This window comes from Rothia sp. HMSC066G02 (assembly GCF_001813145.1).
Classification (GTDB): domain Bacteria; phylum Actinomycetota; class Actinomycetes; order Actinomycetales; family Micrococcaceae; genus Rothia.
The window spans coordinates 81,538-180,608 of the sequence record NZ_KV811599.1 but is presented as its reverse complement, the minus strand read 5'-3'; the positions used below and the strand labels follow the sequence as shown (position 1 = coordinate 180,608).

Here is a 99,071-nt window from a genome sequence, read left to right as displayed (position 1 = left end):
CCCCGCCGATGCGTGTGCATCGGCGGGCGAACTATATGCCGTGATTAGGCCGAGAGCTTTGCGCGGCCTTTACCGCGGCGGTTCGACAGAATCGCGCGGCCTGCACGGGTACGCATACGCAGACGGAAGCCGTGCTTCTTAGCGCGACGGCGGTTGTTCGGCTGGAAAGTACGCTTGCTCATACTTTGTCTCCTTGATTTTTGCGGTTCGTGCCCTCATGGGTATCGGAACCGTACGCTTCTTGGTGCACGGAGGTACCGCGACTATTCGCAGTAGGCGGTGCACACACAACAGCACAACTTTAGAAGAGTGGAGGGCGTAAATCAAGTTCTTGACGCTTTTTTCCGCGTGATTCCGGGCTCGTTTGTGGTGTGGAGGCGGTGATTGCGGCGGGTGTACAGGCCGTGGAGATACTACGCGCTCTCGGGGTGTAAACCTGGGGATATTTATGGCAGCAGGATATCCACCATGGTGCATATCCCACCCAAACCCCCTACTATCGGTGAGTTATCCACATCCTTGAGCTTTTGGAGTTTTCCGCTAAATATCAGGGAAGAAGCCCCGTTATGCACTTAAATCCACCGCTTATCCACCCCTGTAATTACAAGTTTTCCACCGTGTGGAAAACTCTTGTGGATAACTTTCTCCCCCTGTGTATTAAGCGGGTAGAATCTTAATGACCTCGCGGTGGTTTCCGGCATGATTTCTTTACTGCACCACCGCTTCACATCGAGTGAAAGTAAAGAATTCCATGACCGACTCCCTTCAGGCGCGCTGGGCGCATCTGCTCTCCATTCTTGCCGCCGATCCGGCGGTAACGGCACGTCAGCGCGGTTTCGTGAATCTTGCGCAGCCTCAGGGATTGATGGGTTCTTCTCGCCTCATCATTGAGGTGCCGAATAAGCTCACCCGTGCGGTCTTTGAGGAGCAGATTAGCGCTTCGTTCCGTGCGGCTCTGCACGAGGCATTTGGCCCGTCGACCACCGCGCTTTTCGATGTGAATGAGTCGATGATTCCGGTTGAACCTGCAAATCAGGACGTTTTCCATGGTGAGCGTGAGGTGCCTGCTGAGCAGTCGCACGCACCTGCTGTCGTTCCGGCGGCTTCTGCGCATCCTGAGGCACCCGCCGGTTCGCGCGCTTTTGAGTACTACACGGAGCCACATCCGGGTCCTGACCACTACGAGGTGCCCGCTGATGAGCAAGTCACCCGCCCCTCCCTACACGCCTTGGAGGCGGAGCGTGCAGGATTCCCCTCCGCGCAGCAGGCTGCTCCGGTGGCTCCTGTTGCGGGTGCGCCTCGCGAGTACCCGGCACCCACTTTCGTTCCGGACGCCCCGGCGGTACCGGAGGCCCAGCAGGTGCATCCGCATGAAGACCCGGAAAACGCGCCGACTTGGGATAGCTCTGCCCGACTGAACCCGAACTACACCTTCGACACCTTCGTGATTGGTCAGTCCAACCGCTTTGCGCACGCGAGCGCTTTCGCGGTGGCGGAGCAGCCCGGCATTGTCTACAACCCGCTGTTCATCTACGGCGGTTCGGGCCTGGGTAAGACTCACCTGCTGCACGCAATCGGCCACTACACCAAGTATCTGTACCCGAATTTGCGGGTGCGCTACGTGAATTCTGAGGAGTTCACGAATGACTTCATTAACTCGATCCGTGATGATGAGGGTTCGTCGTTCAAGCAGATTTACCGCAATGTTGACGTTCTTCTGATTGACGATATCCAGTTTTTGGCGGGTAAAGAGGCGACGATGGAGGAGTTCTTCCATACGTTTAACGCCCTGTACAACCACCAGAAGCAGATCGTGATTACCTCTGATTTGCCGCCGAAGCAGCTGACCGGTTTCGCTGAGCGTATGCGTTCGCGTTTCGGTTCGGGCCTGAACGTGGATGTGCAGCCTCCGGAGCTGGAGACTCGTATCGCGATTCTGCGGAAGAAGGCTCAGAACGAGATTTTGCCGGTGCGAGATGACGTCATGGAGTACATTGCTTCCCATGTCACGGCCAATATTCGCGAGTTGGAGGGCGCTCTGATTCGTGCGAGCGCTGCCGCCTCGATGAAGAAGCCGCCGGAGCCCATTACCCTGGCTGAGGCTGAGACCTATCTGAAGGATTTGCTCTCTGATACCGGTGGTGCGGAGATTACGTCGGCGCTGGTTTTGGCGACGGTGGCGAAGTATTTTGATGTGTCCATTGAGGATATGCAGTCGAAGTCTCGCACCCGTACGCTCACGAATGCGCGCCAGGTGGCGATGTATCTTCTGCGTGAGCTGACCGAGATGTCCCTGCCGCGTATTGGTAACGATTTGGGCGGCCGCGACCATACGACGGTGATGCACGCGGTGCGTAAGGTGAGCGCACAGATGGCGGAGCGTCAAACGATTTTCAATCAGGTGACTGAGCTGACGAATTTGATTCGCCAGGAGCAGCGCGCCGCCGGCTAGATGTGCTTTTATTCCTGTCCCGTAGCTTATTTTGTGCCTCGACTAGGTGTTTTATAGGCTTCGGGGCAGGGGCTTCACGCTGGATCCAAGATTTTAGCGACTCTGAAAGCTAGATTTTTGGGGTGTGGATAAGCTGTGCTTTAACTCATGCGTTCGTGTGGATGTTAAGTGCATGAATATTCAAAAGGTGTGGAATTGAGGAAATGTATAAATATCCATACACAATGCATCCTCAGCATTGAGTGGTTTCTTCCACTTAATGTCCACAGGCTACTTCCGTGTCATTGCAGGCAAGGAAGGGGTTTTCCACCGTTTCCACAAGCGTTAACAATACTACTGTACTTAAAGAAAAAATCCTCCCCATAACAAGTAGTTCTGCTCGACCAACCGAGCTGGTTCAGATTTTTCTGTGTGCCCCTACTGAAAATGTAGATTTTCGCGGATTTGGATCGATAGCTGCACGCTATCTCTGGGGTTGGATGTGAGGGTTGGGTTTGAAGAAGAAACCAACACCGAACCATCACCTAATTCGAACCTGTTTTCGACTGGATTTGATGCACCTTCCGCCTATCTTTGTAATTACAAAAATACAGCAGCCCTACATGCCTCATCTCACCCGATTTTTCGCTGCAGGAGCGACCTCTGTGTCTCTGTGTAATTACAAAATCCGGTAGGATGGATAGACGCGCGCGCGGGAAGATGTACTGCGCACCAGAGCACGCGATATTTCCGGCTCTTTCGCCCATAAGCTTTACGTGCGCCCCAAAATGACTCTCCAATTCCGTGAAAGGCGCCTTCTCGATGAAATTCACCGTTGAACGCGATGTCCTTGCCGAAGCAGTCGGCTGGACGGCACGCTCACTTCCGCTGCGTCCCACCTCCCCCGTACTCAACGGTCTGCTGATTACCGCCTCCGCAGGTGAGGTCAGCATCGCAAGCTTCGATCACGAGACCAGCGCCCGCCAGGTCATCGCAGCTGACGTTGAATCAGAAGGCATTTGCCTGGTTCCCGGCAAGATTCTGGCTGAAATTTGCCGCTCCCTGCCGAACGCACCTGTCGAGTTCACCGCAGATGAGTCCGTGATTCGTATTCACTGCCGTTCCGCTAACTTCCAGCTGGCTGGCATGCCGGTCGTGGATTACCCCGAGCTTCCCGAACTGCCCGAAATTTCCGGTACCGTGGACGGCGCCGAATTCGCTGAGGCCGTCAAGCAGGTTCAGATTGCGGTGTCCAAGGACGAGACCCTGCCGCTGCTGACCGGTATCCGCGTGGAAATCAACGGTGACACCATGACCCTGCTCGCCACCGACCGCTACCGCCTGGCTATGCGCGAGATCAAGTGGAACCCGGTCAACCCCGAGGTTCAGGCGGCTGTGCTGCTGAAGGCTAAGACCGTCTCTGAGGTGGGTAGCACCCTCTCCGGTTCCGGCGATCTGTCTATCGCCCTGCCCGCAGCGGGTGAGCTGATCGGCTTCGCAGCGGGTACCCGCCGCACCACCAGCGTTCTGATGGACGGCGACTACCCCAACATCCGTGCGCTGTTCCCCGAACAGACCCCGATTCACGCGGTGGTTCGCACCTCCGACCTGGCTGAGGCTGCTCGCCGTATCTCCCTCGTGGCGGAACGCAACACTCCCCTGCGTCTGAAGTTCACTCAGGGTTCGGTTGCTATTGATGCCGGCCGCGGTGATGAGGCTCAGGCATCCGAGACTCTGCAGGCGCACCTGTCCGGTGATGACATCACCGTTGCGTACAACCCCGCCTACCTCTCGGATGGTTTGAAGGTTTTTGGTACCGAGTTCGTTCGTTTCTCCTTCACCGATGCGCCGAAGCCTGCCGTAATTTCCGGTCAGGATGAGCCTCTGGCTGAGGATGACCGCAACTACCGTTACCTGCTGATGCCGGTTCGCCTGCCGTCGAACTAGTTTCAGCGTCGCTACCCCGCACGTCTTTCGGTGCCCTATGCATCGTGGGTATGTGCGGGGTTGCGCTGTTTTTCTGTGTCCATTCGCGCGGAAAAACCTAGTGTTGTGACCTCTCACTGTGCCCTTCAGTCCGGTGCCGTGAAGCCCCCTAAAATAAGAACCCCCAGCTAAGAACCCGCGTATGAAACCCCGTGAAAGGAGCTTCCGGTGTATATCGACCATATTTCGTTGTTGGATTACCGCACCTATGCTCTGCTGAGCCTGCCTCTTTCGGCGGGAGTTACGGTGTTTCTGGGCTCTAATGGTGTGGGGAAAACCAATATTGTTGAGGCGATTGACTATGCGGCGTCGCTCTCTTCGCACCGTGTGAGCCATGACGGGCCGCTGGTTCGGGCGGGTGCTTCGCGCGCCTATATTCGCACCCGTACGGTGCGCGGTTCGCAGCAGACGGTGACCGAGTTTGAGATTGCTCCGGGGCAGAGTAACCGGGTGCGCATTAATCGTGCCGCGCCGGTGCGTGCCAAGGAAGCGCTGGGTATTGCCCGCACGGTGCTGTTCTCCCCGGAGGACCTTCAATTGGTGAAGGGAGACCCGGCGGGTCGTCGTCGTTTTGTGGATGATTTGGCCAGCTCTTTGCGTCCGGTGGTCTCCGGGTACCGTAGCGAGTATGAGCGGATTTTGCGGCAACGTAATTCGTTGCTGAAATCCATGCAACGTAAGGCGCGGGACGAGAACGCTTTGAGTACCCTGTCGGTCTGGGATGAGCAGCTGTCGACCCTGGGCGCTCAGCTGCTTTCTGCGCGTTTTCGTCTGTTGCAGCGTTTTTTGCCGCAGCTTCGCCGCGCCTACGCGGGGCTGACGGACGGCTCTAAAGAGGTCGGTTTCAACTATGAGTCGACTGTTTTTTCGAGCATGGGTGAACGCTCTATCGAGCATGCGGCGCTGATGCGCATTGAGGACCTCAAGGAGGCTTTGATGCGCGGTTTTGCGGAGCGTCGGCGCGATGAGATTGAGCGCGGCGTGACCCTGGTGGGTCCGCATCGTGAGGATATTACCCTGCTGCTCGGTGGTATGCCGGTGAAGCATTTTGCCTCGCACGGCGAGAGCTGGTCTTTTGCGCTGGCGCTGAAACTGGCGTCCTGGTTTGTGCATGTTGAGGATGATTCCTCGGCGGGTTCTTCGCCGATTCTGATTCTTGATGATGTGTTTGCGGAGCTTGATTCTGCGCGCCGCCACCGCCTGGGTGCGATGGTTGCCGACGCGGAGCAGGTACTGATTACCTGTGCGGTGCTCAGCGATATTCCGGAGGAGCTGGGCGACTACCGCCTGGTGTCGGTGACGGCGGGGCACGCCGAGTATGTGCAGCCTGCCGCTGGTCCTGCCACCGACTCTGTCACTGACTCTGCGGGGCAGTCGAACTCGACCGTTTCTGCACTCGCAGAGGGTGATGGCGATGAGTAACCCCGTCCGCCCTCAAAACCATGTTTCACGTGAAACATTCGGTGAATTCGCGGAACCGCAGTTTGCGGAGCCTCAAAACCCGTACGAGGTTGACGGCGTGGGTGAGTTCTACCGTGACGAGGTGGACGCCCCCTCCGCCCTACTGACCCGTATGCGAGTGGCGGCTCAAGAACGCGGCGAGGCGCCCCTGAATGCCTTCTCTGCGAATAAAATCATGCGCGATTTTGGTGCGGTCATGTCTGGAACCGCCTCGAAGAAGAAATCGCGGCGAGCGCAGGGGTGGGACCCCCGCGTCATGGGTGGCTATAGCGGCCCTGGAGAGAGCTCTCGCGACCCCAAACCCCTTGGCGGCATCGTCAGCGCTCTGATCCGTTCTCGCGGCTGGAAAGAGCCCGTGGCAGTCTCTAGCGTGCTGGCTCGCTGGGCTGAGCTCGTGGGCCCTGAAATTGCGGCGCACACCCGCCCCATCAGCTTCGAAAACTCCATTGTTGAAGTCCAGTGCGACTCTACCGCCTGGACGACTCAGCTGCGCCTGATGCACGGGCACCTCATCGAACTTTTCCGCCGTGAACTGGGTGATGGTGTCGTGGCTCAGGTTCGCGTGCTGGGTCCGAACAACGGACGCTGGAATCAGCGAGGCTATCGGCGTGCCACCGGCATGCGCGGTGTGCGCGACACCTACGGGTAGCCTTCTGAGTGCCTCTGGTGCTCGTTCACCTTCTGAATGAACGGTGTTAGGTCAAAATAAGCCTTTTTCTGCACGCTATGAAAGCTTTAGAATCGCCAGCAACCCCCACGAAGTGGTGAACCGTATCCCCTACCTCAAAAGGGGGTTGAGGCACTCTAAACCGCCTTAGCGGGCTTTTGAGCGGGTGGTAGTGCCCAAAAAAGCTCAATATGTGACGCTTGTAGATGGTTTTATGCTCTCTTGCTCGGTAAAATAAAAGAGACAATGCGTAAAGTGTGCCCACCTATGGGTACCACCGGCACCGCGGGTTGTGCAGGCACTTTCTTGTGCCCTCTGTGAGGCGTTCTAGGCTCCGCTCTTGGCTGCCCGTAGCTTTCCTTTGCCGGTTGCATCATCTACTCAAGGAGTTCTGCCTCGTGGCATCTGAACAGAATGCATCTGAACAGCAGCATGAATACGGTGCATCCGATATTACCGTGCTGGAAGGTCTGGAAGCGGTTCGCAAGCGCCCCGGCATGTACATTGGCTCGACCACTGAGCGCGGTCTGCACCACCTGGTCTACGAGGTCGTAGATAACTCGGTCGACGAAGCGCTCGCCGGCTACGCCTCCAAAATTGACGTGACCATCCAGGCTGATGGTGCTGTTCGCGTAGAGGATGACGGTCGCGGTATTCCCGTGGATGAGCACCCCACCGAGCACAAGTCCACTGTTGAGGTCGTCATGACCGTGCTGCACGCTGGCGGTAAGTTTGGCGGTGGCGGCTACTCCGTTTCCGGTGGTCTGCACGGTGTGGGTATCTCCGTGGTGAACGCGCTGTCCACCCGCGTGATTACCGAGGTGCACCGCCAGGGCTACGCATGGCATATTTCCTTCTCCAACGGTGGTGTGCCGGATGGTCCCCTGCGCAAGGGTGAACCGTCCGATAAGACCGGCACTATCCAGACTTTCTACCCGGACCCAGAGATTTTCGAGACCGTCGAGTTCGACTTTGAGACTCTGCGCGCCCGTTTCCAGCAGATGGCATTCCTGAACAAGGGCCTGACCATCACCCTGACCGATGAGCGCGAGAAGTTCGTCGGTGACGAGGTTGCTGAAGAGAGTGAGAAGAAGGAAAACATCCTCAACCGCGTGCACGCGAACGCTGAGGGTTTCACGACTGTCACCTACCGTTACGACAACGGCCTGTTCGACTACGTACACTTCCTCAACGCAGGCGCGAAGACCATCGTGAACGAGGAGATTGTCTCCTTTGAAGCCGAAGACACTGAGCGCAATATGAGCCTGGAAGTGGCGATGCAGTGGACTGGCGCCTACAAGGAGTCCGTCTACTCGTACGCGAACACGATTAACACCCACGAGGGCGGTACTCACGAAGAGGGTTTCCGTGCCGCTCTGACCTCGCTGGTGAACCGTTACGCGCGTGAGAACAAGCTGTTGCGCGATAAGGACGATAACCTCACCGGTGAAGACGTGCGTGAGGGCCTGACCGCGGTGATTTCGATTAAGATTTCTGAGCCGCAGTTCGAGGGTCAGACCAAGACCAAGCTGGGTAACTCGGAGGCTAAGTCCTTCACCCAGCGCGAGGTGAACGATCACCTCGGCGACTGGTTCGGTCGTAACCCCGCGGTGGCGAAGGACATCGTGCGCCGCGCAATCACCGCCGCTCAGGCGCGTATTGCAGCCCGTAAGGCACGCGAGACGACCCGCCGTAAGGGCCTGCTGGAGACTAGCTCCATGCCCGGTAAGCTTAAGGACTGCTCCTCGAAGGACCCGTCGATCTCTGAGATTTACCTGGTGGAGGGTGACTCTGCGGGTGGTTCGGCTGTTCAGGGTCGCGACCCGAACACTCAGGCTATTCTGCCGCTGCGCGGTAAGATCCTGAACGTTGAGCGCGCTCGCCTGGACCGTGCCCTGTCCAACGCTGAAATTCAGGCGATGATTACCGCTTTCGGTACCGGCATTGGTGACGACTTCGATATTGAGAAGGCACGCTACCACAAGATTGTTCTGATGGCGGATGCGGACGTCGACGGCCAGCACATTACGACCCTGCTGCTGACTCTGCTCTTCCGCTTTATGCGTCCGCTGATTGAGGCGGGTTACGTGTACCTGGCTCAGCCGCCGCTGTACCGCATCAAGTGGTCGAACGCTCCACACGATTATGTGTACTCGGACGCTGAGCGTGATGAGGCTCTGGCTCGTGGTGCGGCGAAGAACCTGCGCCTGCCCAAGGATAACGGCATTCAGCGTTACAAGGGTCTGGGTGAGATGGACTACACCGAGCTGTGGGATACCACCATGGATCCGGCTCGCCGCACCCTGCTGCAGGTGAAGATGGAAGACGCAGCGGCGGCTGACCAGATCTTCTCTGTTCTGATGGGCGAGGACGTTGAAGCTCGCCGTGAGTTTATCCAGCAGAACGCAAAGGACATTCGATTCCTCGATATCTAGCCCGAAACGGCATATGCCCCGTATGGAATATGCCAAATGAGCTATATAGCCGAGCGAGTCATTGAGGAATGAGAAAGTAATGAGCGAAGAACAGCAGAATAAATCCACTGAGGTTGATGTAGTTAGCAACGGTGGCGCTGAAAATGTAGACCACCACGGTCACATTGAACAGGTGGACCTGCAGACCGAAATGCAGCGTTCCTACCTGGACTACGCAATGGCGGTTATTATTGGCCGCGCCCTGCCGGATGTGCGTGACGGCCTCAAGCCCGTGCACCGCCGCGTGATCTACGCGATGTACGACGGCGGCTACCGCCCGGACCGATCCTTCAATAAGTGTGCCCGCGTGGTTGGCGACGTGATGGGTCAGTTCCACCCCCACGGCGATATCGCTATCTACGACACTCTGGTGCGTCTGATTCAGAGCTGGATTATGCGTTACCCGCTGGCTCTGGGTCAGGGTAACTTCGGCTCCCCCGGTAACGACGGTGCTGCAGCGCCTCGATACACCGAGACCAAGATGGCTCCCATTGCTCTTGAGATGGTGCGTGACATCAACGAAGACACCGTTGATTTCCAGCCCAACTACGACGGCAAGTCCCTGGAGCCTACCGTTCTACCCGCGCGCATCCCGAACCTGCTGGTCAACGGTTCTTCGGGTATTGCTGTGGGTATGGCGACCAATATTCCGCCGCATAACCTGCGTGAGGTTGCTGAGGGTGTGGAGTGGTTCCTGAAGAACCCGCACGCCACCAATGATGAGCTGCTGAATGCTCTGATGGCGCGCATTAAGGGCCCCGACTTCCCGACCGGTGCACAGATTCTGGGTACCAAGGGTATTGAGGATGCGTACCGTACTGGCCGCGGCTCTATCACCATGCGCGCGGTGGTCAACGTGGAGGAAATCCACGGTCGCACCTGCCTGGTGGTTACCGAGCTGCCGTACCAGGCGAACCCGGATAACCTGGCGATTAAGATTGCTGAGCTCATCAAGGACGGTAAGGTCACCGGCATCGCGGATCTGCGCGATGAGACTTCGGGCCGTACCGGTCAGCGCCTGGTGATTGTGCTCAAGCGTGATGCTTCCCCGAAGGTTGTGCTGAACAACCTGTACAAGCACACCCAGCTGCAGGAGAACTTCTCCGCGAATATGCTCGCCATTGTTGATGGTGTGCCGCGTACCCTGTCCCTGGACGCGTTTGTGCGTCACTGGGTGGATCACCAGATGGACGTTATCGTTCGTCGTACCCGTTACCGTCTGCGTCAGGCGGAGGAAGAGGCGCACATCCTGCGTGGCCTGCTGAAGGCTCTGGATGCTCTGGATGAGGTTATTGCCCTGATTCGCCGCTCCCCCACCGCTGATGAGGCGCGTAGCGGCCTGATGGAGTTCTTGCAGATTGATGAGGCTCAGGCTCAGGCAATTCTGAACATGCAGCTGCGTCGTCTGGCTGCCCTGGAGCGTCAGAAGATTCAGGATCGTCACGATGAGCTGATGCGCATGATCGCTGAGTACAACGCGATTATTGCTTCGGAGACTCGCCAGCGCGAGATTATCTCTGAGGAGCTGGGTGAGATTGTGAACCGCTACGGCGATGAGCGTCGCACCCAGATTATGTACGGCTACAACGGCGACATGTCCATGGAAGACCTCATCCCCGAGGAGGAGGTCGTGGTGACGATTACTCGCGGCGGCTACATTAAGCGCACCCGAAGTGATCAGTACCGTAGCCAGCACCGTGGTGGTAAGGGCATTAAGGGTGCCTCGCTGCGCGGTGATGACGTGGTGGAGCACTTCTTTGTGACCACTACGCACAGCTGGATTCTGTTCTTCACGAACTTGGGTCGCGTGTACCGTGCGAAGGGTTATGAGCTGCAGGAAGCCGGTCGTGACGCGAAGGGCCAGCACATTGCGAACCTGCTGGAGTTCCAGGGCGGTGAGCATATTGCTCAGGTCATGGAGCTGAAGAGCTATGAGGATGCTGAGTACCTGGTGCTTGCTACTCGCGGCGGCATGGTGAAGAAAAGTCGCCTGAGCGATTACGATACGAACCGTACTGCCGGCCTGATTGCGATTAACCTGCGTGAGGGCGATGAGGTTGTTTCGGCGTTCACCGTTTCGGATAAGGACGATATTCTGCTGGTGTCGCGTAACGGTATGTCGCTGCGCTTCCACGCTGATGATGCGTCGTTGCGCCCGATGGGTCGTTCGACCTCCGGTGTGACCGGTATGAAGTTCCGTGAGGACGATGAGCTGATTTCTGCGAATGTGGTTACTGAGGGCTCCTTCGTCTTCGTGGTCACTGAGGGTGGTTACGCGAAGCGTACGAGCGTGGATGAGTACCGCGTGCAGGGCCGTAACGGTTTCGGCATTAAGGTTGCTAAGCTAGTTGAGGATCGTGGCGCCCTGGTGGGTGGCCTCATCGTGGACGAAGAGGACGAGGTGCTGGTGGTTATGGCCAGCGGCAAGGTCGTTCGTTCTAACGTGAATGAGGTTCCTGCGAAGGGACGCGATACTATGGGTGTTATCTTTGCAAAGCCCGGTAAGGGCGATTCTATTATTGGTGTTGCACGCAACCAGGATCGTCAGCTGGATGATAGCGACGATGAAACCACTGAGAACACCGAGGCTTCGGAGTCTTCTGAGGCGCCCGGTACGGACAACGAGGGTGAAGCGGCGGCTGCCGATCTCACCGCTACTGGAGGTAACTAATGAGCAGCACTCCCGCGAGCTCCTCTCCTGCGTCGGCACAGCGTTCGGCGTCGGCTGGCGCATCTAAGTCTTCGGGCGCGGCTAAGGCTGGCGCGCGTCGCCCGGCTCAGGCGCGTTCGGGCCAGGCTCGTCCTGGCGGTACCGCTAAGCGTCCTGCCGGCAAGCGCCCTGTAAACGCTAAGCGTCCGACCGGTTCACGCCGTCAGTTGGTGCGTCCGGCGCCGCGTTCGAAGATTCGTCGCGCGCGTCTGGTGGTTCAGAAGGTTGATACGTGGTCGGTTGCTAAGCTAATCTTCCTGCTGTCTATTGCCCTGGGTATCGTGACCGTCGTGGCTTCGGTGATTCTCTGGCTGTTCCTGCAGGCTTCTGGCGCGTTTACCGGTGTGAACCAGCTGATTAGCTCGCTGGGTACCGGTTCGACCACTGTGGATATTTCGCAGATGATTTCGCTGGGTCAGGTTGCTTTGGTGACTACTATTTTTGCTGTGGTCAACACTGTGGTCTTTACTCTGCTGGGTATGATTGGCGCGATTCTGTACAACCTGGCTGCGAAGCTGGTTGGTGGCGTGACCTTGACTCTGAGCGATGAGTCCTAGTTTGTAGCTTTTGAGCTTTGTGTGCGGGCGGTGCTGTCTCTGGTGGAGGCGGTGCCGCCCGTTCTGCATGCCCCGCTCTGTATGCTCGGGAACCCCCCAATATTAAAGTGTGATGCAGAACATGCTTTTTCGATTTGGTGTTGCCTGCAAACACCTGTATAGTTATATCTCGTTCTACGGAAGAAATTCCGCAGAAGGAGGGCGTATAGCTCAGACGGTTAGAGCGCTTCGCTGATAACGAAGAGGTCCCAAGTTCGATTCTTGGTACGCCCACTCCACACTATGAAAGGCAATAATGAAGAAATTATTGATTCTTGCTGTTCTTTCGTGTGTCACTGTGATGGTTCTGAAAAAGTACCAGAGCAATGAAGTCGTAAAGGCTTGGAAAAATAACTAAACAGTGGTTTCCGCTGAGACGGGGGCGTGGCGCAATTGGTAGCGCATCTGCTTTGCAAGCAGAGGGTTAGGGGTTCGAGTCCCCTCGCCTCCACTTTCCGGTGATTATAGCAAGAGGGAAACGCCTGGTTCCATTCCGAACCCAGAAGCTAAGACTCTTCGCGCCGATGGTACTGCACTTTTGAGGGTGTGGGAGAGTAGGTCATCGCCGGTTTATTTTTGAAAAAGACCCCGTATCGAAAGATGCGGGGTCTTTTGTTGTATCTGCTGATGTGAATCAGTGGATCCGGTATGGGTGCCTCGTGAAGCTAGTGTGTTGTGTGTACTGCGGACTGGTGGCCGGGGTTGTTTCTTTTCGATGCTGAAGCGTGCGCCGCTATAGAAAACCAGCTACCGCAGAGAACTTGCGCCGCCGAAACCCCAGTACTGTAACCCCAGTGCCGCAAAAAACCCACAGGGGCATCCTGTACGGGTAGCTTGGTGGCCCAAATGAGGTCTAAACAATAAAGGTGTGTCACAAAAAGAAAGCTGGGAGGTTCCTGAAAGTGAACACTTGGTGAACACACTTTAGCCTCTTGATGGATATAATCACCCCTCTCCCCCTCACTCTCGCATAAGCCACATAAACCAACTTAAGCATTCCGATATGTGCACCCTTTTTTCCGCGGAATATCGGGAGAGTTTCCCCTAAAATATGGGCTCTATAGTAAAACCCTCACGGAAACCCGCTCAATACTGTGGGTTTATCTGTTATTTCGTGTTAATTCGGAATACTTTAGATTTCGCGAAAACCGACAGATAATTTTCTTGTGACTACAGAACTCATTATTCTCGTGATCGTGGTGCTGACCGCGCTCGCCTTCGACTTTACGAATGGCTTCCACGACACCGGCAACGCGATGGCAACCTCCATCGCCACCGGTGCGCTGAAGCCTAAGACCGCCGTGGCGCTGTCTGCGTCCCTGAACCTCGTTGGCGCGTTCCTCTCTGTTGAGGTGGCGCGTTCGGTCGGTAGCGGCATCGTGAACCTGGACCGTATCGATGTAACAACGGACGGTCCGGCATTGATGCTCATCGTCTTTACCGGTCTGGTGGGCGGTATCCTCTGGAATGTTTTGACCTGGCTTCTGGGTCTTCCCTCCTCCTCCTCGCACGCTCTGTTTGGTGGCCTGATTGGTTCGGCTATTGTCGCTATCGGCTTTGACGGCGTGCAGTGGATGGGTGTTCTGTCCAAGATTATTGTTCCCGCGGTCCTCTCCCCCGTCATTGCGGCTATTGTGGCGGCAACCGGCACCTGGCTGGTTTACCGTATTGCTGCCCCGGTGGCTGACGACCGTAAGCACGGCGGCTTCCGCAAGGGACAGGTTGCGACCGCATCCCTGATGTCTCTGGCGCACGGTACCAACGATGCGCAGAAGACCATGGGCGTGATCTTCCTGGCTCTGGTTGCTTCGGGTACTCTGAGCAACGATGACGCGATCCCCCTGTGGGTGAAGGCTTCCTGCGCTATTGCTATTGCTCTGGGTACTTACCTGGGCGGTTGGCGCATTATCCGCACCCTCGGTAAGGGCATCGTTGAGGTTGACACCCCGCAGGGTGTTGCTGCTGACGGTGCATCCGCTGCGATTATTCTGACTTCCTCCCACTTCGGTATGGCTCTGTCGACCACTCACGTGGCGTCCGGTTCGATTCTGGGTAGTGGCCTGGGTCGTAAGGGTGCTGAGGTTCGCTGGTCTGTTGCTGGCCGCATGGTGGTTGCTTGGCTGATTACTCTGCCGGCTGCCGCGATTGTGGGTGCTCTGACCTGGTTGATTGGTCACGGCCTGAATGCTCTGACCGGCACCCAGTTTGTTGGCGAAATGACCGTGTTCGCTCTGCTGGTGATCTTCTGCTTCCTGATGTGGCGTCATTCCCAGAAGGACAACATTGACGCTTCGAACGTGACTGGCGACTGGGATGAAAAGGAAGGCGCTGCAGTCACCAGCGCTGAGGCATCCGCAGAAGCCCAGACCCTTGCTACTGGGAAGGCAGGTTCGTAGTCGTGGAATATCTGATGGACATTGTGAACAAGGTTATTCCGGTGCTGATTGCCGGTTTGTTCTTTGGCGCGGGCCTTCCGGCGCTCTATGCGCTGGGTCTGCGTATGCTGGCTGGTCGTACCGAGTACACCGCGGACGGCAAGCTCGTTGAAATTGAGCCTCCGGGAACGGCGGCGAAGATTGCTGCGTTCTGCATTTTTGCTATTATCGTAGCAATCGTAATCATCGGTATTCTCTGGGTCGCTAAGGACTTTATCGACCACACTTTCGGCTGGAATATCTTCGGCGTAACCGGTGGAGGCCACTAATCCCGTGAACACTAAATTGCATATGATGACTGCTTCGAAGGAGGGGCTCGATGCCTGATAAGAGCATGATCTCTCGAGTAATCGACTGGCTGAGCGTCGGGTATCCCAAGGATGTTCCGGTGCAGGACCGCGCGGCAGTGATGGCTATTTTGAAGATGCGTCTGACCGATGAGCAGCTGCAGGAAGTTGTTCGCCAGCTCATGCAGTCCCGTGCTGCCCGTGGTGAGGCGTATGTGAGTGACCAGCGCATTAATGAGTACATTCGCCGCGTGGTGGACCATACTCCGACTCCTCAGGATATTGACCGCGTCGCTAAGATTCTTGGTGCGCACGGCTTCCTGATTGCGGAGAACCATGTGAATGAGGACGCCGAGCCTACGGCTGGCGGTACCGAGTACGTGACCTACGATGATCCGACGACCGGTGAGATTCGTATCGCTGAGTTGGCTGCCGAGTCGGCTAATATTCCGGCTCCGAACGCTACTGCTGCGCAGGACGACTAAATAGCCTGCTGTGAGAGGTGAAAACTCTCATGAATCTTGTGACCTATGGGGTGGACTCAAGTCCACCCCATAGGTTTTCTTTATGCCCTTGCGATGGATGCGCAGCGGGTTGTCGGCATGCGCATAGGTGCGGGCGGTATTCTAGAGGGACTTCACTCCCCTCAAACCGTTGGTGGGCTTTGCGCTCGCCCTGCATCCTGGAGATTCTGTGTCTTCTTCCCCTTCTTTGGAACCCGAGAACTCTCACATTCCCGATACTTCTACCCGGGGAGCCTCTCAGGGCTCTTCTGAGGCAGCATCCGTTGCCGCTGAGGACTCTGTGACTAAGACCCCCTCTACCCGCGTAGATGCCGCTAAAGAGGCTATTGCCGGGCAGGTGCGCCGCCTCGTGGTGCCCCGCCGTTCCCTGCTTCTGACCGGCGGCGTGGTTGCCGCCGCCGGGGTGCTTGCCGCAATGCCGCAGATCGCCGCCACCGGTGTGCTGGGCGAGGATGCTGCGGTGGTGGTTTCAACGGAGAAGCTGTTGGCGCGTCGTGAGCGTCTGGTGCGTGAAAATATCGATACCCGCTACCTGAAGATTGAGTCGCTGGGGCGTATTTATGTGGGTAAGGGGCGTAGTGAACAGGACCTGCGTCTGGTGGGTTCTTTCTCCCTCACGGCGGCGGCACAGGCCGATTTGGCGGCGGCTGCTACGGCTCTGACTAATCTGTCCGTTTACGGTTCTTTGCACCGGCTGAGCGTTACCTATGGCGGTGTGGATTTGGCGAATGACCCGCAGAACGTTGCTAATACGGTGACGGATGCGCCGGTGAGCCCACTGCGAGTCAATGATTCGGCGACTTTGAAAGAAGAGCAGTGGCTGAAGGTACTGACCGCTAACGCAGCGCTGGGAACTAATGCGAGCTACGCTCAGGTGGGGCTGCTTGCGGATGAGCTGCGCCTGAACGCTGTGGTGATTGATGAGAACTATGAATCCCTGATGAAGCGTTTCCGTGCGCTAGCTGAGCTGGATTTGAAGAATGAGCGGGTACAGCAGATTCATCTGAATATTCAGTTGGCTCCGGAGAAGGCGCTGAGCCTGCCCTCGGGTGCGCAGTCGAAGATTTCGGTGAGTGTTGCCGAGTCTTCACGCGTGGCAACGGTTGCTGATGTGCTGTCGAAGGCTGCCACGAAGAAGGAGCTGAACACTTTGGCCTCGTTCTCGCTGGTGTGGAATGCTCGTGAGAAGTACCCCTCGGCGAGCCAGTGGGATGCGTTCAAGCTGGGCTTCAAGGCGCCGGAATCGAAGGAGGAGTCTGCGAAGGAGGCGCAACGCACTGCGGTTCGTAAGTACCTGCAGGAAGTTAGTGGCCCCCTGCAGGCTCTGACGAAGCGTGAGGCAACAGTGCCGGGTGAGGTTATTACCTAAACCCCTCAGTAATGTGATGGGTCTAACTAAAAAAATGTGCCTGGGGATTTGGTGAAGCCACAAAAGGTGTTATAGACTAGTAGAGCACCGCGGGGGCGTGGCGCAATTGGTAGCGCATCTGCTTTGCAAGCAGAGGGTTAGGGGTTCGAGTCCCCTCGCCTCCACTTTCCGGTGATTATAGCAAGAGGGAAACGCCTGGTTCCATTCCGAACCCAGAAGCTAAGACTCTTCGCGCCGATGGTACTGCACTTTTGTGGGTGTGGGAGAGTAGGTCATCGCCGGTTTATTTTTGAACCGAGAACCCCATGTCGAAAGACATGGGGTTCTTTGTATATCCGGGTATGTTAGGGGAAATACCGCAGGGTGCACCCGGGGAGATTCAGTGCTCTATCTTTAGCTCCTCCTCTCGCCCCTGTCCCCCCTAAAAAACAAACACCCCGAAAAAATAAACTAATAGCCGCCCGTCAGAGTAAAACTCTAGCGGGCGGCTATCTCTCACAATGCGCTCCCTCACGCCGCTAGCGGCGCCTCAGAACGTGTAGAGAAGAAAATGCGGGGAATAACGCTTATGCGTTCTTCCAGGGGTCCTCCACGGGGCGAGCTGCGTTGTAGGCTGCGGCGCCTGCAACACCCAGAGCAACCAGCAGACCCAGGAACGCCAGGCCCTTACGGGGGCGCTTGCCGCCGTTACGCTCAATACGAGCCAGTTCCTTCTCAGCGGCGCGAACGGTCTTTGCGGTAGCCTTACGAGCCTTCTTCAGGGCCTTCTTGTTGCCGGTCAGCTTCTCAGCGAACATCTCAGCGGTCTTGCCTTCCAGCGCGGACTCAACAGCAGCCAGAGAAGAGACGATAGCCTGAGCCTTAGCAGCCTTGCGTGCCTTACGCTTCTTGCAGCAGAACATGGGGTGACCTCCATCGGTTGAAATGCGCCAGCGACCAGAAAACGCCGCCGCGCGCGTAGTGTTCACCTCTCAGGATATTCAATTCCCGCCCAAAAAGCCCGCCCAACGGTGCGCCCGGGGCGAAAAAACATGTTAGATGGCGAATGAGCGCCGCCCCGTGCCACAATAGAGCCATGACTAATGCAACTGCTAAGGCAACTATCCACACTAACTACGGTGACATCGTCGTCGAGCTCTTCGGCAACCACGCACCGCTGACTGTTGAGAACTTCATCGGCCTCGCTGACGGCTCCCGTCAGTGGAAGCACCCCCGCACCGGTGAAATCATGAACACCCCCCTGTACAAGGACGTCGTGTTCCACCGCATCATCAAGGACTTCATGATTCAGGGTGGTGACCCCCTGGGCATGGGCGTTGGTGGCCCCGGCTACCAGTTCAAGGACGAGATTCACCCCGAACTCTCCTTCTCCAAGCCCTACCTGCTGGCAATGGCTAACGCAGGCCCCGGCACCAACGGTTCTCAGTTCTTCATCACCACCGTTGAGACCCCTTGGCTGAACGGCCGCCACACCATCTTCGGTGAGGTTACCGACGAGGCATCCAAGAAGGTTGTTGACGCTATTGAGGGCGTTGAGACCGGCTTCCAGGACCGCCCGGTCAAGGACGTTGTCATCTCCTCGATCGACATCGAAAAGCTCTAATAAACCCCATCGGAAGGCTCATACGAGCATTCTGCTGAAGGTGTTGAGAAAACACGTATAGTTCAGGGGCCCGCCAGGATTCTTCCGGTGGGTCCCTGCGCTTATATGCCCGCGCGCGCCATCCCCCGCACACCACCCCGGTTGATCCGGTACACAACCCCTGGAGGTTCAGTGGAGAACTTTCCCAACTACGCAGGCTACGGGCAGACCCCAACCGTCTGCGTCAACCACCCCAACCGCGTTAGCTACGCCCAGTGCAAGCGCTGCAACCGCACCGTCTGCGGCGAATGCCAGGTAGCGCTGGATGTGGGCATGGTCTGCCCCGACTGCTACCGCGACCTCACGGGCGGCAGCTCGAAGGCGCAAGGTTCGAAAGCACAGGGCTCATTCCTGGCGCGCCACTGGCACATTACGTACACGCTCATTCTGATTAACGTCGCGATGTACGGTCTGCAGCAGATCATTCCCAATGAATGGGTGGTTAGGCACGGCAACATCTGGTGGCCCTACGTCCAGCATGGCGAGTACTACCGCATCATCAGCTACGGTTTTCTGCACATGCAGAACGACCCGATGCACCTGGTGTGGAACATGATTAACCTCTTCATCTACGGCGTGTCCCTCGAACGCATGATGGGGCGCTGGAAGTTCCTCCTCGTGTACCTGGGCTCTATCGTCTTCGGCGCCCTCGGCGTGTACGTGCTGGCATCTGACACCAGCGTGGTGGGTGCCTCCGGTGGTCTATTCGGCCTCATGGGCTCTTTCTTGACCCTGCTAATCATCAGGAAGCAGAAGGACACCGCACGAGTGTTCGTCATGATTACTGCCCCGAACATCATCTATAGCATTCTGACCCCCTCGAATATCTCCCACGCATGCCATGCGGGTGGTTTTGTCGGTGGTGTGCTGTTGACACTGCTGTTTGTCCCGCTTGTGGATAAGCCCGAGCCTCCTCAGCAGCAGAGCCCGCAGCAATGGCAAAACGGCAGGTACTAAGCCTGAAAATACGTGAAAAATCTTCGGAAAATCCGGCACACAACCCTTGGAGGGTCAGTGGAGAACTTTCCCAACTACGCAGGCTACGGGCAGAGCCCCACGGTCTGCGTCAACCACCCCGACCGCGTTAGCTACGCCCAGTGTGGGCGCTGCAACCGCACCGTCTGCGGCGAATGCCAGGTAGCGCTGGATGTGGGCATGGTCTGCCCCGACTGCTACCGTGACCTCAATGGAGGCGCCTCGAGCCCGAAGCGTTCCTTCATCGCCCGTCACTGGCATATTACGTACACGCTCATTCTGATTAACGTCGTGGTGTACGGTCTGCAACAGATTATTCCATTCCGTTGGGTGCACAACCTCGGCATGATGTCTGGTCCCCGTGTTCACCACGGCGAGTACTACCGCCTCATCACGCACGGGTTTGTGCACTCGCAAACTGATCCGATGCACCTGGTGTGGAACATGATTTACCTCTTCATCTTCGGTGTGTCCCTCGAGCGCATGATGGGGCGGTGGAAGTTCCTCTTCGTATATATGGCGGCTACCGTGGGTGCCGGCTGCAGCGTGTACCTCTTCTCCTACTACCGGGGTGCCGTGGGTGCGTCAGGCGGTGTGTACGGTCTCTACGGCGCGTTCTTCGTCCTTCTGCTTCTTCGGAAGCAGAAGGACACCGCACGCCTCTTTATTCTGCTCATGGGTATTGATGTTGTGCAGAGCCTCTTCCACCCGAATTTTTCCCACGCGGGACACTTTGGCGGTCTTGTCAGTGGCGCGCTCGCGACCCTGCTGATTATTCCGTTCGTGAAGAAGCCCGAGTCATCTGAATCTTCGGAGCCGCCGCAACAGGGCCTGCAGCGGCGGTTCAAGGGCCGCTATTGAGCCTGAAACCCGCGGAAATCCGCCTCGGAGTCGGGTTATCCACAGCAGTTTTCCACATTGTGTATAACTACATTCGTGTAATTCCACGAGTGTGAGTACATGTTAAAAACCTGTGGATACAGGCTAGAATGACCGAATTACACAGAGTGAATTACACGGGTGTAAGAGTTTTCCCCAGATTTCTCCACAGATGTGGAAAACCTTAAGTACCAGGATGTGTGTAATTACAAAAAATTTCGGCGCGAAGCGCCGGATAGAACAAAAAGTGCCCGGAAGGATCAACCTTCCGGGCACTTTCACGTATCGAGCCCCTCACGGGGCGAAGAAGCAGCGGGCGCGAACCTAGTTCGCCTGAGCCTCCGCCTCCTCAACCTCCTCGGGGGTGAGCTCCACACCGGTGTACAGGCGGAACTGCTCAGCAGCCTGCAGAGCAATCACCTCGCCACCGTGAATAACTTCCTTACCCGCCGCACGAGCCGCACGAACCAGCGGAGTCTCAACGGGCATCGCCACCACGTCAAAGACCACCTGCGCCTCAGCAATAGCCTCCTGCGAGTAGGACAGCTCCTCGCTCTCCTCACCGCCAGCCATGCCAATCGGGGTCACGTTCACCAGAATCGGCGCTCGCAGGTTGCCCACCTCCGGCGCCCAGGCGTACTCGTAACGCTCAGCCAGCGCGCGACCGGTCTCCTCGTTACGGGCAATAATCATGCCCTGCGAGAAGCCCGCATCAAAGAACGCGCCAGCCACAGCCGCAGCCATACCGCCCGAACCGCGCAGCAGGAACGGCAGAGACGGATCCACATTATGCGAACGCAGCAGGGAAGCCACCGCAATCACATCCGTGTTGTACGCCTTCAAGAAGCCGTCAGTGTTCACAATCGTGTTCACCGCACCAATAACCGCAGCCGAGTGGTCCATATCGTCCATCAGCGGGATAACAGCCTGCTTAAACGGCATAGACACCGAGCAGCCACGAATACCTAGAGCACGCACGCCGGCGATAGCACCCTCAATATCGGTGGTGGTCATCGCCTTGTACAGGTAATCCAGACCGTGCTTCTCGTACAGGTAATTGTGGAACTTAATACCGTGATTCGACGGGCGACCAGACAGGGAAATGCAGACCGTCGTATCGCGGTTCAGTGCCGGGCGAGCCATCTTAAGCCTCGCCGCTAGAGTTGAGGGTGTTCTCAATCAGCTTCTTCACCTTGTTGCGGCTCACCAAGTCAGCGACCACAAAGTGGGTGTCGCCGGTATCCACGGTGGGGACGGTCGCGTTGCCGTCGTTGAGGGACTTCACATGCGCCTCAGCCTGCGGATCCTCCCAAATGTTCACCCAGGTAGCGTGGTCGCCCAGCTCGCCCAGCTTAGAATCCAGAGCCTCGCAGTAGGGGCAGCCGGGGCGCCAATAAATGACGACGCCACCATCCTTCATGACCTCGCGTGCCTTCTGCTGATCGGACTGCTGACGTTCAAACATAGTTCCTCCATAGACGGGGTGCTCCGCGGTCTTCAGGAGGCACTGAAACCTACCTGAGGGCGCAGCTCAATAAGTTGACATATCAAGCATAGCCTGAGGTTACAGGGGCAGGGGAGAGGTCCTCATAGGGCGAACGTCCGCGGCGCACTCGCCCAGAAGTCTTTACAGCGGCGCTTTAACGGCATACGCCCCACACCAAGGTTGCCGGACCAATGATGCGGGGCGTATACAGTTCGCGAGAAAGCGCGAGCACTTGTGCTGAGTAAGAGTAAAAGAAGAGTGAAAACAGGCTACCCGGCGGTAGCAGAAGCTGAGCAATATGCCGAGTGAGTCAGTGAGTGAAAGAACCCAGGCGGGGCAGAACGCCCCATATATTCGAGAGAGATGTTGAGTGAAAGCCTGTAATGCAAACCCAGGGGAATGGCGCCCTACCCCATGAGGAGGCGAGGCAGGGCGCCAATCCAAAGGAGGCTGTCGCCTTACTTGCCGAACTTCTCGGTCAGCTTGGAGACGTTCTCGGTCACGACCTCTTCAACCTTGGCAACGTGCTCGTCAGTGACGACCTCCTTGCCAGCCTTTTCGTTGATGACTTCCTGAGCCTTGTCGAGGCCCTGCTCAACGGTGCCCTTGATATCGAAGCCCACGGGGGCCTCCTTTCTGCGCTTTCGCGCTCTAAAGCCTCACTCTTGGTGAGGTACCTGCCCGGGGCGGGCAGAAAACTGGAGTGTGATGCTTTGGTGGACGAAACCTGCAAGCTGGGCTTGTATGTGACGGTCGAACCCAGTGTAGATGCTATCCATATGCCGGACTATGCGCATCGAAACTTTACAGCTCACGGATTGCGTCCGTCGATAAGTGTACATACCCGCGAAGGCAAGAAAAACCACCCTCAGAAAACGTGGCGCCATTTTTGACCAACGACCAAAAAATTATGGCTTATCAGCGCGTTATTACAGGGGATAACCGGAGGAAAATTGCAGAAACTCGCAGGAAACTTCCAGCTAAGAATATTGTTCAAACCCCTGAAAAAACACCCCTATGACACCCCGCCGATTTATGACAGACCTCAGCGCCCAACCCTACAACACCGGAATATCCGTAGGAGCAGCGCCCGCAGCCCAATCATGAGACGCCGCAAAACCAGCAACCATCGGCAAAAAACGAGGCGCCGCATAGCCGCGCACAGCATACGCAGTCGCCACCGCATCCGCGGCAGCCTCCAGCTGAGAGGTCGGAATCAGCGCCATCACCGCGCCACCAAAACCACCACCCACAATACGGGCACCCAACGCGCCCCGATCCAGGCACACCTGCACCGCATCATCAATCTCAGGGCGAGAAACACGCAACTCATCACGCATCGATACAAACGACTCCGTGAAAATGCGGCCCGCCTCCTCAAACGCCGCAAAGCCCAGCTCATCAGCATGTTGCAGCAAATAGCTCGCACGACCCACCAGAGTCATATCGTGGAACGCATGACGCACCCAACCACGCGGGAACGAACACGGACGACCCGCATCCTCCAGAGCATCCAAGGCACGATTCACCGAAGAATCCACCAAGTCAGCACGCCACGCCTTTGCCGCACGCGCATCCATACCCGCACACGACAAATCCTCCGGTAGGGCATCACGCAAAAAACGCAGACCCAAAGCGTCAGCGCACGTCTCAGACGCCGCACGACGAGCCGCAAAACCGCCATCCGTCAGCTCATGCGGAGTGTTCGTGTCAATCACCAAAAAGCTCAAGCCATGCTGGGCAATATCCACCGCAACCGGCTCAATCGAAAAATCACGGAAATCAACCACCAGAGCCTGCTCCGGATACGAACGCAACGACGCCGTCTGATCCAGGCCACCCGTATGCGCGCCAGCCATCTTATTCTCAGCCGTAATACACACCTGAGCCAGACGCGCACGCAACGCATCACTATCAGCCGGGGTAGCATCCGCTTCCGGGCACTCATCACGCACCGGACACGAGAGCTCCAACAACGCCAACGCCGTCGAACACTCCAAAGCAGCCGAAGACGACAAACCGCCACCCACCGGAACACGAGAATTAATCAGCAGGTCAGCACCAAACTCATCGGGCAGCATAATATCCCTGCCGCCCTCCTGATTCATCGCCCACGCAACACCCGCCACATAGGTGAACCAGCCCTTCAAATGACCCGGCTGAATATCGCGAATCACGACCGTGCGCTCATCGCCGGGCATCTGCAATGAAGCCGCGCGCAACACACCATCACGACGCAACGCACCCGCCACATAGGTGCGGTACGGCAATGGCATCGGCAGGCACGAGCCACCCAAAAAATCAATGTACTCGCCCAAAAGATTCAGACGCCCAGGCGCAGACCACACACCATCCGGCTCGTAACCATACGCAGTAATAAACTCCTCACGCACACGCGCAATCTCCGCGTTATGGTCCGGAAGAGCCGCCCACTGGGCGGTAGCGGTCATCGACATGGAACACCTCTGATAAAGCCCAACAGGGCGCTAAAACATAAACGACACCCTTCGCGCACCCGATACACTCCGGGTACAAGCATGTGTCACCTCTAGACTAAAGCAGACAACCGGCGAACATCGACTCAGCCGCCAAACCGCGCCGGTATCAGAGCGCAGCAGAGCAGCCAGCACCAACGCACGCAAAAGCCCCGCACCCCCACAAGGGGGCACGGGGCACCATACACAACTAATAAACCAAAAGAGGAACAGGCGACTTACGCATCCTGCGTATAAGGCTCCTGCACCACCATCATCGAATCAATCGCAGAAAGCAGATCCTGGCGGTAACGGTTAAACGCATTCTCAATCAGAGGAACATCGCCACTCGCCACAGCCTCTTGAGGCGAAATCAGCGGCAGAGTCTGATACTCCTCCACCAGGCTCAACGCAATATGGGTCAACAAACGAGCACGACGTAGCGCCTCCGCATGACCCAAACCAAGAGCTTGGAACTCATGAGCCATAGCCACCACAGGCTTCAACTCACGCGGGTGCAGAGTCAAACTCAAACGCACCACCTCAGGGCACTCACGAATCGGGTACAGCAGGGAGAACAACGTATCGCCGCGGCGAATCATCGAAGCGCGAATAGCCTCCGGATTCGGCTCAGCCTCCTCAGACATCGACTTCGGGGCACGAGCCAGAATGTAATCCGCCAACAGAATCAGAAGCTGCTGCTTATTCTTCACGTGGTAGTACAGAGCGCCGGGAGCCACGTGAAGCTCCTGAGCAAGTCGGCGCATGGAAAGGTCCGCCAAACCGTAGGTCGCCAAGACCTCGTAGGCGGTATCTAGAATCTTTTCACGGGAAAGTACCACCCTTTCATTTTAGGGTGTTCAAATCTGTTGCGGGAGCAAGATGCACCCCGTGGCAAACAAAAACCCCACAAATACGCGGTACAAACCCAAAAAGCAATGTTGATTCTCACTCACCCGGAGCGAACGGTTCGCGTTTCACGAGCACTTTTGCCACCAAAAACGCTTCAGCACACACAGAATAGGTAGCCGCCCACGCTCTCGGCATAAAATCACGTCTTAAACCGCCCAAAACCGCCAAGACAGGTAAACCTCGCGGGCGAACGCCCCAAAATCAGGTGTTTAATATTCGGTATGAGCAATGCATTTTCTGAACTAATCGAGCGCGCCACCGCAGGCGAAGGCCTCAACCGCGAAGAAATCCACACCCTCCTCGTGGACGGTGACGGACAGGACTTCACCCTTATCGAGGCAGCCTCCGTCGTGCGCCGCAACGAATTCCGCAACATGATTGCGATCCACACCGAAGATGAAGCACTCGCCGACGCCCTCGGCACCCGCTCCATCGCCGTGGACTCCTACGAAGTACTGGATATCTCCCGCGATATCGACTCCGAAGAACTCGCGGCAAGCATTGAACGTATTGCAGAATCCTCCGCCATCGGCGTGACCGTACTACTGCCCGAAAATGCAGTACCCATGATGCTCATGCGCGTGCTGTCCATCCTGCGTCTGGCAGCACCCGCCAAGGTCATCCACCTGCCCGAAGGCTACGAACAGTCCCTGCGCTCGCTGACCTCCCTCGCAATGCACGTGGTCAGCGCCATCACCATTACCGATGATATTGAGCAGTGGCCCATGGTCAACGAGGTACTCAAAGCACTGCGTCACGGCGGCATCGTCATCTCCGGCACCGGTGGACGCGACGCCCTCGCAGGCTACCTGCGTTACCTCTCCGACCTCGGCGTGGACCTCATGGGTCACCGCGACGCACGCGGCTCCGCCTGCGGTTCGGTTGACGGTGGCGGTTGTGGCTGTGGCTCGGGTGGCTGCGGTAGCCACGAGGAGCCGGCACCTTCCGCCGGTGGTTGCGGTTGCGGCTCGGGCGGATGCGGTTCCTCCGCTGAAGCTCCGGCTGAGGCTCACGGTCACTCCCACGGTGGTGGCGGTTGCTGCGGCGGCCACGACGAACCAAAGGAAGAAAAGGGTGGCTGCTGTGGTGGCCACGACGAGCCTGAACCGGTCGTGGAGGAAGCTCCCGCTGGCGGTTGTGGCTGCGGTGCTGGTGGATGCGGCTCTAAGTAATCTGCTAGAGGTAGCTACCCCAATCGATATATTCCAAATATAGAATTTTCCCCTGAATAACCTGCTGAAAAGCAGAGATATTCAGGGGAAAACTCTATATTCCGTAAAGAGCATTAGGCTTAGAGGTAAACAACACCACAATAAACGCTGCAGAACCCCCATATCCGAAAAGCGGAATGAGCCCCTCCGGTAGAGTAGAAAGACGTAGCCGACTAACCCTAGCCGCGCGAAAGGAACAACACCGGACCAATGCTTTACCTCTCCGTTATTGTCATCATCCTGATTGCGACCGTGTTTATGGTCAGCGTCGGTGATCGACTCAACCTCCCCTGGCCGGTCATGATGACCCTGCTCGGCACCGCCGCGCTCTTCATCCCCAACCGACCGGATCTTACTATCGACAGCGACATCATCCTGCCGATCTTCCTTCCGCCGCTACTGTGGGCCATCGGCGTTAAATTCTCCTGGGGCACCCTGCGCCGCCGCTGGAGATCCGTACTGCTCTACTCGGTCCTTCTCACCACCGTCTCCGCCCTGGCAATTGCCGGCGCAGCCATGTGGTGGGTCCCCGGTATGACCATCGCCGTCGCCCTTGCCGTCGGTGCCGCCGTCTCCCCGCCCGACCCCGTCGCCGTGGAAGCAGTCGCTGAGCCCGTCGGCATCCCCCGCCGCCTCATCGGTACTCTGCAGACCGAAGGTAGCTTCAACGACGCTATCGCAATCGTTCTCTTCCACGCCGCAATCCACTCCATGACCAGCGGCCACCACATCGAGCCGCTCTCGGTCGCCAAGGACTTCGTGCTCGGCTCGATCCTCGCGGTCATTATTGGTTATATCTTCGGCTGGCTTGGCGGCTACGTTCGCCAGCGTGCCCACGACGTGGTCACCAGCAACGCCGTGACCCTCATGATCCCCTTCGGCGCCTACCTCGCTGCTGAAAGCGTGCACGCCTCCGGCGTTATTGCCGTGGTCATCGGCGCTATCCAGTTCACCAGCACCAAATACATGGCGGCACTCGAAGCGGAAGAACGCCTCTCCTCCACCTCCTTCTGGCAGATCATTGAGCTGCTCATGACCGGTGTCGCCTTCGGCCTCATCGGCCTGCAGGCAAGTAGTATCATCGCCACCGCCGACCCCTCCCGTATCGCAAGCCTCTTCGCTGACGGTGCCCTGGTCGCACTGGTCGCCATCCTGGTGCGCCTCATCTGGTTCACCATCGTCTGGCTGGCAGGACGCAAGAACCCCATCCACGAAGGCGCCCCCGAAAGCTTCGCCGAAGTTATCATCATGACCTGGTCCGGCATGCGAGGCCTCGTGACCCTGATTCTTGCCCTGTCCATCCCCGTGGTCAACGGCACCGAACAGGTACGCCAGGACGCCATCGTCATGATGCTCTCCGTACTCTTCTTCACCCTCGTGCTGCCCGGCCTGACCCTGCCCCTGCTCGTGAAGGTCCTTGGCGTGCAGGCTAACCATGAAGAAGAAACCGCCGTACCCGAGCTGCTCAAGATTGCGCAGGTCGCAGCCCTCGAGGCGCTGCAGGCTGAAGCGAAGGCAACCACCGACCCGGAAACCTACGCTCGCGTGAAGGAAATGTGCTCCGCCATTACCCGCCGAGACGAAATCAGCGAGGCACTGCCCGAAGAATACAAGCAGCACATGGAGAAGCTTAAGGACAAGAGGAACGACTTCGTGCGCCTGCGCGATGCCGCCCTCGTCGCCGCGCAGAACGAGGTTATTTCTGCTCAGGACCGCTACGACTCCCACGACGTGACCCGCGTGGTGCGTAAGCTGGACATCCTGGCGCAGGCAGAAAGCATCCGCTCCTCCGGCATGTTCATTCTTCCTGCCATGACCGCCGGCGCGGTCGCCATGGAACGCTACAACCTCTGGAAGAAGCACCAGGGCACCCTGAGCACCCGCGCAATCCCCGTGGTGGAAAACGCGCCCGCCTCGCCCCTGGTCACTAACGAGGTAACCCCCAAGTCCTAGCCGGTACGCCCGTGCGCGAACACTACGTTTCTGCCCCTGCCTACGCCACCGAGATAAGCCATCTGGTCTTTAGCTCACAGGCGATAGACAGGGGCAGAAGCAGATTAAGCCTCAACTATCACCTAAAATGAGACAGGAAACGTAGTGAACGTACGTTAGCTCTCTCAAACTCACGAACACATTGAAAGTAGACATGGATTTCAAGACTCTCTCGCCTGCGTACCTGACCTCCCTCGGCGTAATTTTTTGCGGCGCGCTCATGGTCGGATCCTCTAGTCCCTGGCTCATCTGGCTGGGCTGGATCCTTCTCATCCTCGCGCTGGGTCTGAATGTCCTCGCCTTTGTGCTGTCCGTGGGTAAGGCGAAGGGTGACCCGACCCCCGCACTGGTGACCAACCTGGACGGTTTCGAATCCTCCGTGGAGAACCGTATCCGCGAGCGCGCAGAGCACCGCCGTGAAGAGCGTGAAGCTGCTGAGCACGAAGCTGCTGAGCAGTCAGCGGAAGCAACCGCAGAGGCTGAGCATGAAGTGGCTCCCGTTGAAGCCGCTGAGGCTGTTGAGGCGACCGCGCCCGCTGAAACTGCAGAGGTCCGCGAGGAAGAGCCCACCGAATCTCAGCCGATTGTTGATCGTGCCCCCGGCCGTATGAGCGTTCTGCCCTCGCGTCCCCGTTCGGGTCGTACCCCCAAGCCCCGCTCCAACGCACGCTAGGTAGGTCGGTAGTGAATACGAAGTTTTTGCTTTCCCCGGCGTACCTGGTTTCTGTTGCCCTGATGCTTTCCGGCGCGGTGCTTTCCGGTGGTCGGTTCATGCTGATCGGCTGGATTCTGTGCATTGTGGGTGTCTGCCTGAACGCCATGACCCTGGTGGTGCTGACGAATCGCGAGCAGCTGTACACCATGGAGGCGAAGGCTGCCCGAGGCACCCGCCGCGGCTTTGATGACCGCCCCGCTGTGGTGCAGCGATTGGACGAGGCTCCGGCTACTGACAGCGCAGACGAAGGATCTGCGGAGTCCGTCGAGGAAGCCGCAGAAGAGCCTGCTGAAGCACCCGCACAGAAGACCAACTAGGGTGTAACCCCTAAGACGTAAAAGACCCCCGCAGAGGGTATCTGACGTAAATAAAAGACCGTAACCGCCCCCCGTACAGGGGAGTGGTTACGGTCTTTTGGGTGCCTGAACACTCACCTCGACTAACGCTCGTCGAATACTTTTTGGGAGGGGCGAGCGAGCGCAGCGGGGTCTTTAGCGCTGAGTGCCCAGCTTCTGTGCCGCGAAATCCGCGTACTCTTGCACGTGCGCGCGAGCCTGCTTGGTCAGCGCCTTATTCTCATCCAGGATGCGCGTCGACTGCGCCGCCATCAGCTCCAGGTACTGGCGGTTGCGGGTCTTTTTCCATGCGGTGCGTGCCGCCTCCAGCTCCGCAAAATCGTTGAGCGCCTGACGCTGCATCGTGTAGCGAACCCACATGAGCACCAGAATCAGCACCAGCGGGATGAGACACGCCCAGCTCTGCCACAGCCCGTACAGCGCCGCCGCAATGGCGCCCAAAACAATCAGCACCGGGGAAATCGAGACGATGGGGGAGTCCGGGCGGTTCTTCTGGTTCTTCACGAGTGATTCACGCGCCATAGCGCGGAAGGTGTCAGAGAAGCTGGACGGGTCGTAAGACTGGGCAGGCTCCGGTTGCTGGCTCTTCTGGGACTGGCTCTTGGGAAACTGATCCTTGCCGGGCTGGTTCTTACGGGGCTGAGAAGCGGAAGGGCACATAGAAACCTCACGGGGGTACACGGGGAGTAACGGGAAAGCGGGTGTTTCACGTGAAACGGGGGAGTAGGCGGCGAGTACGCGGAAGCGGCTGGCAGACGGGCGCTCGCCGCACCTAAACGCCACCTCGGCAGCTTCTACAGGGAAGCCTCAATAAACTCGTACGCCTTATCCACACAATCGGTGGTGACAGCCTTAACCTCATCGGGGGAGTAGCAGAACGACGCCGAACGGTCAGCGTAGCGGTGCATGTCGATATCGTTCCACGAATCTCCAATCGTATGCACCTCATAGGAGCTACCCGGATGCTCCGACTGCAGGTACTCCACCAGATGCTGCAGACCGGTGCCCTTTGTGCAGGCGGGCGGCACAATATCCAGGAAATCCTGGTTCTTGTGGCAGTCCACCGAATCACCAAAACGCTCCAGAATCCAGGTGTACGCCGCCTCGCGAACCTGAGCATCCGGAATCCACAGGGGCACACCCACGTACTCGTGGTTCTGCAGGTCGTCAGCCGGCAGGGGAGTGAACTCCGGCAGGATATTCGTCGAGGAGCCCACCCGGTCGCAGAGGCTGTAATCGTTATCCAGAGTCGTCGCGAACAGAGCCACGCCGTCCACGGTGCTGAAATGCTCGTAGCACGCTTGCACAACACTCACCGGAAGAGGCTGATGGTAAATCACCCGGTACTGCCGGTCAGTAATCACCGCACCCGTGTACAGCACGTGGTAATCAAAACGGATGGCGGTCGGGTTCAACGCCAGTTGCGTGGCAAAAATGCTCTTGCCCGTGCACGAGACCGCCAGGTTACCCTCCGCCTGCCAGCGGGCAATCGCCTGCTCAGTGGCAGGCTCCACGGCACGGTTAAACAGGATCGTGCCGTCAAGATCGAAAGCCATCAATTTGGTCATAGAAACTCCTTCGCGGGAGGGCTGCATTGCCGCGAATTGTGCGCCGCAACCCATAAAAAACGGGGGTGCCGCCGGTACTTTTAAGTGTACCGACCGCACCCCCACCACTTGAGATATAGCCCCTGAATCTCACGCCTTCACTGAAGGGTGAAAGGGCTCATTCCTCATATTTTTAGAGAGCCAGGAATCCCAGGTAGGAACCGAGGATGCCCACGCCAAAGAGGGCGAAAATCAACCAGATGGCGTTAATCTTCTTCTTCAGAAGCCACATGCACAGGAAGCACAGACCCAGCGAGGCCAGGCCCGGCAGCAGATCGTTCAGCACGGACTGGACGGTCACATTTACCGTCTCGCCCGCCTGGTTTGTGTAGCTAGTCAGTGGCAACGGAATGTTCACGCTCGTCCAGCGGTACACCAGAGCACCCATCACGAACAGGCCCATCACGGAGGCGCCCTGAGTAATCTTCTGCAGGGTGTTGCCGCCCGCCTCGGTCACAATCTGGGTGCCCTTCTCGTAGCCGTACTTGAAGCCGTACCAGCGGGTTGCCCAACGAATTGCGGTCATGCCGAAGAAGAACAGCAGCGGGCCCAGAATATTGCCGGTCACCGCCAGGGATGCGCCCAGAGCCGCCAGCACGATACGTGCGGTACCCCAGAAAATCGGGTCGCCCACGCCGGCCAGTGGGCCCATCAGGCCCACCTTAACGTTGGTGATGGCGGCTTCGTCAATGTCCTTACCGGCTGCCTTCTCACGCTCCATCGCAGCGGTCACGCCCATAATCGAGGATGCAACCCACGGCTGGGTGTTGAAGAACTCCAGGTGGCGGGTCAGCGCCTCCGCCTGGTCTTCTTTCTTGGTGTAGAAGCGCTTAATGGCCGGAATCATGGAAACCGCGAAACCGATGGACTGCATGCGTTCGAAGTTGAACGAACCGAGCAGGAAGGTGGAGCGGATGTAGGTGTCGACCTTATCGCGCTGGGTGAGCTCGGGAACTTCAACGAGCTCGACGTTCTTGTTTTCAGTCATGGTGATGCTCCTTATTCGAGCTCGTTGTCGAGGTCATTGGCGGCGGCCGGTGCTACGGCGGGTGCCTCACTCTTATGGAAGAGCGGGTTCAGCTGCGTGTACAGCAGGCCCAGGCAGGCGCCGACCAGGCCGATAGCAACCAGGTTGAACTGTGCCGGGGTGGACAGTGCCACGAGGACGTCCTTTGAGCTTCCGCCGGGTAGCGGCACAATCGACTGGGTTGCCGGGATAGCGGCGGCGGCGATGAAGCCGAGGAAGAAGAAGGGCATGAGGGCCTTCGAACGCATCATGTTGATGACCATTGCGAAACCGACCACGGTAATCATGCCACCGGCAATACGCAGACCGATGGTCACCTGTTCCGGAATCATGCCCAGCAGGCGGGTCAGCTCGTCGGAGCTAATCAGCGCCACAATAGCGGTCGGGATAGCCACGCGCAGACCCTGCAGAGCCATACCGCTAATGTGCATCAACTCAATACCGCGGAAGTTAGCCGTCTTTGCGAAATTATCCGCCTGATGCTGGAAGAACACCGTAATGGTACGAACGAAAATGGTCAGAACCTGACCTGCTGCCGCCAGCGGCACAGCAATAGCAATACCGGTGGTGATGTCCTGGTGACCCTGAATCACAACAACAGCGGAGATGGTGGACGCCAGAGCTGAGTCGGGAGCCATCGCCGCACCGACGTTCATCCAGCCCAGGGCGATGAGCTCCAGTGCGCCACCGAGCATAATGCCGGTAGTCGGGTCACCCAGCGCAAAACCCATCAGGGTACAAGCGACAAGGGGGCGGTGGAACTGACGCTCGTCCACCACGGATGCGACGCCCGCAATGAACGCCACGAGAACAACGAGAATAAACGTCAGGGCGCTCATGCGTCCAGGCCTTTCTGCTTGAGGATCTTTTCCAAATCAACCGGGGAGTGGTTGGGCAGCTGCTGCACCGTCAGCTTCACACCGCGCTTAATGAGTTCGCGGTAGGCTTCCAGGTGCTCCTCGGAGGCGTACACTGCGTCCGAGAGCTGAACCATGCCGGTCTTGAAGGTGACGCCACCAACGTTCACTTCGTTGATCTTGACGCCTTCGTCGAGCAGTCGCACCACGTCAACGGGGGATTCTACGACGAACATGGTCTTCATGCCGGTGTACTTGGGGTTGTTGTACACGCGGCCAGCTTTAGCGATGTCCAGGACATTGGTCTTCACGCTGGTCGGCGCGACCTGCAGCAGCAGGGACTTGCGCAGCTGATCGTGTGCCGCATTATCGGATGCCGCGATGAAGGTCTGCGGTGCGATATGCGGAACCCAGGTGCCTGCCACCTGACCGTGAATCAGGCGGGAGTCGATGCGGGTGAAGATAGCGTCCATGGTGCCGCCGGGAACCTGCTGAGCAACCGGAACCTCGACCGCCTTGGTCTCTGCGGGCTTCGCCTCGGCGGGCTTGGCGGCTGCGGGCTGATTCGCCTCCTGGAAGGAGCGAATACCCTTAGTGCCAGCTTTGTGCGCCTTAGCGACCAGGGACTTGAGGGTTGCGTTCTTACGGCCTGCGCCGGAGATGACCTCAATAAGCATCGGTACGTTGACACCGGAGACGACGTCGACGCCCTCGCGGGTGGCTGCAAACTGCGCACCGGCGTTGTAGGGGCTACCGCCGAAGAGGTCGACCAGCAGCAGGGTTTCTTCTGCTTCAGATGCCTCAACGATGCGGGTGTACTCTTCGACGAGATCTTCGGGGCCCTGACCCGGCAGGAAGGTGACCGGGTGGACGTTCTCGAAGTTACCGAGGATCATGCCGGCGGTCTTCAGCAGAGCCGGAGCCGACTCGCCGTGTGCCGCCACAATGATAGTGACCATAGTGGTCCTCTCGTGTTCGTGACATGGTGTGTAGTGGCCCCGTGAAGGGCCTCATAATTCTCAGATAGTAACACGTTGTTTTTGTGTTTTGTGGGTTTTATCTGGCTTTGCACACTTTAGGTTCTTGTGACATTTTTTCAAGTGTTGGAATATGGGTTTTTGATGTCAAAACACGTATTTATTGCCAGGGTGTAAAAAATTTAAACAGAACACCGAAAAAAGGTTGTCGACACGGGGAGAAATGCGTTATTTTTGTGAAATTTCAGGAATGACGGCATCTTGCAAGCGGACTGACGAGGTGCTTGTTATGGGATATTTTGGACTGTGATAGTGCAAGAAAATGATTTACAAAGAAAATACCGAACAAAAAATGGGTGCACGGATCAAAAGATGTGGGATTTATAAAAAACCAACATTTTCCTGCGGTCTGTCCACAGAATGGTATTTCTGGAATATGCCGCTATAAACCGTCATTTCAAAATTTAAATCGACGCGCTAACGCGCGAAGGAAAACCCGGGAAAACGACAATTTAGTGACAGGTTGTATATATAAATAGCAACCCACCTTTAACGGCCACGTTCCGCCCGGCATCACCCCTCTAGAATCCTCACTCCCCGATTCCCCCATCCGAACCCCTCACCGGGATTCTGAGGCGCAGATTTCGCGGCATAGAAAAAGCGACCGGGAACCCTCCCGGTCGCTTTCTATCGAACATGCGCTACGCGTTAATGCCCCACATATCCCGCGCCAGACGCGCAATATGAATCGTCAAATACGTCAACTCATCACGAGTCAGGCTCTGCTTCAGCTGCATCTGCAGTACCAGCAAAACCTTCTGCGCACACGCGTAGGCGCGCGGTACATCCGCACGAAGAGCCGCCAACAAACTCGGCTGCGACACCTCATCAGCATCCTCCGTGCGATTCGCGGAGGCGCGGCTCGCCCGCACAAACAGGTACCTCAGATGCGTCACAAAACGTGCCGCACTCATTGAGTCCGGGTCGATCTTCCGCTCGTAGCTCGCCTCAATAATTTCAAAAACCTGCGCGAAAACCTCAGTCATGCGGAATGCCTGAGACATATCCGCCGTCGCAAATTGCGCGTTGACTAGGTGCAACGCCAAAGGAATAGCCTCATTCGGGTCCAGCTCAACCTGCAGGCGCTCGCGAACCATTTCCAAAACCGTGCGGCCGTACTCCACCTCGCGCGGGTAGAGAACAGTCACCTCCGGGGCGAGCGGATACTGCACCCGCACCCCGTCACGCGCACGAACCACCGCATAGTGCAGGTGATCAGCCAGCGGAAGAATAAACGAGTTCGACAGCTCCAGCGCACCCTCGGCGCGCACCTTCGACTCCAAAAGCGTGGCAATCGACAGAATCTCCGCCGGAATCTCAGACAGAGTCATGCTCAAACGCTCACCCGACATGCCCTGCTCCGGCACAAACGTCTGCTCCACCGCAGACGGGTCAATCAGCTGACCCTTACGCTTACCAAAAGCAATGCCGCGACCAATCATCACGGACTCCTTGCCGTAATGATCCACCGTGAGGACAACATTGTTGTTATAGATACGGCTAATGCGCATGCGTCGTCCTCCTTCACGGGTGTTGGTCGCCGGAACAGAAACGGCAAATTCAAAAGATACGCAAAGGTGATTGAGCGTTACCTAAGCTAGTACAAATTCTACCGAAAGTTTGAAGCTGTCATGAAGGGTTGACGCGCAAATGCGGGTAAAGCTGTGCCCCAGCTGTGACGCGGGCAAGCATTCCATAAGTTTGCGGCTGAAAACTGGCTCCCGACCCACCGTGAACCCTAAATCGCGATACTCTTAACCACATGAGCAGCAAAGCAACCGAAATCGCAAAGAACCTTCCCGCGCTAGAGCACCCGGACGGTAGTCCCATCCGCGCCCTCGTCGTTGACGATGAGGAGATGCTCAAAGAACTCGTCAGCATGGGTCTGAAAATGATCGGCTGGGATGTGCAGTCCGCAGGTGACGGTCCCTCCGCACTCGCGATTGCCCGCGATTGGCGCCCCGACGTGCTCGTGCTGGATATTATGATGCCCGGCTTTGACGGCCTGGAGCTGCTCTCCCGTATCCGTAAGTTCTACCCCGAAGTTCCCTGCCTCTTCCTGACCGCGAAGGACTCGGTCGACAACCGTATTGAGGGCCTTGCCGCAGGCGCTGATGACTACGTGACTAAGCCCTTCTCTATGGAAGAGGTCATGATTCGTTTGCACCGCCTGGTGCAACGCTCCGGTGTTGCTGCCATTGACGATGCTGAGCTGGTGGTCGGTGACCTGGTGCTGAACCAGGACACCCGTGAGGTCACCCGCGGTGGCGAGCAGATTAATCTCACCGCAACCCAGTTCGACCTGTTGCGCTACCTCATGGAGAACGCGAAGCGCGTGGTCTCCAAGAGTCAGATTCTTGATAATGTCTGGAACTACGATTTCGGTGGTCAGGCAAATATTGTGGAGCTGTACATCTCCTATCTGCGTAAGAAGATTGACGTGGGTCGCGAACCGATGATTCACACCGTGCGCGGTGCTGGTTACGTGCTGCGTCCCGCTGTCTAAGTTTATTCTCTGCTCTTCATATGGCGCGGTATAACACCCGGTTATACCGCGCCATATCAGTTATATTCCGTATTTCGAATATAGAAAGAAAGGATGCTCGTGGGCTCCTACTCACCCGGTGACCCCGCCTCCCTGGATAACGAAGCAACCCGCCCCCTGCGCGCGGGTACCCCCGCACGAGACGGCGCCACGCGCTCGCCGGGGAACTTCTTCGTGCGCCTACGCGCCGCCTGGAAGAGCATGAGGAATCCCGAAGCATCCCCGGAAGAACTCGGGTACGTACCCCACCTTCGTTCACGTCTTATCGCAATCCTCGTGGCAGCCCTCGGCATCGCCTGCCTCATTATTGGCCTGTCCACCTACGTGACCCTGCAGAACTCCCTCTACCAGCAGGCACAAAGCGACCTCAAAGAAACCAGCCACCGTGTAGTGCAGCCAACTTCTCGAGACGGCAAGCGAGAAGAAGTGGACTGCAGCGACCTGCAGAAGAGTAGCTCCCTTTTCGCACCCGGTCAGGCGTCCGGAACCATCATTACCTGTGTCGAGTCCGAAGGTGCTGTGGAAGTCGCCAGCAAGCTCGGTAAGGACGGCACCGTACAAACCCTCTCCGCCAACGACCAGGTAACCCTCGGAACCATGGCGCTGAACGCCACCAAAGAAGAAGTCCGAGAGGTCAAACTGGAATCCGGCCTGTACCTCATCAAAATCACCCCGAAGGCTAATAGCAGCGCTGACGCCCAGGTGGTTGGTATTCCGCTCGCCAATGTACAGCAGACCCTCACCATCTTCGTGATTGTGGTAGCCCTCGGTTCCATCGCCGTGATGGTCGGCGCCGGCGTGGCGGGCTCCTACATTATTCGCGGCACCATGAAGCCCCTGGAGCGAGTCTCCGCGGTGGCAACCGATGTTGCGCACCTGGACCTGGAAGAGCACACCATCTCCTCGGCGGTGCGAGTGGATCCGCGTGATTCCGATCCGCGCACCGAAGTGGGTGCCGTGGGCTACGCCCTCAATCAGCTGCTGGATAACGTGAACTCCGCCCTCGAGGTGCGCGAACGTACCGAACACCAGATTCGCGCCTTCATCGCGGATGCCTCCCACGAGCTGCGCACGCCCCTTGCCGCCATTAAGGGGTACTCCGACATGCTCCGCTGGACCGAGCCGCTCAGTGAATCCGGTCAATCCTCCCTGGCGCGTATCGACTCGCAGACCGAACGCATGTCACGCCTCGTGGAGGACCTGCTGACCCTCGCTCGCCTGGATGAAGGCCGTGAACCCAAATTTGAGCTCGTCGATCTGACTGAGCTGGTGCTTGAATGTACCTCCGACATGCAGGCTGCCGCGCGCACCCACGAATGGCACCTGAACCTACCCGACGAGCCGGTTGAGGTCGTGGCGGATCGATCCCAGATTCAGCGTGTCATCTTGAACCTGCTCTCGAATGCCCGCAAGCACACCGATGAGGGTACGCGCGTGACTGCGGGCCTGGCCGTGGATACTGTACGCCGTGAAGCTGTAGTGACTGTGACCGATAATGGCCCGGGCATTGCCCCTGACTTTTTGCCGAAGATTTTTGACCGCTTCACCCGTGCCGATAAGGCACGCTCCGGTTCGGTTGGAACCACCGGTCTGGGGTTGGCGATTGTGCAGGCGATTGTGCAGGCGCACGGCGGTTCGATTCAGGTGCAGAGTCAGCCTGGGCATACGGTCTTTACGGTGCGTCTGCCTTTGGAGGCGGCGCGCGCCTAATGCGCCTGCTCGGTGGCTTGCTGAGCGGCTCGCTGAGCGGGTAGTCGGGTGAGTGCTCGAGGGAGTGGGGTGTGTTGTGCACTCCCCGTCCCTTTGGTGTGCGTTTTGGGGGTGTTATAGCGCCCTGACGTGCTAAAACGCTAAATTGCTTGTTGAGTAAACATTAAATCTGCACTTCAAGTTTATTACCCTGAGTGCAAATATGTGGTGAATCTAACCCCCCAAATAGTTACTCCCGGTGAAACATTGCGCGTATTGTAAAAAGCATGGCTAATCTTGTTGAATCCCCCGCAAACATCACGGACAAGCGTTCCGTCCGCAAGGCAGAGAACCGCATCGCAATCGTTGAGGCAGCAGAATCCCTCATCCTCGAGGGCGGCTACGGCGCCCTCAACGCAGAAGCGCTCGCAGAACGCGCAGGCGTCTCCCGCCGCACCATCTTCAACCACTTCGCCTCCGTAGACGACGTGCTGGTCACCCGCATGAACCAGTACTTCAACCGCATCTTCGAAGAATGCGACTTCACCATCTCCGGTGAAAACGCAAGCATGGAAGCCGAAATGCTCTCCATCGCCCGCAAGGTCTTCATGAGCAGCACCCTCGAAGAGTACATCGCACCCTTCGCACACCTGCTCTACGCCCTCGAAATGGACAGCCCCGCGAAGTTCGAAGAATACTCGCACGTCATCCTCGAGCGCACCTACGACATCTTCCTCGAGCAGTACCTCGAGGCATACCCCGACCTGCCCTACCTGCGCGTGGCAGTCTTCGCCTCCAACCTCTCCGAAACCATCGGTGAAGGCGTCTACTACTACCTCACCCGCGCCGAAGAAGTAACCGCCAAGGTCGCAGCGGAAGCCCCCGAAGGCACCCACCCCGAAGCACTCGCCATCGAAGCGATGCGCCAGTGCGTACTCGAGGCACTCGACTACCTGGGCCGCCTGGTCCAGGGCGAATTCGCAAGCTAAGCCCCATAGCGTTCACGCTCAAAAACTCTCGCTTCGGGCACCTCTCTGCAGGTGCCCGAAGCGGGGTGTTTTTTGCCCAAAAACAGGGGCGTCACCTCAGTATGCGGGTGGCAAAACAGGGCAACCACCGTATTCACACGCACCCAACGCACCAAACTCTTCACTCACTCAACTTCAAAGGACTGAATCATGGCTACATGGCTCTACCGCATCGGTGAAGCCGCCGCCCGCCGTGCCTGGGCTGTCATCCTCACCTGGGTACTCATCATTGCAGGTGTAGCGGGTGCCTACACCGCGTTCCACGGCAAGCTCAGCAACACCTTCACCATGCCCGGAACGCAGACCCAGCAGCTCTCCGACGAGCTCGCCCAACGCTTCCCCAGTGCCAACCGCGGCTCCGGCCAGATTATTCTCACCACCGGTGACGGCACCGCCCTCACCGAAGAGCAGAAGCAGGCATTCTCCGCCGCGCTGATCGCACTGCCCAGCGAGGTGCCCTCCGTGGATGCGGTCACCGACCCGTTCACCACCACCTCCAAGCTTGCAGAAGCAAAAACCCAGCTCGACGAGGCGCACGCCAAGATTGACGCCGCCCCCTCCCAGATAGAGGACGGCAAAAAGCAGCTGAATGCCGCCACCTCGCAGCTTGAGGACGGCAGGAAGCAGATTGCCGACAACGAGAAGAAGCTCGACGACTCCCAGGCGCAGATTACCGCGGGCCGAAAGCAACTGGATGAGGCGCAGAATCAGCTCGATGACGCCCAGGCACAGCTGAAGGAGGGCTATGCCCAGGCGGAGGCGGCAGGCTCACCCGCCGCCATGATGGAGCAGCTCAATGCCCAGCAGGCGCAGCTGACCGAGCAGCAGAACGCACTCAATCAGCAGCACGATACCTTGATCGAGAGCCAGAAGCAGGTTGACGCGGGTCGCGCAGAAATCGCCTCCAAGAAGGATGAGCTGGCTGAGGGCAAGAAGAAGTTGGACGAGCAGCGCAACCAGCTGCAGAAGACCGAGAGTGAGTTACCGGCACAGCGTGAGCAGCTGGAGCGTCAGCAGAAGCTCTACGACTTCACCTCCGGCTACCGTATGGTCTCTGAGGATCAGTCCACGGCGATTGCGACTGTCTCGTTTAAGAAGAAGATTTTTGAGGTGCCGTCCGCCGAATTGCAGAAGGTCATGTCCGATCTCAAGGCGGTGAACCTGCACGGGGCGACCGTCCAATTTGACGCGAACCTGAGCGAATCCGCGCTTGGCGGCGGCTCGCACGCCGGTGAGGTTGCGGGTATGGTCATCGCCTTCATCGTGCTCATGGTTATGCTCGGCACCCTCGTGGCTGCCGGTCTGCCGATTCTGATGTCTCTGGTGGGCGTGGTGGTGGGTGTGCTCGGTACGCTTTCCCTTTCGTCCGTCGTGGAGATGAGCTCCACCGCCTACACCCTGGGTCTGATGCTTGGCCTGGCGGTCGGTATCGATTATTCGCTGTTCATTCTGAACCGCTACCGTACGAACCTGCTGGACGGCATGCCGAAGGTTCAGGCGATTGCCCTGGCGAATGGCACGAGCGGTAACGCCGTGATTTTTGCGGCGAGCACCGTGATCATTGCGCTCGTGGCGCTGAACGTGACCGGTATTCCCTTCCTGGGCGTGATGGGTAATGCCGCCGCATTCTGCGTGGTTGTTGCCGCCCTGATTGCGGTGACTCTCACCCCGGCGGTACTGTCCCTGGCGGGTACCAAGATCATGTCGAAAAAGCTGTGGGCTTCCATCGATACCCCGCAGAAGATTGCGGAACGCCGCGCGCAGGATGCTGAACGCACCGAGAAGCCGAACGGCTGGTTGCGCCTCGTGCTGGCGCGTCCGCTACTGACTCTGGTGGTGGGTACGCTGGCGCTGCTGGCGGTTGCCGCCCCTATGTCTCAGATGCGCCTGGGTCTGCCGGACGCCTCGAACTACCCCTCCGATAGCGCCGCGTACAAGTCGTACGCGCTGGTCAAGGACAAGTTCGGTGAGGGCATGAGCGCCCCGCTGGTTGCGGTCGCGCACACGCCCGCGAACATGAGTGAGGAGCAGGTTCAGCAGGTGCAGATTGATATCGCCTCTGCGGTCAAGGAGCGCGGCGGCGCGAATGTGCAGGCTGTGGTTCCCGGCGGTATGACCGATGACCGTACCCTCATGATTTTCCAGGTGATTCCCGCCCACAGTGCAAGCTCCGTGGAGACTGAAGAGCTCGTCCACGAGCTGCGAGCCGTAACCGTTCCGGTTCAGGGCTCTGAGGTCTCTCTCGGCATCGCGGGTCAGACCAGCGGCAATATTGACGTCTCTGAGGTGCTCGCGCAGAAGCTGCCCCTGTACCTGGGCGTAGTGATGGGCCTGTCCTTCCTGGTGCTGATTCTGGTGTTCCGTTCGATCATGGTTCCGCTGGTTGCCTCGGTGGGCTTCCTCTTCTCGGTGCTGGCGAGCTTCGGTGCCGTGGTGTCCATCTACCAGCTGGGCTTCATGAGCTTCCTCTTCGGTGTGGACCACCCGGGTCCGGTGCTGTCGTTCCTGCCGACCCTGCTCATTGGTATTCTTTTCGGTCTTGCGATGGATTACCAGATGTTCCTGGTGACTGGCATGCGTGAAGCGTATGTGCACGGCAAGGACGCGGCGACCGCCATCGTAACCGGCTATAACCATGCGGTGCGTGTGGTGGTGGCTGCCGCGATCATTATGATTTCGGTGTTTGGTGGCTTCATCTTTGCTGATTCGACGATGATCCGCCCGATGGGCTTTGGTTTGGCGTTCGGTGTGCTTGTGGATGCGTTCATTGTGCGTATGACGCTGACCCCTGCGGTTATGGCTCTGCTGGGTGATAAGGCGTGGTGGATACCGAAGTGGCTGGACCGCCTCACCCCGAATATGGATGTTGAGGGCGCCGCACTGAGCGAGAAGATTCAGCACGAGCGTGAGTCTGCCGCCGGTTCGGGTAACAGCTAAAGCCTGGGTAACCGCTAAAGTATTAGTGTGTGTTTGTGCGCTGTTGTAGCGCACTTTGAAGACTAATACGAGACGAAAGGGCAGGTGCACGGTGATGAGGAACCGCGCGAGTATCCGGCAGAGGATAGGAGGCGTTCTAACCCGTGTGCCTGCCCCTTTTCTTGTCTTTTTGGGCGGCGGCACGGGTGCGCTGTGCCGCGTGTACACCCCCGGTGGCGTGCTGGTGGCGAACCTGCTGGGTTCGTTCACGCTGGGCCTGCTGACGATGGTGTGGAACGCCTACGCGCGCCGTGACGGCGAGGACCGGATTCACTCGTTCCGCCTGCTGTTCGGTGCGGGTATGATGGGCGGCTACACGACCTATTCGTCGATTGCTGCGGTGCTGGCGCAGACGATTTTTCTGCCGTACACGGTGCACGCTCAATATATGGTGCTGGCGGTGGCAGTGCTGCTCGTGGGTGGTTTGGTTGCCGCCGCGGCTGGCATGCTGACCGGCCGTTTTGTGGCGTCCCGCCTGGTACCCGTCCACGATGCTGAGGAGGGCCGCTAATGTTTTTCGCTCTGATGGTGTTCCTCTGCGGCGGTCTGGGTGCGATGACCCGCTTCTTCCTCGATAAGGCGATGTCGCCTCGCCTGCGCACGGAGTCGTCGATTATTAGCCCGGTGTTCGTCATTAACCTGGTGGGCTCGTTCCTGTACGGCCTGCTGATTATGCCGGTCTCTAATCCTCGCGCGCTGGGCGTTCACTATAACGCCACGGAACAGGTGGCGTTCTGGTGCACGGTGATTACGACCGGTCTGCTGGGTGGGTTTACGACCTTCTCGACCGCCATGGTGGAGGCGCTGACTGCCCGCGCTGAGGGCAAGATGGTGAAGTTCCTGATGCTGTGGCTGGTGCAGGTTGTGGGTGCGATGGCGGCTGCGATTGCGGGCGCGCTCTTGTTCGTGCTGCTGTTTGGTCGGTATATTGCGCCGGTGTTCCCGCCGGATGTTTTGTACTGACGGCACCGGCTGTGGTGGTTCTCATGGCATGTTTGGGTGCGTGTACAGCTTTTTCACAGTTTCGCCTAGGGTGAGCCATAGAGCGGTCTTTTACACTGGTGGTGAACGATATGCGGCGGGCATGAACGGTAACCCGCTATATCCCACCACGAATATATGTTAGAACAGGCATATATGCAGGTGGAGTTCATATAACTCACTCTCACGACCTAAGGAACGCACGACATGCAGGAACTACTAAATAAACACATGATTGGCACCTTCGCCATCGAGATTACGGCGCTTACTGTCGCGCTCTCCATCATCGGTTTTATTGGTATGCGCCTGCGCGCCAAGAAGACCGGTCGAGCGCACAGCATCCGCCAGTACTTGTTGACCGCGTCTTTTGCGCTGTTCCTTGCTTCTATTCTTTCTCTGACGCTGACCCCGATTGGCTCTTCCAATAGTGTCACGAACCCCGAGCTGTACTACCCGCGTTTCTACGTGGGTTGGAGCTGGCAGCAGGCGTGGGATCTGACTGCCGGCATGGGTTTGCGCCGCTTCGCAACGACCGTGTATGCGCAGCTCTTCTTCAATGTCGCCATGTTCATCCCTTTGGGCTTCTTTACTGCGGGCTGCCTGCGCTGGGGTCTGCGCGCCACGGCGCTGAGTGGCTTCGCGCTGTCGACCTTCATTGAGTTGAGCCAGCTGACCGGCAACTGGGGTCTGGCGGGCTTCACCTACCGCACTTTCGATGTGGATGACATTGTGAATAATACTGCTGGCGCGGTCCTCGGTGCGGTCTGCATCTGGGTGGTGCGTGCGGTTCAGAAGCGCCGCGCGGCTAAGCATGACCGGGCGCTGGCAATGGCTACCGCCGCGGCGTAGGAGCCTCTGAAAGTCCCCATGTCCTTTCCGTGAGGTAGACGCAACGAACCCCTCATTTTCATAACCTGACCGATATTGTGCAGGTTATGAAAATGAGGGGTTCGCCGTTTTTAGATGAAACCCTAGACAGGGAAGTTCTCGGGCGGGAAGACTACTCGTCCTCGGTCAGCCGGTTCACGACGCGGGTACTGCGGTTACCCTTCACCTCTTCGGGGAGCAGAATCGGCATGGAACCGGTCGGAGTGTAGGTTGCCGCGCGTGCCGCCGCGGTAGCGTGGGTGTCCTCAAACTCGGGGATAACCTCGGAGCTGGGTGCACGGTACAGGTGGCTATTAGCCCACCACGCGAAGAGCAGAACCGCAATCGCCAGAGCGCTGGAGACGAACAGCCACGGGCTGACCTGACCCTCGTAGTAGAGCTTGAAGAACGCGCCACCCATGAAACCGCCGGCAATCGGGCCGCAAATCGGAACCCACGCGTAGAACCAGCGTGAAGTGCCCTTATCGTGGATGGGCAGCAGGGCGTGCATGAGGCGCGGACCGAAGTCACGGGCGGGGTTCAGGGCGTAGCCGGTCTGACCGCCCAGGCCGATGACGAGTACGGTGACCATGAAGCCGAAGGCGAGGGGCTTGAGCACGTCGTTGAGGTTGAGAGAGAGTTCCACACCGCCGCTGATGGACGGCTTGAAGTTTACGCCGGTGTACAGTGCCGAGAAGACCAGCATGAACGTGCCGATCATTTCGGAGAGGGCGTTGGTGAAATAGTTGTGAATAGCGGGGACGGTGCCGAAAACGCCGAGCTTAATCTTCTTGTCGGCGGTTGCTTTCCAGTGCGGCAGGTAGTTGAGGTAGACCAGTCCGGCGCCGACCATTGCGCCGAGTACCTGGGCGATGATGTAGCCGGGGACCTTCTCCCAGGAGAACTCGCCGAACGCTGCCAGGCCGATAGACACAGCGGGGTTGAGGTGGCCGCCGGAGTAGGCGTGGGAGGCGTAGACGCCGAAGGTGACGGCGAAACCCCAGCCGAAGGCGATGGTGAAGAAGTTGTCGCCGTGGCCTTTGGATCGGCGAAGTTCGACGTTGGCGATGACGCCGCAGCCGATGGTGCACATGATGAGCGTGCCGAGGAATTCGGCGAGGTAGGGGCTGATGGTGTACACGGGGTGTCCTTCAGGTAGTGAACTGCGGGTGGTAAACCGGGATTCGGTCGGGTGCGCAGTGCCGAGCGTGAGGGAGGTGTGGTTTTGTGTGGGGTTATGCCGCCCGAGTGGCGTGTTTAAACCTTTGGCATCTATGGAACCCTGAATGCCCTAGAAGGGCAATACTTTTGTGTTATTTCACCCTTAGACATAAGCGGTTTTTCGGGTTTTTCGTTTAAAAATAAATGTGGCGAATGAGGGGAAAATCGGTCATAGTCCACAACTTGGACTCATTCCATAAACTCGCGGTTGAACCCATGGAGAAACTCACGAATAAACCCGCGATCAAACCAACACTCACCCCCGCCATCAGCACCCGCCCACACCACTTGCCATCAGCATAAAAATGCCCGGGCACCTCACGGGGTACCCGGGCAGTTTCTGTAATTTTTATGCGGCTCTAACTGCGGCTCTTGCGAACCGCGGTGGACTGGCTGTTACGCCGCTACACGGTTGCTATGTGGCCGCTACTTGGCGCTCGCCCAGTCGAGAATCGCCTCGAAGAAGCGCTCGCATTCGCTCAGCTGCTCCAGCTCAATCCACTCGTTCGGGGAGTGCGCCTGGGCAATATCGCCGGGACCGCAAATGATGCTCTGCACGCCGGCGCGCTGGAACTGGCCCGCCTCGGTGCCGTAGGTGACCTTCTGTGGTGCGTCATTGGTGCCCAGCCACTCATGGGCGAGGTGTACGATGGGTGCGTCGTCCTCGGTACCCAGGCCCGGCACGGCTGCGAGCAGTTCGTGCTTCACACCCACGCGGGAGGTGAGGCTACCGGGCTCTGCACCGGTCAGCTTTTCGGCGCGTGCGGCGCGCGCCTGCAGGTCGGGCAGTATGACCTCCGAAAGTTCGCGGTCAATGCGCTCCACGAAGGATTCGGTGGTCACCTGCGGCAGAGTGCGCACATCGTACTCCACCACAGCCTGCTCGGCGACGATGTTGTACTGCAGGCCGCCGGTTGCCAGGTTCACGCTACCGGTGGAGTGGGGAATGATGAACGACTCGTCGAACGGGCCTTCTTCTTCCCACTGGTCCGCCATGTCGGTGAAGAAGGTGATGAACTCGCCTGCTGCGGCAACCGCGTTCACGCCATGGGTGGCGAGGGAGCCGTGCTTGGGCACGCCGGTGAAGGTGACGCGGCCGCGGTGTGCGCCCTTGTGCGCGTCGATAATGCGCATGCTGGAGGGCTCACCAACAATCGCGTAGTCGGGGGCGAGGTCGCGCGCCACGAACTCCTCGATAAGGGAGGGTGCACCAATGCAACCGATTTCCTCATCGTAGGAGAACGCGAAGTGCAGGGGAGTGCGCAGCTTCGCCTCCGCAACGCGCGGCAACAGCCAAAGCGCCACGGCGAGGAAGCCCTTCATGTCGCACACGCCGCGACCGTAGGCGCGGGTACCCTCCACACGCAGGGTGAAGGGGTCGGCGTCCCACGCCTGACCGGCGACGGGTACGACGTCCGTGTGGCCGGAGAGAATGAGGCCGCCGCGGGTGGTGCCGTCAGCGGCAGGGACGGTGACCAGCAGGTTGGCGCGGGTGCCGTCCTCGTTGTAGGTGCGCACGCCGCTGTAGCCGTAGCGGGAAAATTCGGCTTCGATGAGCTCAATAAGTTCCAGGTTGGAGGTTCCGGAGATAGTGGGGAACGCGATGAGCTTTTCGAGCCAGGGGAGGGATGCGGGCTGGGTGGTCTGAGCCGTCATGACTGTTCCTTCTGTGCTGTGTTGGGTGCGCTGTGTTGCTGTGCGCTGTCATGTGCTGCGTGCGCTTTTATGTTCAGGGTACGCCGCGGGGCGGTATTCGTCGCCTCATGGTCGTCGAATACCGCCCCGTGACCCCTGTGCGGGGTTAGATGCTGTAGTTGTTCACGTTGGAGTGGTCGCCCAGCGCGTGGAAGTTGCGCGAGTGGTAGACCAGCGGGGTGCCTTCGCAGTCGTTGCGGATGAACTCTTCAACCTGCGCGGTGAAGACGATTGCGGGACCAGCCTCAACGCGGCTGAGCGGGGTTGCGCGCAGTACGCGGCCTACACCGTGGACGAGGGGTTCGCCGGTGGAGACGAATTCCCAGGTGCTGGTGTCTGCGAAGCGGGGGTAGTCGTGGGTTGCGAAGTTCTTCGCGAGGGTCACATTCTCAGCGTCGAGCATGTGCACGAGGAAGGAGGACGCAGCCGCGATCTTTGCTGCGGAGCCGCTGTTTGCCTTGAGGGAGAAGGCGATGATGGGCGGTTCTGCGGCGACGGAGGTCAGCGAGGAGGCGGTGAAGCCTGCGGGTTCGCCGTTTTCGTCGGTGGCGGTGATGATGGCGACGCCGGCGGGTTGGTGGCCAAAGGCGAGCTTGAACTGCTCGGAGGTGTCGGCGATGGGTGCCTGTGCTGCAATGGTTTCGGTCATAATCGACCCTTTCTTCTGCGGCTGCGTTTGAGGGTTCGTCCAGATGTGTATGCGTTGGGCGACCCTTTGTTAAGGGGAGATATGTTTCAGGGTAAAGCTAAAGGGTGGTGAACACCTTATTTATTGCCCTATGTTTCTTGGGTGACCCTTTCGTGACATTGAGCGTGAAATATTACGTCATAATCTTCGTCCTTTAGGAGCTTCGAAGATGCGCTCCGCCGATTATCCCGCTTTGGGGTCTGAGTAGCGGGTTGTGGGTGCTGTCCCTCTCTCTTCTGCGGGGTTTCGCCGGGTTAAAGAAGCCTCTGGGGTATCCTTGCTAGGTACTCGAAAGCGCGCCGCGCCCCGTATTTGAGGGGTTTTCGGGTGCGTGAACTGTGGGGAGAAGAGGGTTAATGAGCTGGTTGGCAACTATTCCGCTGCTACTTTTTGCGGTCGTGTTGGCTTTTGGTCCCGGCTATGCAATGGGCTGGGCGCTGCGTATTCCCGCACGTCTGCGCGCTTTTTATGCGCCGCTGCTGACTTTTGCTCTGGTGGCTGTTTCCGCGATTGTGCTGGGTAAGACCGGTATTCCGTGGAGCCTGATTTCTTTTGTGCCGGTTGCCGCCGTGCTGGTGGCTGCGGCTGCTGGTCTCATGTGGCTGGTGGGTCGCCGTTGGCCTGCCCTGGCGTCTGCCTCGTGGCCGGGTAATGATGTTCCTGTGGCGTGGCCGGTGGTGGGTGCTGTTTTAGGCGGATTCCTGGTGCTGCACATGACCGAGGACATGGTCTACGGGCCTGAGGCGTTCTCGCAGAGCCTGGATAACTCATTCCATATGAATGCAATCCGCTGGATTCAGGAGCACGGTGACGCGTCGAGCCTGACCCTGGGCGCGGTATCTGCGGCAGACCAGCAACCGGCATTTTACCCGGCGGGTTGGCATGATTTTGTGTCCCTGATTTATAGCACTATGGGTACGAGCATTGCGACTGCCACCATCGTGACCGTGTTACTGGCTGCCGGCATTTTGTGGCCCTGCTCGCTGGTAGCGTTCAGCTTGAGCATTCCGAAGCTTCGCCCCCTCCAGGCGCTTGCCATCCCTGCAATAATTGGTGGTTTTGCAGCGTTTCCCGGTCTCCTCCTGCGTTGGGGTGTGCTCTTCCCGAATCTGCTGGGTTACGCTCTGGTGCCATCATTTGTGGCACTCATGGTATGCCTGGTGCAGGTGATGATGCGCGGCGAGTACACAACTCTGCTTTCCCTGTGTCTTGCCGCCCTGGTGGGTGTCGCAGGTCTAGCGCTTGTGCATCCGAACGCGGTGGTGTCTGCTGTGGTCTTTGCTCTGCCGCTGGTGCTGGCCGGGGTGGCGTGGGTAGTGCGCTCGCACGAGTTGACCTCGCGGCAGAAGCAAATGGGTAGCCTTCTGCTGGTAGGTATATCAATCGGATGCGTGGGTGCTTGGGTAGTGCTACGCCCCGATAACGCGGCTAGTAGTTCGTGGTTCCCCATCTTGAGCGAAGGTGATGCTCTTTATCAGTTCCTTTTCCTGGGCCTGGAGAATGGTAATCAGCTGGGTGATACTTTCAATCCTTCTCATGTAGTGGGTTTCCTGGCGTTATGGGGTGTCGGGTATCTGCTATACAAGCGCCGTAACCTGTGGCTGATTGCTAGCTGGGCACTGATTGGTTACCTGTGGATTATTGCGGCTACTGTGCCGCGCGGTGACTTCCGTTTGCTGATGGTGGGCCCCTGGTACACTGACCACTTCCGCTTGGCGGCGCTAATCGTATTCCCCTCAGCAGTTCTGGCTGGTATTGGATTGGGTGGTTTCGTGGAGGGGCTGCTCACCTGGATAGTCCGTCGCGTTCCACGTACGGCGCGTCTGAATGTGGCGACGGCCGGAATGGGTGTTGCCGCGGTGTTGGTTTTGGTTCTTGCCGGTCTGACTTCGCGTGTTCCTTCGGTGCAGGAGACAACGTTGGCTGTGTCGAAGGAATATCGGGTAACGCCGTCTTCTGTGGTTGTGACCCAGGATGAGTTGAACGTCATTAATGAGATTCCGAAGATTGTTCCCAAGAGTGACACTATTGTGAATAATCCCTGGGACGGAAGCCCCTTTATATACGCACTGGCTGATCGTCACTTGACCAGTTACCACTTTGAGTTCCAGACCTCTCCGAAGTACGCGGCAATCATCAATGATTTGAAGGATGCCGCCACGAACCCCGAGGTGTGTCGTGAGGTAAAGCAATACCGTGCTTATTGGTACGTACATATGGAGAACCAGCTGAACTTCGGCCCTGGTGCCCAGAAGAATTACGATGCTCTGGTGGAGGCTAGCGCCACTGATTTGATGACACCGGTATATTCTTCGGGCCCTATTGTTCTGTACCGTATCACCGCGTGTGATAACTCTTAGCATAGGATTTCTATCCTCGCGGGTGTAGGTTTAAATAATTGGGGGGCGGCGTGTATGGCGTCGCCCCTTCGTTATCCTTTAAACCTGTACCGTCTGTACTGATAAGATGGAATTTGGTATGCCCGCAGTGTATGCCGACATACACATACACGAAAGCAGGAAGGTATAAGCACTGCATGAACTCTGAGGTACTTTCGCAGACTCCTCGAACACTCATTATCATGCCAGCATGGAACGAGGAGGAGGTGATTGGCGGGACGATTGAGGAACTTTTCCGCATGATGCCTGAGGTCGACCTGGTGGTCGTCAATGATGGGTCCACCGACCGCACCTCTGAGATTGCGCGCGCTGCTGGCGCTTTCGTGATTGATCTTCCCTACAACATGGGTATCGGTGGCGCTTTGCGGACCGGTTACAAGTATGCTCGCCAGGCCGGTTATGATCGCGCAATTCAGGTTGATGCCGATGGTCAGCATGATCCGAAGGGTATCCGCACTGTGCTTGCTGGCCTGGAGGATGTCAACATCTCGATCGGTTCCCGCTTTGCTGAGGCGACGAACTATAAGGTGTCTGGTCCGCGTAAGTGGGCGATGGTGGTTCTGGCCCGTATGTTTACGATGATTTCAGGCGAGAAGTTCACCGACGCCACCTCCGGCTTCCGTGCGGCAGACCGCAAGGCGATTGAGCAGTATTGCGAGCATCTACCTGCTGAGTATCTGGGTGACTGTATTGATGCCTGCGTGATGGCGATTCGTTCTGGCTTGACTGTTAAGCAGGTGCCGGTTGAGATGCGTGAGCGTCAGGGTGGTACTCCTTCTTCGAGCCCGTGGAAGTCTGCGGTGTACCTGGTTCGTTCTTTCTTCTCGTTTGGCATGTCGATGACTCGCCAGAAAACGAATGTGGGGTCTAAGTAAATGAGCGCAAATATTTTTTTCCTTCTCATCGTGGTGGTGATGGAGGTTCTCGTTCTGGCACAGGTACGCAACCAGAAGATGAAGGAAAAGTACGCTGCACTGTGGCTTATTGTTGGCGTCATCATGATTGTGCTAGCGCTTTTCCCGAAGCTTTTGGATGCCCTCTCGCGTCTGGTGGGTATTGAGACCCCGGTCAACCTGCTGTTCCTACTGGCGATTATTATGCTGATGGGTATTAGCTTGCACTTGACCCTGGCTATCTCGAAGATTACGGATGATATGCGTACCCTCGCTGAAGAAGTTGCGATTTTGAAGGCTCTTCAGCGTCAGCCGCAGGGCGCTTCCCGCGCTACGGAGCGAGAGCAGAAGAAGCCCTAAAGCCCCTGATTTTTATACGTTTCTACACGTTTGAGCTTGGAGTAATACCTCATGACCGTTGATATTCTGTTCCCCTACTACGGCGACGTCGCCATGATGAAGCAGGCTGTGCTGTCTGTGGTCGGTCAGACCAACCCGGACTGGCGCATGATTGTTGTTGATGACGGCTACCCGGACGACTCGATTCCCGGCTGGTTCGAGTCGCTGAAGGATGAGCGCATCACCTACATGCGTAATGAAACCAACCTGGGTGCGAACGCGAACTACCGCAAGTGCCTGACCTTCGTGGAGAACGAGCTGGTCACCGTCATGGGTGCTGATGACGTCATGCTCCCCAACTATGTGCAGTGGCTCGTGGATGCGGCGGCTAAGCACCCCGAGGCGTCCATTTTCCAGCCCGGCGTGGTCGTCATTGATGAGAACAACGGCCTGTCGAACACCCTGGTGGAGCAGACTAAGGCGTTCTACCGTCCCAAGGGTGAAGCTGTTCTGCAGGGTGAGGAGCTGGCTACCTCCCTGCTGCGCGGCGCGTGGTTCTACTTCCCGTCCTTGGGTTGGCGTAAGGACGCTATCGTGGGCACCGGCTTCCGTGAGGGCCTGAACGTTGTGCAGGATATGGCGCTGATCCTCGACATTACGATGCGTGGCGGCTCCCTGTACTACGACCCGCAGGTTGCGTTCATGTACCGCCGTCACGGTGGTTCTGACTCGTCTTGGCGTGCCCTGGAGGGTACCCGCTTTGATGAGGAGCGCCGTTACATGAACACCATTGCTGATGAGATGACTGCCCTGGGTTGGACGAAGGCTGCCCGCGTGGCTCGTATTCGCTTCTCTTCGCGTGCTCACGCGCTCACTCTGCTGCCGAAGGCAGCCCTGGCGAAGAAGTGGCAGGGTGTTAAGAACCTTGCCGAGCACATCGTAAAGTAAAGACTTCAATCTTATAGGTGCGACCAGTAGAGAACGGAGATAGCGTGGAATCATCGGCAGAGTCCCAGCCGAAGAAAATGACTCGTGGTCATTCGATGGCAATTTTGGGATCGTCCGGTTTAGCTGCACTATCTTCTCTAGGAATTACCGTTGTAGTGAAACGGTTTCTGGAGGGCGAAAGCCTGACGGAGTTCCTTCTCTTCTGGTCGCTTCTTTTTGCCCTCTACGGTGTGGTGGTAGGTATCCAGCAGGAAGCTACCCGCGCTGTGGGCACTGCACGCCGCGACGGTAAAACTGGTGCACGTATTGCCCCCGTGGGTGCTCTGGTGGGTCTTATTGTGGGCGGGTTGACCTTAGTGACGAGCCCTCTGTGGGCTCCTGCCCAGATTCCTTTGAGCGGGTTTAGCGGTGTGCTGCTCCTGAGCGCCGGTGTGGCCCTCTACGCCATGCACATGACTCTCTATGGTGCGTCTGCTGGCCAGGAAAGCTGGTACCTCTTCGCGAGTGTGTCGGGGTTCGACGCTATTTGGCGTATCGTAGCTATCTGTGCGGTCGGTCTGGTCTCTGCACATCTAATCGGTCTTGAAGCCGCAACGGTTTCTCCGGTACTTCTGTGGCTGCTGATGGTGCTTCTGCTTCCAGAAGCTCGGCGAGTTTTTAGCTCTCGTGCGGATGTTTCCTCGGGCCGTCTGCTGTATAACTACACGCTGTCGATGGGGTCGTCGACTGCTAACGCGGTTCTTATGATGGGCTTGCCGCTTCTGCTGAACGTTAGCATCGATTCAAACGACCCGCTACAGCAGGTTATTTTGGCGGTTCTGATTCTGGCGATTTCGATTACGCGCTCGCCGATTATGATTCCTTTGCAGGCTTTTCAGGGCGTGGCGGTGTCTGCTTTCTTGAAGCAACAGAACCATCCGTTGCGTGCTTTTGCGAAGCCTGCTGGGGCGCTGTTGGGCGTGGGTCTTGTGGGCGCTGCGGCGGCTTATGTGCTGGGCCCGTGGCTGTTTGGTCTGCTTTACCCGCCGAAGCCTTCAGAGGTTGGAGTGTACGCTCAGGTGGTGACTTCTCCGGTGCTTGCGCTTTTGGTGTTTGCTTCTGCTTTCCTGGCGCTTCTGGTGTTGTCGGGGTCGCTGGTGATTGCGTTGAATATGCACCGGTCGTATGTGGCTGGTTGGGTGCTGGCGGCTGTAGTTGCTTGTGTGGTGGCGGTGTCGCCGTTGCCTCTTCTGCCTCGCACTCTTCTTGCCCTGTATGTGGGGCCGATTCTTGGCCTGCTAGTACATTTGGGTGCGATGGTGTGGCAGGCGCGTTCTGCGTCGAATAGCGGCAACGCTGAGCTGGAGAATATTTAATAAATAAATGATGAGGGGTTGAACAAACGAATAGTTATGCTCAACCCCTCATTTTTTATTGCTCATGAACTGACGGGGGCTGGGGGTGTCCGTCCGCTATTACTACTTCAAACCTTGGGAACTTAGGTAACCCTATGGAAAACAGGCGGTGCGCTCCCTACACTGGAAGGGCACATTGACAGACCGCGCGGGCCACCCACACCGCGGCCCCGCCCCTCCCAACGGGTATAGCACCGAAGGAGCCACCCATGAGCCGACGCACCGACGCGCCCGCCCGATCACCACGACGAGCCGCCCTCGCCAGCTGGATAGGCTCCGCCCTCGAATACTACGACTTCGCCGTCTACGGCACCGCCGCCGCAATCGTGCTCAACCGCATCTTCTTCCCCGAAGACACCGCCGCCATCGGCATCCTCAAGTCCATGGTGGTTGTGGGCGTCGCCTACGTTGTGCGCCCCTTCGGCGCCATGATCGTTGGACCCCTCGGTGACCGCTACGGCCGCCGATTCGTCCTGATGCTCACGCTCTTCCTGATGGGCTTTGCCACCTTCGCAATCGGTTGCCTGCCGACCTACAGCGAGGCGGGTATCCTCGCCCCCACCCTGCTGGTCATCTGCCGCATGATTCAGGGCCTCTCCGCCGCCGGTGAGCAGGCAAGCTCCATCTCCATCTCCCTGGAGCACGCCAACGAGCATCAGCGCGCTTTCACGACCAGCTGGACCCTGCAGGGCACCCAGTTCGGCTCGCTGCTGGCAACCGCCGTGTTCATTCCCTTCGCCGCTCTGCCGGACGAGCACCTGCTCAGCTGGGGCTGGCGCGTACCCTTCTGGCTCTCCGCCTTCGTGGTGGTGACCGCCTGGCTGATTCGCCGCACCCTCTCCGAGCCGCCCGCATACCTGCAGCGCGAAAAGCTCACCGAATCCCCGCTCATGCTGGTCTTCAAGCACCACAAGCGCGCCGTGCTCACCATCGCCGTATGCGCCATGGTCAACACCGTGAACATGGTCTTCACGACCTTCGCGCTTTCCTTCGCCACCAAGGGTTACGGCCTTGACCGCAGCACCATGCTGCTGGTGCCGGTCGCCTCCAACACCCTCGGTCTGATTGCGATTCCGCTCGCCGCCATGCTTGCCGACCGGATTGGTCGTAAGCCCGTGTTCATTACCGGTGCGGTTGCTTCGTCCCTGGTGATGTTCCCGTACCTCGGCGCGATTACCGAGGGTAACTGGGTGGGTATCTTCGCCTACGGCGTGCTCATGCACGGCGCGCTCTACTCCATGGCGAACGGCGTGTGGCCCGCCTTCTATGCGGAGATGTTCCCGACCCGCGTGCGCGTGACCGGCCTGGCGCTGGGTACCCAGATTGGCTTCGCAATTTCTGGAGGCGTGGCGCCCGCCGTGGCGACGAGCCTCGCCGGTGCCGACCTGCATAACGCGGTGCTGCCCGCCGTGTTCACGGTCGCCATGTGTGTGCTCGTGGCGTTGGGCGCGCTGACGGCTCGTGAAGGGTACAAGAAGTCCCTGGCTGAGCTGGATGCATAGCCCACAGAATATATTCCGAATATAGAATAAATAAAGGTGGGATTGGATAGCTAGCTATCCAACCCCACCTGTATGTTTAACCTTCTAAGCCCCCTGCTGAGCCGCAATCAGCGCCTCAAAATGCGCCGCCATACGCTCAGCGTTCGGTTCCAACCCAGTGAAGAGACGGAACGCATCCACCGCCTGACCCACCGCCATGTAGCCGCCCGTCAGCACCTCGCATCCGGCGGCACGCGCCGCGCGCACCAGCTGCGTCTGTTGCGGCAGGTAGATGACATCCGCAACCCACAGGCCCTCGCGCAACACCCCGGCACTCAGTGCCGACTCGCTCAACGGCATACCCGGATGCACGTGCATGCCCACCGGGGTTGCGTTCACCAAACCCTGAGCCTCCAGTAGAGCTTCAATCAAGCGCTCATTGTCGCTCAGCACCTCGATTCGGGTCTGCGGGAAGAGCCCACCCAGCTGCTCCGCAAGCCCCTGCGCCTTCGCCGCGTCACGCTCAAAGAGACTCAGGCGGCGCACCCCCAGGCGGCACAGGGCGTATGCCGTGGCGCTACCGGCACCGCCAGCGCCCAGCTGCACCACGTGCTCCAGGCGCGCCGGATTCTCCGCCACCTGTGGCAGGCCGCGCTTCAATCCCGCAATGAACCCGGAGTAGTCCGTGTTATCGCCGTAGAAGCTGCCGTCCTCACCAATCACCACGCAATTGACCGCACCCAGGGCGCGTGCCGCATCCGAAAGCTCGTGCAGGTGCTCCATGACCGACTGCTTGCACGGGTGCGTGATATTGAAAGCGTTAAAGCCGAGCAGTGCCGCAGCATCCAGAAGCGCCGGTGCGGAGGCGCCATCCAGGTTCAGGGCGTCCAGGTCGACGGGGCGGTACAGGTAGCGCACCCCGTGCGCGTCCGCCTCTGCCTCGTGCATGGGAGGGGTCAGGGAGGAGGTGATGCCGTCACCAATGAGGCCCACTAGGAAAGATTCAGTACGCAAACTCATAGTTTCACTGTACGTGTCCGCCTCGTAAGATGCACCTACTTTCTTGAACCCGTACCAAATGCGCGCTGGAGTTGGGAAGAAGATAAAAATAATTTCTACGCCCACAAGAGCGATATGTCTGACAGAAACACCTCGAAGGTATAAGCTTGGTATAAGTGCTCGCGCGCCACGGCGCGCACATGAGACCACACAGACACCGTCACAGTGAAGTGATACCGATATTCGGAGGATAGATTGTCAATGACTGACAAGGCTATGGCACACTTCGCTGGCGCCGATGCATGGGTCGAGCAGTATTTCCTGAACAGCCCCGAAGATGAGCGTGAAGAGTTCACCCCGGCAGAGTTAGAGGATTTGGCTCGCACCCACCGTGCGCTAGCTCAAATCCGCCTGCCCAAGACCCCTGTCGTTGCCGCACGCAACGACGAGTACAACACCACCCTGTACGTCGCGACCGACGACATGCCGCACATCGTCAGCTCCCTGACCGCATGCCTTGCCACGCACTTTGGTGGTTTCGTCACCATTCTTCACCCCACCTTCCTCGCTGAACGCGGCCCGGACGGTACCCTTCTGAGCCTGCGCGGCACCGGCATGCGCGGCAACCTCGCCAGTGGCGATACCGCCACTCTTGGCGTGCCCTCCCTCAAGCTCAGCGAGAACGCCCCGGCGGGTACCACTGTCGCTATTGAATCCTGGATTGCGGTTCGCCTGACCCGCTACCTCACTGAGGAAGAGCAGCGCCGCTGCGAGAAGGAAGTTGAACGCGTCCTCGCTGACGTTCGCGCCTGCCACACCGACCTGGATGCCATGGTCACCCGCGTTTTCGACCTGGCGCAGTCCATGTACGACCTGCGCGGCGCAACCCTGGGTCACGGCGAGGAATCCTACGCCGCCAACCCGCGCGGTGTGGAGCCTGCCTCCCGTGTGGAGGTGGCACAGGACTTCCTGCGCTGGCTGACCCGCGGTAACTTCGTGTTCATGGGCGTTAAGGAGCGCGTGCTGGATGGCACCTCCGGCGCTATTTCTCTGGTGGACCGCCCCGGTTCGGCGCTCGGTATTCTGCGCACCACGGAGGGTAAGAGCCGCATCCCCCTTTCGGGCGAGACCCTGGAGCGTGCCCTGTTCCCGCGCCCCCTGTACATCACGAAGGCGAATTCCCGCTCCACCGTAGCACGGAACGACTACCTGGACTACATTGGTGTGCGCCGCTTCGACCTGAACGGCCGCGTGATTGGTGAGTACGTCATTCTGGGTCTGTTCACCCGTCAGTCGTACGCACTGCCCGCTATTGAGACTCCGCTGGTGCGTGAGCGTATCGCGATGGTGCGCCGCCGCCTCGGCTACCACCCCGGTTCTTACTCTGACAAGGCGCTTCTGGGTGCCTTGGAAGATTACCCGCGCCTGGAGCTGTTGCACGCTTCCGCTAATGACCTGACCGATACGTTCGGCGGCATCATGGGCCTGGAGGAGCGCCGCAAGACCCGCCTGTTCCTGCGCGCTGACCGGTTCAACCGGTTTATTTCCGCCGTGGTGTACCTGCCTCGGGATCGTTACAACACGAACGTGTGCTCCCGTATTCAGCGGGTGTTCCAACAGGAATTTGATTTTAGTGCCATCGACCATGAGGTGTACCTGTCCTCCTCATCGCTGGCGCGTCTATTTTTCCGCATTCGGCTCACCAACCCCAATGATGTGCCGAAGACGGATCATCAAGCTCTCGAAAAGCGACTGCAAGAAGCCGCCCGCTCCTGGGTGGAAGCAACCGCAGCTGCTATTGAGGCATGGAAACCCGGAGCGGCAGGCCGCCGACTCGCATCAGCCTGGGCAGATGCGACTAGTGCAGCCTACCGAGCCGATTACACAGTAGAACAAGCAATCGAGGATATCGTGATTCTTGAATCTCTCTCGGGCCAGAAGCCCGCCGCAATCAAGGTTGAAGCCGGCGAAGCCAACACCACCCGACTGAAGACCTACCTGTCCGCACCTCACACCCTCACCGAGCTGCTGCCGGTTATGCAGAATATGGGTCTGGTCGTTGTTGATCAGAAGCCTTACGAGTTCAAGCCTGAGGATGGCGAAGACTACGGCTACCTCTACGACTTTGGGGTTCAGTTCCCCGAGGGCGTGGATGCAAACGCTGTGGCTTCCCTTTACGAGGATGCCCTGAACGCCTACCTGCTCGGTGAGCGCGAGTCCGATACCCTGGACCGCCTGATCCTGGCTGAGGGCCTGACCTGGCAGGAAGTACGTCTGTTCCGTGCCCTGAACCACTACCTGATTCAGCTGGGCCTGGGCTACACCCCGTCCTTCATGTCGAACACCCTGCTCGCTAACCCGGCCATCACCAAGCACCTGGTCGAGTTCTTCGAGGTCAGCTTCGACCCGAACAACGGTCTCAACGATGAGCAGCGCAATGCACGCCGTGACGAAATCGAAGCAGCCCTGGTTGAGGAACTGAACCAGATCCCCACCCTGGACGCTGACCGCTACCTGCGTTCCCTCGGCAAGGTCATCCGCGCTATCCTGCGCACCAACGCATACCTGGCTGACCGTCCCGCACTCGCGTTCAAAGTGGCACCGCAGGAGATTGACTTCGCACCCCTGCCCCGCCCCAAGTTCGAAATCTTCGTCTACTCCCCGCGCGTTGAGGGTGTTCACCTGCGCTTCGGTAGCGTCGCACGTGGTGGCCTGCGCTGGTCCGACCGCCGCGACGACTTCCGCACCGAGGTTCTGGGCCTGGTCAAGGCACAGATGGTGAAGAACTCCGTCATTATCCCCACCGGCGCGAAGGGTGGCTTCTTCCCCAAGCAGCTGCCCGACCCCGCAGTGGATCGTGACGCATGGATCACCGAGGGTCGCGAGTCCTACAAGGTCTTCATTGGCTCCCTGCTGGACGTCACCGACAACCTCGCAGTTGGCAATGACGGCTCCGAGACTGTTGTCCGCCCCGAGGGTGTTGTAGCACGCGACGCTGACGACTACTACCTGGTCGTTGCAGCGGATAAGGGCACCGCAGCATTCTCCGACACCGCAAACGCAATTAGCCTCGAGCGCGGCTTCTGGCTGGGCGACGCCTTCGCATCCGGCGGCTCCGTCGGCTACGACCACAAGGCTATGGGCATCACCGCACGCGGTGCATGGGAGTCCGTCAAGCGTCACTTCGCTGAGCTCGGCCACGACGCTCAGACCGAAGAGTTCACCGCAGTCGGCATTGGCGACATGTCCGGTGACGTGTTCGGTAACGGTCTGCTCCGCTCCAAGGCAACCCGCCTGGTCGCAGCATTCGACCACCGCGACATCTTCCTGGACCCGAACCCGAACGCGGCAGTGTCCTTCGACGAGCGTCAGCGCCTGTACAACCTGCCCCGTTCCTCCTGGCAGGACTACAACCGCGACCTGATTTCCGCCGGTGGTGGCGTGTACTCTCGCGGCCTGAAGTCCATCGAGATCACCCCCGAGGTGCGCGAGGTTCTGGGCCTGGACGAGTCCGTCACCGAGCTGGCACCGACCGAGCTGATTTCCGCAATCCTCAAGGCACCGGTCGACCTGATCTACAACGGCGGTATCGGTACCTACGTGAAGGCATCCACCGAGACCAACGCACAGGTGGGCGACAAGGCTAACGACGCACTGCGCGTCGACGGCAAGGACCTGCGCGCCAAGATTGTTGGCGAGGGCGGTAACCTCGGCTTCACCCAGCTGGGTCGTATTGAGGCTGCACGCAACGGTGTCATCCTCAACACCGACGCAATCGACAACTCCGCAGGTGTGGAAACCAGTGACCGCGAGGTCAACATCAAGATTCTGGTGGACCGCCTCGTGGCACACGGCGAGCTGTCCAGCGAAGAGCGTGCTTCCTTCATCGAGTCCCTGCAGGATGAGGTCGGCGGCAAGGTCCTCGAGACCAACGTTGAGCAGAATGTGCTGCTGCAGGGTGAGTTCCACGGTTCCTTCCTGGGCATCAACCTGTACAAGCGCCTCATGCGCGACCTGGAAGAGCGCGCCGGCCTGAACCGCGCCGTTGAGTTCCTGCCCACCGACGAGGAGCTGGATGCACGCCTGGAGAACACCGGCGATCGTCTGACCCGCCCCGAGCTGTCCGTCCTGGCTGCGTACGTGAAGATTTACCTTACTCACGCACTGGAGCAGACCGACTTCGCGGACGACCCCTACCTGGAAGGCGTTCTGCGCAGCTACTTCCCGGCAGCACTGGTCGAGCGCTTCGGTCAGCACCTGGATTCGCACCCGCTGCGTAAGGAAATCATCTGCACCCGCGTCGCTAACGAGCTGGTCAACATCGGCGGTATCACCTTCGCATACCGCGTGATGGAGGAGTTCAACGTCGGTATCGATTCCGTCGCACGCGCCTTCATCGTCGCTCGCGAGCTCTTCGAGCTGGGCACCGCAGCTAAGCTGCACCGCGAACTGCCCCCGAAGACCCCGCTGGATGCATGGTTCACCGTCCTGCGCGACAACCAGCGTGTTCTGGACCGTGCAGTCCGCTGGTTCATCACCGAGCGTGGCGTGGTCGCTGGCACCAGCATCTCTGAGCTGCTGGAGACCTTCGGTTCCGTCGTCGAGATGCGCCGTAACCTGCCCGAGTACCTCTCCGGCATCTCCCGCGACCGTGTTCGTGCAAAGCGCGACGCAGGCGAGGCATGGGGCCTGCCCGAGGAACTCATCGTCATCTGGATTCGCGGCTTCGAGGGCTACGCCCTGCTGGACGTTATCCGTGCGGCACGCGACCACGACTTCGAGGCAACCTCGCTGGCACCGGTCTACTTCGCAACCTACAACCGCTTCAAGGTGGACGAGCTGCTCGGCCTCATCTCCGACCTGCCTCGCAACGACCGCTGGGAGATCCTGGCACGTCAGGCACTGCGCGGCAGCCTCTACGAGACCGCAGCAGAGCTGGCACTGTCCGTGGCAGAGGGCGCCAAGGGCGACTTCTCCACTGTGGAAGGTGCACAGCAGGCTCTGGACACCTGGGTTGAGGACCACCCGACCCGCGTCGGCAACATCGACCGCGTCCTGAAGGAGATCCGCGAAGCTGCTCCCGATGCATCCGGTCACCCGCGCCTGGCTGTAGTGTCTGTGGCACTGCGTACTCTCTCGAGCGCATCCTAATCAGCTAAGACCCTTACGGGTCGCCGCATAGAGCATCCCGGTTCCCTCCAATCGGAGGGGCCGGGATGCTTTTGCGCAGGGACACATGGTGCGTGCACAGGTAGTGCGGGGGATCTTTGGTCGGGTGAACCTTGTGCCGGTGTGCCAGCGCGTCAGCACCTAGCGTGGAGCACCCAAATCAAGGTTGTTGCACCCCGCGTATATTGCATAGAATATTGCTCTCACTAGATGTTTTGCATTCTTGTGTGACGCGCATTATGTGGATGTGTCCTAAATCCCTCCAAATATCAAGTAGAGGGTTAAGGAAACCAAAGGTTTTAGTTGATATATGCCGTATATTGATTCACGGCGGCATCAGCGCAAACCATGGGGACCCGGCACTTCTCGGTACGACGACTCTTTCCCCTGGCGCGTCACACGGTGCTGTTCAAACACACTGCCCCTAATCTTTACGATTATCGACTGAAAGTCTGCAAGATTGTCTACCAACCACGGTACCGAGGAAAAAACCACCACCGCGTGGCGCCTCCTCATTAACTTTCTGCTTTACGTTTCCCCGGTCGCGCTGCTGACCACCGTCTTCCCCATGGTCACCCCGACCATTAACCGGTACAACCTTGATGGTGTACCCCTGATCCAGGTGATTCTGGCGGCGTCCATTACCGTTCCTTGGCTCAGCCAGGCAGCCTGCCTGCCCCTTTACCGTGCTATCCAGATGGAGCACAAGAAGATTGCGGACGCCCGCGAAGGCCTGCGTATTCACGCTGAAACCCTTGAGCACCAGCTCAAGCGTGCCGAAGCACGAGCCGTACGCGCACGCATGTCCGAGCCGCAGTTCCAGGACATTACCGACCTGACCGCGTTCACCCGCAACTGGCTCTATCTCTTCTTCATGACCATGCCGCTGGTGCTGCTCTTCGCAATTCCGGTCGCCCTCGTTCTTCACTGGAGCCCGACTGCATTCGGTGCGTTCTTCGTCCTGGGCGTTCTCAACATTGCGTTCGCGCAGCTGCTGGTCATCCCGAACCTCGCGAAGAACCGCATCATCTGGTTCATCGCGTGGCTTGGCTACACTCTTGCCTTGTACTGCTACCCCGTCATCTGGTTCCTGCCGCCGCTGGTTGGTTCGCTCATCCTGCTTGTGAGCCTCGGTAAGGACCTGGTGCACCTGCTGCACTTCGCGCGCATCCCGCTCAAGGACATTGCGCTCGACGCCCTGCGCGGCTTCTTCACCGGCTCCATCATCTGGGCTGATAAGTACATGCTCTTCCTGGTCACCGGCGGTGAAATCAACGTTGTGGCAATCTACCTGAGCCTGATCCCCTGCGTTATCGCCTACAACTACTTCTTCGTGGTGGAGGCAGACCGCGTCAACGCAAGCATTCAGTACCTGTGGACCATCTTCGACCGCCTGCCCTACAAGGGCGTTCAGGCGGAGTCCTCGAAGGCTCTGCGCGCCTCCAACCGCGCTATCCGCAACTCCCTGCTGATTTACATCGCCAGCGCTATTGTCACCGGCATCCTGATGTTCATCTTCCTGCCGCAGTCCTACCCCCTGGCGCTCTCCGGCCTGGTCGTGGCGTTCCTCTTCGTTGCAGTGGCACTGCTGATCTACCAGATCGAGTACATGACCATGTACGTCACCGTGCAGCTGCTCTCCGCAGCCCACCTGGTGCTGCTCTTCATCTCCTTCATGATTCTGCCCAACGAGACCGGCTACCTGCCCATCATCGTGGGCGAGGCTGTGCTCGCCTTCGCCTGCTACCGCGTCTACCGTCAGGCGTGGGCAGCCCCCGAGTACTCCCTCTTCTGGCGTCGAGCCCTCGCCTGGTAAGAACCGCACGGTCCGCGAAAGATACATACGACAATGACTGAACAGATGTACCGAAACCACTACGCGCCGCTGCAGCTTCCGGCTCCCGGCCCCCACTACAGCAACCCCGAATACCCGGACGTTGACGTCGCCATCATCATGGAATCCACCTACCCCTACCTCAAGGGTGGTGTGTCCGCGGTGGTGCACGATATCGTCTGCGAAAACCCGGATCTGACCTACGGCATTATTCACATCGCCTGGGATAAGAACTCCCCCCACGAAGACCTCTACGGCATGCCCGAGAACGTCAAGTGGGTCAAGGTGCTGTACCTGAGCCTGGAAGTCAACCGCGAGGCCTTCGCGGAAGCCTGCGACCCCTCCGCACTGCGCATGAACTTTGCGGAGCGTCAGGCGCTCACCAACCGCCTCATGGACGGATTCAGCGCCCTCATTGCAGGCGACGTGAACCCCCTCTGGAAGCTCTACGACGAGGGCATCAACCCCGCAACTCGCAGCTACAACCTCTTCGGCCTCTTCGGAACCCGCGAGTTCATGCAGGCGATTGCGGGTCTGGGGTTCTTCTCCGAGGTGCCCTTCGGTGAGCTCTTCTGGAAGGTGCGCGACTTCGTCTCCATCCTCTTTGCGATCCTGCACGAGCGGATGCCGCACGCCCGCGTCTACCACGCCCACACCACCGGCTACGCGGCACTCATCGCCGCCGCAGCCGCACGTGACCACGGCACCAGCTTCCTGCTGACCGAGCACAACCTGTACATTCGCGACACCGTGAACACCAAGCTCGAACGCAACATGGCGAAGCCCGTTACCACCGACTACGCCTTCCTCAACGAGGAGCGTGAGCACCCCGGCCTGGGCCCGGTCACCCTCGACGAGCGTGCCTGGTCCGTCTGGTTCGTCGAAATGGGACGCTTCTGCTACCCCAGCGCCGACATGGCAACCTACCTGTACCCCAAGGCACTGGAAGAGGCACGCGGTATTGGCGCGCCCATCGACCAGATGAACGAGGGCGAGAAGGACCGCGCGATCATTCTGCCCAACGGCATGCTCATCGAGTCCGTAGCGGAAGCCTACTACGCCCGCCAGGCGGCGCGTGCCCGCATCCTCGCTGAGGGCCGCGGCCACGTGTGGCGCTTCGTGTTCATCGCCCGCGTGGTGCCCATTAAGGGCCTGACCGACCTAATCCGCTCCCTCGCGGTGCTGCGCGATCAGGGCCTGGTGAACTTCCACCTGGACGTGCTCGGCCCCAAGGACCACCTGCCCGAGTACTACGAGCTGTGCCTGCGCACCATCGAAGAGCTCGACATGGGCGAGTACATCACCTTCCACGGCACCGTGAACGTGCGTGCGATGCTCGACCGCTTCGACCTGCTACTCATGCCCAGCTACAATGAGGGTCAGCCGATTGTGGCGCTCGAGGCGATGGCTGCGTCCATCCCGCTGGTCAGCACCGATGTGGGCGGTATGTCCCAGCTCATCGACGATGTGCTGGTCGCCCCCGACGGCCACGAAATCGGTAACTGCGGTATCTTGACCATCCCCGGCGATATTCACGGCTTCGCGGCGGCGCTGCGCACCCTCATGGAGGAGCCCAGCATCTACGAACGCTACTGTGTGAACGCCTACGACCGTATCGTCAGCTTCTTCCAGCTGCGACTGGTCATGGACCGCTACAACACGATCTACCGCGAGCTGGGCAAGCTGCCCCCTCGCGCCCCCGAATTCGACCCGGAGTACGATGGCGAATAAACTCACCCGCTTGGGCGGACCCGGCAAATTTGGTGCCTGGGTCCGCTACGGCGGTAAGCCCATTACCCAGCAGCAGCTCGATTTTGCGGTCAAGAACTACTCTGTCGCAATCCTGCAGCCCTGGGAACTGGACGCGGCACGCTACCTGAAGAAGCGTGCACCTCAAATGGTGGTGCTGGCGTACAAGTGCCTGTCCTCCACCCGCTCTTATGAGCCCGGCCCGATCTATTCTTCGGGTGTGTCTTACCCGCTGGCGCAGTCGATGGCGAACTCCGGTAAGGATTTCTTCGCCCACCGCCTCAACGGTGACCGTATTGAGTGGAAGGGCTACCCCAAGCACTTCCAGATGCAGGTGTGGAACGCCGACTACCGTTGGCAGTGGGTGGACGCTGTGGTGCGCGAAATGCGCGACTCACCCTTTGACGGGGTCATGGCGGATAACGATATCGAGAACGACTACTACGACCTGAACCTGCCCATCCAGGGCGTGGAGTCCATGACGAAGATCCGTGAGCACCTGGATTTTCTGATCGCGTACGCCGGTATTGAGCTGAATAAAATCGGCAAGATTCTGGTGCCCAATATTGCTGAGTCGCGTCTGCGTTACGGCAAGTGGGAGCGTCATAGCGCCTACGGTGGCGGCTTTGAGGAGGTGTGGCTCGGCTGGGGTCCGAACGACTACCTGTCTTCGCCGTACGCCGTGATGCAGGGCCGCGAGATTGCGAACGGCTCGGCGGGCGACGTGAACCTGGGTGCTACTTTTGCAGGTTTGGGTGGCCGTAGTGCCGCCTCGCAGAAGAAGGTGACGATTCTGCGTACCCCGCTCAGTGACCGCAAGGCTCCGATTACCGGCACGGATGAGAATTTCCTCTACGGTTTGGCGGGCTTCTGGGTGTTTGGTGGAGGCACCTTCACCGGCATCAGTGCAACCCACCACGACGCCTACGACGAGATCCCGCACGCCCCGGAGCTTTCCTATGACCTGGGGGATCCGGTCGGCGGCATTATTGCTCAGAAGACCGCTCAGACTCGTGCCTTCACGCGCGGCTGGGCTGCCCTGAACACCGGCTCGAAGGATGTGACCGTGAAGGTTCCTTCCGGCCTGGTGGATGCGGCAAACCGCCCGGTGCCTTCGAGCTTCACGCTGCGGGCGCATCAGGGTGTGGTGTACCGCCGGCGGTAATTTTAAGGTCTCTTGTTACAGCGGTATACTGTATCCCACCCGGGGCGGGGATACCGCCTATTCGTTTCCACATGGTGGAGAGCATACCTGAATAAACTCCGTTTCATGTCAAGAAACGGGCTGATTCGCAGCGTAGCAGCCCTGTACTGTGGAACAAGCGGCTGGAATACAGCCAACCGTTCTCGTGGTGTTGAGTTTAAGGAGTGAATTACAGTGAATATTCTTTTGATCGACGGCGGTAAAGCATTCGCCCACTCGGCGGGTCGCCTGAACCACACCCTGCATCAAACAGCCCGTGATACGTTATCGGCGCTCGGTCATCATGTGCGAGAAACTGTGATTGACGATGGGTACGATATTCACCAGGAAGTAGAAAAATTCCAGTGGATGGATGCGGTCATCTGGCAGATGCCCGGTTGGTGGATGCACGAGCCGTGGACCGTGAAAAAGTATATGGACGAGGTGTTTACCGCCGGCGCGGGTACTCTGTACGCTAATGATGGTCGCCACAGGGTCAGCCCCACTGAAGGATACGGCACGGGCGGTCTTCTTCAGGGGCGGAGGCATATGCTGTCGCTGACGTGGAACGCGCCTCGCGAAGCTTTTACCCGGGAGGGCGACTTCTTCGAGGGAGTCGGGGTAGATGCCCTCTATATGCACTTTCATAAGGCCCATGAGTTCATGGGGACTACCCATTTGCCCACCTTTGTTTGCTATGACGTGATTAAAAATCCGCAGGTCGAACAGGATTTCGCTGACTATACTGCCCACCTCAACGAGGTCTTCGGTCGGGCGTAAGGGTTTAGGCCTGCATGCCTTCATAAGCATGTCTGAGGTGGATGCGGCAAACCGCCCGGTGCCTTCGAGCTTCACGCTGCGGGCGCATCAGGGTGTGGTGTACCGCCGTAAGGCTTAATTACCGCTCGCATAGCTCTTCTGAGCTTCTGCGCGGCACCGCTTATCTGCGTAGATAACCTCATAAACAAACCCACCGGCAATATAGCCAAATGGCTATATGTACCGGTGGGTTTGCTATATGTGTGCTAGATGAGCTGGGGTAGCTTACTTAGCGGGGTAGGAGGGCACGTCGTAGCCGCCCATGCGCTCCAGAACGCGAATCACCTGGCAGGAGTAACCGAACTCGTTGTCGTACCAGACGTAGACAATTGCGGAGTCATCGGTCACCACGGTAGCCAGCGAGTCCACAACACCTGCGGTGCGGGAACCCACGAAGTCGGTGGAAACAGCCTCGGGGGAATCCGAGTAGCCCACCTGGCGGCGCAACTCGCCGTCGATGGACTCGCGGCGGAACAGCTCATTCAGCTCCTCAGCGGAACCTGCGGGCTTGGTCAGCTTCACGTTCAGGATTGCCATGGAGACGTCCGGGGTGGGAACGCGGATAGCGTTACCGGTCAGCTTGCCTTCCAGCTGCGGCAGAGCCTTAGAAACAGCCTTTGCAGCACCGGTCTCGGTGATGACCATGTTCAGCACAGCGGAGCGACCGCGGCGGTCACCCTTGTGGAAGTTGTCAATCAGGTTCTGATCGTTGGTGAATGCGTGAACGGTCTCAACGTGGCCGCGCTCAACACCGTATGCGTCATCCAGAACCTTCAGTGCCGGAGTAATCGCGTTGGTGGTGCAGGATGCTGCGGAGAGAATCTTGTCCTCATCGGTGATGACGTCATCGTTCACGCCGAACACGATGTTCTTCATGTCGCCCTTACCGGGAGCGGTCAGCAGAACACGAGAAATACCGGGGCGGTTCAGGTGCTGCTCGAGGCCCGGAACGTCGCGCCAGCGGCCGGTGTTGTCCACCAGCAGAGCGTCCTTGATGCCGTACTCGGTGTAGTCGACGGTGGTCGGGTCTGAGGAGTAAATGAAGCGAACCGGAACACCGTTAGCGATGATGGTGCTGTTCTCCTCATCCACCTCAATAACGCCCTTGAAGGGGCCGTGAACCGAGTCGCGCTCCAGCAGGGATGCACGCTTGACCAGGTCCTTGTCACCATTCTTACGCACCACAACAGCGCGCAGGTTCAGGCCAGAACCCAGCGGCGAGGAGGAACGCTCCAGCAGAATACGAGCCAGCAGGCGACCAATACGACCGAAGCCGTACAGCACAACGTCCTGCTCCTTAGGCTGGTCGCCCTGGTGGTTCACGGAGGAACCCAGCTGCTCGGGCAGCCACATGGACAGCTCGGGGGAGCCAGCCTCACGGTGAGCCTTGTGCAGAGCAGCAATGTTAATCGAGCATGCACCCAGGTTCAGCTCAGCCAGAGCGCGAACCAGCTCCAGGGTGTGTGCGGGGTTCAGAGGTGCACCATCAATGTGAGATACAAAATCGTGCAGCTTCAGCAGCTCAATGACAGACTTGTTGACCAGGCTACGGCCGTGAATGCTCAGCACCACACCGTTCTCGCGGTGCAGCTTACCGATGAGGGGGATCAGCTCCTCTGCGGTAGCCTCACGGTTAACCCAGGTAGCGGTTGCAGTCGTCACGTATGACCTTCTTCCTAACTTCGTCGTTGGAGGGTAGGCGCGACGGTGCTGTCGCGTCAATACCGTGCCGGGCGTTAAAGACCCGGCGTCGGTTTAAGTCTAACCCGTGCGAACCCCTCTAGAGCCTCAAAATTAGTGATATTGGGGCTAAAAGTCAGAAGAGGTAAAAGTCAGTTCCTGCACCCGCCCGGCAAGCCAACACAAGCCCTCAAAAGGAAAAGTAAAACCACTTCAAATACCCACAAAAACACACCCCACGACATGGGAAAACATAGGTAAAATTGAAACCATGTTGACTGTAATCGGTGAAGCACTCGTAGACGTCGTCCACCAGCACGACGGAGAAACCCGCGCCTACCCCGGCGGATCGCCCATGAACGTAGCCGTGGGCGCACGCCGCCTCGGCCACCCCACCAACTTCGTCGGCCACTACGGCCCCGACGCCTACGGCAAGAGCATTGACGCACACCTGGAAGCATCCCAGGTGACCCTGCCCTTCGAACACAGTGCTGAGCGCACCTCCGTCGCCCAGGCAACCATCGGTGCCGATGGCGCGGCAGAGTACGAATTCGACATCACATGGTCCCTCGAATCCGTCGCCGAGAAGCTCACCGAACTGGCACGCAGCTCCGACGCAGTGCACACCGGCTCCATCGCAGCCATGCTCGAACCCGGCGCGCACGTGGTCGCAGCAGCCTTCGAAGCAGCCCGCGACAGCGCCCTGCTCAGCTACGACCCGAACTGCCGCCCCACCCTCATCCACAACGTCGACGAGGGCCGCGCATGGGCTGAAAAGTTCGTGTCCCTCTCCACCGTAGTGAAGGCATCCGACGAGGACCTGCAGTGGCTCTACCCCGACCGCTCCCTCGACGACACCGCACGCGCGTGGCTTGACCTCGGCGCCGAGCTGATGGTCATCACCCGTGGCGAGGACGGCCCCATCGCCTTCACCAAGAAGTACCCCGAGGGCATCAGCCAGCCCGCACACCGCGTTGAGGTTGCGGACACTGTTGGTGCCGGCGACTCCCTCATGGCGGCACTCGTTGCGGGCCTGCTAGACCGCGGTATCGCCGGTGCTGAGGCGCGCGCCAAGGTCGCCGTACTGACCGCCGAAGACATCACCGACCTGCTGCGTTTCTCCGCAACCGCAGCCGGCATCACCGTCTCCCGCGCGGGCGCTAACCCGCCCACCCGCGAGGAACTCGACGCCGTACTCAACGGCTAAATAATCTACGCCTCGCCGGCGGATAGCTCACTCTGTCCGCCGGCGTCGCCATATCCACCCGAACCCCACCATTGAGGAGCATAATGAGCAACCTCGGCACCGCACCCCTGCCCCGCGAACCCTATGCGGGCCTGCCCGACCTGCCCGAATTCACCCTGACCTCCACCGACATTCAGGACGGCGGCACCGCCCCCGAATGGATGCTCTCCGCCCTTTTCGGCGTGGCGGGCGGTCAGGACCGCTCCCCGCAGCTGTCCTGGAGCGGCTTCCCCGAGGGCACCAAGTCCTTCGTGCTGACCTGCTTCGACCCGGACGCACCGGTCCCTAGCGGCTTCTGGCACTGGACTGTCTCCAACATTCCCGCCAACGTGACCAGCATTGACACTGGCGCGGATGCACCCGCCGGCGCTCTGACGCACCGCAACGACGCCGGTGTGGCGGGCTTCCTGGGTGCTGCCCCTCCGGCTGGTCACGGCCCGCATCGCTACATCTTCTGCGTCACCGCCGTGGACGTGGAGAAGCTCGATATTGACGAGAACGCCAGCCCCGCCGTCGTGAACTTTAACCTGCTCGGCCACGGTCTGGGTCGCGCGTTCCTGACCGTCACCTACGCGGAACCGGCGGCATAGCGGCGTACCGGCACGCCGGCACAGTCTCACCAGACCCGCGCCCTGACCAGTACCGTACACTGACCAGCACCGATACACCCCACCATTGAAGGCATATCTGCATGATTAAACTCATCGCCAGCGACCTGGACGGCACCCTCATCGGGCACGACTTCCGGTTCCGTCCGCGGACCCTGCGCGCCCTTGAGGCTGCCCGCGCCGCCGGGATCGATATCGTCTTCGTTACCGGCCGCCCGAGCCGCTGGCTCACGCCCCTGCGCGAGCAGACCGACTTCGACTCCTACGCCATCTGCTCCAACGGTGCCGTGGTGTACCACCTGGGCGCGAACGAGGTAGAAGAGATCAACGGCGCAGATCCCGCGGTGATTGCCCGCACCCACGAACTCCTAGAACCCATGTTCCCCGACGCCACCTACACCCTGGAAACCGTAGACACCGTCTATATTCAGGGGCCTCACGACGGCGGTGAGGTGCTTGAGGGCGCCCGCGTTATTGAGTCGAGTATTGCTGATTCCCTGGAACGAATTGGCTCAACCCCGGTCATTAAGTACCTGATCCGTGTGCCCGGCATGGACCCGGATATTCTGCAGGCGCGCGTGCATCAGGCGGTGGGTTCGCTGGTGTCGGTGACCCGCGGCGTAGTTGGTGAACCGCTCGTTGAGATGGGTTCTAAGACTGTGAATAAGGGGCGGATCTTGGAGAAGTTCGCGGCACGCCACGGCATTGAGGCGCACGAGGTGATGGCGTTCGGTGACATGCCGAACGATGCTGAGATGCTCTGCTGGGCGGGGGAAGGCTTCGCTATGGCCTCGGGTCAGCCGGCGCTCATTGCGAAGGTGGGGCGCACCTGCCCGGCCTTCCATGAGGACGGTGTGGCGCAGACGATTGAGGCGATGCTCGCCGAACGGTCCTAGCCGCCTAGCACTGCTATCCAGCACTAGCGGCTGGGTCAGCCTCCGCAGACATAACTCAGACATAAACTTTTATGTCTACACATAAAAAATTTGAGTCTAGACATAAAAATTTATGTCTAGACTCAAATTTTTGTGTCTGATTTACATCTAATTTGTGTCTAGACTAAAATTTTTTGTATGAACAACGTGGAATGGACCCCCGAATGGCTTGCTGAAACCATCAAACTACTGTGCACTCACGGCAGCGATACGCAGTTTATCGAGGTTAAAAAAGCCCACGGAGGCTACCCCGGAAGCCTAGACGCAACCCTGAGTAGCTTCTCCAATAGTTCCACGGGCGGAATCATTATCTGCGGCCTCGACGAGAATAATGACTTTGCACCTGTAGGCGTATACGACCCTGCAGACCTAGAAAAAACCCTCGGCAACAAGCTCCGCAGGGGCCTCAAGCCGCCGAACACCATGGAATCCGGCACCATCCTCTACGAAGACGCCAAAATCTTTGTCGCCGCAATCCCTCCGCTGCCTCCCTATGAACGCCCCGCCTACATTGGCGGTAAAGCGTACGTGCGTTCCGGCGACGGTGACCACGAAATGAGCCGCCACGAAACCGACCTGATGGTAGCTCAGCGGACACGCACCGGATTCGATGAGGAGCCGGTAGAATACACCTCCCTGGCTGACCTAGACGAAGGCCTCAAAACTGCTTATCTGCGAGACGTCCGTGCTAAATCACGCCGCCTCGCCGGAAGCTCCGATGAAGAAGTCCTCCGCCGTAAGGGAATTATTGCCCTCGGAACCAATAATCTTTCCCTTGCGGGCTTGTACGCCTTGGGTTCTTACCCTCAGGAGTTCAGGCCCTCGCTCAAAGTCACCGGAGTCGTCATCGACCCAAGCGGTAAAGCCCGCAACCTCGACAAATTCGAGGCGGATGGCCCCATCCCCGCGATGCTCGAAGAGACTCTGGCATGGGTCAAGCGGAACCTGGCACACCCGGTTGTCGAACTGTCCAACGGGCACCTCATCAACGGGCAGGAAGTACCCGATATTGCCCTTCGCGAGATCCTGTCGAATGCACTCGTACACCGCAGCCTCAACCCCAAAGCAGATACCGAAGAGGTGCGCGTCAGGATTTTCCCCGACCGAATCTCTGTAGAGAACCCTGGTGGTCTATACGGAATCACTCTCCAGCGTCTGCAAGAGTACGGCGAACGCTCCCGCGTGAATGACCGCCTGTATGACATCTGCACGCATGTAACAACCCCTGAAGACGGATACCGCGTCATCGAAGGTGAAGGTAGCGGCATCTACACTGCCCAGGAGGCGGTGCGTCAGGCAGGGCTGAAACCCATCCAATTCGTTGATGGGGTCATTCGTTTTACTGCGATTATTAGCAGGGAGCCTCTGGCTGGTGCTTGTGCCGCCGATGTTGGTTCACCGCAGCAGAAGTCGGAAGTAGACCCGCGCCAATCGTCGCCTACGGTTCCTAGTAACCGTCAGGAGGCGGTGCTCCTCGCCCTGCGCTCGCTGCGTTACCCCGCCGGTATCGAGGACATCATGGCTGTGCTACCTGAGCCTTTTGCTGAGCTGCAGAAGCCGCAGGTCCGGTACGTCCTCACGAAGCTCCTTCAAGAGGGCGTAATCGTGCGTGAAGGTGGTCGAGGTAACCGCAATACGACATACCGCCTGGCCTAACCGAATATCGGGCTAACATGCAAAAGCGGCCCGGATGGAAACCAATCCATCCGGGCCGCTTTTCTACAGCCTACGCCTCAGGAGAATTACTCCAACGGGCGGTGAAGAACTTAGTGTCCCTCAGTGCTCTTCTCAGGGTCGAAGGGCTCCAGCGGGTCGCCAGCAGCCTTCGTGTACTTCGCAATGAAGGTCATCAGGTGGAAGATAATCAGGGTCGCAGCGGTACCCAGAGCAATACCGGCGAAGGTCATCCCATCGAAGGTCCAGGTGTAGTCCGCGATACCCACAATCAGCGCCACAGCGGCGGTGGTCAGGTTAATCTGGTTCGAGAAATTCACGCGGTTCTCGCTCCAAATACGAACACCGAGCATACCGATCATGCCGTACAGCACGGTTGCGGCACCGCCCAGAACACCCGCAGGAACAGACGCAATAGCCGCGCCGAAGCCCGGGAAGAGCGACAGAACAATCGCGAAGATAGCAGCCACCCAGTACGCCGCGGTGGAGTACACCTTGGTTGCAGCCATAACACCGATGTTCTCAGCGTAGGTGGTGGTACCCGAACCGCCACCCATGCCTGCGATGGTGGTTGCCAGGCCGTCCGCCATGAGGGCGCGGCCGGAGTAGTCGTCCAGGTTTTCGCCGCTCATCTGAGCCACCGACTTCACGTGACCGATGTTCTCAGCCACGAGCACCAGAATCACGGGGATGAACAGGCCTGCGAGCTCCCAGTGGAACTCGGGGGTCTGGAACTGCGGTAGGCCAATGATGCCCTGGGTCTGCACAGCCTTGTCAATCTTGGAGAAGTCTACCTCACCGCGAATCACGGCGGTGATGTAGCCGATACCCACACCCAGCAGGATGGACAGGCGGCCAATGATGCCCTTGAAGAGCACCGAAATCAGGATGATGGAGCACAGGGTCACCAGCGCGGTCACCGGTGCCACCATGAAGTTGTCCTTAGCGCTCTTTGCCAGGTTGAAGCCAATCAGCGCCACAATCGAACCGGTCACGACCGGGGGCATGAGCTTGGTGAGCCAGCCGGTGCCAGCGAACTGAACGATTAGGCCGACCAGGAACAGCGCCGCACCCGCCATGACGATACCGCCTAGGGCACCGGCCGGGCCGTGCGAGTTCATAGCAGCCGCCAGGGGTGCAATGAATGCGAACGAGGAACCCAGGTAGGAGGGGACGCGTCCGCGGGTAATCAGCAGGAACAGGACCGTACCGATACCCGAGAAGAACAGGGTGGTTGCCGGCGGGAAGCCGGTAATAATCGGCACGAGGAAGGTCGCGCCGAACATTGCGACCACGTGCTGCGCGCCGATACCGATGGTAATCGGCCATGCGAGGCGCTCGTTCGGGGCAACGAAGGAACCGGGCTTGATGCTGCGGCCGTCGCCGTGGATCGACCAGTCAAAGCCGAGAAGCTTAGAGATGCTCAAAGGGAGCTCCTGAGGTGAATGTGGTGGTGTATAAAATTCCACATCATTCTACGCGTATACAAGCGTGGGTCACAGCTAAACGGCTGTAAATATGAGCAGGGATACGTTGAGTGGTGCATATATTCTCTTATCGTGGGCTCTATGTCGCGTATATAACCCAGAAAGCATCAATACCCTGTATATGCAATAAATCGCATATACAGGGTATTGATGCAAAGAGCGAATAAAAACACTCGCTACAGCTAGCTCAGTGGCTTAGAGAGCGTCACGCAGGTTCTCCAAGTGATCGTAACGCGCCAGTTCGTAACGCAGGTGACCCTCGGTCGGGGACTGAACCGGCAGGAACGTCGCCTCACGCAGGCGGCGAGCCGTCGGGGAATCAGCCACGTAACCGGCGCCTCCAACAACCTGCAGCTCAAAGTGAGTAGCAATGGTTGCAAAGTGCGAAACACCCAGGCGCAGGCTCAGCAGGTCACGACGCTCAGCACGCTCCGGCTCAGACGCCAGACGAATCAGTTCCTCACGCAGGCTCTGGTACTCGGTCAGAATCAGCGGGAACTCAGGACGGAATACGCCCTGAGAGACGTCCAGGTGCTTAGCAGCCTCCTGCAGGGCGCCAGCGGCAAGACCCAGGCAGAACGACGACTGAACCAGCAGGAACGGCGCGGTCACATCGTGCAGGAACGCCTCAATGTTGTCGCTCAGAATGTCCTCGCTCGGAACGAAAACGTCCTCGAACTTCAGGGTGCCGGACTCGGTGCCGTTCAGCGCCAGCAGGTTGCGGTGGTAGTCAATGCTCAGACCCTCAACATCCTGGCGAACCGTCACGATGTAGCGGTTCGGGTGGCTCTCCGGGGCGTTCTGCACAGCCACCGGAAGAACAATCACGCCGCCCGGATACAGGTTCGACGCCCACGACACGGAACCGTTCAGCTTCAAGCCGCCCTCAACGAGGGTGCCCTCAACCTTGATCGGTGCCAGGCCCGAAGCTTCCTTGTAGGCCGCCGCCATTGCGGTGGTGCCGCTGACGGTCGCATCCGACAGGCCCTCGGGCAGTTCGCGACCCACAGCGTCAAAGAACGCGATGGTGGAGCGGTGAGCCCACAGGGAGAACGCCGTCGAGGCATCCTCAGTGGCAAGGTCGAACGCTACCGAAACCTGGGGGACCAGGGAGCCGCCGTCGCGGCCCAGGGTAATCAGGCCGTCCTTAGCGATTTCGCGCAGGTTTTCGAAGGGGGAACGCTCGCCACGGTCAACCGCGTTAGCGTGGGTTTGGGCGAGTGCGAGCACCTGCTCGCGCTGGGGGTAGTCGTAGAGGGGTTCGAGAGTGAACTCAGACATGGGGTTTCTCCTAAGAGGGGAGCATCGCGTCTATGCGTGCAGCTTGAACAGTCGGTCAATGGGGGTGCTGACGGCCTTACGGGCGCGAACAACAGCTTCTTCGTCGGGTGCGTCGTAGAAGCAGAGGCACTTGGCGGTGTCTTCGCGAACGTAGGTGCGCAGGAAGGAAACCTCGGGTACTTCAGCGTACTTGGGGGCGTTTGCCTTCTTGCGGGTCAGGTACTGTTCCATAGTGATCTCTGCGGGGATGTCCCACTCAACCAGGTAGTCTGCGTCCTTCTTGAGCTTCTTGATGTCTTCGAGCTCTGCGCCGACCAGGCGGACTGCGTCGGGGCCTGCGACGGCTGCGCGCTCACCGATTGCTGCGGCGAGGTCGGGGCCGAATGCGGTGTTCTCGGATTCGACGATGACGAAGACGATCTTGTGGTCTGCGGAGACCTGGGTTTCGATGAGCTCGGCGCCGTTGGTCAGGGACGAGTTGACGGTCTCGATGAGTGCGGTTGCTTCGTCCTTGGACGGCTGTGCGGGGGTCAGTTCTACCAGGTAAAGTGCCATGATTTTCTCCTCGGCTAAGGGTTGAAGGGTTGTTCCGGAAGGGGCCTTCCGGTTTGTTATGGATTCACCTTAGACCCGTGGTTGAGGGCTGTCTAGTAGATTTCTGTTCGTGGCTTAATACGTCCTTTTTGACTCTAATGTTCGTCATGTGTGTTCATGCGGAGACATAAATCGTCACAGTTCCGTGCATGGGAACCCGCCTACAGCCGCAGAATTTTCGCGTGGGTTATCGAACCCGGAGGCGCATCTATCCGCGCCGTCCCGCTCGTGCTGCAAAGTCGTCGAGGGCGCGGTTGAGAGCGGGGACAGTCCACACTTTTTGCCCCTGAATTTTGACGCGTTCTTCACGCAGAATCTGCAGCTCCACCATGCGGTTGAGGAGGCGGTACACGCTGGCTTTCGACCCCTGCGTGTGCTCCTCCACCATGCGCGCGGTGAAGGCGGGCTCGGTGCAGCACAGGTCGGCGAGGGAACGCAGGAGAGGGGTTTTGCGCTGGGCAATGGACAGCACCTCATCGCGCAAGATTTCAATGTCTTGCGCCAGGATTTCTGCGTTGGTGATTGCCTTCTGCGTGGCGTCGATGAAGAGCTCGATGATGGGTTCGGCGTCGCCTGCACGGTAGTCGGTGAGCGCCTGAACGTACCCTTCGGTATCGTGCAACAGGCCGGAGGAGACGGGCAGAATCACGTGGCGGGTGACGCCGCGGGCGAGCAGGAGCGCGGAGATGAGGGCTCGCCCGGTTCGACCGTTGCCGTCGGTGAAGGGGTGGATTGTCTCAAATTGGGCGTGCGCGATAGCCGCCTGTGCGAGGGGGTCAATATCGCGGCGGTTCATGAAGGCTACAAGGTCTTCGAGGGCGGCAGGAACCCGCTCGTGATGCGGTGCCACGTAGTCGGCGGTCACGGGTGAATCACCCTTAATCCACACCCACTGGGTGCGAAGCACGCCGGAGTCCTGCTGCAGGCCGCGAGTCAGTTCGCGGTGCATCGCCAGAATGTTATCGACACTAATGTTCTCTGCCGTGTTTAGGGCTGCACGCATGGCGTGAACATTGCGCGCCACCAGCTCGGCGTTAACACCGACCTTCGACCCGCTTGCACCCAGGACGGCAAGCGAGAGCCTGCGTGCGCTAACGGTGAGGTTTTCAATTTGCGAGCTGGAGGCGGATTCGCCGCGCAGAAGAACCGCGGAGAAGGGTATGCTGCCGATGTGGTGGAGCCGCTCATCGAAGCGGGTCATTGCGGTGGCGTTCTCTTGGAGGCGCGCTCGCAGTGCGGGGCTGAGTTCGATGTTGAGCTCAGCAATGGAGGCGGGTACGGCGCTGGAGAAGGTGCCGGAGTTGCGGCGCGTTGCTCGTCGGGAGGCGAGGGCGTCCCGGTGCACCCAGGGGGTTTGCGGCTCCCATGTGAGGGCGGGCCAGGTGATGGCTGAGGGCATGGTTCCTCCTCCTGCGTGTTGGTTGCTGGTCGTGGGGTGGGGGTCTTAATAAGACAATACACTTCGATTTTCTTATTAAGGCGCTTAATAAGAAAATCTGCGCGGATTGTCTCATTAAGGAAAACGCCCCGAACGCCCCTAAACCCGCCCTCCTGAACCTCCCCAAACATTCCAGCGCTCCGGCGCCGGGGTATACGCCGGGGCATGTACCAGGGCGTACAGTAGGGGCCCCGAACCCTTGGTAATTCAAGGATTCGGGGCCCTAGCCTATATGCGTTCGCCTACACGATCACGCCGCCCGAAAGCAGCGAGTCAGCGGTACAGGCAAATGCGGTTACTTCACGCCGCGCATGAGCTTCTGAACCGGCTTGTGCACCAGGAACAGCAGCACACCGGTCGCGATGGTGATAATGCCCATCCAGGTGAAGTAGGGAACTTCAGTTTCCATGCTGTAGAACGGAGCCAGCCAACCGGAGAGCACGGTACCCATTGCTACGGAGGTGAAATACAGCGCCATCATGTTCACGCGGTGCGCCTTCGGTGCGAGCTTGGTCGCCAGCGAAATACCCACCGGCGAAATGATCAGCTCGGCGATGGTGCAGACGAACAGAATCAGCACGATCCAGCCGACGTTCACGCTCTGAACGCCCGCCTGGGTGAGGAAGATCCAGAACGCCAGACCGATAATAATCAGCGCTGCGGAGAACTTCAGGGTGGTGACCGGCTGGCGGTCGCCCCACTTGGTCCACAGGGCGGAGAACATCATGCCGAAGACGATGATGAAGATCGGGTTGATGGAGTTGACCAGGTTCGGGCTCAGCTCCATGCCCAGGATGTTCCAGTTGAGGCGCTCATCCGAGTACACCGCCATGACGGTGAACTGCTGCTGGTACAGTGCCCAGAACACGGCGTTTGCAATCCACAGGGGGATGAACGCGGTGACGCGGGAACGCTCATCGGAGGTTACGTCCTTGGCGCTCAGCAGCTGAGCGAACAGGGCGATAGCGCCGATGAAGATGAAGCCCATGACCCAGTTCTTGAGGTTGTCTGCGGTCATCAGACCGGTCGCCAGCAGGATGCCGAGAACGACGACGATACCGACCAGTGCCAGGAAGAAGTTACGCTTCTGGGCGCCGGTGAAGGGGGTACCCACGTGGTGCACAGAGGCGGGCAGGTTCTTGCGGGTCAGCGAGTACTGAATCAGGCCGGCAGCCATACCGATTGCGGCAAGGCCGAAGCCGAGGTGGAAGCCGCCGGTCTGCCAGCCCCAACCGGTCAGGATCGGGCCGAGCAGTGCACCGGTGTTCACACCGATGTAGAAGATGGTGAAGCCTGCGTCGCGGCGTGAGTCGTTGTCGCTGTAGAGCGAACCGACCAGCACGGATGCGTTACTCTTCAGACCGCCGGAGCCGATAGCGACCAGCAGCAGACCAATCACCACGCCGGGGACGCCGGGGATGAGGGAGAGGGAGACGTGACCCGCCATAATGCCGATGGCGGAGTAGAAGAGGGTACGCTCGGGGCCGAGGATGCGGTCACCGAGGATACCGCCGAGGATTGCCATGAGGTACACGACTGCACCGTACGCACCGATAACGCCGGTGGCGAGGTCCTTGTCGAGGCCCAGGCCGCCCTTGTTGGCGGTGTAGTACAGGTAGTAAATCATGATGCCCTGCATACCGTAGAAGGAGAAGCGCTCCCACATTTCTACGGTGAACAGGTTCGCGAGCATGCGCGGGTGGCCGAAGAAGGTCTTGGTGTCCTTGGGTTCGGCACCTGTGATGGTGTGAGACATGGTGGTAATTCTTTTCTGTGCAAGCCCGGGGTTCTATGTGACCCGGGCAATATGTGTTTAAGTCTATACCCTTATAGGTGCATATGTATACATGGTGTGTGCCTGTATTTCAAAGATTGAACTATCAATCAGTGCATGAAAAACCATTTCGATTTTTTCGTATGCATCATTTCCGAATCTCACAAACCCCCAAATACCGGGCTAGATGCGCCACACACCCCCAACGCGCTAGAGTGGAACCACGACTATGCCCACCCGGCACCCCACCGTGCCGACCGGCCCGTCCTCATTCAATTCAAAGGAGAACCCCATGACTGCTGTACCCCAGGTTGACCCCCGCGACGTTCCTGCCGGCGCAACCATCATCGACGTGCGTGAAGACTACGAGTGGGAGGGCGGCCACGCCACCGGCGCCAAGCACATCACCCTCGGCACCATCGCTGAGCGTCTGGAAGAACTGCCCGCACCCGGCGAAGACTTCTACGTCATCTGCCACGGCGGCGGCCGTTCGAACCGCGCGGCAACCTTCCTGCGCGAGCACGGCTACGCCGCACACAACATTGCAGGCGGCACCAGCGCATGGTTCGCTGCCGGCCTGCCGATGACCAGCGAAAACGGCGAAGCACCCGCAGTTGTTCACTAAACCGCCAGTTCGCCTGCACGCCATACAATGGAGTCCGTGACTGAAACTTCCGCGGACCGTATTTTTTCTACCTCGAACGCTCCCGCTTCTGCGTCCCCTCATGCCCTGCCGAGTATTCTGCAGGGCATCCAGTGGGATGCGCAGACGCGGGAGCTTGTCGTGCGCCCGCTTCCTTTCGCGGTGAACTGCGAGGAGGCGTACCCGCTGCTGACCGGTGGTGCCGAGTATTCCTTCTGGCTGGATTCGGCGCGTGAGGAGTCGCCCATGTCGGTCGCCTCGTATGTGGGTGTGGTTCCGGCGCAGCTGTCGCCTTTGCGCGTGGATTCGGCGCGTGCGGCGGCTGAGTCTGGCGGGGAAGACCCCTTCGCCCAGCTGGAGGCGGCGCTCGCCTGCGCACCGCGCGTGCACCCGGATACCGCGGCGGCAACCGGTCTGCCTGTGGGTTTGCGTGGCGGTTACGTGGGCTATTTCGGCTATGAGGCGCGTGCCGCCATGGGCATGGAGCACGGCCACCCGGTGCCGGGCTACCTGCCGGCGCATGAGGCGCCGACCCCGGATTCTCTGTGGTTGCCGGCGGTCCGCTACCTGGTGCATGAGCATACCCGCCCGGGTGCTGCGGCGCGTAGCTGGCTGGTGGGGGATGAGCCGTGGTGTGAGGCGGCGGAGCGGCTGCTGAGCACGGTGCTGGCTCCGGCGCTGAGCGCTGCGGGGGAGTGCGCCTCCGAAAATACCCCCGTAAATGCCCCTGAGCTTACCGAGCCTCTGCTCTTTCCTGCACCCGCCGCGGAAGCCTACATGGACGCTGTTCGCGCTAGTCAGCACGAAATCTACGAGGGTAACAGCTACGAGGTGTGCCTGACCGCGCAGACGGTCGCGCGCATCCAGAATCCGAGCCCGGAGCTTTTCTTTGAGCTGTACCGCCGCCAGCGCGCCCACAATGCGGCACCCTATGCGGCGTATCTGCGGTGCGGCGATTTTTCGGTGCTCTCTTCCTCGCCGGAGCGTTTTTTGAGTGTGGATGAGCAGCGTAATGCCCAGACAAAGCCGATTAAGGGCACGGTACCGCGTGGCGCCACCCCGGAAGAAGATGAGGCTGCCGCAGCCTGGTTGCGTACCGATGAGAAGACCCGCGCCGAGAACCTCATGATCGTGGATCTGTTGCGTAATGACCTGTCCACGGTGTCTGACCCGGCGTCCGTGCGCGTGCCGGTGCTCATGGGTGTGGAGAGCTACTCGACGGTGCATCAGCTGGTGTCTACGGTCAGTTCGCGTCTGCGTGAGGGCGTGAGCGCGGTGGCTGCCGCGCGGGCGTGCTTCCCGGGTGGTTCGATGACGGGTGCGCCGAAGCCTTCGACCATGCAGATTATTGAGGGCCTGGAGGGTCGCGCTCGCGGCGTGTATTCGGGTGCTTTGGGTTTTGTGTCGGCGGATGGTTCGGCGAACCTGTCGATTGTGATTCGCACGCTCGTGGCGCACGATGAGGGCACGGTGACTCTTGCCGCCGGTGGCGCTATCGTGGCTGATTCCGACCCGACCGCCGAGTATGAGGAGATGCTGACGAAGTTGCGTGCTGCGTTGCCGCCGTCGGTGGGTCGCGTGGTGGAATAGCCTAGGGCTGGAATAGTGCAGGGAATAGCCTGCGCCGCCTGTACGTGAGCCGCTACACTTGAACTATGACTAAGCTTTCTGAAAATCTCCCCATTGAAGAAGCCCGTGAACGCCTGCGCCAGCTGATTTCTGAGCTGGCTGTGGTGCGCGGGCACGTGGTCCTCGCCTCCGGCAAGGAAGCCGACTACTACGTTGACCTGCGCCGCATCACCCTGCACCACGAGGCTTCTCGCCTGGTTGGTCAGGTCATGCTGGACCTGCTGGATAAGAACGGCATCGAGTTTGAGGCTGCTGGCGGCCTGACCATGGGCGCTGACCCGGTGGGTACCGCGATTATGCGTGCCGCTGGTGATCAGGACCGTGCGATTGACGCGTTTGTGGTGCGTAAGGCTCAGAAGTCTTACGGCATGGGCCGTCAGGTGGAGGGCCCGAGCGTTGAGGGTCGCCGCGTGGTTGCTGTTGAGGACACTTCCACTACCGGTGGTTCTGCGCTGACTGCTGTTGAGGCGCTGCGTAAGGCTGGCGCTGAGGTTGTGGCGGTTGCTGTGATTGTTGACCGTGCGACCGGCGCTAAGGAGCATGTGGAAGAGGTTGCGGGCGTTCCGTGCCTGTACGCGTACTCGAAGGATGAGCTGGGCCTGGACTAGTCTCTACTAGCTTGGACTAGGACCTCGTGAATTTTTAAGACGTTCCGCTGCGGCGGGTGAACCCGTGCCGCTGGCTACTGTGTGTGGCTGGTGGTGCGGGTTTTTGTCTGTAAGATGGCTCTGTGGGCGCCGGAGTGGCGCTGGTTGTTGGCGTGAAGGTGGTTGTGATGGTTGAGAATCGTGAGGCGGCTGAGGCTGTACCTGCTGAGGCTGTACCTGCTGAGGCTGTGCCTGCTGAGGCGGCTGTAGCTGAGGCTGTTGAGGGTACTGAGCAGGGTACTGCCCGTTTTGAGGTGGGTGTGGGCCCGTGGGAGGGTCCGTGGCCTGAGGGCGACCATTGGGATGAGGAGCTGCTGCGTGAGGGCGACCGCCGTAACGTGGTGGATAAGTACCGTTACTGGTCGATGGACGCGATTATTGCTGACCTGGATACGCGCCGCCATGATTTTCATGTGGCGATTGAGAATTGGCAGCATGATTTGAATATTGGCACGGTGGTGCGTACTGCGAATGCGATGTTGGCGAAGGAGGTCCATATTATTGGGCGTCGCCGTTGGAATCGTCGTGGTGCGATGGTGACGGATCGTTATCAGCATGTGCGTCATCATCCGACGATTGAGGATTTTGTGGCGTGGGCGCAGGCTGAGGGTCTGGAAATTATTGGTATTGATATTTTTCCGGATTCGGTGCCCCTGGAGACGTATGATCTGCCGAAGAGGTGTGTGCTGGTTTTTGGTCAGGAGGGCCCGGGTTTGTCGGAGGAGTTGCATGCGGCGGCTAGGGATACTCTGTCGATTGAGCAGTTTGGGTCAACGCGTTCGATGAATGCGGCGACGGCTGCGGGTATTGCGATGCATGCGTGGGTTCGCCGCCATGTGTTTGGCCAGATTCCGTCGTAGCCTGGCGGCTGTTTGGTGTTTAAAGGTTCCGATGCGTTGTGTGCGCGTCGGAACCTTTTTTGTTGGGGGTTTTTATTGGGGGTTTGGGTGATTTTTTTGTTAGAGTGGGGTGTTGAGTTTTTCACATGAATGTGGGTACCCACGGGGTTTGATGCGTTGTTTGTGGTGGGGTTGTGTGATGTTATCTGGATTTTTTGTCTTGTAAATGTAGTAAATAATATTTAAATATATCTAAATCGGGTAAATCACATATTATCACATAAGTGATTTAGGTCACTAAATAAATAGTCTAGGTGTGCTAGTGTTAATTCAAGTCACAGGGAATATGAGAATCGCACTCTCAAATTCGGTTTGGGACATGCGATGGATTTCCTGACTTCGGCTCGCTAATGATTGCGGGTTGTGGATATGAATGACCACGGCGTCATTCTTTTGAAAGGAGATTCTGATGAGGATCTTTAATAAGTCTCTTGCTGTTGCGGCCTGTGTGGCTGCGGTGACTTTCGGTGCGGTAGCACCTCCGGCACATGCGGGTGTTACTTTCTATTCGGATGCCAATTTCCTTGGGTCCCGTATGTACACCTGGGATAACCCTCATCTGGGTTGGATGAATGACCGTGCATCTTCATTGCATTCTGATGGGTGCCGGTGGCGCTATTACGAAGACAGCCACTATAGGGGTCGCAGGTTTGATTCTTCTTCCGACCTCAACTATCTGCGGGGTCTAAGCCATGAGGGTCTCCATTGGGGCGAGACTTGGGATGACCGGATTAGCTCAGTTAGGTATGTGTATTGCTAGGTGAATGGTGGTAGAGGGACAGGATGCTTTCCTGCTTTAAGTTTTTCTTCCACTCTGAAAGGAGGGTGTGCTCTTGCATAAAAGTAGTGCATTCACAATCACTGCCCTAGCAGGCGCGCTTTTGCTGTCTTCATGCGCTCAGGGAGGTGCCTCAAATTCTGAGTATAAAGCCAAGCTCGATTACGCGAATAATTTGATTACTCTTCCCCTGGATGAGTATGACTATGACGATGCGTCAAGGGCTGTAATTAATGAGGCGGTCGCCCGTATCATGCAAGTATGTTATGTAGCTAAGGGATACTCTGATGCTGTCCCTGTGTTCTCTGATGATCAGCACAGTAATATATATGGTGCCTGGAATGTTGAATATGCCAAGAAGTATGGATATTTCAATGAAGAAAAGTCTCGAGAGCGCACGCAGGCGGCAGAGAAAATACCGGCAGAGATTAGGAAGGAATGTCGCAAGGAAAGTGCCAATCAGTTGAAAGAAATTGAATACGAGAATGACAATGACTCTTTCGCTTACCGGCTTAGACAGGAAGCCTATGCGAGTGCGAAAAGTGATCCGGAATGGAATAAAGTTCGCTCTGAATGGTGGAGCTGCCTAGAGAGCAATGGGTTAACACCACGCAAGGATGACCAGGCGTGGGGTAGTCAAGAGACGTCCAATATTGACGTAAGTTCTAAGAGTGAGGAGGAAAAAACTCAAGAAGTGATTCGCCTCGCAACTATCGAAGCGGAATGTAATCAGAAGGTTGGTATGGCTCAGCGTCTGGGTGATATTGAGGCATCCTACCAGGGGCCTCTCATTGAGAAGAACCAGGCGAAGCTTAACCAGTTGAAAGAAGAGAAAGAAAAGCATGTGGCGAGGGCGCGTGAAATTATCGCCACTAGTCAATAACACATTCTGTTTGAACTGAATAGTACAACTAATAATTGTGATGGAGGAGCCCAGTGTTTGTGGGCTCCTCCTGACTTTCCTGGTTGAAAGGAGTCGGTAACAATGAAGGAATTTGCTGCTCTGTTCGCCTGCTTTGCTCTTAAAGAGTGCTACGCGAAAAAAGGATGCGATTTTGAAATCCTAGAAAATGGCTGGGTTTCTGGTGATGCCTCCGGTATGGCTCCTGGAATGTGAAGCATGTGTGCGCGTCGGAACCTTTTTTATTGGGGTTTTTATTGGGGTATTGGGTGATTCTTTGTTTGGGTGGGGTGTTGAGTTTTTCACATGAATGTGGGTACCCACGGGGTTTGATGCGTTGTTTGTGGTGGGGTTGTGTGATGTTATCTGGATTTTTTGTCTTGTAAATGTAGTAAATAATATTTAAATATATCTAAAGCGGGTAAATCCCATATTATCATATAAGTGATTTAAATCACTAAATAAATTGCCTAGGTGTGTTAGTATTAATTCAAGTCACAGGGAATACGAGAGTCGCACTCTCAATTTCGGTTTGGGGCATGCGATGGATTTCCTGACTTCGGCTCGCCAATGGTTGCGGGTTGTGGATATGAATGACCGCGGCGTCATTCTTTTGAAAGGAGATTCTGATGAGGATCTTTAATAAGTCTCTTGCTGTTGCGGCCTGTGTGGCTGCGGTGACTTTCGGTGCGGTAGCACCTCCGGCACATGCGGGTGTTACTTTCTATTCGGATGCCAATTTCCTTGGGCCCCGTATGGAAACTGAGGGGACGACCCATTTGGATTGGATGAGTGACCGTGCATCTTCATTGCATTCTGGTGGGTGTCGGTGGCACTATTACGAAGACATTAATCACAGGGGTCGAAATTTTGAATCTTCTTCCGACCTCAACTATCTTCGCGGTCTAAGCCATGCGGGTCTCCATTGGGGCGAGACTTGGGATGATCGTATTAGTTCTGTTTACAAGGTAAACTGCCGCTGGTAATTGTGATGGAGGAGCCCAATGTTTGTGGGCTCCTCCTGACTTTCTTGATTGAAAGGAGTTGGTAACAATGAAGAAATCTTCTGCCCTACTCGCCTGCTTTGCTTTAGCTTTAAGTTCCTGTGCCGCTGCGCCTAAGGATACTAGCCTCAAAGCCCAGCTGGATTTTGAAAATAACTATATTACTCTTCCCCTCGACGAATACGATATGAGTGACCAGGCCGAAGATATAACATATAGGGCGTATTTGTTGATTCTTAAAGAGTGCTATGCGAAAAAAGGATACGATTTTGAAATTCTAGAAAACGGCTTGGTTTCTGGCAACGCCTCCCAGTACGGCTCCTGGAACGTGAAGCATGCGGCGAATCATTTTACGTCCATCCAAGTCAGAGATGAGCAGGAAAGGATTTATAAGAGCATCCCTGAAGACGTCAGGGCCAGCTGCCGCGAAGAGCATCGGGAAGAACTGGATATGCTCTATTTTGATGAGGATGATGAGAAAAAGTACCGCCCCGTCGAGCGTATCCGTAGTGAAGCGTACATGCGTGCGCAGGCTGACCCTGAATGGAAGAAAGCCCGCTCAGATTGGTGGGACTGTCAGCGTCAGGAAGGGTTGACGCCTCGCACCGGGGACGGTGAATGGACGAGCAAAGAAACGGCCAGTCTGAATGCTGATGATCCCAAAGTGTTGGAGGAGGTTATCCGCCTGGCAACCATTGAAGCTCAATGTAGCGAGAAGGTGAGGTTGGCCCAGCGTCTGGGTGATCTTGAGGCGTCTTATCAGGGGCCTTTGATTGAGAAGAATCAGGCGCTGCTGAATGAATTGAAGGCTGAACGTGATGCGAAGATAGCGAAGGCGCGCGAAATTATTGCCACCCACCAGTAGATATCAGCAACAAGCAGATAGCATCCCTTGGGATAATTGGGGTAACTCCGTTTGAATGCTACAACGAGGTATGGAGGAGGAAAGCCTATGCGTAAGGCTCTCTCTGCGGTAACAGTATTCTGCCTGCTGGGGGCGTGCGTATCCTGCTCCAACAGTGCCGAGCGGGACACCTCACGAAAAGCTGTTCTCGATTATTCAAAGAACTACATACACCTTCCACTGGACGAGTATGCCTTCGATGAACTAACAATCCGTACGGTGAGCACGGCGTGGCACACGCTCATGTCCGAATGCTACGCGCACCACGGGCAGTCCTACGCTGTGCCCTCAATAGACACCCCGCAACCCGGGGGGCTATACGGCAACTGGAACGTCGAGTACGCCAAAAAGTACGGGTACTCCCAGAAGGAATCCCGAGGCCCAGACGATTCAGCATCAGACGACATCAACGCCCGGTGCCAAGAAGAGGTGAAAACCGCATTCTCTGACGTCGAACTGGACGAAAAAGAATACCGGTTTGTAGGAGAGCTAAACTCACAGGCATACACCTACGCCTCCCAAACCGATGAGTGGAAAAATATTCGCTCAGAATGGTGGACCTGCCTGCGTGAACGCAGACTAACCCCCAGGGAAGGAGAGAGCGACTGGATGTCCGAAGAAAGCGCACATCTCATGACCTCCTCCCAAGGCAACGAAGAAGCTAAGCCGGAGGAAATCCGCCTCGCAACCATCGAAGCGGAATGTAACCAGAAGGTGGGTATGGCTCAGCGTCTGGGTGATATTGAAGCGTCCTATCAGGGGCCTTTGATTGAGAAGAACCAGGCGAAGCTCAACCAGCTGAAAGAGGAGAAAGAAAAGCGTGTAGCGAAGGCGCGTGAAATCATCGCCACCCACCAGTAGCCACACCCGCTGAAGGGTAGAACGGGTGAACCAGCCGCAGAATGCTCACAAGTTGCCCATAAGAAAATCCGCGCACAAGAATCCGTGCATACGAAAATTTCATAAGAAGGAGCCGGGGAGTGTCACCACTCCCCGGCCCTCACTTTATTCACTCTCAACCTCGCAGCCTCCGCTGGCGCACCTTACAGGCCCACCAGCTCAAGGCTACTCAGCGTCAGGTTACTTAGCCCTTTAGCCCACCGGAACGTTAACGTTCACCAGCGAGTACAGATCCTTCGGATCATCCGGGCTAGCAACCAGGTCAATGAACTGCTGCAGGTCGGTGTCCTGCGTAGCCGCACGGGCATAACGCAGACCCGAGAAGTCAGCAATCGCGAAGCCCACCGAATCAAACAGGGTAATCTGCTCATCCGACACGCGGCCCGGCTCCTCACCGGTCAGAACCTTCCAGAACTCCACCACGGGGAAGTCCGGGTCCTTCTGCTGAATCTCGCCCTCAATGCGGGTCTGCGGCGGGAACTCAACAAACACGGTGGAGCGGTCCAGAATTTCGCTTTCCAGCTCAGTCTTGCCGGGGCAGTCGCCACCAATAGCGTTCAGGTGCACGCCGGGCTTCACCTGGCGGTCCAGCAGAACCTTCGCCTGCTGCTTATCGGCGGTGCAGGTGGTAATAATATCGGCACCCTCAACAGCCTCGTCCACGTCCTTAGCCAGGTGGATGCGGAAGCCCAGCGGCTCCAGGTTACGGCGGAACTTCTCCATCGCGTGCGGATCAACGTCGTAGACGGACAGGTCCTCAATGCCGAGCACAGCGCGCATACCCAGCGCCTGGAACTCAGACTGCGAGCCGGTACCAATCATCGCCATCTTCTTCGAATCCTTGCGTGCCAGGTGCTTAGCAACCATGGCGGACACGCCAGCGGTACGCAGCGCGGTCAGCAGGGTCATCTCAGCCAGGAACACCGGGTAGCCGTTGTCCACGTCAGCAAGCAGACCGAACGCGGTCACGGTCTGGAAGCCGCGTGCCGGGTTCGACGGGTGGCCGTTCACGTACTTGAAGGAGTAGGTGATGTTGTCGGAGGTGGGCATCAGCTCAATCACACCGAAGGGGGTGTGGGAGGCGACGCGCGGAATCTTGTCGAAGCTCTGCCACTTCTTGAAGTCTTCTTCGAGGAAGTCGACCATGCCGGCAATGATGTTGCCTACGCCGTCCTTCTGAATCCACTTCGCCATCGAGGCGACGTCAACAAATTCCACCGCGTGTGCGCTAGGACGTTCAGTCATGATTTTCTCCTTTGAATATCTGCACAAAACTTCTTTGTGCATCTGGTGGTCACTGCGGATATCTATTATCTCAAAATATATTGCAGGACACACCGTATTAGAAATGCTGTAGATATGTACTTTGCTTTATGTATTACACGGATGTAATACGGAACGAACACGAAAAGACGTGCAGGGAGGGGGGTTCTAGAGTCTAGAGCTCCTAGAGCCTAGACCTCCTAGAGTCTAGGGCTAGGGTCTAGAACCCCCTCATTCGCCTTCGCCGGGATATTACCGGGATTACAGGCAACCGGTCGGGTTAGCTACCCTTCGGGTTGTCCTCGTCCTCAAGGTCACCCAGGTCAATGTGGGTACGAGGCTCCGAAACGAGCTTCTTCACCACGGGGCGGGCAGCAATCACGGGCACGGAACCGGTGTAGCCTTCACGGACGCGAGCAATCTCGTTGACGCGGTCACGAACCGTGTACCAGCCGATAATCAGCAGCGGGATAACCAGCAACAGCGATGCCAGGGTGTAGGTGCCGACCGGGTAATCCAGTGCCATCAGCACCAGCACAACAGCCAGGAAGACCATCACAGCCCAGTCGCTGAAACGACCGCCGGGTGCACGGTAGTTGGGGCGCTTGTACTTGCCCTCGCCGACCAGCTTCAGGTACTTCTGGTGCGACATTGCGATAGCCGCCCAGCTAGCCATGGTGCCCACCGAGGCGATGTTCAGCACGACCTCGAACGCCTGCTCGGGAACGAAGAAGTTCAGCACAACACCGAAGAGGCCAATCACACCGGTCAGCAGAATACCTGCCACCGGAACGCCGGAGCGGGACACCTTAGTGGTGAACTTCGGTGCCGAACCTGCAACACCCATCGAGTGGAGGATACGACCGGTGGAGTACAGGCCAGCGTTCAGCGAGGAAGCAGCCGCGGTAATAACGACCAGCTGCATAATCGGTGCGGTGCCTTGAATACCGATAGCGTCGAAGAAGGTCACGAACGGCGACTCTGCGTCCTTGTATGCGGTGTAGGGCATGAGCAGGCAGAGCAGAACCACGGAACCAACGTAGAAGATCGCGATACGCCAGATCACGGTGTTGATAGCGCGGGGGATAACCTTCTCAACGTTCTTGGTTTCACCACTGGTGGTGCCGACCAGCTCAATACCGGCGTAGGCGAACACAACGCCCTGAACCACGATAAGAGCGGGAAGAATGCCGTTGGGGAAGAAGCCGTCGTTGGCTGCAATAAGGCTCAGGCCGGGGGTGACGCCGTTGATGGGTTCACCGAAGACCAGGTACCAGATACCTACCGCCATGAAGGACAGCAGGGCAAGAATCTTAATGAGTGCGAACCAGAATTCCAGCTCACCGAAGAGCTTCACGGAGATGAGGTTCAAAGCAACGGTGACAACAACAACGATGAATGCGCTGAGCCACTGGGGAATATCCGCGAAGAACTGGTTGTATCGACCGAACCAGCTGATGTAGATAGCAATCGCGGTGGCGTCTGCAACGGCGGTCATTGCCCAGTTCAGCCAGTACAGCCATCCGGATACGAATGCGGCCTTTTCGCCGTAGAATTCGCGGGTGTAGGAGACGAAGGAGCCCGAGGAAGGGCGGTGAAGGATCAGCTCGCCGAGGGCTCGAAGAATCAGGTAGCCGAAGAAGCCGATGACGGCGTAGATAACGGCGAGCATGGGGCCTGCGTCCTGCAGGCGGCTACCGGTGCCCAGGAACAGGCCGGTACCAATTGCGGAACCGATGGCGATCATCTGGAGCTGACGTGCGCCAAGCCCCTTGTGGAAGCCTTCCTGTTCGTGTGCGAACGGGTCATCTGTGGGGGGCTTAGTGTACTGATCCGCTGCAGAAGTCTGCGGGTTCTTGTTCGGTGAGGTGCTCACGCTATACCTCCTTGGATAGTTACGTCTGAAGCACGTGTTACACGAAATGTGGTTGGGAACACGTCTGCGGGTTGTAATGACTATAGCACGGTAATTTAGGTAATATAACTCGCATCACGTAACAATTTATATACATATAATGCATATCTTATAAATATATTTGGTTCATGTTGTATTGTGTGGTTTTCATTGTTTTGTGAAATAGATTAATTGAACCCTGAGTCCAAAAAATCAATTATCCCACCACCGCACAGCACAAGAGCACCCACAACGGGGTGCTCTCACAACCTATTCAAAACGGGGACTTAGCCCTCCATCAGGCGGTCAATCTTCGCCCGCAACGCGCGCTCACGACGATTCAACCACCACCAGCTCGGCCAACGCATCAACGACTTACGGCCCACCTGCACGACCGAGGGTAGCTTCGCCTCCGCAAGCGCCACATCAATCTCGTGGTCACTCGCGCCCTCATCACGCATTTTCTCCATCAACTCAAGGGATTTCGCCATATCGCCATGCCCCAAAACATGCCGACTCTTACGCTCCAGAACCTCATCCAACTGGGCGCGCACCGGGGCAATAGCCGCCGCATTCGGATGCTCACGCTCAGCACGACGCTGCGCCTGGCGGGCACGCTTCTCACGTTTCGCGTCGAGCTGTTTCGGATTATTTTTAGCGCTCGCCTTGCTCATGGGAGGTTCCTTTCGTCGCGTCTGGGTGATGTGTACGCTGGCCTGCACACACAGAAGACATCAAGTCATTAACACCTCTACTTTACCGCGGTAATTCGCGGAAATTTCGCTGCAGTAAACCCAAAAAAACCCACAAAAAATTAACGATAAATAAGTCGTATCTTGGTAAAATAGTGCGAGTAGGAGGCGTCTCGCGCGCCAACAAAATATGGTGAACCGGCCCAGCATCGGTAACCGGTCGCATCTATCCAAGGAGTCAGCATATGGCTATTGCAACCCCCGAAGTTTACGCAGAAATGCTGCAGACCGCGAAGGAAAAGGGCTTCGCGTACCCCGCAGTGAACGTGACCTCCTCCCAGACCCTGAACGCTGCAATCCGCGGCTTCGCAGAGGCTGGCTCGGACGGCATCATCCAGGCATCCACCGGTGGTGCAGCATACTGGTCCGGCGCTTCCAAGAAGGACATGGTCGTTGGCTCCTTGGCCTTCGCAGCGTACGCACGCGAAGTTGCTAAGCAGTACGACGTGAACATTGCACTGCACACCGACCACTGCCCCAAGGACAAGCTGGAAGGCTTCGTCCTGCCCCTGCTGGCCGAGTCCGAGAAGGCTGTTGCTCGCGGTGAAGACCCCATCTTCAACTCCCACATGTGGGACGGCTCCGCAATCGACCTGGACGAGAACCTGAAGATTGCTGCTGAGCTGATCGAGCGTACCTCCAAGGCAAAGCTCGTTCTCGAGGTTGAGATTGGTGCCGTTGGTGGCGAGGAAGACGGCGTTGAAGGCGCTATCGACGACTCCCTGTACACCACCGTTGCAGACGCAATCAAGACCGTTGAGGCAATCGGCCTGGGCGAGAAGGGCACCTACATGGCTGCTCTGACCTTCGGTAACGTTCACGGCGTGTACAAGCCCGGTAACGTTCACCTGCGCCCCGAGCTGCTCAAGGAAATCCAGACCGAGGTCGGCGCTAAGTACGGCAAGGGCGACAAGCCCTTCTACCTGGTCTTCCACGGTGGCTCCGGCTCCACCGAGCAGGAGATTGCAGACGCAGTGTCCTACGGTGTTATCAAGATGAACATCGACACCGACACCCAGTACGCATTCACCCGTCCCGTTGCTGGCCACATGTTCAGCAACTACGACGGTGTGCTGAAGGTTGACGGCGAGGTCGGCAACAAGAAGACCTACGACCCCCGCGTTTGGGGTGCAGCTGCAGAGGCAGGCATGGCCGCACGCGTGGTCGAGGCTTGCCAGCAGCTCGGTTCCGTCGGTACCTCCATCAAGTAAGGTGCTGTTCGCCCGCCGCAGCTCCCGTAGGTGCTGCCGGGTGTGAACCTAAGCTTCGTTAAGCGAAAGCGGTGCCTGCTTCCTCATCACGAGGAGGCGGGCACCGCTCTTTGCTTATGTAGTTTAGAACCGGGTAGCTATACCCGGGTGACTATACCCCGGCGAGCCAGGCGCTCATTGCTGGCAGGGGCGGGTTTACTTGCCGCCGCAGCCGCAACCACCGCATCCGCAGCCATCGGACTTCACAGCCACCGAACCGGAGGTGGGGATACCGTCGCCGGTGTCGCCACCCATGAGGTTCACGCGGTTACCGATCTCGGGGCCGCCGACCGGCTGGGGTGCCTTACCCGCCAGGGTTGCCGCGAAACCGGCGGGTTCGCCGCTCAGGTTCGGGATCATCGACGCCGCCGGGGAACCGGACGGGCCGCATGCAGCCGCTGCCGCGTTCGCCTTCGGCTGGGCGACCAGGTGGGCGCGCGCAAAACGCTTAATCTGCTCGGCGGTCGGGTACGCGAAGGACACCTTCACCTCACCGTTGACGAGCATGAGCGGCAGAACCTCAATGCCGTTCATCTCAATCTGCTCGGCGACCGGTGCGCACTCTTCAAATGCGGAAGGGTAGGAGTCGGTGGAGTACACCTCAATGTCCACGCCCGAATCCAGCGCCTCCTGCGCGGCACCCAGGAAGATGGAACGCTCCATATCCTGCGGATCCTCCGGGTTCTCACCGGGGCCCGGAATAAATACTTCAAGAACGGTCTCAGCCGCTTCAGTCATCAGTTTCAGCCTTTTCTCTCTTATGGGCACCGGCTCGGGGGAGGGGTGCCAGTCCTTCACTAAGTGTACTCGGGACCTCAAGAGTGCAGAAGTGTGAGTTGAAGTTCCAGATTTGCGGAATATTTGCAGAATTCGAGTCGAATGACCCTCAGCTCGTGAGCTACGGGTTTAGGTGTTGTATTCTGAGTGCATATGCACCGGAGTGTGCGAACCCTGCAATTCAGGCAGGTGCCGCCCGGTGTGAAACCAAGAAGGCAACGACGCCCGCATCCGACGCGGACGCATCAGCGCTACAAATACACGCTATTCATAGCGCCACACGACCAGAAGGAGCATATATGTTCGGTTTCGGCAAGAAGAAGAAGGAAGCTGCCGCACAGGAAGCATCGTCCGCAGACGTCTACGTCGCACCTGCTACCGGCGAGTACCTGCCGCTGAGCGAAGTCTCCGACCCCGTTTTCTCTCAGGGCGTTATGGGTGACGGCTACGCAGTGAACCCCACCGCAGGCACCATCGTCGCACCCGTTGCAGGCACCATCGCACTGATCCAGGACACCCTGCACGCATTCATGCTCCGCACCGAAAACGGCGGCGAGGTACTGGTCCACATCGGTATCGACACCGTTGAGCTCGGCGGCGACGGCTTCACCAAGCTCGCTAACGTAGGTGACAAGGTTGAGGCAGGCGCACCCATTATCGAGGTCGACTGGGCAGCTATCGAGGGTCGTATCCCCTCCAAGGAAACCATGGTGATGATCACCAACACCGCAAAGTTCAACATCTCCAAGGACTCTGAGGCACGCCGCCCCGTCGCAGCCGGTGACCGCGTCGCTCAGGCATCCAAGAAGTAAGCTGAACCAGCGAAAATAGCTCAGCTTCAACAGCGGTGAAAAACCTGCGAAAAATGTTTTAACGCAAAAGGTCGCGTCCTGTAGGCTCAATCGGGCTGTAGGCGCGGCCTTTTTCGTTACACGAGAAATTTTTTAACGCCGCATGAAATGCCGCTATTAAAAGCGGCGGAAAAGGAGGAACACATTCACCCGCATTACACCGCGGGTAAGAATGAGGCGCACATAATACCCTATTTTCCTGTAAACGCAGTGAATCACCGATAAAAAATCGTTATCCTACTTAGAGTTGTAGTTTGAGTTGAGAGAATCCGGACCCTCAGCTATAAACCAAAAACTTCAATGAACAACCACACACATTACGCTCAACTCATAAAAGAAAAAGGACTACTACGGTGACTGCATTCCCGAAGACCTCTAAGAATCTGAGCCGCCGCGGCTTCATCGGCGCCTCCGCGCTGGCACCCGCCGCCCTCATGCTCCAGGCAGGCGAAGCCCACGCCGCAGCCAACACCCGCGCACAGCTCGCGGCAGTACACAGCGGCTCCCCCGCACATCAGTTGCTCTACAAGACCGATGAATTCTTCATCGCCCACCGCGGTGCCGGCAACATCAGCCCCGAGCACACCGCCTACGCCTACGCAGAGTCCGTACGCCGCGGCGCCCTCGCCGTCGAAATTTCCGTACGCACCACCAGCGACGGCCAGTTCGTCTGCATGCACGACACCAACATCAAGCGCACCACCGGCGCATCCATGGACGTGCGCGGCCACACCCTCGCCGAACTGCGCCAGCACAAGGTCAACATGCGCAAGAACCTGGGCGAAAAGACCGACCTGTACAACATCCCCACCCTCGAAGAAGCCATCGCAGCCGTTGACGCCGTACCCGCAGGCGGCGAATATGCCTCCGTCGGCGGCAAGAAGGTCGTACTGTTCCTCGAAGCGAAGGACGGCCCCGCACAGGCAGGCCTCGTCAAGTTCATCACCGAACGCGGCCTGCAGCGCCGCACCGTCATCAAGATGTACCGTGACGGCAGCGGCGGCTTCAAGCCCACCTCCCGCTACCTGAAGCTTGCCAACTCCGCAGGCTGTGCCACCTGGTGCTACTTCGACGGCGGCGACCCCATCGATAAGATTTCCGCAATGGCACGCCACGAAAACGTGGACGCCATCGGCGTACCCTACTACGAGAAGCCGACCGGCGCTTCCCAGGGCTCCATGAGCGAAGAGAACGTACGCGCCCTCACCGGCCTCGGCAAGGCAGTCATCGTCTGGGAAATCCACCGCCGCTCCGCCTACGAAAAGTACAAGGCACTGGGTGTTAAGGGCTTCATGTGCCCCGACCCCTACTGGGTAATCGGTGACCCCTTCGACGCCAGCGTGAAGATTAAGACCGGCCAGCGTCCCCACGGCATGCTGCCCGCCGACCCCTCCGTCGCAGCGGACATGCCCGACCTGACCGGCGCAGCCATCGTGCACAACCAGCGCTACGACGAATCCGTGCTACTCGGCCCCCTGGCGAACTACACCACTCGCGACAAGTACACCCTCGACTTCTCCATGAAGTGGACCAGTGCACTGCCGAAGCAGGATGGTCACTACGGCTACATTGCGTTCGGTCGCGAACACGACGGCGCCTTCGGCATCGGCAAGAAGTTCGCTGCAAAGCAGGAAGACGGCACCTACGTGCTCGCTATCCGCCCGAACTACCGCGGCGGCTCCGTAGCGCAGATCCTCTGCTTCGAACCGAACCAGGCAAGCCCGCGTGTGCTGCACACCATGAAGCTGCGCCAGAAGGTCACCACCGGCCAGGCACTGAACTGCAAGATCGTGCTGAACAAGAACAGCTTCTACTACACGGTCAACGGCCAGTACTCCAGCCCCATCAACCACAGCGCCTACCGCGGCCCGTACGTACACTTCGGCCGCTTCCACGGCACCAACGATGGCGGTCCTCTGGAGCTGACTCGAATCGAGGCACGCCAGTCCTGGATTTGAGAGAACCGGTGGGCCTAGTCCACCAGGTCTGACTCGCCGCCCGCTAAGCGGTGAAGGTGCGGGTATCGGGCAGAGCGGATGCAACACCGAGCATCCCTTCCGGGCAACGCCTTCCATAATCCCCAGCTAGGACTCGCGCGCTGAGCAACGCACCGAGCGAGAATCCACCCCGAAGGGGGTCGCATCTGTAATGGATGCGGCCCCCTTCGGCGTGCCTGCGGTCTATTCAGGGCGGGGGGCGTGTAGGCGCGCGGTGACGGGTGGGCGCGCGGGGTAGGGGAGCGTGCAGGACTAGAATTAAAAGCGTCAGAGTCGACCGCACCGGCCGCCCCAACCCGAAAGGCACGCCATGACCACCTCACCCGAAAACCCCGCCGCGAAATCCGCCCAGCTGCGAGGCCGCACCGAACCGCACATGCAAAGCATCAACATGCCGCAGCTTGAACCCATCGACCCCTACGAGCGGCCCTCCTACCCCTTCTTCTACGTGCCCACCGACCTGCTCATCGGCGGCAGCTGGGTCACCGGCGACAACGGCTCCTTCCCCGTGCACAACCCCTCCTGCGGCCAAATCCTCGCGCACGTCGCCGACGCCAGCGTCGAACAGGGCATCGAAGCACTCGACGCCGCCTGCGACGCCCGCACCTCATGGGCGGCAACCAGCGTCCGCGAACGCGCCGACATCCTCAACCGCGCCTACACGCTCATGACGCAGCGCACCGAAGTCATCGCCCGGCTCATGACCCTCGAAATGGGCAAGCCCCTCGACCAGTCCCGCGGCGAAGTCGCCTACGCGGCAAACTACCTGCGCTGGTACGCCGAAGAAGCCGCCCGCAACTTTGGCCGCACCGGCCTCGCCCCCGAATCCGGGCTGCAGATCACCACCGTACGCCGCCCCGTCGGCCCCTGCCTGCTGATTACCCCCTGGAACTTCCCGCTCGCCATGGCGGCACGCAAGGTCGCCCCGGCGCTCGCGGCGGGCTGTACCGCGGTGCTCAAGCCCGCCTCCCTGACTCCGCTCAGCTCCCTGTACTTCGCGTCCCTGATGCGTGAGGCGGGCCTGCCGGACGGCGTGCTGAATGTGGTGACCACTTCCCGTACCGGCGAGGTTGTCTCCGCGCTGATGGCTGATGAGCGTCTGCGGAAGGTCTCGTTCACCGGCTCCACCGCCGTGGGCCGCACCCTGCTCGCGCAGGCCTCGCAGAACGTTCTGCGCACCTCCATGGAGCTGGGCGGCAACGCCCCGTTCATCGTCTTTGAGGATGCGGACATCCCCGCCGCCGTGGAGGGCGCCTACGCGGCGAAGATGAGGAACATGGGCGAGGCGTGCACCGCCGCCAACCGTTTTATCGTGCACGAGGACGTTGCCGAAGAGTTCACCCGCGCCTTCGTGGAGCGTATGGAGGCGACCGTCGTGGGTGACGGCACCGTCGAGGGAACCGACTGCGGACCGCTAATTCAACCTTCAGCGGTTGAATCCATGCTTTTTATGGTGGAAGACGCCCTGGGTAAGGGTGCGCTCCTCGCCTGCGGCGGGTACATTCCTGAGCTTGAGGAGAACGTTCCGAGCGACACCGGCGGCATGCCCAAGAACCTGAACAAGGGCAATTTTATTCGCCCCACCGTGGTGACCGGCGTGACCGATTCGATGCGCGTGTGGCGTGAAGAAATCTTCGGTCCCGTCGCCCCGATCGCCACGTTCAGCGGCTACGGCGAGGAGGGCGAACGCACCGCCCTGAGGCTCGCCAACGACACCGAGTACGGTCTGGCGGCGTACGTGTACACGAGCAACCATCCGCGCTTTACGCGCATGGCGGCGGGCCTGGAGTTCGGTCTGATCGGGTACAACTCGGGTGTTATCTCGAACGCGGCGGCACCCTTCGGTGGCGTGAAGCAGTCCGGCATGGGCCGCGAGGGCGGCCCCGAGGGTCTGGAGGAGTACACCGAGCTGCAGTACATCGGCGCGCCGAACCCGTTCGCCGGATAAGGCTGAATACAGCGAAGCCCCGGCGGGTACCCGAGAAGTGAACTGCGCCCCGAAACTTGGACGCATTAAATACTAGCCGTTATGCGGCCTCCTGCAGGGCCTGAACCCGGTACTCTACCGGGGTCAGGCCCTTAAGCTTTACCTGACGTCTTACTGTATTCCAATGCGTAATATAGGCATCAAGGTCAACCTTGAAACTCTCGAAGGTCGGCCAGTCTTGGCCGCGAAAAAACTCGTCCTTCAGGTGTCCGAAAACTTGCTCGGTGGCACCATTGTCGATGCAGTTGCCTTTGCGTGACATGCTCTGGAT

General features: G+C 58.4%; 81 protein-coding genes, 3 tRNA genes and 2 rRNA genes. 58 read left to right on the top strand and 28 right to left on the bottom strand.

The genetic code is table 11. The features are described 5' to 3' along the window. Positions 1-44: 44 nt before the first annotated feature. The gene (gene rpmH / locus HMPREF2894_RS08770; RefSeq protein WP_049332235.1) at positions 45-182 is read right to left on the bottom strand and encodes a 50S ribosomal protein L34; all 138 of its coding nucleotides are present in this window, start codon (positions 180-182) and stop codon (positions 45-47) included. Between the two features lie 569 nt (positions 183-751). Between rpmH and dnaA the strand changes: the two genes are divergently transcribed. The 16 genes from dnaA (at position 752) to rrf (HMPREF2894_RS08690) (ending at position 17,224) form a co-directional block, all read left to right on the top strand. Further along, positions 752-2,452 carry a chromosomal replication initiator protein DnaA gene (gene dnaA / locus HMPREF2894_RS08765; protein ID WP_049341944.1) on the top strand — a complete coding sequence of 567 codons (1,701 nt, stop codon included), beginning with the start codon at positions 752-754 and terminating at the stop codon, positions 2,450-2,452. Between the two features lie 801 nt (positions 2,453-3,253). After that, entirely contained in the window at positions 3,254-4,378 is a 1,125-nt protein-coding gene (dnaN, locus tag HMPREF2894_RS08760) for a DNA polymerase III subunit beta (protein ID WP_070678864.1), read from the top strand. Between the two features lie 207 nt (positions 4,379-4,585). Further along, positions 4,586-5,839, top strand: a complete 1,254-nt coding sequence (gene recF / locus HMPREF2894_RS08755; RefSeq protein WP_049341946.1) for a DNA replication/repair protein RecF — start codon at positions 4,586-4,588, stop codon at positions 5,837-5,839. After that, positions 5,832-6,527, top strand: coding sequence for a DciA family protein (locus HMPREF2894_RS08750; protein WP_049341947.1), 696 nt, complete (start codon positions 5,832-5,834; stop codon positions 6,525-6,527). The genes recF and HMPREF2894_RS08750 overlap by 8 nt, the downstream gene beginning before the upstream one ends. A 416-nt stretch (positions 6,528-6,943) precedes the next feature. Next, positions 6,944-8,980, top strand: a complete 2,037-nt coding sequence (gyrB, locus tag HMPREF2894_RS08745; RefSeq protein WP_044149968.1) for a DNA topoisomerase (ATP-hydrolyzing) subunit B — start codon at positions 6,944-6,946, stop codon at positions 8,978-8,980. A 79-nt stretch (positions 8,981-9,059) separates the two neighbouring features. Beyond that, positions 9,060-11,690, top strand: coding sequence for a DNA gyrase subunit A (gene gyrA, locus HMPREF2894_RS08740; protein WP_070678861.1), 2,631 nt, complete (start codon positions 9,060-9,062; stop codon positions 11,688-11,690). Further along, on the top strand, positions 11,690-12,286 hold the full coding sequence (locus HMPREF2894_RS08735; protein WP_005508012.1) for a DUF3566 domain-containing protein: 597 nt from the start codon (positions 11,690-11,692) through the stop codon (positions 12,284-12,286). The genes gyrA and HMPREF2894_RS08735 overlap by 1 nt, the downstream gene beginning before the upstream one ends. 199 nt (positions 12,287-12,485) lie before the next feature. Next, positions 12,486-12,559, top strand: a tRNA-Ile gene (locus HMPREF2894_RS08730). Positions 12,560-12,703: 144 nt separating this feature from the next. Continuing rightward, positions 12,704-12,776: transfer RNA gene (locus HMPREF2894_RS08725), tRNA-Ala, on the top strand. A gap of 3 nt (positions 12,777-12,779) precedes the next feature. Further along, a 5S ribosomal RNA gene (gene rrf / locus HMPREF2894_RS08720) occupies positions 12,780-12,896 on the top strand. A gap of 595 nt (positions 12,897-13,491) precedes the next feature. Next, on the top strand, positions 13,492-14,721 hold the full coding sequence (locus HMPREF2894_RS08715) for an inorganic phosphate transporter (protein ID WP_049358266.1): 1,230 nt from the start codon (positions 13,492-13,494) through the stop codon (positions 14,719-14,721). 14 nt (positions 14,722-14,735) lie between these two features. Beyond that, positions 14,736-15,029: a hypothetical protein gene (locus HMPREF2894_RS08710; RefSeq protein WP_044149971.1), complete on the top strand. Its 294-nt coding sequence runs from the start codon at positions 14,736-14,738 to the stop codon at positions 15,027-15,029. 50 nt (positions 15,030-15,079) lie between these two features. Then, entirely contained in the window at positions 15,080-15,532 is a 453-nt protein-coding gene (locus HMPREF2894_RS08705; protein ID WP_012902638.1) for a DUF3349 domain-containing protein, read from the top strand. Between the two features lie 208 nt (positions 15,533-15,740). Beyond that, entirely contained in the window at positions 15,741-16,940 is a 1,200-nt protein-coding gene (locus HMPREF2894_RS08700; protein ID WP_239662310.1) for an acetamidase, read from the top strand. Between the two features lie 91 nt (positions 16,941-17,031). Further along, positions 17,032-17,104, top strand: a tRNA-Ala gene (locus HMPREF2894_RS08695). A gap of 3 nt (positions 17,105-17,107) precedes the next feature. Beyond that, positions 17,108-17,224: ribosomal RNA gene (gene rrf, locus HMPREF2894_RS08690) — 5S ribosomal RNA — on the top strand. 282 nt (positions 17,225-17,506) lie between these two features. On the opposite strand, the gene HMPREF2894_RS08685 is transcribed toward rrf (HMPREF2894_RS08690), so the two are convergent. Continuing rightward, positions 17,507-17,842 (bottom strand): hypothetical protein, encoded by a 336-nt coding sequence (locus HMPREF2894_RS08685; protein ID WP_005504118.1) that lies wholly within the window; start codon positions 17,840-17,842, stop codon positions 17,507-17,509. 173 nt (positions 17,843-18,015) lie between these two features. Here HMPREF2894_RS08685 and HMPREF2894_RS08680 point away from each other — a divergent pair, with 173 nt between their 5' ends. The 3 genes from HMPREF2894_RS08680 (at position 18,016) to HMPREF2894_RS08670 (ending at position 20,418) form a co-directional block, all read left to right on the top strand. Next, positions 18,016-18,543, top strand: coding sequence for a peptidylprolyl isomerase (locus tag HMPREF2894_RS08680; protein ID WP_005508008.1), 528 nt, complete (start codon positions 18,016-18,018; stop codon positions 18,541-18,543). Between the two features lie 171 nt (positions 18,544-18,714). Beyond that, positions 18,715-19,539, top strand: coding sequence for a rhomboid family intramembrane serine protease (locus HMPREF2894_RS08675; protein WP_049338659.1), 825 nt, complete (start codon positions 18,715-18,717; stop codon positions 19,537-19,539). 57 nt (positions 19,540-19,596) lie between these two features. Then, a complete protein-coding gene (locus HMPREF2894_RS08670) occupies positions 19,597-20,418 on the top strand; it encodes a rhomboid family intramembrane serine protease (RefSeq protein WP_070678858.1) in 822 nt (273 codons plus the stop codon). 342 nt (positions 20,419-20,760) lie between these two features. Here the strand turns inward: HMPREF2894_RS08670 and HMPREF2894_RS08665 are convergent, their stop codons facing one another. The 5 genes from HMPREF2894_RS08665 to HMPREF2894_RS08645 form a co-directional block, all read right to left on the bottom strand. Continuing rightward, on the bottom strand, positions 20,761-21,579 hold the full coding sequence (locus HMPREF2894_RS08665) for a shikimate 5-dehydrogenase (RefSeq protein ID WP_049352252.1): 819 nt from the start codon (positions 21,577-21,579) through the stop codon (positions 20,761-20,763). A gap of 1 nt (position 21,580) precedes the next feature. Further along, positions 21,581-21,901, bottom strand: coding sequence for a glutaredoxin domain-containing protein (locus HMPREF2894_RS08660; protein ID WP_049338656.1), 321 nt, complete (start codon positions 21,899-21,901; stop codon positions 21,581-21,583). Between the two features lie 479 nt (positions 21,902-22,380). After that, positions 22,381-22,545 (bottom strand): hypothetical protein, encoded by a 165-nt coding sequence (locus HMPREF2894_RS08655; protein WP_005504128.1) that lies wholly within the window; start codon positions 22,543-22,545, stop codon positions 22,381-22,383. A gap of 435 nt (positions 22,546-22,980) precedes the next feature. Continuing rightward, positions 22,981-24,378 (bottom strand): galactokinase, encoded by a 1,398-nt coding sequence (locus HMPREF2894_RS08650; protein ID WP_070678855.1) that lies wholly within the window; start codon positions 24,376-24,378, stop codon positions 22,981-22,983. A gap of 257 nt (positions 24,379-24,635) precedes the next feature. Next, complete coding sequence (locus HMPREF2894_RS08645) at positions 24,636-25,238, bottom strand: TetR/AcrR family transcriptional regulator (RefSeq protein ID WP_012902649.1); 603 nt, start codon at positions 25,236-25,238, stop codon at positions 24,636-24,638. Positions 25,239-25,529: 291 nt separating this feature from the next. Here HMPREF2894_RS08645 and HMPREF2894_RS08640 point away from each other — a divergent pair, with 291 nt between their 5' ends. From HMPREF2894_RS08640 to HMPREF2894_RS08625, 4 genes are all read left to right on the top strand, one after another. Further along, a complete protein-coding gene (locus HMPREF2894_RS08640; RefSeq protein WP_049340057.1) occupies positions 25,530-26,480 on the top strand; it encodes a hypothetical protein in 951 nt (316 codons plus the stop codon). Positions 26,481-26,729: 249 nt separating this feature from the next. After that, the gene (locus HMPREF2894_RS08635) at positions 26,730-28,472 is read left to right on the top strand and encodes a cation:proton antiporter (RefSeq protein WP_070678852.1); all 1,743 of its coding nucleotides are present in this window, start codon (positions 26,730-26,732) and stop codon (positions 28,470-28,472) included. 193 nt (positions 28,473-28,665) lie between these two features. Then, positions 28,666-29,184 (top strand): hypothetical protein, encoded by a 519-nt coding sequence (locus HMPREF2894_RS08630; protein WP_070678849.1) that lies wholly within the window; start codon positions 28,666-28,668, stop codon positions 29,182-29,184. 11 nt (positions 29,185-29,195) lie between these two features. Then, positions 29,196-29,543, top strand: a complete 348-nt coding sequence (locus HMPREF2894_RS08625; protein ID WP_049338642.1) for a hypothetical protein — start codon at positions 29,196-29,198, stop codon at positions 29,541-29,543. Positions 29,544-29,717: 174 nt separating this feature from the next. Here the strand turns inward: HMPREF2894_RS08625 and HMPREF2894_RS08620 are convergent, their stop codons facing one another. The 6 genes from HMPREF2894_RS08620 to HMPREF2894_RS08595 form a co-directional block, all read right to left on the bottom strand. Further along, positions 29,718-30,242, bottom strand: coding sequence for a hypothetical protein (locus HMPREF2894_RS08620; RefSeq protein ID WP_172855766.1), 525 nt, complete (start codon positions 30,240-30,242; stop codon positions 29,718-29,720). A gap of 134 nt (positions 30,243-30,376) precedes the next feature. Continuing rightward, complete coding sequence (locus tag HMPREF2894_RS08615; protein WP_049352261.1) at positions 30,377-31,150, bottom strand: HAD-IIB family hydrolase; 774 nt, start codon at positions 31,148-31,150, stop codon at positions 30,377-30,379. 172 nt (positions 31,151-31,322) lie between these two features. Next, on the bottom strand, positions 31,323-32,177 hold the full coding sequence (locus HMPREF2894_RS08610; protein ID WP_012902656.1) for a PTS system mannose/fructose/sorbose family transporter subunit IID: 855 nt from the start codon (positions 32,175-32,177) through the stop codon (positions 31,323-31,325). A gap of 11 nt (positions 32,178-32,188) precedes the next feature. Next, on the bottom strand, positions 32,189-33,055 hold the full coding sequence (locus tag HMPREF2894_RS08605) for a PTS mannose/fructose/sorbose transporter subunit IIC (RefSeq protein WP_012902657.1): 867 nt from the start codon (positions 33,053-33,055) through the stop codon (positions 32,189-32,191). Next, positions 33,052-34,032: a mannose/fructose/sorbose PTS transporter subunit IIA gene (locus tag HMPREF2894_RS08600; protein WP_049338637.1), complete on the bottom strand. Its 981-nt coding sequence runs from the start codon at positions 34,030-34,032 to the stop codon at positions 33,052-33,054. The genes HMPREF2894_RS08605 and HMPREF2894_RS08600 overlap by 4 nt, the downstream gene beginning before the upstream one ends. Positions 34,033-34,751: 719 nt before the next feature. Continuing rightward, positions 34,752-35,621 (bottom strand): PRD domain-containing protein, encoded by an 870-nt coding sequence (locus tag HMPREF2894_RS08595; RefSeq protein WP_012902659.1) that lies wholly within the window; start codon positions 35,619-35,621, stop codon positions 34,752-34,754. A gap of 251 nt (positions 35,622-35,872) precedes the next feature. On the opposite strand from HMPREF2894_RS08595, the gene HMPREF2894_RS08590 reads away from it, so the two are divergent. The 7 genes from HMPREF2894_RS08590 to HMPREF2894_RS08560 all read left to right on the top strand — a co-directional run bounded on the left by HMPREF2894_RS08590 (position 35,873) and on the right by HMPREF2894_RS08560 (position 44,178). Next, a complete protein-coding gene (locus tag HMPREF2894_RS08590; protein WP_049345979.1) occupies positions 35,873-36,616 on the top strand; it encodes a response regulator transcription factor in 744 nt (247 codons plus the stop codon). A gap of 93 nt (positions 36,617-36,709) precedes the next feature. Then, complete coding sequence (locus HMPREF2894_RS08585) at positions 36,710-38,365, top strand: sensor histidine kinase (protein WP_246827041.1); 1,656 nt, start codon at positions 36,710-36,712, stop codon at positions 38,363-38,365. Positions 38,366-38,631: 266 nt separating this feature from the next. Then, positions 38,632-39,333 carry a TetR/AcrR family transcriptional regulator gene (locus tag HMPREF2894_RS08580; protein WP_070678846.1) on the top strand — a complete coding sequence of 234 codons (702 nt, stop codon included), beginning with the start codon at positions 38,632-38,634 and terminating at the stop codon, positions 39,331-39,333. Positions 39,334-39,522: 189 nt separating this feature from the next. After that, the gene (locus HMPREF2894_RS08575) at positions 39,523-42,309 is read left to right on the top strand and encodes an MMPL family transporter (protein ID WP_070678843.1); all 2,787 of its coding nucleotides are present in this window, start codon (positions 39,523-39,525) and stop codon (positions 42,307-42,309) included. A gap of 145 nt (positions 42,310-42,454) precedes the next feature. Then, a complete protein-coding gene (locus HMPREF2894_RS08570) occupies positions 42,455-42,859 on the top strand; it encodes a fluoride efflux transporter FluC (protein WP_246827040.1) in 405 nt (134 codons plus the stop codon). Next, positions 42,859-43,311, top strand: coding sequence for a fluoride efflux transporter FluC (locus tag HMPREF2894_RS08565; protein ID WP_070678835.1), 453 nt, complete (start codon positions 42,859-42,861; stop codon positions 43,309-43,311). The genes HMPREF2894_RS08570 and HMPREF2894_RS08565 overlap by 1 nt, the downstream gene beginning before the upstream one ends. Before the next feature lie 225 nt (positions 43,312-43,536). Then, complete coding sequence (locus HMPREF2894_RS08560) at positions 43,537-44,178, top strand: VanZ family protein (protein ID WP_070678832.1); 642 nt, start codon at positions 43,537-43,539, stop codon at positions 44,176-44,178. Between the two features lie 151 nt (positions 44,179-44,329). Here HMPREF2894_RS08560 and HMPREF2894_RS08555 read toward each other — a convergent pair whose 3' ends face one another. From HMPREF2894_RS08555 to HMPREF2894_RS08545, 3 genes are all read right to left on the bottom strand, one after another. Beyond that, complete coding sequence (locus HMPREF2894_RS08555) at positions 44,330-45,337, bottom strand: MIP/aquaporin family protein (RefSeq protein ID WP_070678829.1); 1,008 nt, start codon at positions 45,335-45,337, stop codon at positions 44,330-44,332. A gap of 506 nt (positions 45,338-45,843) precedes the next feature. Beyond that, positions 45,844-47,073 carry an acetylornithine deacetylase gene (gene argE / locus HMPREF2894_RS08550; RefSeq protein WP_070615762.1) on the bottom strand — a complete coding sequence of 410 codons (1,230 nt, stop codon included), beginning with the start codon at positions 47,071-47,073 and terminating at the stop codon, positions 45,844-45,846. 145 nt (positions 47,074-47,218) lie between these two features. Continuing rightward, positions 47,219-47,761: a flavin reductase family protein gene (locus tag HMPREF2894_RS08545; protein ID WP_005507981.1), complete on the bottom strand. Its 543-nt coding sequence runs from the start codon at positions 47,759-47,761 to the stop codon at positions 47,219-47,221. A gap of 395 nt (positions 47,762-48,156) precedes the next feature. Here HMPREF2894_RS08545 and HMPREF2894_RS08540 point away from each other — a divergent pair, with 395 nt between their 5' ends. The 6 genes from HMPREF2894_RS08540 to HMPREF2894_RS08515 all read left to right on the top strand — a co-directional run bounded on the left by HMPREF2894_RS08540 (position 48,157) and on the right by HMPREF2894_RS08515 (position 55,275). Beyond that, positions 48,157-50,160 carry a DUF6541 family protein gene (locus HMPREF2894_RS08540; protein ID WP_070678826.1) on the top strand — a complete coding sequence of 668 codons (2,004 nt, stop codon included), beginning with the start codon at positions 48,157-48,159 and terminating at the stop codon, positions 50,158-50,160. Between the two features lie 176 nt (positions 50,161-50,336). After that, positions 50,337-51,074: a glycosyltransferase family 2 protein gene (locus HMPREF2894_RS08535; RefSeq protein WP_070678822.1), complete on the top strand. Its 738-nt coding sequence runs from the start codon at positions 50,337-50,339 to the stop codon at positions 51,072-51,074. Beyond that, positions 51,075-51,452 carry a DUF2304 domain-containing protein gene (locus HMPREF2894_RS08530; RefSeq protein WP_070674230.1) on the top strand — a complete coding sequence of 126 codons (378 nt, stop codon included), beginning with the start codon at positions 51,075-51,077 and terminating at the stop codon, positions 51,450-51,452. Between the two features lie 51 nt (positions 51,453-51,503). Further along, positions 51,504-52,379: a glycosyltransferase family 2 protein gene (locus tag HMPREF2894_RS08525; protein ID WP_070678820.1), complete on the top strand. Its 876-nt coding sequence runs from the start codon at positions 51,504-51,506 to the stop codon at positions 52,377-52,379. Positions 52,380-52,534: 155 nt separating this feature from the next. Next, positions 52,535-53,734: a hypothetical protein gene (locus HMPREF2894_RS08520; RefSeq protein ID WP_246827039.1), complete on the top strand. Its 1,200-nt coding sequence runs from the start codon at positions 52,535-52,537 to the stop codon at positions 53,732-53,734. 248 nt (positions 53,735-53,982) lie between these two features. Continuing rightward, positions 53,983-55,275, top strand: coding sequence for an MFS transporter (locus HMPREF2894_RS08515; protein WP_049350236.1), 1,293 nt, complete (start codon positions 53,983-53,985; stop codon positions 55,273-55,275). Positions 55,276-55,359: 84 nt separating this feature from the next. Here the strand turns inward: HMPREF2894_RS08515 and HMPREF2894_RS08510 are convergent, their stop codons facing one another. Then, positions 55,360-56,274, bottom strand: coding sequence for a shikimate dehydrogenase (locus HMPREF2894_RS08510; protein ID WP_070605240.1), 915 nt, complete (start codon positions 56,272-56,274; stop codon positions 55,360-55,362). A 240-nt stretch (positions 56,275-56,514) separates the two neighbouring features. Between HMPREF2894_RS08510 and HMPREF2894_RS08505 the strand changes: the two genes are divergently transcribed. From HMPREF2894_RS08505 to HMPREF2894_RS08485, 5 genes are all read left to right on the top strand, one after another. After that, positions 56,515-61,404, top strand: a complete 4,890-nt coding sequence (locus HMPREF2894_RS08505; protein WP_070678814.1) for an NAD-glutamate dehydrogenase — start codon at positions 56,515-56,517, stop codon at positions 61,402-61,404. A 478-nt stretch (positions 61,405-61,882) separates the two neighbouring features. Continuing rightward, positions 61,883-63,238 (top strand): hypothetical protein, encoded by a 1,356-nt coding sequence (locus HMPREF2894_RS08500; RefSeq protein ID WP_070678811.1) that lies wholly within the window; start codon positions 61,883-61,885, stop codon positions 63,236-63,238. A 33-nt stretch (positions 63,239-63,271) separates the two neighbouring features. Further along, entirely contained in the window at positions 63,272-64,987 is a 1,716-nt protein-coding gene (pelF, locus tag HMPREF2894_RS08495; protein WP_070678808.1) for a GT4 family glycosyltransferase PelF, read from the top strand. After that, a complete protein-coding gene (locus HMPREF2894_RS08490) occupies positions 64,977-66,170 on the top strand; it encodes a putative glycoside hydrolase family 15 protein (protein ID WP_070678805.1) in 1,194 nt (397 codons plus the stop codon). Before pelF ends, HMPREF2894_RS08490 begins: the two co-directional genes overlap by 11 nt. 213 nt (positions 66,171-66,383) lie before the next feature. After that, complete coding sequence (locus tag HMPREF2894_RS08485) at positions 66,384-66,968, top strand: NAD(P)H-dependent oxidoreductase (RefSeq protein WP_049350230.1); 585 nt, start codon at positions 66,384-66,386, stop codon at positions 66,966-66,968. Positions 66,969-67,232: 264 nt separating this feature from the next. On the opposite strand, the gene HMPREF2894_RS08480 is transcribed toward HMPREF2894_RS08485, so the two are convergent. Further along, positions 67,233-68,669 (bottom strand): glyceraldehyde-3-phosphate dehydrogenase, encoded by a 1,437-nt coding sequence (locus HMPREF2894_RS08480; RefSeq protein WP_005504207.1) that lies wholly within the window; start codon positions 68,667-68,669, stop codon positions 67,233-67,235. A gap of 289 nt (positions 68,670-68,958) precedes the next feature. Between HMPREF2894_RS08480 and HMPREF2894_RS08475 the strand changes: the two genes are divergently transcribed. The 4 genes from HMPREF2894_RS08475 to HMPREF2894_RS08460 all read left to right on the top strand — a co-directional run bounded on the left by HMPREF2894_RS08475 (position 68,959) and on the right by HMPREF2894_RS08460 (position 73,132). Further along, positions 68,959-69,894, top strand: a complete 936-nt coding sequence (locus HMPREF2894_RS08475) for a carbohydrate kinase family protein (RefSeq protein ID WP_070678802.1) — start codon at positions 68,959-68,961, stop codon at positions 69,892-69,894. A gap of 83 nt (positions 69,895-69,977) precedes the next feature. After that, positions 69,978-70,523: a YbhB/YbcL family Raf kinase inhibitor-like protein gene (locus HMPREF2894_RS08470; RefSeq protein WP_049352893.1), complete on the top strand. Its 546-nt coding sequence runs from the start codon at positions 69,978-69,980 to the stop codon at positions 70,521-70,523. Positions 70,524-70,624: 101 nt separating this feature from the next. Next, complete coding sequence (locus HMPREF2894_RS08465) at positions 70,625-71,437, top strand: HAD-IIB family hydrolase (RefSeq protein ID WP_049362455.1); 813 nt, start codon at positions 70,625-70,627, stop codon at positions 71,435-71,437. Positions 71,438-71,614: 177 nt separating this feature from the next. Then, positions 71,615-73,132, top strand: a complete 1,518-nt coding sequence (locus HMPREF2894_RS08460) for an ATP-binding protein (RefSeq protein ID WP_070593540.1) — start codon at positions 71,615-71,617, stop codon at positions 73,130-73,132. A gap of 110 nt (positions 73,133-73,242) precedes the next feature. Here HMPREF2894_RS08460 and HMPREF2894_RS08455 read toward each other — a convergent pair whose 3' ends face one another. From HMPREF2894_RS08455 to HMPREF2894_RS08435, 5 genes are all read right to left on the bottom strand, one after another. After that, on the bottom strand, positions 73,243-74,577 hold the full coding sequence (locus HMPREF2894_RS08455; protein ID WP_070593541.1) for a uracil-xanthine permease family protein: 1,335 nt from the start codon (positions 74,575-74,577) through the stop codon (positions 73,243-73,245). A 255-nt stretch (positions 74,578-74,832) separates the two neighbouring features. Beyond that, entirely contained in the window at positions 74,833-75,918 is a 1,086-nt protein-coding gene (locus HMPREF2894_RS08450; protein WP_070593542.1) for an acyl-CoA dehydrogenase family protein, read from the bottom strand. A 30-nt stretch (positions 75,919-75,948) separates the two neighbouring features. After that, positions 75,949-76,473, bottom strand: a complete 525-nt coding sequence (locus HMPREF2894_RS08445; RefSeq protein WP_005507939.1) for a DUF4242 domain-containing protein — start codon at positions 76,471-76,473, stop codon at positions 75,949-75,951. A 247-nt stretch (positions 76,474-76,720) separates the two neighbouring features. Further along, positions 76,721-77,911, bottom strand: coding sequence for a Fic family protein (locus HMPREF2894_RS08440; RefSeq protein ID WP_070593543.1), 1,191 nt, complete (start codon positions 77,909-77,911; stop codon positions 76,721-76,723). Between the two features lie 334 nt (positions 77,912-78,245). After that, complete coding sequence (locus HMPREF2894_RS08435; protein WP_070678799.1) at positions 78,246-79,706, bottom strand: peptide MFS transporter; 1,461 nt, start codon at positions 79,704-79,706, stop codon at positions 78,246-78,248. Between the two features lie 310 nt (positions 79,707-80,016). On the opposite strand from HMPREF2894_RS08435, the gene HMPREF2894_RS08430 reads away from it, so the two are divergent. The 9 genes from HMPREF2894_RS08430 to HMPREF2894_RS08400 all read left to right on the top strand — a co-directional run bounded on the left by HMPREF2894_RS08430 (position 80,017) and on the right by HMPREF2894_RS08400 (position 87,990). Further along, a complete protein-coding gene (locus HMPREF2894_RS08430) occupies positions 80,017-80,349 on the top strand; it encodes a rhodanese-like domain-containing protein (protein ID WP_005504230.1) in 333 nt (110 codons plus the stop codon). A 27-nt stretch (positions 80,350-80,376) separates the two neighbouring features. Further along, entirely contained in the window at positions 80,377-81,957 is a 1,581-nt protein-coding gene (locus HMPREF2894_RS08425) for an anthranilate synthase component I family protein (RefSeq protein ID WP_049340128.1), read from the top strand. 65 nt (positions 81,958-82,022) lie between these two features. Then, on the top strand, positions 82,023-82,604 hold the full coding sequence (gene pyrE / locus HMPREF2894_RS08420) for an orotate phosphoribosyltransferase (protein ID WP_005507935.1): 582 nt from the start codon (positions 82,023-82,025) through the stop codon (positions 82,602-82,604). A gap of 122 nt (positions 82,605-82,726) precedes the next feature. After that, complete coding sequence (locus HMPREF2894_RS08415; protein WP_239662183.1) at positions 82,727-83,503, top strand: TrmH family RNA methyltransferase; 777 nt, start codon at positions 82,727-82,729, stop codon at positions 83,501-83,503. Between the two features lie 866 nt (positions 83,504-84,369). Beyond that, positions 84,370-85,203 carry a hypothetical protein gene (locus HMPREF2894_RS08410; protein ID WP_049338606.1) on the top strand — a complete coding sequence of 278 codons (834 nt, stop codon included), beginning with the start codon at positions 84,370-84,372 and terminating at the stop codon, positions 85,201-85,203. Between the two features lie 102 nt (positions 85,204-85,305). After that, a complete protein-coding gene (locus HMPREF2894_RS09305) occupies positions 85,306-85,437 on the top strand; it encodes a hypothetical protein (RefSeq protein WP_256370613.1) in 132 nt (43 codons plus the stop codon). A 413-nt stretch (positions 85,438-85,850) separates the two neighbouring features. Then, entirely contained in the window at positions 85,851-86,207 is a 357-nt protein-coding gene (locus HMPREF2894_RS09350; protein ID WP_141747363.1) for a peptidase inhibitor family I36 protein, read from the top strand. Positions 86,208-86,274: 67 nt separating this feature from the next. Then, on the top strand, positions 86,275-87,090 hold the full coding sequence (locus tag HMPREF2894_RS08405; protein WP_049342002.1) for a hypothetical protein: 816 nt from the start codon (positions 86,275-86,277) through the stop codon (positions 87,088-87,090). A gap of 87 nt (positions 87,091-87,177) precedes the next feature. Next, positions 87,178-87,990: a hypothetical protein gene (locus HMPREF2894_RS08400; RefSeq protein ID WP_049338604.1), complete on the top strand. Its 813-nt coding sequence runs from the start codon at positions 87,178-87,180 to the stop codon at positions 87,988-87,990. Between the two features lie 231 nt (positions 87,991-88,221). Here the strand turns inward: HMPREF2894_RS08400 and HMPREF2894_RS08395 are convergent, their stop codons facing one another. The 3 genes from HMPREF2894_RS08395 to HMPREF2894_RS08385 form a co-directional block, all read right to left on the bottom strand. Then, a complete protein-coding gene (locus HMPREF2894_RS08395) occupies positions 88,222-89,274 on the bottom strand; it encodes an ornithine cyclodeaminase (RefSeq protein ID WP_005504242.1) in 1,053 nt (350 codons plus the stop codon). Between the two features lie 298 nt (positions 89,275-89,572). Further along, on the bottom strand, positions 89,573-91,168 hold the full coding sequence (locus HMPREF2894_RS08390; protein WP_049362442.1) for an amino acid permease: 1,596 nt from the start codon (positions 91,166-91,168) through the stop codon (positions 89,573-89,575). Between the two features lie 305 nt (positions 91,169-91,473). After that, positions 91,474-91,860, bottom strand: a complete 387-nt coding sequence (locus HMPREF2894_RS08385; protein WP_049342000.1) for a hypothetical protein — start codon at positions 91,858-91,860, stop codon at positions 91,474-91,476. Between the two features lie 263 nt (positions 91,861-92,123). Between HMPREF2894_RS08385 and fbaA the strand changes: the two genes are divergently transcribed. Continuing rightward, positions 92,124-93,149: a class II fructose-bisphosphate aldolase gene (gene fbaA / locus HMPREF2894_RS08380; RefSeq protein ID WP_012902702.1), complete on the top strand. Its 1,026-nt coding sequence runs from the start codon at positions 92,124-92,126 to the stop codon at positions 93,147-93,149. Positions 93,150-93,344: 195 nt separating this feature from the next. Here the strand turns inward: fbaA and HMPREF2894_RS08375 are convergent, their stop codons facing one another. Continuing rightward, the gene (locus HMPREF2894_RS08375) at positions 93,345-93,926 is read right to left on the bottom strand and encodes an arsenic metallochaperone ArsD family protein (protein ID WP_070678796.1); all 582 of its coding nucleotides are present in this window, start codon (positions 93,924-93,926) and stop codon (positions 93,345-93,347) included. A gap of 338 nt (positions 93,927-94,264) precedes the next feature. On the opposite strand from HMPREF2894_RS08375, the gene HMPREF2894_RS08370 reads away from it, so the two are divergent. From HMPREF2894_RS08370 to HMPREF2894_RS08360, 3 genes are all read left to right on the top strand, one after another. Further along, positions 94,265-94,777 carry a PTS sugar transporter subunit IIA gene (locus HMPREF2894_RS08370; protein ID WP_005504251.1) on the top strand — a complete coding sequence of 171 codons (513 nt, stop codon included), beginning with the start codon at positions 94,265-94,267 and terminating at the stop codon, positions 94,775-94,777. A 392-nt stretch (positions 94,778-95,169) separates the two neighbouring features. Beyond that, the gene (locus HMPREF2894_RS08365; RefSeq protein ID WP_070678793.1) at positions 95,170-96,774 is read left to right on the top strand and encodes a glycerophosphodiester phosphodiesterase; all 1,605 of its coding nucleotides are present in this window, start codon (positions 95,170-95,172) and stop codon (positions 96,772-96,774) included. Positions 96,775-97,123: 349 nt separating this feature from the next. Then, a complete protein-coding gene (locus HMPREF2894_RS08360; protein WP_070593548.1) occupies positions 97,124-98,761 on the top strand; it encodes an NAD-dependent succinate-semialdehyde dehydrogenase in 1,638 nt (545 codons plus the stop codon). Between the two features lie 79 nt (positions 98,762-98,840). On the opposite strand, the gene HMPREF2894_RS09160 is transcribed toward HMPREF2894_RS08360, so the two are convergent. Beyond that, positions 98,841-99,071, bottom strand: a 231-nt coding sequence (locus HMPREF2894_RS09160) for an IS3 family transposase (RefSeq protein WP_210399412.1), incomplete at its 5' end; no start/stop codon positions are given.

Bases quoted from the DNA above. Each gene is read 5' to 3' on its own strand.
- rpmH (WP_049332235.1), bottom strand. From the start codon at position 182: ATGAGCAAGCGTACTTTCCAGCCGAACAACCGCCGTCGCGCTAAGAAG.
- dnaA (WP_049341944.1), top strand. From the start codon at position 752: ATGACCGACTCCCTTCAGGCGCGCTGGGCGCATCTGCTCTCCATTCTT.
- dnaN (WP_070678864.1), top strand. From the start codon at position 3,254: ATGAAATTCACCGTTGAACGCGATGTCCTTGCCGAAGCAGTCGGCTGG.
- HMPREF2894_RS08750 (WP_049341947.1), top strand. From the start codon at position 5,832: ATGAGTAACCCCGTCCGCCCTCAAAACCATGTTTCACGTGAAACATTC.
- gyrA (WP_070678861.1), top strand. From the start codon at position 9,060: ATGAGCGAAGAACAGCAGAATAAATCCACTGAGGTTGATGTAGTTAGC.
- HMPREF2894_RS08735 (WP_005508012.1), top strand. From the start codon at position 11,690: ATGAGCAGCACTCCCGCGAGCTCCTCTCCTGCGTCGGCACAGCGTTCG.
- HMPREF2894_RS08710 (WP_044149971.1), top strand. From the start codon at position 14,736: ATGGACATTGTGAACAAGGTTATTCCGGTGCTGATTGCCGGTTTGTTC.
- HMPREF2894_RS08705 (WP_012902638.1), top strand. From the start codon at position 15,080: ATGCCTGATAAGAGCATGATCTCTCGAGTAATCGACTGGCTGAGCGTC.
- HMPREF2894_RS08685 (WP_005504118.1), bottom strand. From the start codon at position 17,842: ATGTTCTGCTGCAAGAAGCGTAAGGCACGCAAGGCTGCTAAGGCTCAG.
- HMPREF2894_RS08680 (WP_005508008.1), top strand. From the start codon at position 18,016: ATGACTAATGCAACTGCTAAGGCAACTATCCACACTAACTACGGTGAC.
- HMPREF2894_RS08665 (WP_049352252.1), bottom strand. From the start codon at position 21,579: ATGGCTCGCCCGGCACTGAACCGCGATACGACGGTCTGCATTTCCCTG.
- HMPREF2894_RS08660 (WP_049338656.1), bottom strand. From the start codon at position 21,901: ATGTTTGAACGTCAGCAGTCCGATCAGCAGAAGGCACGCGAGGTCATG.
- HMPREF2894_RS08650 (WP_070678855.1), bottom strand. From the start codon at position 24,378: ATGTCGATGACCGCTACCGCCCAGTGGGCGGCTCTTCCGGACCATAAC.
- HMPREF2894_RS08640 (WP_049340057.1), top strand. From the start codon at position 25,530: ATGAGCAATGCATTTTCTGAACTAATCGAGCGCGCCACCGCAGGCGAA.
- HMPREF2894_RS08635 (WP_070678852.1), top strand. From the start codon at position 26,730: ATGCTTTACCTCTCCGTTATTGTCATCATCCTGATTGCGACCGTGTTT.
- HMPREF2894_RS08630 (WP_070678849.1), top strand. From the start codon at position 28,666: ATGGATTTCAAGACTCTCTCGCCTGCGTACCTGACCTCCCTCGGCGTA.
- HMPREF2894_RS08620 (WP_172855766.1), bottom strand. From the start codon at position 30,242: ATGTGCCCTTCCGCTTCTCAGCCCCGTAAGAACCAGCCCGGCAAGGAT.
- HMPREF2894_RS08615 (WP_049352261.1), bottom strand. From the start codon at position 31,150: ATGACCAAATTGATGGCTTTCGATCTTGACGGCACGATCCTGTTTAAC.
- HMPREF2894_RS08610 (WP_012902656.1), bottom strand. From the start codon at position 32,177: ATGACTGAAAACAAGAACGTCGAGCTCGTTGAAGTTCCCGAGCTCACC.
- HMPREF2894_RS08605 (WP_012902657.1), bottom strand. From the start codon at position 33,055: ATGAGCGCCCTGACGTTTATTCTCGTTGTTCTCGTGGCGTTCATTGCG.
- HMPREF2894_RS08600 (WP_049338637.1), bottom strand. From the start codon at position 34,032: ATGGTCACTATCATTGTGGCGGCACACGGCGAGTCGGCTCCGGCTCTG.
- HMPREF2894_RS08595 (WP_012902659.1), bottom strand. From the start codon at position 35,621: ATGCGCATTAGCCGTATCTATAACAACAATGTTGTCCTCACGGTGGAT.
- HMPREF2894_RS08590 (WP_049345979.1), top strand. From the start codon at position 35,873: ATGAGCAGCAAAGCAACCGAAATCGCAAAGAACCTTCCCGCGCTAGAG.
- HMPREF2894_RS08585 (WP_246827041.1), top strand. From the start codon at position 36,710: ATGCTCGTGGGCTCCTACTCACCCGGTGACCCCGCCTCCCTGGATAAC.
- HMPREF2894_RS08580 (WP_070678846.1), top strand. From the start codon at position 38,632: ATGGCTAATCTTGTTGAATCCCCCGCAAACATCACGGACAAGCGTTCC.
- HMPREF2894_RS08575 (WP_070678843.1), top strand. From the start codon at position 39,523: ATGGCTACATGGCTCTACCGCATCGGTGAAGCCGCCGCCCGCCGTGCC.
- HMPREF2894_RS08565 (WP_070678835.1), top strand. From the start codon at position 42,859: ATGTTTTTCGCTCTGATGGTGTTCCTCTGCGGCGGTCTGGGTGCGATG.
- HMPREF2894_RS08560 (WP_070678832.1), top strand. From the start codon at position 43,537: ATGCAGGAACTACTAAATAAACACATGATTGGCACCTTCGCCATCGAG.
- argE (WP_070615762.1), bottom strand. From the start codon at position 47,073: ATGACGGCTCAGACCACCCAGCCCGCATCCCTCCCCTGGCTCGAAAAG.
- HMPREF2894_RS08545 (WP_005507981.1), bottom strand. From the start codon at position 47,761: ATGACCGAAACCATTGCAGCACAGGCACCCATCGCCGACACCTCCGAG.
- HMPREF2894_RS08540 (WP_070678826.1), top strand. From the start codon at position 48,157: ATGAGCTGGTTGGCAACTATTCCGCTGCTACTTTTTGCGGTCGTGTTG.
- HMPREF2894_RS08535 (WP_070678822.1), top strand. From the start codon at position 50,337: ATGAACTCTGAGGTACTTTCGCAGACTCCTCGAACACTCATTATCATG.
- HMPREF2894_RS08530 (WP_070674230.1), top strand. From the start codon at position 51,075: ATGAGCGCAAATATTTTTTTCCTTCTCATCGTGGTGGTGATGGAGGTT.
- HMPREF2894_RS08525 (WP_070678820.1), top strand. From the start codon at position 51,504: ATGACCGTTGATATTCTGTTCCCCTACTACGGCGACGTCGCCATGATG.
- HMPREF2894_RS08515 (WP_049350236.1), top strand. From the start codon at position 53,983: ATGAGCCGACGCACCGACGCGCCCGCCCGATCACCACGACGAGCCGCC.
- HMPREF2894_RS08510 (WP_070605240.1), bottom strand. From the start codon at position 56,274: ATGAGTTTGCGTACTGAATCTTTCCTAGTGGGCCTCATTGGTGACGGC.
- HMPREF2894_RS08505 (WP_070678814.1), top strand. From the start codon at position 56,515: ATGACTGACAAGGCTATGGCACACTTCGCTGGCGCCGATGCATGGGTC.
- pelF (WP_070678808.1), top strand. From the start codon at position 63,272: ATGACTGAACAGATGTACCGAAACCACTACGCGCCGCTGCAGCTTCCG.
- HMPREF2894_RS08490 (WP_070678805.1), top strand. From the start codon at position 64,977: ATGGCGAATAAACTCACCCGCTTGGGCGGACCCGGCAAATTTGGTGCC.
- HMPREF2894_RS08475 (WP_070678802.1), top strand. From the start codon at position 68,959: ATGTTGACTGTAATCGGTGAAGCACTCGTAGACGTCGTCCACCAGCAC.
- HMPREF2894_RS08470 (WP_049352893.1), top strand. From the start codon at position 69,978: ATGAGCAACCTCGGCACCGCACCCCTGCCCCGCGAACCCTATGCGGGC.
- HMPREF2894_RS08465 (WP_049362455.1), top strand. From the start codon at position 70,625: ATGATTAAACTCATCGCCAGCGACCTGGACGGCACCCTCATCGGGCAC.
- HMPREF2894_RS08460 (WP_070593540.1), top strand. From the start codon at position 71,615: ATGAACAACGTGGAATGGACCCCCGAATGGCTTGCTGAAACCATCAAA.
- HMPREF2894_RS08450 (WP_070593542.1), bottom strand. From the start codon at position 75,918: ATGTCTGAGTTCACTCTCGAACCCCTCTACGACTACCCCCAGCGCGAG.
- HMPREF2894_RS08445 (WP_005507939.1), bottom strand. From the start codon at position 76,473: ATGGCACTTTACCTGGTAGAACTGACCCCCGCACAGCCGTCCAAGGAC.
- HMPREF2894_RS08440 (WP_070593543.1), bottom strand. From the start codon at position 77,911: ATGCCCTCAGCCATCACCTGGCCCGCCCTCACATGGGAGCCGCAAACC.
- HMPREF2894_RS08435 (WP_070678799.1), bottom strand. From the start codon at position 79,706: ATGTCTCACACCATCACAGGTGCCGAACCCAAGGACACCAAGACCTTC.
- HMPREF2894_RS08430 (WP_005504230.1), top strand. From the start codon at position 80,017: ATGACTGCTGTACCCCAGGTTGACCCCCGCGACGTTCCTGCCGGCGCA.
- HMPREF2894_RS08425 (WP_049340128.1), top strand. From the start codon at position 80,377: ATGGAGTCCGTGACTGAAACTTCCGCGGACCGTATTTTTTCTACCTCG.
- pyrE (WP_005507935.1), top strand. From the start codon at position 82,023: ATGACTAAGCTTTCTGAAAATCTCCCCATTGAAGAAGCCCGTGAACGC.
- HMPREF2894_RS09305 (WP_256370613.1), top strand. From the start codon at position 85,306: ATGAAGGAATTTGCTGCTCTGTTCGCCTGCTTTGCTCTTAAAGAGTGC.
- HMPREF2894_RS09350 (WP_141747363.1), top strand. From the start codon at position 85,851: ATGAGGATCTTTAATAAGTCTCTTGCTGTTGCGGCCTGTGTGGCTGCG.
- HMPREF2894_RS08405 (WP_049342002.1), top strand. From the start codon at position 86,275: ATGAAGAAATCTTCTGCCCTACTCGCCTGCTTTGCTTTAGCTTTAAGT.
- HMPREF2894_RS08400 (WP_049338604.1), top strand. From the start codon at position 87,178: ATGCGTAAGGCTCTCTCTGCGGTAACAGTATTCTGCCTGCTGGGGGCG.
- HMPREF2894_RS08395 (WP_005504242.1), bottom strand. From the start codon at position 89,274: ATGACTGAACGTCCTAGCGCACACGCGGTGGAATTTGTTGACGTCGCC.
- HMPREF2894_RS08385 (WP_049342000.1), bottom strand. From the start codon at position 91,860: ATGAGCAAGGCGAGCGCTAAAAATAATCCGAAACAGCTCGACGCGAAA.
- fbaA (WP_012902702.1), top strand. From the start codon at position 92,124: ATGGCTATTGCAACCCCCGAAGTTTACGCAGAAATGCTGCAGACCGCG.
- HMPREF2894_RS08375 (WP_070678796.1), bottom strand. From the start codon at position 93,926: ATGACTGAAGCGGCTGAGACCGTTCTTGAAGTATTTATTCCGGGCCCC.
- HMPREF2894_RS08370 (WP_005504251.1), top strand. From the start codon at position 94,265: ATGTTCGGTTTCGGCAAGAAGAAGAAGGAAGCTGCCGCACAGGAAGCA.
- HMPREF2894_RS08360 (WP_070593548.1), top strand. From the start codon at position 97,124: ATGACCACCTCACCCGAAAACCCCGCCGCGAAATCCGCCCAGCTGCGA.